Annotated in this window: 80 protein-coding genes, 11 tRNA genes and 1 riboswitch (1 of these 92 running past the window's edge); of the genes, 67 read left to right on the top strand and 24 right to left on the bottom strand. The window is 69.5% G+C overall.

The features are described from left to right. Positions 1-237: 237 nt before the first annotated feature. From ACEZHJ_RS15510 to ACEZHJ_RS15500, 3 genes are read left to right on the top strand one after another with little or no spacing between them, the layout of a single operon-like run. Positions 238-429: a DUF2065 domain-containing protein gene (locus ACEZHJ_RS15510; protein WP_018717219.1), complete on the top strand. Its 192-nt coding sequence runs from the start codon at positions 238-240 to the stop codon at positions 427-429. A 16-nt stretch (positions 430-445) separates the two neighbouring features. Next, positions 446-1,654, top strand: coding sequence for an ATP phosphoribosyltransferase regulatory subunit (locus tag ACEZHJ_RS15505; RefSeq protein WP_163139149.1), 1,209 nt, complete (start codon positions 446-448; stop codon positions 1,652-1,654). A 14-nt stretch (positions 1,655-1,668) separates the two neighbouring features. Continuing rightward, a complete protein-coding gene (locus ACEZHJ_RS15500) occupies positions 1,669-2,961 on the top strand; it encodes an adenylosuccinate synthase (RefSeq protein ID WP_163139148.1) in 1,293 nt (430 codons plus the stop codon). Positions 2,962-3,281: 320 nt separating this feature from the next. Here the strand turns inward: ACEZHJ_RS15500 and ACEZHJ_RS15495 are convergent. Then, positions 3,282-3,369: transfer RNA gene (locus ACEZHJ_RS15495), tRNA-Leu, on the bottom strand. 140 nt (positions 3,370-3,509) lie between these two features. On the opposite strand from ACEZHJ_RS15495, the gene rnr reads away from it, so the two are divergent. From rnr to radA, 10 genes are all read left to right on the top strand, one after another. Next, positions 3,510-5,840, top strand: a complete 2,331-nt coding sequence (gene rnr / locus ACEZHJ_RS15490; RefSeq protein WP_018717222.1) for a ribonuclease R — start codon at positions 3,510-3,512, stop codon at positions 5,838-5,840. Continuing rightward, positions 5,837-6,580 carry a 23S rRNA (guanosine(2251)-2'-O)-methyltransferase RlmB gene (gene rlmB / locus ACEZHJ_RS15485; RefSeq protein WP_163139147.1) on the top strand — a complete coding sequence of 248 codons (744 nt, stop codon included), beginning with the start codon at positions 5,837-5,839 and terminating at the stop codon, positions 6,578-6,580. The genes rnr and rlmB overlap by 4 nt, the downstream gene beginning before the upstream one ends. 135 nt (positions 6,581-6,715) lie before the next feature. Beyond that, complete coding sequence (rpsF, locus tag ACEZHJ_RS15480; protein ID WP_018717224.1) at positions 6,716-7,084, top strand: 30S ribosomal protein S6; 369 nt, start codon at positions 6,716-6,718, stop codon at positions 7,082-7,084. 10 nt (positions 7,085-7,094) lie between these two features. Beyond that, positions 7,095-7,424 carry a primosomal replication protein N gene (gene priB / locus ACEZHJ_RS15475; protein WP_018717225.1) on the top strand — a complete coding sequence of 110 codons (330 nt, stop codon included), beginning with the start codon at positions 7,095-7,097 and terminating at the stop codon, positions 7,422-7,424. Positions 7,425-7,431: 7 nt separating this feature from the next. Continuing rightward, a complete protein-coding gene (gene rpsR, locus ACEZHJ_RS15470) occupies positions 7,432-7,656 on the top strand; it encodes a 30S ribosomal protein S18 (RefSeq protein WP_018717226.1) in 225 nt (74 codons plus the stop codon). 1 nt (position 7,657) lies between these two features. Further along, positions 7,658-8,524 (top strand): hypothetical protein, encoded by an 867-nt coding sequence (locus tag ACEZHJ_RS15465; protein ID WP_018717227.1) that lies wholly within the window; start codon positions 7,658-7,660, stop codon positions 8,522-8,524. A gap of 46 nt (positions 8,525-8,570) precedes the next feature. Beyond that, positions 8,571-9,020: a 50S ribosomal protein L9 gene (rplI, locus tag ACEZHJ_RS15460; protein WP_018717228.1), complete on the top strand. Its 450-nt coding sequence runs from the start codon at positions 8,571-8,573 to the stop codon at positions 9,018-9,020. 145 nt (positions 9,021-9,165) lie between these two features. After that, the gene (gene dnaB, locus ACEZHJ_RS15455; protein WP_018717229.1) at positions 9,166-10,551 is read left to right on the top strand and encodes a replicative DNA helicase; all 1,386 of its coding nucleotides are present in this window, start codon (positions 9,166-9,168) and stop codon (positions 10,549-10,551) included. Continuing rightward, positions 10,548-11,618 (top strand): alanine racemase, encoded by a 1,071-nt coding sequence (gene alr / locus ACEZHJ_RS15450; RefSeq protein ID WP_163139146.1) that lies wholly within the window; start codon positions 10,548-10,550, stop codon positions 11,616-11,618. Before dnaB ends, alr begins: the two co-directional genes overlap by 4 nt. Positions 11,619-11,621: 3 nt before the next feature. Then, positions 11,622-12,998, top strand: coding sequence for a DNA repair protein RadA (radA, locus tag ACEZHJ_RS15445; RefSeq protein ID WP_018717231.1), 1,377 nt, complete (start codon positions 11,622-11,624; stop codon positions 12,996-12,998). A gap of 208 nt (positions 12,999-13,206) precedes the next feature. Here the strand turns inward: radA and ACEZHJ_RS15440 are convergent, their stop codons facing one another. The 9 genes from ACEZHJ_RS15440 to thiC all read right to left on the bottom strand — a co-directional run bounded on the left by ACEZHJ_RS15440 (position 13,207) and on the right by thiC (position 25,014). After that, positions 13,207-14,328 (bottom strand): T6SS immunity protein Tli4 family protein, encoded by a 1,122-nt coding sequence (locus ACEZHJ_RS15440; RefSeq protein ID WP_163139145.1) that lies wholly within the window; start codon positions 14,326-14,328, stop codon positions 13,207-13,209. Between the two features lie 68 nt (positions 14,329-14,396). Then, on the bottom strand, positions 14,397-15,521 hold the full coding sequence (locus ACEZHJ_RS15435; protein ID WP_375036674.1) for a T6SS immunity protein Tli4 family protein: 1,125 nt from the start codon (positions 15,519-15,521) through the stop codon (positions 14,397-14,399). A 22-nt stretch (positions 15,522-15,543) separates the two neighbouring features. Continuing rightward, on the bottom strand, positions 15,544-17,109 hold the full coding sequence (locus tag ACEZHJ_RS15430) for an esterase/lipase family protein (protein WP_375036673.1): 1,566 nt from the start codon (positions 17,107-17,109) through the stop codon (positions 15,544-15,546). Next, positions 17,106-19,835 (bottom strand): type VI secretion system Vgr family protein, encoded by a 2,730-nt coding sequence (locus ACEZHJ_RS15425; protein WP_163138781.1) that lies wholly within the window; start codon positions 19,833-19,835, stop codon positions 17,106-17,108. Before ACEZHJ_RS15425 ends, ACEZHJ_RS15430 begins: the two co-directional genes overlap by 4 nt. Next, complete coding sequence (locus ACEZHJ_RS15420) at positions 19,832-20,971, bottom strand: hypothetical protein (protein WP_163138780.1); 1,140 nt, start codon at positions 20,969-20,971, stop codon at positions 19,832-19,834. Before ACEZHJ_RS15420 ends, ACEZHJ_RS15425 begins: the two co-directional genes overlap by 4 nt. After that, on the bottom strand, positions 20,971-21,234 hold the full coding sequence (locus ACEZHJ_RS15415) for a PAAR domain-containing protein (protein ID WP_018717236.1): 264 nt from the start codon (positions 21,232-21,234) through the stop codon (positions 20,971-20,973). The genes ACEZHJ_RS15420 and ACEZHJ_RS15415 overlap by 1 nt, the downstream gene beginning before the upstream one ends. 524 nt (positions 21,235-21,758) lie before the next feature. Beyond that, complete coding sequence (locus ACEZHJ_RS15410) at positions 21,759-22,136, bottom strand: PilZ domain-containing protein (RefSeq protein WP_163138779.1); 378 nt, start codon at positions 22,134-22,136, stop codon at positions 21,759-21,761. A gap of 76 nt (positions 22,137-22,212) precedes the next feature. Continuing rightward, complete coding sequence (locus ACEZHJ_RS15405) at positions 22,213-23,037, bottom strand: IclR family transcriptional regulator (RefSeq protein WP_018717238.1); 825 nt, start codon at positions 23,035-23,037, stop codon at positions 22,213-22,215. Between the two features lie 96 nt (positions 23,038-23,133). Next, on the bottom strand, positions 23,134-25,014 hold the full coding sequence (thiC, locus tag ACEZHJ_RS15400; RefSeq protein WP_163138778.1) for a phosphomethylpyrimidine synthase ThiC: 1,881 nt from the start codon (positions 25,012-25,014) through the stop codon (positions 23,134-23,136). Between the two features lie 94 nt (positions 25,015-25,108). Then, a riboswitch (TPP riboswitch) is annotated at positions 25,109-25,214 on the bottom strand. 150 nt (positions 25,215-25,364) lie between these two features. Here thiC and ACEZHJ_RS15395 point away from each other — a divergent pair. Continuing rightward, positions 25,365-25,604 (top strand): hypothetical protein, encoded by a 240-nt coding sequence (locus tag ACEZHJ_RS15395; protein ID WP_018717240.1) that lies wholly within the window; start codon positions 25,365-25,367, stop codon positions 25,602-25,604. A gap of 68 nt (positions 25,605-25,672) precedes the next feature. Next, entirely contained in the window at positions 25,673-26,455 is a 783-nt protein-coding gene (gene hyi / locus ACEZHJ_RS15390) for a hydroxypyruvate isomerase (RefSeq protein ID WP_018717241.1), read from the top strand. A gap of 9 nt (positions 26,456-26,464) precedes the next feature. Here hyi and ACEZHJ_RS15385 read toward each other — a convergent pair whose 3' ends face one another. From ACEZHJ_RS15385 to uraH, 4 genes are all read right to left on the bottom strand, one after another. Then, positions 26,465-27,196 carry a GntR family transcriptional regulator gene (locus ACEZHJ_RS15385; RefSeq protein WP_163138777.1) on the bottom strand — a complete coding sequence of 244 codons (732 nt, stop codon included), beginning with the start codon at positions 27,194-27,196 and terminating at the stop codon, positions 26,465-26,467. A gap of 88 nt (positions 27,197-27,284) precedes the next feature. After that, a complete protein-coding gene (locus ACEZHJ_RS15380) occupies positions 27,285-28,646 on the bottom strand; it encodes an 8-oxoguanine deaminase (protein WP_163138776.1) in 1,362 nt (453 codons plus the stop codon). Between the two features lie 7 nt (positions 28,647-28,653). After that, complete coding sequence (locus tag ACEZHJ_RS15375) at positions 28,654-29,850, bottom strand: urate hydroxylase PuuD (RefSeq protein ID WP_163138775.1); 1,197 nt, start codon at positions 29,848-29,850, stop codon at positions 28,654-28,656. A 39-nt stretch (positions 29,851-29,889) separates the two neighbouring features. Further along, a complete protein-coding gene (gene uraH / locus ACEZHJ_RS15370; RefSeq protein WP_018717245.1) occupies positions 29,890-30,243 on the bottom strand; it encodes a hydroxyisourate hydrolase in 354 nt (117 codons plus the stop codon). A 151-nt stretch (positions 30,244-30,394) separates the two neighbouring features. On the opposite strand from uraH, the gene uraD reads away from it, so the two are divergent. After that, a complete protein-coding gene (uraD, locus tag ACEZHJ_RS15365) occupies positions 30,395-30,931 on the top strand; it encodes a 2-oxo-4-hydroxy-4-carboxy-5-ureidoimidazoline decarboxylase (RefSeq protein ID WP_018717246.1) in 537 nt (178 codons plus the stop codon). On the opposite strand, the gene folD is transcribed toward uraD, so the two are convergent. Continuing rightward, positions 30,932-31,786 (bottom strand): bifunctional methylenetetrahydrofolate dehydrogenase/methenyltetrahydrofolate cyclohydrolase FolD, encoded by an 855-nt coding sequence (gene folD / locus ACEZHJ_RS15360; RefSeq protein ID WP_163138774.1) that lies wholly within the window; start codon positions 31,784-31,786, stop codon positions 30,932-30,934. It abuts the gene before it with no gap. A 171-nt stretch (positions 31,787-31,957) separates the two neighbouring features. Here folD and ACEZHJ_RS15355 point away from each other — a divergent pair. The 16 genes from ACEZHJ_RS15355 to ACEZHJ_RS15280 all read left to right on the top strand — a co-directional run bounded on the left by ACEZHJ_RS15355 (position 31,958) and on the right by ACEZHJ_RS15280 (position 45,432). After that, positions 31,958-32,034 (top strand) — tRNA-Pro (locus tag ACEZHJ_RS15355). 63 nt (positions 32,035-32,097) lie between these two features. Next, a tRNA-Arg gene (locus ACEZHJ_RS15350) sits at positions 32,098-32,174 on the top strand. 29 nt (positions 32,175-32,203) lie between these two features. Then, positions 32,204-32,279: transfer RNA gene (locus ACEZHJ_RS15345), tRNA-His, on the top strand. Between the two features lie 8 nt (positions 32,280-32,287). Continuing rightward, a tRNA-Lys gene (locus ACEZHJ_RS15340) sits at positions 32,288-32,363 on the top strand. 239 nt (positions 32,364-32,602) lie between these two features. Then, positions 32,603-33,478, top strand: coding sequence for a hypothetical protein (locus ACEZHJ_RS15335; RefSeq protein ID WP_018717248.1), 876 nt, complete (start codon positions 32,603-32,605; stop codon positions 33,476-33,478). Positions 33,479-33,490: 12 nt separating this feature from the next. Next, entirely contained in the window at positions 33,491-34,414 is a 924-nt protein-coding gene (locus ACEZHJ_RS15330) for a hypothetical protein (protein WP_018717249.1), read from the top strand. A 41-nt stretch (positions 34,415-34,455) separates the two neighbouring features. Beyond that, positions 34,456-36,261 carry a hypothetical protein gene (locus ACEZHJ_RS15325; RefSeq protein WP_026320953.1) on the top strand — a complete coding sequence of 602 codons (1,806 nt, stop codon included), beginning with the start codon at positions 34,456-34,458 and terminating at the stop codon, positions 36,259-36,261. 187 nt (positions 36,262-36,448) lie between these two features. Further along, positions 36,449-36,536 (top strand) — tRNA-Leu (locus tag ACEZHJ_RS15320). A 52-nt stretch (positions 36,537-36,588) separates the two neighbouring features. Further along, the gene (tig, locus tag ACEZHJ_RS15315; protein ID WP_018717250.1) at positions 36,589-37,908 is read left to right on the top strand and encodes a trigger factor; all 1,320 of its coding nucleotides are present in this window, start codon (positions 36,589-36,591) and stop codon (positions 37,906-37,908) included. Further along, complete coding sequence (gene clpP, locus ACEZHJ_RS15310; RefSeq protein ID WP_018717251.1) at positions 37,908-38,561, top strand: ATP-dependent Clp endopeptidase proteolytic subunit ClpP; 654 nt, start codon at positions 37,908-37,910, stop codon at positions 38,559-38,561. Before tig ends, clpP begins: the two co-directional genes overlap by 1 nt. A gap of 181 nt (positions 38,562-38,742) precedes the next feature. Next, a complete protein-coding gene (gene clpX / locus ACEZHJ_RS15305; protein WP_018717252.1) occupies positions 38,743-40,023 on the top strand; it encodes an ATP-dependent Clp protease ATP-binding subunit ClpX in 1,281 nt (426 codons plus the stop codon). Between the two features lie 169 nt (positions 40,024-40,192). Continuing rightward, positions 40,193-42,640, top strand: a complete 2,448-nt coding sequence (gene lon, locus ACEZHJ_RS15300) for an endopeptidase La (RefSeq protein WP_163138773.1) — start codon at positions 40,193-40,195, stop codon at positions 42,638-42,640. Between the two features lie 300 nt (positions 42,641-42,940). Continuing rightward, positions 42,941-43,213 (top strand): HU family DNA-binding protein, encoded by a 273-nt coding sequence (locus ACEZHJ_RS15295; RefSeq protein ID WP_163138772.1) that lies wholly within the window; start codon positions 42,941-42,943, stop codon positions 43,211-43,213. Between the two features lie 13 nt (positions 43,214-43,226). Then, positions 43,227-43,302: transfer RNA gene (locus tag ACEZHJ_RS15290), tRNA-Val, on the top strand. A 5-nt stretch (positions 43,303-43,307) separates the two neighbouring features. After that, positions 43,308-43,384: transfer RNA gene (locus ACEZHJ_RS15285), tRNA-Asp, on the top strand. Between the two features lie 122 nt (positions 43,385-43,506). Beyond that, positions 43,507-45,432 carry a SurA N-terminal domain-containing protein gene (locus ACEZHJ_RS15280; RefSeq protein ID WP_163138771.1) on the top strand — a complete coding sequence of 642 codons (1,926 nt, stop codon included), beginning with the start codon at positions 43,507-43,509 and terminating at the stop codon, positions 45,430-45,432. Positions 45,433-45,496: 64 nt separating this feature from the next. On the opposite strand, the gene ACEZHJ_RS15275 is transcribed toward ACEZHJ_RS15280, so the two are convergent. Further along, positions 45,497-46,288: an enoyl-ACP reductase gene (locus ACEZHJ_RS15275; RefSeq protein WP_018717256.1), complete on the bottom strand. Its 792-nt coding sequence runs from the start codon at positions 46,286-46,288 to the stop codon at positions 45,497-45,499. A gap of 173 nt (positions 46,289-46,461) precedes the next feature. Between ACEZHJ_RS15275 and ACEZHJ_RS15270 the strand changes: the two genes are divergently transcribed. The 6 genes from ACEZHJ_RS15270 (at position 46,462) to der (ending at position 53,891) form a co-directional block, all read left to right on the top strand. Then, complete coding sequence (locus ACEZHJ_RS15270; RefSeq protein ID WP_163138770.1) at positions 46,462-48,267, top strand: extracellular solute-binding protein; 1,806 nt, start codon at positions 46,462-46,464, stop codon at positions 48,265-48,267. 31 nt (positions 48,268-48,298) lie between these two features. Then, complete coding sequence (locus ACEZHJ_RS15265) at positions 48,299-48,607, top strand: hypothetical protein (protein ID WP_018717258.1); 309 nt, start codon at positions 48,299-48,301, stop codon at positions 48,605-48,607. 4 nt (positions 48,608-48,611) lie between these two features. After that, on the top strand, positions 48,612-49,703 hold the full coding sequence (locus ACEZHJ_RS15260; protein WP_018717259.1) for a microcin C ABC transporter permease YejB: 1,092 nt from the start codon (positions 48,612-48,614) through the stop codon (positions 49,701-49,703). A 69-nt stretch (positions 49,704-49,772) separates the two neighbouring features. Next, on the top strand, positions 49,773-50,822 hold the full coding sequence (locus tag ACEZHJ_RS15255) for an ABC transporter permease (RefSeq protein WP_163138769.1): 1,050 nt from the start codon (positions 49,773-49,775) through the stop codon (positions 50,820-50,822). Beyond that, positions 50,815-52,407 carry an ABC transporter ATP-binding protein gene (locus ACEZHJ_RS15250; RefSeq protein WP_163138768.1) on the top strand — a complete coding sequence of 531 codons (1,593 nt, stop codon included), beginning with the start codon at positions 50,815-50,817 and terminating at the stop codon, positions 52,405-52,407. The genes ACEZHJ_RS15255 and ACEZHJ_RS15250 overlap by 8 nt, the downstream gene beginning before the upstream one ends. A 56-nt stretch (positions 52,408-52,463) precedes the next feature. Continuing rightward, positions 52,464-53,891 (top strand): ribosome biogenesis GTPase Der, encoded by a 1,428-nt coding sequence (der, locus tag ACEZHJ_RS15245; RefSeq protein ID WP_163138767.1) that lies wholly within the window; start codon positions 52,464-52,466, stop codon positions 53,889-53,891. Positions 53,892-53,906: 15 nt separating this feature from the next. Here the strand turns inward: der and ACEZHJ_RS15240 are convergent, their stop codons facing one another. Further along, positions 53,907-55,127 carry an HD domain-containing phosphohydrolase gene (locus ACEZHJ_RS15240; protein ID WP_163138766.1) on the bottom strand — a complete coding sequence of 407 codons (1,221 nt, stop codon included), beginning with the start codon at positions 55,125-55,127 and terminating at the stop codon, positions 53,907-53,909. Further along, entirely contained in the window at positions 55,117-56,415 is a 1,299-nt protein-coding gene (locus ACEZHJ_RS15235; RefSeq protein ID WP_163138765.1) for a hypothetical protein, read from the bottom strand. Before ACEZHJ_RS15235 ends, ACEZHJ_RS15240 begins: the two co-directional genes overlap by 11 nt. 145 nt (positions 56,416-56,560) lie before the next feature. Between ACEZHJ_RS15235 and ACEZHJ_RS15230 the strand changes: the two genes are divergently transcribed. Beyond that, complete coding sequence (locus ACEZHJ_RS15230) at positions 56,561-58,177, top strand: sensor histidine kinase (protein WP_163138764.1); 1,617 nt, start codon at positions 56,561-56,563, stop codon at positions 58,175-58,177. A gap of 16 nt (positions 58,178-58,193) precedes the next feature. Here the strand turns inward: ACEZHJ_RS15230 and ACEZHJ_RS15225 are convergent, their stop codons facing one another. Further along, positions 58,194-60,497: an EAL domain-containing protein gene (locus ACEZHJ_RS15225; RefSeq protein WP_163138763.1), complete on the bottom strand. Its 2,304-nt coding sequence runs from the start codon at positions 60,495-60,497 to the stop codon at positions 58,194-58,196. Positions 60,498-60,769: 272 nt separating this feature from the next. Here ACEZHJ_RS15225 and ACEZHJ_RS15220 point away from each other — a divergent pair, with 272 nt between their 5' ends. The 6 genes from ACEZHJ_RS15220 to ACEZHJ_RS15195 all read left to right on the top strand — a co-directional run bounded on the left by ACEZHJ_RS15220 (position 60,770) and on the right by ACEZHJ_RS15195 (position 83,641). Beyond that, on the top strand, positions 60,770-61,717 hold the full coding sequence (locus ACEZHJ_RS15220) for an amidoligase family protein (protein WP_240466069.1): 948 nt from the start codon (positions 60,770-60,772) through the stop codon (positions 61,715-61,717). Continuing rightward, positions 61,690-62,403: a gamma-glutamyl-gamma-aminobutyrate hydrolase family protein gene (locus ACEZHJ_RS15215; RefSeq protein ID WP_051088193.1), complete on the top strand. Its 714-nt coding sequence runs from the start codon at positions 61,690-61,692 to the stop codon at positions 62,401-62,403. Before ACEZHJ_RS15220 ends, ACEZHJ_RS15215 begins: the two co-directional genes overlap by 28 nt. Continuing rightward, a complete protein-coding gene (locus ACEZHJ_RS15210) occupies positions 62,400-62,846 on the top strand; it encodes a YqaA family protein (protein ID WP_018717269.1) in 447 nt (148 codons plus the stop codon). Before ACEZHJ_RS15215 ends, ACEZHJ_RS15210 begins: the two co-directional genes overlap by 4 nt. Positions 62,847-63,007: 161 nt before the next feature. Further along, positions 63,008-81,223: a leukotoxin LktA family filamentous adhesin gene (locus tag ACEZHJ_RS15205; protein WP_375036672.1), complete on the top strand. Its 18,216-nt coding sequence runs from the start codon at positions 63,008-63,010 to the stop codon at positions 81,221-81,223. Next, positions 81,213-82,862: a ShlB/FhaC/HecB family hemolysin secretion/activation protein gene (locus tag ACEZHJ_RS15200; RefSeq protein ID WP_240466070.1), complete on the top strand. Its 1,650-nt coding sequence runs from the start codon at positions 81,213-81,215 to the stop codon at positions 82,860-82,862. The genes ACEZHJ_RS15205 and ACEZHJ_RS15200 overlap by 11 nt, the downstream gene beginning before the upstream one ends. Positions 82,863-82,906: 44 nt before the next feature. Further along, positions 82,907-83,641, top strand: a complete 735-nt coding sequence (locus ACEZHJ_RS15195; RefSeq protein ID WP_163138759.1) for a SapC family protein — start codon at positions 82,907-82,909, stop codon at positions 83,639-83,641. Positions 83,642-83,773: 132 nt separating this feature from the next. Here ACEZHJ_RS15195 and ACEZHJ_RS15190 read toward each other — a convergent pair. From ACEZHJ_RS15190 to ACEZHJ_RS15180, 3 genes are all read right to left on the bottom strand, one after another. After that, positions 83,774-83,850, bottom strand: a tRNA-Arg gene (locus ACEZHJ_RS15190). Between the two features lie 88 nt (positions 83,851-83,938). Continuing rightward, positions 83,939-84,014 (bottom strand) — tRNA-Ala (locus tag ACEZHJ_RS15185). Positions 84,015-84,094: 80 nt separating this feature from the next. After that, complete coding sequence (locus ACEZHJ_RS15180; protein WP_018717273.1) at positions 84,095-85,126, bottom strand: zinc-dependent alcohol dehydrogenase family protein; 1,032 nt, start codon at positions 85,124-85,126, stop codon at positions 84,095-84,097. A 173-nt stretch (positions 85,127-85,299) separates the two neighbouring features. Here ACEZHJ_RS15180 and ACEZHJ_RS15175 point away from each other — a divergent pair, with 173 nt between their 5' ends. From ACEZHJ_RS15175 to ACEZHJ_RS15155, 5 genes are all read left to right on the top strand, one after another. Next, positions 85,300-86,007, top strand: a complete 708-nt coding sequence (locus ACEZHJ_RS15175) for a TIGR04283 family arsenosugar biosynthesis glycosyltransferase (protein WP_163138758.1) — start codon at positions 85,300-85,302, stop codon at positions 86,005-86,007. Then, entirely contained in the window at positions 86,004-86,648 is a 645-nt protein-coding gene (locus ACEZHJ_RS15170) for a TIGR04282 family arsenosugar biosynthesis glycosyltransferase (protein ID WP_163138757.1), read from the top strand. The genes ACEZHJ_RS15175 and ACEZHJ_RS15170 overlap by 4 nt, the downstream gene beginning before the upstream one ends. 125 nt (positions 86,649-86,773) lie before the next feature. Beyond that, positions 86,774-88,042, top strand: coding sequence for a glucose-1-phosphate adenylyltransferase (gene glgC, locus ACEZHJ_RS15165; RefSeq protein WP_018717276.1), 1,269 nt, complete (start codon positions 86,774-86,776; stop codon positions 88,040-88,042). Between the two features lie 166 nt (positions 88,043-88,208). Beyond that, on the top strand, positions 88,209-88,475 hold the full coding sequence (locus ACEZHJ_RS15160) for a hypothetical protein (RefSeq protein WP_375036671.1): 267 nt from the start codon (positions 88,209-88,211) through the stop codon (positions 88,473-88,475). A 130-nt stretch (positions 88,476-88,605) separates the two neighbouring features. Next, positions 88,606-88,746: an entericidin A/B family lipoprotein gene (locus ACEZHJ_RS15155; protein WP_018717278.1), complete on the top strand. Its 141-nt coding sequence runs from the start codon at positions 88,606-88,608 to the stop codon at positions 88,744-88,746. 82 nt (positions 88,747-88,828) lie between these two features. Here the strand turns inward: ACEZHJ_RS15155 and ACEZHJ_RS15150 are convergent. After that, positions 88,829-88,915 (bottom strand) — tRNA-Leu (locus ACEZHJ_RS15150). Positions 88,916-89,037: 122 nt separating this feature from the next. Between ACEZHJ_RS15150 and queA the strand changes: the two genes are divergently transcribed. The 5 genes from queA to secF all read left to right on the top strand — a co-directional run bounded on the left by queA (position 89,038) and on the right by secF (position 94,497). Next, positions 89,038-90,081 (top strand): tRNA preQ1(34) S-adenosylmethionine ribosyltransferase-isomerase QueA, encoded by a 1,044-nt coding sequence (gene queA / locus ACEZHJ_RS15145; RefSeq protein ID WP_018717279.1) that lies wholly within the window; start codon positions 89,038-89,040, stop codon positions 90,079-90,081. A gap of 2 nt (positions 90,082-90,083) precedes the next feature. Then, on the top strand, positions 90,084-91,193 hold the full coding sequence (gene tgt, locus ACEZHJ_RS15140; protein ID WP_211210584.1) for a tRNA guanosine(34) transglycosylase Tgt: 1,110 nt from the start codon (positions 90,084-90,086) through the stop codon (positions 91,191-91,193). Positions 91,194-91,271: 78 nt separating this feature from the next. Beyond that, positions 91,272-91,667, top strand: coding sequence for a preprotein translocase subunit YajC (gene yajC / locus ACEZHJ_RS15135; protein ID WP_018717281.1), 396 nt, complete (start codon positions 91,272-91,274; stop codon positions 91,665-91,667). A 24-nt stretch (positions 91,668-91,691) separates the two neighbouring features. After that, the gene (secD, locus tag ACEZHJ_RS15130; RefSeq protein WP_259201589.1) at positions 91,692-93,551 is read left to right on the top strand and encodes a protein translocase subunit SecD; all 1,860 of its coding nucleotides are present in this window, start codon (positions 91,692-91,694) and stop codon (positions 93,549-93,551) included. Between the two features lie 13 nt (positions 93,552-93,564). Further along, positions 93,565-94,497 carry a protein translocase subunit SecF gene (secF, locus tag ACEZHJ_RS15125; protein ID WP_018717283.1) on the top strand — a complete coding sequence of 311 codons (933 nt, stop codon included), beginning with the start codon at positions 93,565-93,567 and terminating at the stop codon, positions 94,495-94,497. Positions 94,498-94,545: 48 nt separating this feature from the next. On the opposite strand, the gene ACEZHJ_RS15120 is transcribed toward secF, so the two are convergent. Then, a complete protein-coding gene (locus tag ACEZHJ_RS15120; RefSeq protein WP_018717284.1) occupies positions 94,546-95,343 on the bottom strand; it encodes an inositol monophosphatase family protein in 798 nt (265 codons plus the stop codon). 86 nt (positions 95,344-95,429) lie between these two features. Here ACEZHJ_RS15120 and ACEZHJ_RS15115 point away from each other — a divergent pair, with 86 nt between their 5' ends. The 12 genes from ACEZHJ_RS15115 to bamB all read left to right on the top strand — a co-directional run. After that, a complete protein-coding gene (locus ACEZHJ_RS15115; protein ID WP_375036670.1) occupies positions 95,430-96,158 on the top strand; it encodes an RNA methyltransferase in 729 nt (242 codons plus the stop codon). Positions 96,159-96,344: 186 nt separating this feature from the next. Beyond that, positions 96,345-97,178, top strand: coding sequence for a serine O-acetyltransferase (cysE, locus tag ACEZHJ_RS15110; protein ID WP_018717286.1), 834 nt, complete (start codon positions 96,345-96,347; stop codon positions 97,176-97,178). Next, on the top strand, positions 97,178-98,407 hold the full coding sequence (locus ACEZHJ_RS15105; protein WP_018717287.1) for a cysteine desulfurase family protein: 1,230 nt from the start codon (positions 97,178-97,180) through the stop codon (positions 98,405-98,407). Before cysE ends, ACEZHJ_RS15105 begins: the two co-directional genes overlap by 1 nt. Before the next feature lie 32 nt (positions 98,408-98,439). Continuing rightward, positions 98,440-98,850, top strand: coding sequence for an iron-sulfur cluster assembly scaffold protein (locus ACEZHJ_RS15100; RefSeq protein ID WP_375036669.1), 411 nt, complete (start codon positions 98,440-98,442; stop codon positions 98,848-98,850). Beyond that, positions 98,847-99,173, top strand: a complete 327-nt coding sequence (locus ACEZHJ_RS15095) for an iron-sulfur cluster assembly accessory protein (protein WP_018717289.1) — start codon at positions 98,847-98,849, stop codon at positions 99,171-99,173. The genes ACEZHJ_RS15100 and ACEZHJ_RS15095 overlap by 4 nt, the downstream gene beginning before the upstream one ends. Positions 99,174-99,313: 140 nt before the next feature. Next, positions 99,314-99,742, top strand: a complete 429-nt coding sequence (gene ndk, locus ACEZHJ_RS15090) for a nucleoside-diphosphate kinase (RefSeq protein ID WP_163143830.1) — start codon at positions 99,314-99,316, stop codon at positions 99,740-99,742. Next, complete coding sequence (gene rlmN / locus ACEZHJ_RS15085) at positions 99,720-100,856, top strand: 23S rRNA (adenine(2503)-C(2))-methyltransferase RlmN (RefSeq protein ID WP_375036668.1); 1,137 nt, start codon at positions 99,720-99,722, stop codon at positions 100,854-100,856. Before ndk ends, rlmN begins: the two co-directional genes overlap by 23 nt. Next, positions 100,853-101,632, top strand: coding sequence for a type IV pilus biogenesis/stability protein PilW (gene pilW, locus ACEZHJ_RS15080; protein WP_018717292.1), 780 nt, complete (start codon positions 100,853-100,855; stop codon positions 101,630-101,632). Before rlmN ends, pilW begins: the two co-directional genes overlap by 4 nt. Beyond that, positions 101,619-102,797: a RodZ domain-containing protein gene (locus tag ACEZHJ_RS15075; protein WP_084594087.1), complete on the top strand. Its 1,179-nt coding sequence runs from the start codon at positions 101,619-101,621 to the stop codon at positions 102,795-102,797. The genes pilW and ACEZHJ_RS15075 overlap by 14 nt, the downstream gene beginning before the upstream one ends. 30 nt (positions 102,798-102,827) lie before the next feature. Next, positions 102,828-104,135: a HisS family protein gene (gene hisS, locus ACEZHJ_RS15070; RefSeq protein WP_375036667.1), complete on the top strand. Its 1,308-nt coding sequence runs from the start codon at positions 102,828-102,830 to the stop codon at positions 104,133-104,135. A gap of 1 nt (position 104,136) precedes the next feature. Continuing rightward, on the top strand, positions 104,137-104,778 hold the full coding sequence (locus ACEZHJ_RS15065) for a tetratricopeptide repeat protein (protein WP_018717295.1): 642 nt from the start codon (positions 104,137-104,139) through the stop codon (positions 104,776-104,778). Then, on the top strand, positions 104,778-105,196 hold the beginning of the coding sequence (gene bamB / locus ACEZHJ_RS15060; RefSeq protein WP_018717296.1) for an outer membrane protein assembly factor BamB. 733 nt of this gene lie beyond the right edge of the window; only the first 419 of its 1,152 coding nucleotides appear in the window; it begins with the start codon at positions 104,778-104,780; its stop codon lies off the right edge, out of view. Before ACEZHJ_RS15065 ends, bamB begins: the two co-directional genes overlap by 1 nt.

Here is a 105,196-nt window from a genome sequence, read left to right as displayed (position 1 = left end):
AGGCCTCCGGGGTCGGGCGGCGGTGGTGGGGGGGGGGCGCCGCCCCCGCCCCCCCCCCCCCCGCCCCCCGCCTCGGGCTCCAACCGGGGCAGGTCGCCACCCCCCCGCCGGCGGGGGGTAAAGGAGGAGAAGGGTTCCCGGCCTGGGGTGGGGCGCCGGCCGGGGGCGGGGGGGGGGGGGGCGCGGGGGGCGCGCCGCCCCCACCACCGCCGCCCGACCCCGGAGGCCTGACATCCCATGATGCTGGAGGACCTGCTGAGCGCGCTCGCGCTGATATTGGTGATCGAGGGCATCATGCCCTTTCTCAGCCCGCGCACCATGCGGCGGGTGCTCTTCCAGATCGTCCAGCACAACGACCGGACGTTGCGCTGGACCGGCCTGGCGACCATGATCGCCGGCGTCATCCTGCTCTACCTGGTGCGCCACTGACGGCGCGGAGGCACTCATGACCGAGTCTATCCCGACCCGCGGCGAGCGCTGGATGCTCCCGGACGCGGTGGACGAGCTGCTGCCGCCCCGGGCCATGGCCCTGGAGCGGCTGCGCCAGCGCGTGCTCGGCTGCTACGAGCGCTGGGGCTACGAGCTGGTGATGCCCCCGGCGATCGAGTATCTCGACTCCCTGCTCACCGGCGCGGCCCACGACCTGGATCTGCAGACGTTCAAGCTCACCGATCAGCTCTCCGGGCGTATGATGGGTGTGCGCGCCGACATCACGCCGCAGGCCGCGCGTATCGATGCCCACCAGCTCCGCCGGGAGTGCCCGGTGCGGCTGTGTTACTCGGGCACGGTGCTGCAGACGCGCCCCGACGGGCTCACCGGTTCGCGCAACCCGCTGCAGGTGGGCGCCGAGCTCTACGGCCATGCCGGCGTCGAGAGCGACATAGAGGTCATCGCCCTGATGGTCGAGACCCTGCGCACGGCGGGGGTGGCGAGCGTGCACGTGGACCTCGGCCATGTCGGCATCTTCCGCGGTCTGGCCCGCCAGGCCGGGCTCGACGAGGCGGCCGAGACCGCGCTGTGGGATGCCCTCCAGCGCAAGGCCGTGGCGGACCTGGATGCGCTGTTGCGCGAGTACAGCGTCCCGGCGTCGGTCGCGGGCATGCTCGCGGCCCTGCCGGAGCTCACCGGCGGCGTGGAGGTGCTGGATCACGCGAACGAGCGCCTGGCGGAGGCCAGCGGGGCGGTCCATGACGCCCTGCGCCGGCTGTGGTCCATCGCCGGGGCGCTGGAGCGCTGGCTGCCGAGCGTGGCGCTGCATTTCGACCTCGGCGAGCTGCGCGGCTACCGCTACCATACCGGTGTGGTCTTCGCGGCGCTGGTGCCCGGCTTCAGCCAGGAGATCGCCCGCGGTGGACGTTATGACGAAATCGGCGCCGTGTTCGGGCGGCCCCGGCCGGCGACCGGTTTCAGCGCCGATCTGCGCAACGTGCTCGCCCTTGCCGACGAGGCGGGCGCCACTGGCGTCGTGCCGGCGGCGATCGGTGCCCCGTGGACCGACTCCACGGCGCTGTTCGAGCGCATCGACGCCCTGCGTGCCGCCGGGGAACGCGTCGTCTGGCTGCTGCCCGGCCACGAGCACGAGGCGGCGGAGATGGGCTGCGACCGGGTGCTCGTGCACAAGGGCGATGGCTGGGTCGTGGAATCGCTTGATTGAACGGAAGGAATTCAATGGGTAAGAGCGTCGTGGTCGTCGGCTCCCAGTGGGGCGACGAGGGCAAGGGCAAGGTGGTGGATCTCCTCACCGAGGGGGTATCCGCCGTGGCACGTTTCCAGGGCGGTCACAACGCCGGTCACACCCTCGTGATCGACGGCGAGAAGACCGTGCTGCACCTCATCCCGTCCGGGATCCTGCGCCAGGACGTGCTCTGCCTGATCGGCAACGGCGTGGTGGTCTCGCCGGCGGCGCTGCTCGAGGAGGTCGAGACGCTGGAGGCGCGGGGCGTGCCCGCCCGCGAGCGCCTGCGCGTGAGTCCGGCCTGCCCGGTGATCCTGCCTTCGCACCAGGCCCTGGACCAGGCGCGCGAGCGCGCCCGCGGCCAGGCCGCCATCGGGACCACCGGTCGCGGCATTGGCCCGGCCTACGAGGACAAGGTCGCCCGGCGCGGGCTGCGGATCGGGGATCTCTTCCACCGTGAGCGCCTTGCGGCGAAGCTCGGTGAGCTGCTGGACTTCCACAATTTCGTGCTCCAGCACTACTTCGGTGAGCAGCCGCTGGACTTCCAGCGCATCCAGGAGGCCTGCCTGGCCCATGCCGAGGCGCTGCGGCCGATGACCGCGGACGTCGCCGCGCTGCTCCATGACCGGCGCGACGCCGGTGAAAACCTGCTCTTCGAGGGCGCCCAGGGCACGCTGCTGGACATCGACCACGGCACCTACCCCTACGTGACGTCCTCGAACACCACCGCCGGCGCCGCCGCCGCCGGCACGGGGGTCGGGCCGCGGCACATCGACCACGTGCTCGGCATCACCAAGGCCTACACCACCCGCGTGGGCGCGGGGCCGTTCCCGACCGAGCTGTTCGACGAGCTCGGCGAGCATCTCGCCCGCCGGGGCGACGAGTTCGGCGCGACTACCGGACGGCCGCGGCGCTGCGGCTGGTTCGATGCCGTGGCCATGCGCCGCTCGGCGCAGATCAACAGCCTCTCCGGGCTGTGCATCACCAAGCTCGACGTCCTCGACGAGCTCGATACCCTGCGTATCTGTGTGGGTTACCGCAGCGACGACCGCACCAGCGCGGTGCTGCCGGCGGGGGCCGAGGCCGTCGCCGAGTGCGAGCCGGAATACGTGGAGCTGCCGGGCTGGCGGTGCTCGACGGTAGGCGTGCGCCGCTACGAGGACCTGCCGCAGGCGGCGCGGACCTATCTCAGCCGCATCGAGGAGCTGGTGGGTGTGCCCATCGACATGATCTCCACCGGTGCGGACCGGCGCGACACCATCGTGCTCAACAACCCCTTCGATTGAGCAGGCGTGGGCGGGGCGTCATCACCCCGCCCGGCTGACCCCTGACGGATCGCCGGCGCCCGTCCCGGGCCGCCGGTCGTGCTGGCACCGATCACCGACGTTGTCGGTACCCCCCCCTGGCCGCCGCGGATAGCACCGAAGGCATTGCGGTATTCGGCGTTGCCTGCTGTCGCCGGTGTCACTTCGGCGTCAGTCGCACCGGGGAGGCACCGCGGGTGCCGGGGCGGTCGTGTGACGCGTGGGTGGGGAGCGGCGGTGGCGACCTTCCTGTGGCCGCGCATAAAAAAAGGCGAGCCGTCAGGCCCGCCTTTTCCGTTGTCTGGTGCCGAGGAGAGGACTTGAACCTCCACGGGGATTACCCCCACTAGCACCTGAAGCTAGCGCGTCTACCAATTCCGCCACCTCGGCTTTCCTGTCGACTCGATTGCCTCTCGTCGACAAGCGGCGCAGAGATTAACCGGGGTGCGCGGGCCTGTCAATGCCCGGGTGCGATCGCGTATGCTGATTTGATTGACTACAAGCGCCAAGCAACGAGGACTACCTGCCGAATGGCGAAAAAACGCAGCGTCGATCCGGACACGGATCCGCATCTTGCCCGTGAGAAGGAAAAATACGGTAACCCGGTTCCCAGCCGCGAGTTCATCCTGGAACAGCTGGAGGCCGCGGCCCGGCCGCTCTCCCGCCGGGAGCTCGCCGAGCTCTTCGAGCTCGCGGAGGAGGACGACCTCGAAGGCCTGCGCCGCCGCCTGCGCGCGATGGAGCGCGACGGCCAGCTCGTGCGCAACCGCCGCAACGGGTACGTCGTGGTGGACAACGAGGAGCTCGTCCGCGGCCGGGTACGATCCGGCCCGGAGGGCTGGGGCATGTTGCACCCCGACCTGCCCGGCGATGATGTACTCCTCTCGCCGCGGGAGATGCGCAACCTCCTGCATGGCGATCGCGCGGTGGCACGCATCACCGGCGTCGACCGCCAGGGCCGGACCGAGGGCGAGATCGTGGAGGTGCTCGAGCGCGCCAACCGCTCCATCGCCGGGCGCTATTTCGAAGAGAGCGGCGTGGGCTTCCTGGTGCCGGACAACAAGCGTCTCCATCAGGACGTGATCATCCCCGCGGATAACCGCGGCGAGGCCCAGAACGGCGACCTCGTGGTGGTCGAGGTGCTCAGCCAGCCCACCAAGCGCCGCCAGCCCATCGGCCGGGTCACGGAGGTCGTGGGCCGTCATATCCCCGCCGGCAGCGAGATCGATGTCGCCGCGAGGGTTCACGGCATCCCGGTGGAATGGCCGGCCGAGGTTACCCGCGACGCCGAGGCCTTCGGCGACGAGGTGCCGGGGCCGGCGAAGCAGGGACGCACGGACCTGCGACAGCTGCCGCTGGTGACCATCGACGGCCCGGACGCCCGGGACTACGACGACGCGGTCTACTGTGAGCCCACGGACAGCGGCTGGAAGCTGCTTGTCGCGATCGCGGACGTGGCCCATTACGTCGAGCCCGGCTCAGCCTTGGACCGCGAGGCGGCGGAGCGGGGCAACTCCGTGTACTTCCCGCGCAGCGTCGTGCCGATGCTGCCGGAGGTTCTCTCCAACGGCCTGTGCTCGCTCAACCCGAAGGTGGACCGCCTGTGCATGGTCTGCGAGATGCAGATCAGCCGCGAGGGCAAGCTCCGGCGCTCGCGTTTCTACGAGGGCGTGATGCGCTCCAGCGCCCGGCTGACCTACGACGAGGTCAAGGCCATCCACATCGACCGCGACCCGGATGTGCGCCGGCGTTTCCGCGGCGTGCTCAAGCACGTCGACAACCTCTTCTCCGTCTACCGCGCCCTGCGCAAGGATCGCGATCGCCGCGGGGCGATCGACTTCGAGACCACCGAGACGGAGATGAGCTTCGACGACCAGGGCCAGATCGCGGGTATCCACCCGACCGAGCGCCACGACGCGCACAAGCTCATCGAGGAGTGCATGGTGCGCGCCAACGTGGCCGCGGCGCGCTTTCTGCTGCGCCGCCGGATACCCGCGCTGTACCGTGTCCATGAGCGCCCGGCGGAGGAGCGGCTGACTAACCTGCGCCAGTTCCTCAGCCAGACCGGGTTGCGCCTGGAGGGCGGCGATGCGCCTGAGCCCAAGGATTACGCCCGTCTGATGCAGCGCGTGCGCAGCCGGCCGGACCGTCACCTCATCGAGACGGTGCTGCTGCGCTCGATGATGGCCGCCGAGTACCGTCCGGACAACGTCGGCCATTTCGGCCTGGCGCTGGACGCGTACGCGCACTTCACCTCGCCGATCCGGCGCTACCCGGACCTGGTCGTCCACCGTGCGATCAAGCACGCCATCAACGGCGGCAAGCCGGCGGACTTCGGCTACCGTCACGACTACCTGGTGACCCTCGGCGAGCACTGCTCCATGACCGACCGGCGCGCCGAGGAGGCGAGCCGCGATGCGGAGATGACGCTCAAGTGCCGGTACATGTCCCAGCACGTGGGCACCGAGTTCAACGGCGTGATCAGCGGGGTGACGAGCTTCGGGTTGTTCGTGGAGCTCGACGGCGTCTACGTCGACGGGCTGATCCATATCACCAACCTGGAAAGCGACTTCTTCCACTTCGACCCCATCGGTCACCGGCTGACGGGGCAGCGCACGGGCAAGGAGTACCGTCTCACCGACCGTATCCGGGTGCTCGTCGCCCGCGTAGACATCGACGAGCGCAAAATCGACTTCCAGCCCGTCGCCCATCCCCTCGGGCCGGACGGCGAGCCGCTGGAGGAATCCGCCGTGCGCCGGCGCGGTGGTGGCCAGAAGAAGCAGAAGTCCCGCTCCGGCCGTCGCCGCGGTGGCCGCCGCCGCAGTAGTGGCGGCAGTGGCAGCGGGGGCGGCGGTAGTTGAGCGGCAACCTCCAGGTCCTCTTCGGCCAGCACGCGGTACGGGCCGCGCTGCGCTACGATCCCACCCGCGTGGTCGAGGCCTGGGTGGACGCGCGCCGCGGCGACGCCCGCGGCCGCCGGCTGCGCGAACAGCTCGAGGGGGTGGGGTGCCCCGTCCATACCGCCGACCGCCGGACCCTGGACCGCCTCGCCGAGGGCGGCGCCCACCAGGGCGTGGTGATCCACTACCGCGGCGAGCGCCCCCGGGGCGAGGACGACCTGGCGCAGATGCTGGACGGCCTCGACGAGGCGCCCCTGCTGCTGGTGCTCGACCAGGTCCAGGACCCGCACAACCTCGGTGCCTGTCTGCGTACCGCGGACGCCGCCGGCGTGCACGGCGTGATCGCGCCCCGGGACCGGGCCACCGGACTCACACCGGTGGTGCACAAGGTCGCTGCCGGTGCCGCGGCACGGGTGCCGTTCTTCCAGGTCACCAATCTCGCGCGCACGCTCCGTGGGCTGCGTGAGCGCGGTGTCTGGCTGGTGGGGGCGGCGGACGGCGCCGACGCCGCGCTCTACGACGCCGACCTCACCGGGCCGCTGGCGCTGGTGCTCGGCGCCGAAGAGTCCGGAATGCGCCGGCTGACGCGCGAGGCCTGCGATACGCTGGTGCGCATCCCCATGGCCGGTGCGGTGGAGAGCCTCAACGTCTCCGTGGCCACCGGCGTGGTGCTCTTCGAGGCCGTTCGTCAGCGGCGCTGACACGCGGTTTTGCGCCCGCCGCGTGTCGGGGTTATCATCCCGCGTTCGCCTGCTTTCGGGCGTCTCCTTGCCGTTCGCATTCGCGGGCGGCTTTCGTGACCCGGCCCATCGGTCAGTCAACCGCAAGGAGTGACAATGCGACACTACGAAATCGTATTCCTGGTCCACCCGGACCAGAGCGATCAGGTACCCGCCATGATCGAGCGTTACCGCAGCCTTATCGAGGGCAACAACGGTGCGATCCACCGCCTCGAGGACTGGGGGCGCCGTCAGCTCGCCTACCCGATCAACAAGCTGATCAAGGCGCACTACGTGCTCATGAACGTCGAGTGCACCTCCGAGGACCTGGACGAGCTCGTCTCGCTGTTCCGGTTCAACGACGCGGTGATCCGCCACATGACGCTGAGCCGTCAGGAGGCCGTCACCGAGCCGTCCCCGCTGGCCAAGAACCAGGAGGAGCGGCGCGAGGAGGAGCGCGGCGAGCGGGAGTCCGCCGACGCCTGAGCCGCGGCCCATGGCCGACAACCGTGTGTGCATCACCGGCCGCCTGGTCGATGCCGTCCAGCTGCGGTATTCGCCCGCCGGCGTCCCCATCGCGCGACTGCTCATCGAGCACGAATCGCGTCAGGTGGAGGCCGGGGTGGAGCGCCCGATCCGATTCCGGGTCGGCGTGCGCGCCGCCGGCGCGGTCCTGGCCCCGGAGGCCGGGGACTGGCCGCCGGGCACCGCGGTCACGGTGGAGGGATTCCTCGCCCGGGCGCGTCAGCGTGATGGCGACAGCCGTTTAATCATCAGCGCCGAGCGGATCAGCATTGCCGCCGGCGACGCAAACCATCGGGAGTGACGACGACATGGCACGTTTTTTCCGCCGCAGGAAGTACTGCCGCTTTACCGCCGAGGGCGTGAAGGAGATCGACTACAAGGATCTCAACACGCTGCGCAACTACATCACCGAGACCGGCAAGATCGTGCCGAGCCGCATCACCGGCACCAGCGCGCGTTACCAGCGCCAGCTCGCGCGGGCGATCAAGCGCGCCCGTTACCTCGCGCTGCTGCCGTACACCGACCGGCACTGACATGCGCTCACTGGCAGCGCTGGTCATGCGCGGCCGCATAGCGGCCATCGCCGTGACGGCGCTGACCGCCGTGGTGCCGCTGCTGCTGTGGATCAGCTCGGCAGTGGTGGCGCTGGTGACCCTGCGCCGCGGTGCCGGTGAGGGTGTTCTCACCGTTGCTGGTGCCACCGCGGTGCTGGCGGTACTCGCTCAGGCGAGTGTGGGCAGCCCGCTGCCGGCCCTGCAGCTGCCGCTGCAGGTCTGGCTGCCGATGGTGGCAGTGGCCGCCTGCCTCCGGGTGACGGTCTCACTGCCGCGGGCGCTGGAGGCGGCCGCGGCCCTGGCGGGCGTCGCGGTGATCCTCTTCCACCTGGTGGTGGGGGACGCCGGCGCCTACTGGCAGGGGATGCTGGAGCAGGCGGCAGGCCTGTTTGCGGACCCGGCCACCCGCGAGGCGCTGAACGCACAGGCGGGCCGGCTCGCGACGATGATGACGTCGCTGTGGTTCGGTAACCTGCTGCTGGTGGGTATTGCCAGCCTGCTGCTGGCGCGCTGGTGGCAGGCGCTGCTGTACAATCCCGGGGGGTTCGGCGCGGAGTTCCACGCCCTGCGTTTCTCCCGCGGGTTCACCTTCGCCTGCCTGGGCGTGCTCGTCGTCGGCTCTGTCGTCGGGGGCGGCGCGCTCTACGACGTGGCGCTGGTGGTGAGCACGGTGTTCGTCTTCCAGGCCCTGGCGGTTGCCCACGCGCTGGTCGGTGCGAAGGGGCTGAGCCGGGCCTGGCTGGTCGTGGTCTATGTGAGCCTCGCCCCGTTCGCGCGCATCTATGCCATCGCCGGCATGATGGACGTGTTCGTGGACGTGCGGCGCCGGGTCACGGAGTCCGCCTGAGACGGCGGGCGTGGATCGATTACTGGACTGGTTCTGGGGATTAGCAATGGAAGTCATTCTGCTTGAGAAGGTCGACAATCTCGGGGGGCTCGGCGACCGCGTTAAGGTGCGCGCGGGCTACGGGCGTAACTACCTGCTGCCGCAGGGCAAGGCGCGCATGGCCACCGAGGAGAACATCCGCTATTTCGAGGAGCGCCGCGCCGAGCTCGAGCGCCAGGCGGCGGAGCAGCTCGCCGCCGCGCAGCGCCGCGCGGAGCAGCTCGCGGGGCTGACGGTGACCATCACCGCCAAGGCCGGCGACGAGGGCAAGCTCTTCGGCTCCGTGGGCACCGCCGATATCGCCGATGCGGTGACCGCCGCCGGTGTCGAGGTGGAGCGCCAGGAGGTGCGTCTGCCCGAGGGGCCGCTGCGTGTGACCGGCGACTACGAGATCGAGCTGCACCTGCACTCGGACGTGGACGCCACCGTGACGGTCTCGGTCACCGCCGAGGAGTGACCGCACCGGCATGCCCGCCGGCCGGCGGGCATGCATCGCGGCCCCGCCTGGGGCCGTGCGGATGGGCAGCGGTGACCGTGGCGCCCTGCGGTGCCGCGGCCACCGGCAGTGAGCCGGCGCCCGGAGGCGGGCGCGGAGGTTGGAGATGGCCGACGCGCGTGCTGCGCTAACCGAGACGGAGGCGCTGAAGGTCCCGCCTCACTCCATCGAGGCCGAGCAGGCGGTGCTCGGCGGGCTGATGGTGGACAACGGTGCCTGGGACCAGGTCGCCGACCGGGTGTCCGAGGCGGATTTCTATCGCCGCGACCACCGGCTGATTTTCCGGGCCATGGAGACCCTGGCCGAGGGCGGCCAGCCCATGGACGCGGTGACCCTGTCCGAGTGGCTGAAGTCCAACGGCCAGCTCGAGGACGCCGGCGGCCTGCCGTATCTCGGTGCTCTCGCCAAGGATACCCCGAGCTCCGCGAACATCCGCGCCTACGCGGACATCGTCCGCGAGAAGTCCGTGCTGCGCCAGCTCATCGAGGCGGGCACGGAGGTCGCGAGTGCCGGCTACACGCCGGACGGCCGTGGCAGCGAGGAGCTGCTCGACTTCGCCGAGCGCACCATCTTCGAGATCGCCGAGCAGTCGCGCCGCGGTGGCCGCGGGTTCATCGGCGTGCGCGACATCCTGCCCAGCGTCGTCGACCGCATCGACACGCTCTTCCACCAGGACGGCGACGTCACCGGTCTGCCCACCGGCTTCAGCGACTTCGATCGAATGACCTCCGGGATGGAGGGCGGCGACATGGTGATCGTCGCGGCCCGCCCGTCCATGGGCAAGACCACCTTCGCCATGAACATCGCCGAGAACGTCGCCATGCACGACGGCACGCCGGTGGCGGTGTTCAGCATGGAGATGCCCGCGGACGCCCTGGCCATGCGCATGCTCTCCTCGCTCGGCCGGGTGGAGCTGCAGAAGATCCGCTCCGGGCGGCTGGAGGAGGACGACTGGCCGCGGCTGACCAGCACCATGAACCTGCTCTCGCAGGCGAAGCTGTTCATCGACGACACCCCCGGGCTCACGCCCACCGAGATGCGTGCCCGCGCACGCCGGCTCAAGCGTGAGCACGGCCTCGGGCTGATCCTCATCGACTACCTCCAGCTCATGCAGCTGCCGGGCTTCAAGGAGAACCGCGCCCAGGAGGTCTCGGAGATCTCGCGTTCGCTCAAGGCCATGGCGAAGGAGCTGGACGTGCCCGTGATCGCGCTCTCCCAGCTTAACCGTAGCCTGGAGCAGCGCCCGAACAAGCGCCCGGTGATGTCGGACCTGCGCGAATCCGGGGCGATCGAGCAGGACGCCGACGTGATCGTGTTCATCTACCGCGACGAGGTCTACAACGACGACAGCCCCGACAAGGGCACCGCGGAGATCATTATCGGCAAGCAGCGTAACGGCCCGGTGGGCACCATGCGCCTGACGTTCCTCGGGCAGTTCACGCGCTTCGAGAACTACATCGACGACGTTTACGGGAGCGAGGGCTGGACGTGAGCCGCGTGGCCCGGGCGACCATCCACACCGATGCGCTCGTGCACAACCTGGGCGTGGTGCGCGAGCGCGCGCCGGGGGCGCGGGCGATCGCCGTGCTCAAGGCGGATGCCTACGGCCACGGCCTGCGCCGCGCCGCCGCCGCGCTGGCAGGAGCGGACGCCTTCGCGGTGAGCTGCCTCGCCGAGGCGCTGCCCCTGCGCGAGGCCGGGCATGACCACCGCATCGTGCTGCTGGAGGGCTTCTTCGACGCCGACGAGATCGAAGACTTCGCCCACCAGCGGCTGGATGCGGTGATTCACGCCCCGTGGCAGGTCGAGTGCCTGGAGCGGGCCGCGCCGTCCCGGCCGCTGGATGTCTGGATCAAGGTGGACAGCGGCATGCACCGCCTGGGCTTCCGACCGGAGGAAACGGCGGCGGTTTACCGTCGCCTGCGCGACTGCCCCGCGGTGGGGGAGATCCGCTGGCTCACCCATCTCGCCTGTGCCGACGACCGCCGCGACGACACCACGCCGCGCCAGCTCGAGGCCTTTGCGCGGGCCCGCGAGGCGGGGCGGGGAGAGGCGTCCATCGCCAATTCCGCGGCGACCCTGGCCTGGCCGTCCGCCCATGCGGACTGGGTGCGTCCGGGCATCTGCCTGTACGGGGCGTCGCCGTTCATCGATGGCGGCGAGCGCCCGCCGCTGGTCCCGGCGATGACCCTGGAGGCGCGGCTGATCGCCGTGCACCGCCACCATCGCGGTGACCGGGTGGGCTATGGCGGGACCTTCACCTGCCCGGAGGACATGCCCGTGGGCGTGGTCTCCATCGGTTACGGCGACGGCTATCCGCGCCACGCGCCCAACGGTACCCCGGTGCTGGTGGACGGCCGCCGCGCGGCCCTGGCGGGGCGGGTGTCCATGGACATGCTCTGCGTGGACCTGCGCGGGCATCCCGGCGCCGCCGTCGGCGCGCCGGTGACCCTGTGGGGGCGGGGGCTGCCCGCGGAGGAGGTCGCCGGCCACTGCGGCACCATCGCCTACGAGCTGTTCTGCCGGCTGACCCCGCGCGTGACCTTCCGGGAGGAGTGACTGATGGCCAGGACGGCGAAGCCCCGGCGTCTGTACGTGTGCAGCGACTGCGGCGGTTCCTCGCCCAAGTGGGCGGGCCAGTGTCCCGAGTGCGGGGCCTGGAACACCCTGGAGGAGCAGATCGTCGAGGCCACGCCGGCCGCCGGCGGGCGGCCCCGGGGCCAGTACGCCGGCGACCGGGGGGTGCGCAGCCTTGCGGACGTGCCCTCCGACGAGGAGACCCGCTTCAGCGCCGGCATCGGCGAGCTGGACCGTGTCCTCGGCGGCGGACTGGTCCGCGGCGGGGTGGTGCTCCTCGGCGGTGATCCGGGCATCGGCAAGTCCACCCTGCTGCTGGAGATGGTGGCCCGGCTGCCCGCCGCGCACAGCGCGCTGTACGTCACCGGTGAGGAATCGCTGCGCCAAGTGGGCCTGCGCGCCAGCCGGCTGAACGTCGCCGCGGAGGGCCTGCGGCTGCTCGCCGAGACCTCGGTGGAGGCGGTGCTCGACGCCGCCGCCGCGGAACGTCCCGCCGTGATGGTCATCGACTCGATCCAGACCCTGCATACCGAGGGGCTGAGCTCGGCGCCGGGCTCGGTGGCCCAGGTGCGCGAGTGCACCGCCCAGCTCGTGCGCTACGCCAAGCAGACCGGCACGGCGCTGTTCCTGGTCGGCCACGTCACCAAGGACGGCCAGCTCGCCGGCCCGCGGGTTATGGAGCACATGGTCGACACGGTGCTGTATTTCGAGAGCGACGCCGGCAGCCGCTACCGCCTGCTGCGCGCGGTGAAGAACCGCTTCGGCGCCGCCAACGAGCTCGGAGTCTTCGCCATGCTCGACACCGGGCTGCACGAGGTGAAGAACCCCTCCGCGATCTTCCTCTCGCGCCACGAGCAGCCGGTGCCGGGCAGCGTGATCATGGTCACCCGCGAGGGCACGCGACCGCTGCTGGTGGAGGTCCAGGCGCTGGTCTCCGAGAGCCCGCTGGCGAATCCGCGCCGCGTGGCCCTCGGGCTGGACGGCAACCGCCTGGCCATGCTGCTGGCGGTGCTGCACCGCCACGGCGGCATCAGTACCGCGGGGGAGGACGTCTTCTTCAACGTGGTGGGCGGGGTGCGCGTCACCGAGACCGCCAGCGACCTGCCCAGCCTCGTGGCCGTGCTCTCCAGCCTGCGCGACCGCGCCGTGGGCCAGGAATGGGTGATGTTCGGCGAGGTCGGCCTGGCCGGCGAGATCCGGCCGGTACCGAACGGCCCGGAGCGCCTCGGCGAGGCCGCCAAACACGGCTTCCGGCGCGCGCTGGTGCCGGCCAAGAACCTGCCCCCCAAGGGCCAGCGTCCCGAGGGCCTGGAGATCATCCCCGTCAGCCGTCTCGACGAGGCGCTGGAAGCGGTTTTCTAGCTGAACCCCCCGATTCATAAGGCCCCGGGGCGTGGCCGCAGGCTGCCCAGGGTGGAATGCCACAGCCGGTTGGCTGAGTCCCCGGGCACGTCGCCGCCTTCCATGCGAATCAGAATGAATGGGTGGCCGGGGTCCGATACCTGTCCCTGTGCGACGAAGTTGTAGTCCCGCCCTGATGAAAACCGTGTGTTCGTTCATCCGGCACGAATCAGAAGGCGTTGGGGCGGGGCTGGAACGTGCGGGTGACGGCATCCCAGAGGCCCGCAGCCTCGGCGTCTGTCAGTGAAGCCTGGTCGATTCTCGGGTGCGTCCCGTCAGTGACGAACTCCCCCGTGCGAAGGGTGATGTCGACGTAAGGGGTTTCGGGGGAGCCGATCCTGCTGTTGGCCTCGATATTGAAATAATGCCCTCGCACGTCCTCGTCGGTGGTGCCGGTTGTCAGGACCTCCTCGGCCTGCTTGATGCCCTGGAGATCGACCTTGCCGTCACGGAGCATGGAGTGGTTCGGGTCTCTGGACAGGAGCGCTATTACCCCCGGTTTTCGCTCCAGCAGCGTGGTCTCTGCCGCGATCGTGGTGTTGGTATAGATGTTGAGATAGATGTCTTCATGGACGTTATCGACGAAGGTCATCCCGATGGATTCCTCCCGATAGGGCAGGGCGGCGCCGGGGATCGTCTCATCCGCCCCGCCGGCGAGGAATCCGTGCCCGAAGCACAGGCCGGGGCGTTCGGGTATCTCGTCGCTCTCGCGCGGGTGCAGGCGCTGCAGCAGGTGCTGCACCTGCTTGAGGCGCTCGGATTTGTTGGACGACATATAGGCGCGGTCCGCCTTGTAGCGCTCGTCGGTCAGGTCCGTTGCCTTGAGCTCGACGGAGAACATCGTGAACCCCTCGAATTTGTATCCCTCCAGGACCCTCAGTGCATCGGTAGCTCCGGGGCTTTCATTTCTGTCGAAAATAATGAATCCCGCGCTGCTCTCAATTACCCTTTTGAGGTAAGGGGAATAAACTTCACTGTCCGGTTTTTTCGCTTCCAGGGTGTTTTTCCGTTTCCCGATGAACCGGTCATACATCTGCCGGCTCATCGGCCGGGCGCTGATTTTCGCGTCGTTCACCGTCAGGCTGCTCGAGCTCAATGCCATGCGCTCGGGCATCTGCAGCTGAAAGCGCCCCACGCACACGGGGCGCATGGTCTGGGTGTAGCCCTCGAGCGTCTGTCGTTCCTGCTCGTTCATCGTCGGTATGCCTCGTTCGTATGCCCCGTAGCCCAATACCAGCAGCGCTATGGCCACGCCGATACCGGCTAAGACCCACAGCCGCGCTGTCTTCATGGCTTCACCCCGTGGTCGTGGGCGACTGCTATTGTGGTGGGCGTGGTTGGCATATCCCTCGGAACGGCTCAGAAGGCGTTGGGGCGGGGGTGGAACGTGCGGGTGACGGCATCCCAGAGGCCCGCGGCCTCGGCGTCTGTCAGTGAAGCCTGGTCGATTCGCGGGTGCGTCCCGTCAGTGACGAACTCCCCCGTGCGAAGGGTGATATCGACGTAAGGGGTTTCGGGGGAGCCGATCCTGCTGTTGGCCTCGATGTTGAAATAATGTCCGCGAACGTCCTCGTCGGTGGTGCCGGTTGTCAGGACCTCCTCGGCCTGCTTTATGCCCTCGAGATCGACCTTACCGTCGCGGAGCATCGAGTGGTTCGGGTCTCTGGACAGGAGCGCTATTACCCCCGGTTTGCGCTCCAGCAGCGTGGTCTCTGCCGCGATCGTGGTGTTGGTATAGATGTTGAGATAGATGTCTTCATGGACGTTATCGACGAAGGTCATCCCGATGGATTCCTCCCGATACGGTAGGGCGGCGCCGGGGATCGTCTCGTCCGCGCCGCCGGCGAGGAATCCGTGGCCGAAGCACAGGCCGGGGCGTTCGGGTATCTCGTCGCTCTCGCGCGGGTGCAGGCGCTGCAGCAGGTGCTGCACCTGCTTGAGGCGCTCGGACTTGTTGGTTGTCAGGTACGCGCGGTCCGCCTTGTAGCGCTCGTCGGTCAGGTCCGTTGCCTTGAGCTCGACGGAGAACATCGTGAACCCCTCGAATTTGTATCCCTCCAGGGTTCTCGATGAGTCATAGGCGCTACGGCTTTCGTTTCTGTCGAAGATGACGAGTCCGGAGTCAGTCTTGATCACGTTCTTGAGATAAGGGGCATCGTCCTTGTTGACGGTCTCCTGATTCTCGAACGTGTTTCTCCGTTTCTCGATGAACCGGTCATACATCTGCCGGCTCATCGGCCGGGCGCTGATTTGCGCCTCGTTCACCGTCAGGCTGCTCGAGCTCAAAGGCATGCGCTCGGGCATCTGTAGCTGAAAGCGCCCCACGCACACGGGGCGCATGGTCTGGGTGTAGCCCTCGAGCGTGCGTCGTTCCTGCTCGTTCATCGTCGGTACGCCTCGTTCGTATGCCCCGTAGCCCAATACCAGCAGCGCTATGGCCACGCCGATACCGGCCCGGATCCAGAGTTGTCGGGTCCTCTTCATGGTGTCGTCCTGTGGCGATGAGCTACTGCCACTGTTGCGCCATCTCCAGGATGGCGCCGAGCACGAACCAGCGGGCCTCGGCGTTGTCGTAGGCGGACTGGTGCTCGGTGGCAACGGCCAGGGTGCGCCGGGCATGCTCGGCACCGGCGCGGCTCGAGCGGCTCGGCACCGTCCCGTCGCCGGGGTCTTCGGGCTCGCCGATCTCGTAGCGGTAAACACGCTCGTGACCGTGACGGTCGGTTTCCATGGCCAGGCGATACTGGTTGTAGTGGGGGCGCGACTGTGCCGCCTTCCAGAGATGGCGGCTATATTCCGATTCCCTTCCCCGCCATATCACGGCGCCATAACTCATGTGATCCGGGCTGTCGGAGTAGAAGAGATAGGTATTGGGATTGAATCGGTTGGCCATGTTTTTGTGAAAACTCTTCACTTTGTCTTTCATTGTCTTTACGTATTTATCCCATTCCCTCTGGATTTTCTTCTCCCTGTCAGGGGCATGACTCCCTGTCAGCTCCGGATTGGCCAGCGCCGGCTCCAGCATGCCCCACCACTGTTCGCGTTCCAGGTAGATCGCCGTGTAGGGGTCGTCCCCTTCGGGCAGCGACCGGATCGCCCGGCCGTTGCGGCGGATCTGCAGCCAGTGCCGGCCATAGGCCGGGGTGGGGACCAGCTGCAGCGGGCCCGGGGCGCTACCGAGCACGGCCGTGGTCTCGCGCGCCGTCGCGCCCATGATGTGACTGGTGAAGAAACCGCCCTCGGTGCCGCACTTCATGCGCCGGTAGAAGACCGGCGCCCCGTTGGTGGGCATCACCCCGTGCACCACGCCCAGCATGCTGGCGTTGCCGCCGTCGACTTCCGAGTAGTAACGGGCGACCAGTCCGCCCATGGAGTGGGTGAGCAGGATGACCCTGTCGCAGCACATCCCGGCCCGGCGGTAGCCGTCGATAATGGCGTCCACCCGCTGTGCCAGCGCATCGGCCGAGTCGGCGTTGGATTGCAGCCAGTTGTAGCCGCAGGCGTGCACCGGGAAGTGGTAACGCGTGAGTGTCTTCAGCCACCCGTTGACCGTCGCGTCGAAGTCTTCCGGCAGGGAGTTGTCGTCTTGGACCAGCCCCACCAGCTGGGTGATGGGGATCGAGTCGGCCGCCGATATGTCATCGGGCAGGTTCAACCAGTTCTCCAGCCAGACGAGGAACTCCCCGTAGACCATGCTGCCGAGCTCGCCCCAGCCGCGCGCCTTCATCAGCGCTTCGTTCGGGATCGTCTCGCCCTCGGCGGTTTTCCAGCTGCGACTCAGCCCGTGAGGGATAGCCCCCTCGGGGTCGACCTCGGTTTCGTCCGGGTTCAGGATCTCCTTGCGTGCTTCGGGGCTTTTCCAAAGCCACCCCAACAGGCTCCAAACACTATCTACGCGCCACTTTTCCTTATTCGACGTATTCTTCAGATTGCTCCCCATCACCCCCGGCACGAAGACGACGGGGAGCACCCAGTCGCGGCAGCGCACGCGCGTGACGTGCTTTTCTTCGCTGGGGTGGTGGCAGCTGTGTGCCGTGTCGAAGATGTCGTAGATGTCGTACTCGTCGCTCATCCCTGTCCCCGTCGGAGCCGTATGCTCATGCCGTCGATGAATTCGCTTTTCCGGATGCCGGTGTACCCCTCGGCGTCGGTAATGCCCGTGGTGATGATTTCCTTCCCCTGGCGCAGTTCGAAGTACCGATGGGCGATCGGTGTGCCATCCGTGTCGACGGCCTGATACGTCTCGCTGAAGCTCGATTCGGGGAACTGGTTGAAGCGGTGGGTCATGCTCACGGGGCCGCCGAACTGCTTCTTCGCGCCCTTGACGTTGACGGCCTTGGGGGCGTGGATCTCGATGTTGCCGTCGGCGAGGCGGATGTAGGCGTCACCGCTGGTGAGCAGGATCTCCTTCTTGCCGGCGAGGATGACCGCATCGTCCGTGGACGACAGCCGCATCGCCCGGCGTGACTGCAGCTCCATCTCGTCGTCCTGGGCCTGGATGTCGACACGCCCGCCGGCGGCGATGAGCTTCATGCCGGCGCGATGCACGAACAGCGAGAGCCTGTCGGCGATGCTGGCGAGAAGGCTGCGGCCGGCGGCAATGTTGACGTCCTCGCCGGTGGAGACGGTGAGGTGTTCGCCGCTGTGCAGGTGGGTGCTCTCGGGCGTGGCCGTGGCGATGCCGTCGGGGGCCGCCATGAGGATGAGCGCGTCCTCGAGGCCGGGGACCTCGCCCTGTCCGCCGTTGCGGATCGCGTGGTCGGTGTCGCCGCCGCCGTCCGCGAACCGGCGTGCGCCGGTGCCGTCGATGGTGGTGGCGTTGCCGTAGGTGTGCTCGCTGTTGCGGTTGAAGCGCTCGAGCGGCTCGACCCCGCCCAAGGCCTCGGCGCGGTGGCGCTTGGCGGTCTGTGAGAGCGTGCGGCTGAGCTCGTGGCCCTCACGGAGCTGGCGCCACGCCTCGCCGGCGTCGAGCTGGCTGCCGGTGCCGCCGGGGCGGCCCCAGCTGGAGAGGTAGAGCCCATTGCGGGCGCGGATCGCGCCGTAGGCGTCGGTGCGCAGCTCGAAGCCGGTTCCCCGCCGGGCGCCGCGGGTGTTGCCCTGCTGGTCGATGAGATAGCCGAGGTTGAGTTCGGTGGTGGACTCGCTGCTGGCGAGCTGGGTGCGGAGCTGGCCAGTGGCGTCGTCCATCACCAGCTGGTTATGGCCGCGCCCGCCGATCTCCTTGCTCCTGAGCCCGCTCATCAGTCCGGTGGAGTGCCACTGGGGGTAGTGGCCGCCGTAGAGCTGGCCGAGAACGACGGGGCGGTCCACGTGGTTGTCCATGAAGCCCACCAGCACCTCTTCGCCCGCCCGCGGGACGTTGACCGTGCCCCAGTCCGGGCCGCTGCTGTTGTGCATGACGCGCAGCCAGCACGAGCTCAGCCGCTCGTCGCTGGCGAGGCGGTCCCAGTTGAAGCGGACGTGGATGCGGTTGAGGCGGTCGGTGTAGACCTCGTGTCCGGGCGGGGTGACGACCACCGCGGTCTGTATGCCGACCTCCGGGCGGCGGTGCTGCTCGGGGCTGCGATAGGGCAGGTCGCGGCGCTGGCATTCAAGGCGGTTGAGGAAGAAGCCGTAGGTGCGCGAGCGCTCGCGCTCATCGGCGGCCTCCGCCGGGGCATCCATGACACGGTCGCGGAAGGCGCGGATCAGCGGGCCGAGGCTGCCGGGGCGGTCGCGGCGCTCGAAGGCGATCGGCAGGTTGCTCTCGGCGAATAGCTCGACATCGATGACGATGAACTGCCGTGCGTTCTCGCCCCGGCGCTCGACGAGGGGATGGTCGCGGAGCTCGAACCACTCGCCGGCCTTGAGGCGGCGTACGCCGCTGACGGCGTGGATGCGCCGGGCTGCGGACTCCTGCGCCTCCATGCGCCCGCGCAGCAGCCGTGCGCCGTCGCCTGTCGTGTTCCAGGCGTACTGGCCGCGCCAGGCGTAGCGTTCGAGTCCGTCCAGGGTGGTGGCGTCCGGCGTCGTGGGTACGCCGGCCTCGAGCGGGCGGGTATGCGCGCGGTAATCGCGGCTGACGTAGTGCGTGCGCTGGCTGTGCAGTGTGTGATTCGGGCGCCATTGCAGGACGCTGTCTTCGTGCTGGGTGGCCGCCTGGGTGTGGAAACGGATGGCCGTCGGTTCGCTCGCCGGCAGGGTGTCGACGTCATCGGTGAACACGATCGTGTGCCGGTCGGGCTCGTGCAGCGTGTACCAGTACAGCCCTTCCTGTTCGAGCCAGCGCTGAACGAAGTTGCTGTCCGGCTCGTTGATCTGGACGACGTAGCTCAGCGCCGGGTAGTCGCGGCGCAGATCGAATCGGTAGCGCCCGGCGGCCTCGGGATAGTGGCTGAACACGTCGGTAAGGACGTCGATGATGCTGCGATCCATCCAGATGCGGCAGTCCTCGCGATAGGCCAGCAGCGCGAACCAGGGGACGAAGACCAGCTGCCAGTCGTGCAGACCGCCGTCGGCGCCGAGGTAGGTCAGTGATTCCACCAGGCCGTGGCGACAGGTTTCGCTGCCGTCCTCCAGGCGGATGGCGAGCGTGACGGGCTTGCCGATCAGCGCCTGGGGGTCGATGTCGGCATCGAGGCTGATCGTGTCGACGCGCCAGGCGGGGATGCGGCCGAGTCGCTCGTGGCCATGAAAGCGGTGGGCGAGCAGGCGGTCCTTGCCCAGGGGGGTGGTCAGGCGCAGCAGACGCTCCCGCTGGGTCATCTCGGCCCAGTCGCGGAGCGGGTCGAGCAGGCGCTTGCCGGTGTCGTCGCTCATGAGGGGGCTCCCGTCGTCCGTGTGCTGGGAGGTAAAGACCTGCCGCCGCGCTCCGGCGGCGGGTTGGTGGCGGTTTCCGCACAGGCCAGGGGCATGGCCACAGTGGTGTCGTCGCCGCGGCAGTCCAGGACCAGAGTGTTCCCCGCCCGCTGCTCCGCCAGCCTCAGGGCGACGGCGAGCTGATAGGGGGTGGTATCGGTGTCCATCGATCCGCACAGGCCCTGTAGGGACCACACGTCGGTATCCCAGTGCAGATGGGGGAAATCGCGCTGCAGCAGTGCCGTGAGCTGATCGAGCCGGTTGCCGCCGGTGACGCCGGCCCAGACCAGTGCGCCGATGGCCTGTCGGGCGTCGTCCTGCGGGATGGCCGTGGCGACGGCGCGTTCAAGCAGGGCGGGGTCGTCCCGCCGTGTCAGGTGTCTTGGGGGGTGTTCGTGGCGCCCGGGCAGGGAGAGCCGGCAGTGCGCGGTATGCGGTGTGTTCGCGCCGGGAGCGTGCTCCTTCGTCGGCCGCCTCAGCCACAGTGACGCGAGGGCCTCGCCGTTCGGGTGGCCCGTCCGGATGGGGCGGAGTCCGAGCGGTGTGACGGCGATGAACTGATAGCACTCGATCGTTCCCTCGGAGGCGGCGAGGGTCTCACGCAACCACTGATCGAAGGTCAGGGCGGTGACGTGCATCCCGTGCCTGGGCTGCAGTCGGGCCGGCCAGAGCGCGAGCACGGTATCCAGCCATGCCTGCGGATCGGTGCCGGCGGGGTGCTGCAGCACGATCTGGCCTTCCCCCCATGCCTGACGGTCCCCCCGCGCGAGGAGTCCGGGCAGGGCGTATTCGAGGAGCTGCCGGGCCCTTGCGCCGGGGGCGAGCTCGGCCGGACGGCCGGTCCCGATTCGGTACACGCCCATGAACTCGTCGGCGGCGTTGCGCACGCGCTCGTCGAACGTGTAGTCACAGCCGGCCGGGGCCGGCATCCCGGGCACCAGTTCATCGGTATCGCCAAAACCGCCCAGCAGCCAGGCGTGTGCCACGGCCATGGACTGGGTGTCGAAGTGCCGCGGTGCCGGCGGCGCCTTGTCCTGCCGGGCCGCCGTTCTCTTCTGCAGGCGGTCGTAGATGGAGGGGCGCCGGTACCCGGACATCAGAGCGTCCCCGTGTCTGCGACGGAGGCGATGAGCGTCGCGCCGCAGGCGCACTTGTCGCCCTCTCTGGCGAGGGGGCGGCCGTCGACGAGGGCCGTGGGGTCGCCGGTCACGATCACCGACGGGGTGTGGCCGTCCCTGGGGCAGCTCACGCGGTCGCCGACCCGCGCGACCCGACGTTCCCGAACGAAAGTGCTGTCCGCGCCCTCCAGCACGATGCCGCCGTGGGAGGTGCGGTCTCCCATCAGGATGACCGGCCTCATCGGTGCCGTTCCCCGCGACGTGCGCGTGCTGTCGGCGTGTCCGCGGCCGGGGGCGATGACGGCCGGCCGGAGGGAGCGGTCGCACGACCGGCGATGGCGGAGGCAGTGGACGGGGAGGTCCCCGGTGAGGACGTGCCGGCCTGTACGCGTAGGGGGGACGCGCGGTACGGCGATGCAAAGGCGATGCCTGTCATGAGCACCTTCCGTGGTCTCCAGGTCAATGACAGAGGGTTTTTGCCCGCCTCCCTGGCGGGCATGCGGCCGGTGGGTATCTCCGACCGGCGTTCGCCGCTATCTAGGCCTAAAAGAGAAGGGATGTCAACGGCGGGCGGCGGTCACTGAGACGTCGGTCGCGGTCGAGCGTGGGAAGCGTGGTGGCTGACTTCAGCGGGTGGTGACACGGCGGAATCGGGGCCTTGCGGCGGTGCGTGATATCCCCCGGGTACGCCGTTCGTGCAGCGCTCCCATCGTGGTCTCGGGGGCCGTGTCGTGCGGCGTGCTGTGAGGGCCGGATGACGGCAGGCTCAGTCCGTGCGGTCGCCGAGCCCGGCGAGGGCCTCCAGCTCGCGCTCCAGCAGCTCGGGGTCGCCGAGGTTGAGCTCCACCAGGCGGCGGAGGTGGCCGGCGCTCTCTACCGGCAGGTCGTCGCAGCGCAGGCCGACGAAGCCCGCCTCACGGTGCATGGGCGTGACGTGCATGCGGATGACCACCTCGTCGCCGAGGGGGATCGTGAGGGTGGCGGGGGTATCCGCGATGGCCGCCTCGGCCTCGGGTCGGACCAGGGCGCCGTGCAGGCTGATGTCGATCACCCGCACGGGGATGCCGGCGCCGTCCGCCTCGAGCCGGGCCGGCTGATCCATGTCGATGCGGCTGAAGCGCCGGCGCTCGTCGCTGTCGCTCATGCTCCCCTCTCCGTGTTCCGGCTGCCTGCCGCCAGCGTAGTCCTTCCCGGACGTCGCGCACAGTCCCGGCGGCGGTTCACGGGCCGTCCGGGGCATGGCCGCCCAGGCGGGCGGTGATCTCACGGGCGGTGCGCGAGACCGCCGCGCCGAGCTCGTGCATGAGGCTGTCGGTGATCCGCGCCCTCGGGCCGGAGACCGAGATTGCCGCGAGTGCCGCGCCGGTCTCGTCGTGCAGGGTCGCGGCGACGCAGCGCAGGCCGATGGCGTGTTCCTCGTAGTCGCAGGCGTAGCCGCGCTCGCGGATCTCGGCGAGGTTGGCGTGCAGCCGCGCCGGGGTGTCCAGGGTGTTCTCGGTGACCCGCGAGAGCCCCCGGCGCTGGAGGATACGCTCCACCTCCGCCTCGGTCATGCCGGCGAGCAGCGCCTTGCCCACGCCGGAGGCATGCAGCGGTGCGCGGCTGCCGAGCCTGACGATCATGCGCATCATCTCCTGGGACTCGACCTGGGCGAGGAACACGGCGTAGCCCTCGTCCTGCACGGCGAGGTTGGCGGTCTCGCCGGTCTCCTCCATGAGCCGGTGGAGGTACGGGCGGGCGACGGCGACGTAGTCGCGGGCGCTGATGAAGCCGTTGCCGACGATGAAGGCGCGCACGCCCACGTGCCACAGCCCGAGCTCCTCGTCCTGCTGGACGAACTGCATCTGCTCCAGGGTGTGGAGCAGGCGGTGGGTGGTGGAGGGCGCCAGCCCGGCCATCTGCGAGACCTCGGAGAGCGTCAGCCCGTGGCCGGCGCCGGAGAGGGCTTCGAGGATGCTCAGGCCGCGGGTCAGGGACTGGCTCTGTGCGGCGCTTCGCCCGCTGGTGCGTGGCCGGCCGGTGGATCGTGTTTGTCGTTCCGCCAACGTCGTTCCCCGTGGAAGGATTTTCCACAATTGTATGCCATCGGGATGGCGGTGTGGGAGGCGGCGGCCGCCCCGGCGGGGGCGGCCGCACAGCGGTCAGCGGCGATGGTAGATCGCGCCGCCCTGTTCGCGGAAGGTCTGCGCCTTCTCGGCGAGCCCCGTCTCCAGGGCGCTGTCGGCGTCCAGGCCGCGCTCGCGGGCGAACGCCTGGACCTCCTGGGAGATGGCCATGGAGCAGAACTTCGGCCCGCACATGGAGCAGAAGTGGGCGACCTTGTGCGCCTGCTTGGGCAGGGTGGCGTCATGGAACTCCCGGGCGCGCTCCGGATCCAGCCCGAGGTTGAACTGGTCGTCCCAGCGGAACTCGAACCGTGCCTTGGACAGGGCGTTGTCGCGGATCTGTGCCGCCGGATGGCCCTTGGCGAGGTCCGCGGCATGGGCGGCGATGCGGTAGGTGACGATGCCCTCGCGGACGTCGTGCTTGTCCGGCAGCCCCAGGTGCTCCTTGGGGGTGACGTAGCAGAGCATCGCGGTGCCTTCCCAGGCGATGTTGGCCGCCCCGAGCGCGGAGGTGATGTGGTCGTAGCCGGGGGCAATGTCCGTGGCCAGCGGCCCCAGGGTGTAGAACGGCGCCTCGTGGCAGTGGCGCAGCTGCTCGCCCATGTTCTCGCGGATGCGGTGCAGCGGCACGTGACCCGGACCCTCGATCATCACCTGGGCATCGTGGCGCCAGGCGACGTCGGTGAGCTCGCCCAGGGTGCGCAGCTCCGCCATCTGGGCGTCGTCGTTGGCGTCGGCGATGGAGCCGGGGCGCAGGCCGTCGCCCAGTGAGAAGGCCACGTCGTAGGCCTTCATGATCTCGCAGATCTCCTCGAAGCGTTCGTAGAGGAAGGACTCCCGGTGGTGGGCCAGGCACCACTTGGCCATGATCGAGCCGCCGCGGGAGACGATGCCCGTGAGCCGGTCCACGGTCAGGGGGACGAAGGGCAGGCGCACGCCGGCGTGGATGGTGAAGTAGTCCACGCCCTGCTCGGCCTGCTCGATGAGGGTGTCCCGGAAGATCTCCCAGGTCAGGGCCTCGGCCTCGCCGTCGACCTTCTCCAGGGCCTGGTAGATGGGTACCGTGCCGACAGGCACCGGCGAGTTGCGGATCACCCACTCCCGCGTCTCGTGGATGTCCCGGCCGGTGGACAGGTCCATGATCGTGTCCGCCCCCCAGCGGGTGGCCCAGACCATCTTCTCCACCTCCTCGCCGATGGAGGAGGTCACCGCCGAGTTGCCCATGTTGGCGTTGACCTTCACCCTGAAGTTGCGGCCGATGATCATGGGCTCGCTCTCCGGGTGGTTGATGTTCGCCGGGATGATGGCCCGGCCCCGGGCCACCTCGTCGCGCACGAACTCCGGCGTGATGGTCTCCGGCAGGCTCGCGCCCCGGGGCTCGCCCGGGTGGCGGCGGCCCAGGGCGGGATCGTCGCGACTGGCCTCCAGGCGCTGGTTCTCGCGCACGGCGACGAATTCCATCTCCGGGGTGACGATGCCCCGCCGTGCGTAGTGCATCTGGGTGACGTTGGCGCCGCTGCGCGCCCGCCGCGGGGTACGTTCCGCGGGGAAGCGCCAGGTCGTCGTGCCGGCGTCGGCACGCCGCTCGCGGCCGTAGCGCGAGCTCAGATCGTCGAGGCGCTCGCTGTCGCCGCGCTCGGCGATCCAGTCCGCGCGTAGCGGTGCCAGACCCGCGCACAGGTCGATGGCGGCGGCCGGGTCGGTGTACGGGCCGGAGGTGTCGTAGACCGCCAGCGGCGGGTTGGGTTCGGGCCCGTTGCGGGTGGGCGTGTCCGCCTGCACGATCTCGCGCATGGGCACGCGCACGTCCGCACGGCGACCGCTGACGTGGATGCGCCGGGACCCCGGGAACGGCCGGGTCACGGCCTCGCCGAGGGCGGCCGCGGTGCCGCGGATATCGGTATCGGTGTCGTTCATGATGTGTCGCCTCTGCTCGCAGATAGTGAAAAGGCGACGAAAAGGGGGGAGGGAAGGTTGCACGTCCGCGATGACGGCGGACGCCGGCCGGTGGCCGGTGATGTGCAAAGCTCCCTGCGCCGGTACGAACCGGATCAGGTTCCAAGGGACTCTCTCAGCCCGGCATGCGTCGTCGCACCCGGGCACCCCCGCTTCTTCGTCCAGTAACGTCCCCGGCGCGGCCGGGGACTGTCACCGAGACTAGAACCGGCGTGTCTGCCGGTCAAATGCGGGTTTGATCTGGATCAATGCCCCTGTCGCCCCGTTGCGATGTGATCGTCCGGTCATGTTTTGAACGAGCGGAGGCAGTCATGGCCGTAGTCACGAACCAGTCCTGGGATCACCTCGAGTGCCCGGCATGTGCGGCGTGGCAGGTGGTGCCCCGTGGCGCGGCGGTGTCGCTGGAATGCCGCTGCGGCCGGCCGGATCCGGCGGCGCATCTGCGCCGGCCCGCGACCGGCTACGAGGTAATGCTTGCGAGTCAGCGCCGGTCGCTGTTGACCGTCCACGAGCCCGTGCCCGCGGGCGAGGGCCTGCGCGAGGCGGCCTGACCCGTTACCCGGTCCGGCGGGACCCTGCGCTACACTGGCGGTCCATTGCGGACCGCCGGTGAGTTCCCATGCCCCGTTTCGCCGCCAATCTGTCGATGCTGTTCACGGAGCGCCCATTCCCGGCGCGTTTCGAGGCTGCCGCCGCCGCGGGGTTCCGTGGTGTCGAGTGCCATTTCCCCTACGACTATCCGGCGCCGGTGCTCGCCGGCGCCCTGGCGGACAGCGGTCTGAGCCAGGTGCTGTTCAATCTGCCCGCCGGGGACTGGGCCGCCGGCGAGCGCGGGATCGCCTGCCATCCGGACCGCCGGGATGAGTTCCGGGCCGGCGTGGATACCGCGATCCACTACGCTCGCGCGCTGGCGTGCCCGCGGGTGAACTGCCTCGCCGGGCGGCTCCCCGGGGACGTCTCTGCGGAGTGCGCGCGGGAGTGCCTGGTCGACAACCTGCGCTATGCCGCGCCGAGGCTTGCCGACGCCGGCGTGCAGCTGCTCGTCGAGCCGATCAACACCCGCGACGTGCCGGGCTTCTTCCTCTGCCGCTCCGACCAGGCCCTCGGAGTGATGGACGATGCCGGCGTCGCCAATCTCGCGTTGCAGTACGACGTCTACCACATGCAGGTGATGGAGGGGGACCTGGTGCGGCATATCGAGTCCGCGTTCTCCCGCATCGGCCACGTCCAGGTCGCGGACAACCCGGGCCGCCACGAGCCGGGCACCGGGGAGATACATTACCCCTTCGTGTTCGAGCGACTGGACGCGCTCGGCTACGACGGCTGGGTCAGCGCCGAGTACGTGCCCCGCAGCGGTACCGCGGCCGGACTCGGCTGGCTGATGCCCTACCTCCGGGGGTAGGGCGGCGGGTCAGCGCCGGAGGATCTCGGCGAGGTCCACCGGGCGCTCCTCGTCGCTGAGCGCGAGCCGGGATTCCAGGGTGGAGAGGTGCTGGCGCACCAGCGTGGCCGCCTCGTCGCCGCGGCCCTCGGCCAGGCAGCGCACCAGCTCCTGGTGGTCGTCACCGAGGTAGCAGGCGCTCATCCCGGGGGCCTTGTACAGCGCGATCACGATCGAGGTGCGGATCACCAGCTCCCGGAGCATGCGGCCGAGCACCTCGTTAGGCGCGTTGTCCGCCAGGCACAGGTGGAAGGCCATGGAGTGGTGGACCCGGTCCTCCTGGCGGTCGCCGGTGTGGGCGGCGTGCTCGTCGCGGATGATCCGCTCGAGCCGCTCACGGGCATTGCCGCTGAGGCGGCCGGCGAGCTGGCGGGCCACCTCGCCCTCGACCAGCCGCCGGGCGTCGAAGATCTGCCGGGTCTCCTCGACGCTCGGGTGGGCGACCAGCGCCATCTGGTTGGGGCGGCGTACGATGATCTGGTCGGCCGTCAGGCGCGAGAGGGCCTTGCGGACCACCGAGCGGCTGACGCCGAAGAGCTCGCCGAGGGTGATCTCGGGCAGTCGTGTACCCGGTGGCAGCCGCTGGGTCAGCACCGCCTCGTAGATGGCGTCGTAGATGGCGTCGTCGGATGCGCGACGCCCGCGTCCGGGCGTTTCGAGGCCCGCCTGCTCCAGCGGTCGTGGCTCGCGTTGCTGCGCCATGGTCTCCTGCCGCGTCGGGATGTTTAGGGGTTACGGATACCGCTCGAATGTATCGGTTACCCCCGGGCCTCGCAAACGGTGGCGGCGCTCACGCGTGCGCCGCGATCCGCCGGGCGATGTCGTTGTGCCGGCGAACCAGTGCCGGGAGATCCACGTCCGTGAGCGCACCGTCGCGGCCCCGGAGCCGACCGTTGATCAGGCTGAGTGCGACCTGCGGCGGGCGGCAGAACACGAGCGCGGCGAGCGGGTCGTGGACCGCGCCGCCGGCGAGCGGCAGGGTGTCGAGTCGGTAGCCGACGATATCCGCGGCCATGCCGGGGGCAAGGCGGCCGATGTCATTGCGGCCGAGCACTGCGGCGCCGCCGCGGGTGGCGAGGCTCAGTGCCTCCACGGCGCCCATGGCGTCGGGACCGTCCACGAGGCGGTGCAGCAGCATCGTCTGCCGTGCCTCGCCGAGCATGTCCGAGCCGTCGTTCGATGCGGAGCCGTCCACCCCCAGACCGACACGGGCCCCGGCCCGGCGGAGGGCGCGCACCGGGGCGGCGCCCGAGCCCAGGCGCATGTTGGAGCTCGGGCAGTGCGCCACGCCGCAGCGGTGTGCGCCGAGGCGCCGGACCTCGTCGTCTTCCGGGTGCACCATGTGGGCGAACCAGACGTCCTCGCCGCACCAGCCCAGGTCCTCGGCGTATTCCACCGGGGTGCGGCCGAAGCGCTCGAGGCAGTAGGCCGTCTCGTCGCGGGTCTCGGCGAGGTGGGTGTGGCAGTGCACGCCGTAGTGCCGGGCCATCTCCAGGCTCTCGCGCATCAGCGTCTGCGATACGGAGAAGGGCGAGCACGGTGCCAGGGCGATGCGGGTCATCGCATAGTCCGCGTCGTCGTGATGGGTCTCGATCACCCGCTGGCTGTCGGCGAGGATCGCGGCCTCGGACTCGACCACCGAGTCCGGCGGCAGGCCGCCGTCCGATTCGCCCACCGACATGGACCCGCGCCCGGCATGGAAGCGCAGGCCCATCTCTCGCGCGGCGTGGACCTGGTCGTCCAGGCGGGCGCCGTTGGGCCAGAGATAGGTGTGGTCGGCGGCGGTGGTGCAGCCGGAGAGCATGAGCTCGGCCGCCGCGATCCGCGTGCTCACGTCCATCGCCTCCGGATCCAGGCGTGCCCACACCGGGTAGTGGCTCACGAGCCAGTTGAACAGCCCCGCGTCCTGCCCCGCCGGCAGGTTCCGGGTCAGGGTCTGGTAGAAGTGGTGATGGGTGTTCACCAGCCCGGGGATGAGGATGTGCCCGCGGGCGTCGATCACCCGGTCGGCATCGGTGCCGATGCGCGCCGCGGGTCCCACCGCGGCGATGCGGTTGTCCTCGATACGGATGCTGGCGTCGTGGAGCACGCCGCCGTCGTCGCCTTCCATGGTCGCGACGGCCGCGGCGTTGTCGAGGATCAGGCTCGTCATGCCGCTGTCACTCCTTGTTTCGCTCGATCCACGCGCCGAGGGCGGCACGCTCCTCGTCGGTGATGCCGGTGATGTTGCCGAGCGGCATGTAGTGGCTGTCGACGGCGACGCGCTTGATATCCGCGCGGTGTTTGCGGATCTGTGCGGCGGTCTCCAGCACGATGCCGGCGGGCGGGCTGGCGTATCCCGAGAATGAGGGCTCCGGGGCGTGGCAGGTGGTGCAGCGTTCGTCGATGATCGTGTGCACCTGCTCGAAGCTGACCTCGCTCACTGTCCCGCCGGTCCCGTCGCCCGTCAGCATCGAGCGGACCGGCGGGCTCAGAACGGCGACTACCGCGGCGAAGGCCAGCGCGCTCGCGGGCAGTATGAACTGCTTCGCCGCACCGGGCCGGTGACGGATGTTGAAGTAGTGGCGCACGGCCACGCTGATGATCGATACCGCCGCCAGGATCGCCCAGTTCCATGCCGCCGCGTAGGTGCCGGGGAAGTGGTTGCTGATCATGATGAACAGTACCGGCAGGGTGAGGTAGTTGTTATGGCGGCTGCGCAGCAGGCCGTTCTTGCCATAGCGCGGATCCGGCGAGCGGCCTTCCTCCATGGCCCGCACAAGCTCCTTCTGTGAGGGGATGATGACGAAGAACACGTTCGCCACCATGCAGGTGCCGATGGCGGCGCCCACGTGGATGTAGGCGGCGCGGCCGCTGAACACGGTGCTCAGCCCCCACGCCAGGAGCACGATGAGTACGGTGATCAGCGCCGCGAGCAGCCGCGGGCGCTCGCCCAGCCACCGGCAGAGGCCGTCGTAGACAAGCCAGGCGGCCACCAGCGTGGCGATGCCAATGGCCACCGCCTGCCAGGGCTGGAGGGCGGCGACCGCCGGATTGACCATCATCGTCTGTGCGTTGAGGTAGTAGACGATGATCAGCAGGGTGAAACCGCTGATCCAGGTGAAGTAGGCCTCCCACTTGAACCAGTGCAGGGTCTCGGGCAGCTGCGGCGGTGCCACCGCGTACTTCTCGACGAAGTAGAAGCCGCCGCCGTGCACGGCCCAGAGATTGCCGGCGATCCCCGCGGGCTTGCCCGTGCGTTCGAGGTTGTTCTCCAGCCAGTTGAAGTAGAACGACGCCCCGATCCAGGCGATGCCCACGATCAGGTGGATCCAGCGAACCAGCAGGTTCGCCCACTCCATCAGATGCGCTTCCATATCCGAGGGTCCCCGTGAGTCTCGTGCGGCCGGCGGTCTTTAACTGCCCCGGTAGGTGGTGTAGCTGTAGGGTGAGATGAGCAGCGGCACGTGATAGTGCTCGTCGGCATGGGCGATGCCGAAACGCACCACCACTTCGTCGAGGAAGCGGGGCGCGTCGCCGGGCAGGCCCAGCCGGTCGAAGTACTCGCCGACCTGGAAGACGAGCTGGTACTGCCCGGCCCGGAAGGCGTCGCCTTCGAGCAGGGGGCCATCCACGCGGCCGTCGTCGTTGCTCACGGCGTCGGTCAGCGGGGTCAGCACGTTGTCCTCGACCCGTGCCAGCGCGATGCGGATCCCGGAGCCGGGGCGGCCGTGGGCGGTATCCAGTATATGGGTGGTGAGTCGGCCCATGGCACTCTCCTCCTCGTTATTCGCTCGTCAGCGGGTGGGTGACGGTGGTCCCGGTGGCCGTCCGTTGGGAGGTATAAAACACGTTGTCGACAAACGCAAACAAAAGTGTATACATTTTTGGCCGGCTGGTGATGCCAGCCGGAAATGAGTTATGGGGGAAGTCATGGCGGAAGGCGTACTGGAACCGAGACCGAGTCAGCTCAACGAAGACGATTTCGTCGCCCATTACGGCGACGTCTACGAGCACTCGCCGTGGATTGCCCGGCAGGCGTACCGGCGCGGCCTGAGCGTCACCGAGGACACCCCGGATTCGCTCGCGGCGACGATGGCGGCGGTGCTCAATGCTGCCTCCGCGGAGGACCAGCTCGAGGTAATCCGCGCCCACCCGGACCTCGCGGGCAAGGCGGCGGTGCAGGGCGGGCTGACCGACGACTCCGCCCGGGAGCAGGCCGGGGCGGGCCTGGATCAGTGCACGCAGGAGGAGTACGAACGCTTCCAGCGGCTCAACCGGGAGTACTGGGAGCGGTTCAACATGCCCTTCGTGATGGCGGTCAAGGGCCATGACCGCGGGACGATCCTGGAGTCCTTCGGGCGCCGCCTGGAGAACGGCCCGGACGAGGAGCGGCGCACCGCCGTGGCGGAGATCAACCGCATCGCGCGGCTGCGCCTGCTCGACCGGGTGACGTGATCAGCGGGCGCGGGCGTCGGCGGCCTCGAGCGTGTTCTCCAGCAGGGTGGCGCGGGTCATCGGGCCCACGCCGCCCGGGACCGGCGTGATCCAGGCCGCACGCTCGGCGGCCGCGGCGTAGTCGACGTCGCCCACCATGCGGCCTTCCTCGTCGCGGTTGATGCCGACGTCGATCACCACCGCGCCGGGCTTGATCCAGTCGCCGGCGACGAAGCCCGGGCGGCCGACGGCGGCGACCACCACGTCCGCGGCACGGACCTTCTCCGCGAGGTTGCGGGTGCGGCTGTGGCAGATGGTCACGGTGCAGCGCGCGTTCAGCAGCTCCAGCGCCATGGGCCGGCCCACGATGTTGGACTGCCCGATGACGATCGCGTCCAGGCCGGTGAGGTCGACGCCGGTGTGCTCGAGCAGGGTCATCACGCCGTGGGGCGTGCACGAGCGCAGGCCCGGCAGGCGCAGGGTCAGGCGCCCGACGTTCACCGGGTGGAAGCCGTCCACGTCCTTGGCGGGGTCGATGGTCTCGATCACCTTCTGGGCGTCCATGTGCCCGGGCAGCGGGAGCTGGACGAGGATCCCGTCGACCTCGTCGTCGGCGTTGAGCCGCTCGACCAGGGCGAGCAGGTCCGCCTCCGGGAGGTCGGCCGGGAGGTCGTGGTCGATGGAGCGGATGCCCACCTCGGCGCAGTCGCGGCGCTTCATGCGCACGTAGACCTGCGAGGCGGGGTCGTCGCCGACCCGGATCACCGCCAGTCCCGGGGGGCGCCGCCCCTGGTCGCCGCGCTCCGCCACGTCCCCCGCGATGCGCTTTCGCAGCGCTGCGGCGATCCCCTTGCCGTCGATGATGCGCGCGTTCATGTGCTATAACCTCCGGGTGGACAGTGACCGGCGAGTAAGGCGCCGAATTCTCGCACTTGGGCGCCGGCCGCTCAACTCGAACGCTTGACGGCGGCGGGGGCTCTGCGTAGTATTCCGCCGTCTGCAGCGACGGCTGTAAGGCCTGCCCGGCGTGACCCGGCACGAGAAGCACGGGGTGTAGCGCAGTCTGGTAGCGCGCCTGCTTTGGGGGCAGGATGTCGGGGGTTCAAATCCCTCCACCCCGACCAGTACCGTCGCCGCACTGGCCAGGCGACCCGGCGGGTGTGCCGACGCTTGGGGCTGTGGGTCAAGCGCCCGTAGCTCAACCGGACAGAGCATCGGCCTTCTAAGCCGAGGGTTGCGGGTTCGAATCCCGCCGGGCGCGCCAGATTCGAGGGATTGGCCGATTCGACAATGGTGGGCGTAGCTCAGTTGGTAGAGCACCGGATTGTGGCTCCGGAGGTCGTGGGTTCAAGCCCCATCGCTCACCCCAAACAATACGGGCCGTTAGCTCAATTGGTAGAGCAGCTGACTCTTAATCAGTTGGTTCAAGGTTCGAGTCCTTGACGGCCCACCATACCGCTGAAAGGGGCAGGCCCACGGGCCTGCCCCTTTTCTTTGCGCCTTTGCATTCCCTTTGTGGCTGCCGGGTCCGGCAGCCGGATCCCGTGGCGATGACGGAATAATCCCTGCCGGTGGCCGGTGGCCGGTGGCCGGTGGTAAGTGCGACGTAAGTGCCGGGGCGCTAGGGTGTCACCCGGGGACCGTGGCGCGGGGCGCCGCGGCCGGGTGTCCAGGCCACCGGAGCTCGTCGCCATGAGACAGCGTATTGTCCCGCTCGCCATCCTCGCCGCCGCCGTGGCGCTGCCTGCCCTGGCCGCCGCCGTGCCCCGGCCGGTGCCGGGGCGCTGGGTGAGTGTCGCGCGTCTGGAGGCGATCGGCATTACCCAGCGTCACGAGGGGGTGCTCAGTGCGCGGTGGTGTCAGTCCGGTTTCGTGTTCGCGCCGCAGGGCAAGCCACCGGCGACCTTCACGCTGGATCCGGATGCCGGGGTGTACACGGCGACCACCAAGGCCGACAGCTGCGTCACCCACTGGCGGCTGAGCCCCGGGCAGCGCCGGCTGGAGGGCACCTATACCGGGCAGTGTCAGGGCATGAGCATGGAGGCGCGGGTCACCATGCGCCTGCTCGAGGCATCGGGCTCCGTCGAGTCAGCGCCGCCGAAGCGGGGTGGCGGCGCTGACGGGCGGGCCGGTGGCGCCGGCGGGGATATCTCCGGTGGCCGGGCCCTGGGCGTGGTCGCCTCGGCGCTGACCGCGGTGGGGGCCGCCACCGATCCGGGGGCGTTCGGCGACTATCTCTGGAGCGACGTGAAGCAGGGCTCGCGGCATGTGTCCATGTGGCTGACGGCGGACCGGCAGCCCCGCCGGGCCGCCCGGTCGATGCCCGATCCCTGTGATGTCGCGCCCGGCAGCCTGGAGGGTGCGCGCTATCTCCTCGACTTCGAGATCTACCGCCTGGGCGGCGACGGTACTCACATGGCGGTCGCGCGCGTCGTCGACGTCGAAACCGGCAGGATCCTCCAGCAGCGCATGGGCGAGGGCGGCCGCGGTCGCGACGGTGCGGTCGCCGCGGTCGGCGGTGCCTACGATGCACTGGATCTCGGCATCACCGTGCCGGCGAAGCGGTGAGGAGGCGGGGCGGTGAGCGTGGCAGGCGATCCGGACCGCGAGACGCTCGTGCGGGCGCTTGAGGACGAACGCCGACGCGAGCTCCGGCGGTTGGTGTCCCGCCTGGTGGTGCTCGCGGTGATGGTCGTCGCGGTATTCGGTGTCTTCTTCGCCGGTGCGGATACCGTCGAGGACCGGCTCGTGATCCTGGCAATGGCGCTGATCGTGGGGGGCGTCCCCGCCTGGATGATCGGTCGCGGCGGTCCCAACCGCTGGCGACGGCACGTCGCCGAAATGCTCTATCCCGCGCTCGCGCAGGAGGCGGGGTTCACCGACTACGCCTACCGCGGTCCCGGCCTCGCCTTTGACGGCTTCCGTGAGATGGACCTGGTCCCCGCGTATCACAGTGGTACCCGGACCCATCTGCTGGCGGGGACCTTCAGCGGCGTGCGGCTGCAGGCGGCGGAGGTCGAGCTGCGTCGCGGCCGCGAGGGGCGTGGACGGGTGTTCACCGGCCTGGCGGTCCGGGCGCGGCTGTCCGGCGATCCGGGGGTGAGCGTCCGGGTCGGACCCGACGGCGGGCGAATCGTGGGCGCGGTCCGCGAGGCGGTTCGTGCGCCGGCATCCGGGCTGGCTCTTGTCTCTCATGCCGGGCTGCGCGGTGCCGGACTGGAGGTTCGGGCGGACAACGCCGTGCTGGCCTCGCGGCTGCTCGACGCCGGCCTGGCCGAGGCGTTGAAGGCCCTCCGGCCTTTCGGTGCCGTGCGCGCCGCAGTGGTCGATGATGTATGTCTGGTCACGATCGAGACGGAGGCGGCCTTCTTTCCCGAGCCGGCGGTCCGGCGGCCGGTTCCCGGAGATCATTCCCGCGCCGTCGCCGCCAGGCTGTCGGCGCTCGCCGAGCTCGGCCGCCGGCTGGGTGAGGCACTCGCGAGCGGCCCCGCACGGCAGGGCTGATGCCGGGCGCCGCCAAACGCTGCTGCATGAGGAGAGCCGCGATGAACACCAGCAAACGCCTGTTCGCCGCCGCCACCGCTGTGCTCGCCGGTCTTCTGGCGGGTATGTCCGTCGTCCACGCCGGCAACTGCCGGACCCCCGCCAAGGCCGCTGCCGACCTGTGGGACCGTTACGACCAGGTCGCCAAGGCGGTTGGCTGTGCCGTCGGTACTGCCGGCGCCGCGGTCGCAACCGGCGGTGTCTCCCTGCCGGCCTCCGCGGCGATCTACGCCGGCTGCCTTGGCAAGAGCGAGGCAGCCGACCGGGCAACCAAGGGCATGATTGCGGCCTGGAACCGCATGAACCGCAACGGCTGGGGCACCATAGGCCCGCGCAAAATGGTTCTCGGGGCGTCCTACGAGGGCACCATCCGTGGCCCGGGCAGCCGCATGTACATCACGCCGGCGCCGGTGGGCGCCTTCATGCTCGACCTCTCCCTGGGCAAGCGCGATGAGCGCCGCAACAAGGGTCGAACGGAGGTCACGGTCTGCCGCTTCGCCCCGCCCGGCGATGACGGGCTCGTCGACGGCGAGAAGCTCTGGAGCTTCACCATCGACCGTGGCCGCGGCAACCAGGGCCGGACCTGGCACCGTCGTCTCACCGGCGTACGCGGGTACATCGTCACTGTCGCACTGCAGGGCAAGAGCGCGGTGAAGGCGATGAAGTACCGTGTCTCCGCCAAGGAGAGCGCGCCGGACCATACGGTGGTGATCGACGGCGGTGCCGCCGCCGGGCGCACCGGCTACCGTCTGGTCGCCGGCCGCTTCGTCCAGCCGGTGGACGGCCGCGTCGCGGGCCGGCGCGTCAGCATCGATTCGAACGACACGGCCCGTGGCCGTCGGGCGGAGGGGAGCGTCTCCAGCGGCGCGGACGGCTTCCGCGTATACGGCGACGTGCGCTCGGTGAGCCTCGATAATCCGGCGGCCGCGCGGGTCTACGTGGATGGCCGGACGCGCGCCGTGGACACGGCGGGTCGTGACCGCGGTGGCAACACGCGTGACAAAGCCGGCGGCAACCGGAATGCTTCGGCCGGCGGGCAGGGCGGTAACGGCACTGTCGGCAAGCTCGCCGGGAATCCCGGCCTTGACAGCGGCGTCGAGCTACCCAACGGGGTCGTCAACAAAGGCAGTGGTGCCGGGAATGGCGGTGGCGCCGATCCGGACGCCTTCGCCGGGCGCTGGTCCACCGACTTCGGTGAGCTACGGCTGCACCGCGCCGGGCCCTTCGTGGTCGGCGACTACGCCGACAAGGGCGTAATGGTCGGTCGCGTCTCCGGGGGGTGCGCCGCGGGCGTGTTCACCAACGGCGGGCGTAACGGGATCTTCCGCTTTACCCGTGCCGGCGATGGCCGTTTCCGCGGTCAGTGGGCCTGGCACGGCAAGGACCTGCAGGGCAACTGGACCGGCAGACGCACCGGCGATGCCCCTGCGCGCCTGCGCAACTTCACCCGCGACGGCGGGACCACGCATACCCAGTCCCTCGGCCGTGACGTCTTTGACGGACGTTACACCAGCGATTACGGGCCGGTGGGCCTGTATGCGCGGGACCTGTTCGTGGTCGGTGACTACGGCGACAAGGGGATCCTCGCCGGTATGTGGGACGGCAGTGGCTTCGTCGGTCGCTTCACCAACGGTGCACGCACCGGCTGGTTCGATTTTCGCTTCCTCTCGAAGAACGGCGACTTCCGTTCCGGGCGCTGGGGCTGGGTCGGTGACGACGGCGGCGGCGACTGGTCGCTGCGTCGCCGGCGTGATGGTGTCGACCCGGCGGCCCTGACCCTCGCCGAGTCGGTCGGCTGCCCGCGCTGACTGCCGTGTCCGCCACCGCCCGGGCTGGGGCGCTCGCGTGTGTCCCCGCGATGGTTTAGGATACGCGCGCTTGCGGTGCGTGCACTGTGTCCACCGCGTGGCTGCAGGCCACGCACCGTCTCTCGCCCGGCGCGTGGGCGGGCCGTTTAGCGCGGTTCGCCGCGGATTGTATAATCCGCCGGACACTGCGAAAGTGGCGGAATTGGTAGACGCGCTGGGTTTAGGTCCCAGTGGGGTAATCCCCCGTGCGAGTTCGAGTCTCGCCTTTCGCACCAGACATTGAATCGTGAGGCGCGGACACGGCGTTCGCGCAAGAGGTGGTAGTCGATGCAAGTATCCGTGGAGACGACGGAGGGCCTGGGCCGGCGCATTCGCGTGCAGGTGCCCTCCGAGCGCGTGGACAGCGAGGTCGAGAGCCGGCTGAAGGACCTGCGCGGGCGTGTGCGCATGAACGGTTTCCGCCCGGGCAAGGTGCCGCTCAAGGTGGTGCAGCAGCGCTATGGCGAGCAGGTCCGTGGCGAGGTCCTCAACGAGGTGGTGCAGAGCACCTACAGCGAGGCGCTGGAGCAGGAAGGCCTGCGTCCGGCCGCCGCGCCGGAGATCGAGCCGGTACAGACCGATGCCGGCAAGGACCTCGAGTACCAGGCTTCCTTCGAGGTGCTGCCCAGCGTCGAGGTCCAGGGGATCGAGGAGGTCGCTGTCGAGCGCCCCGCCGCGGATATCGGCGATGCGGACATCGACGCGCTGATCGAGCGTCTGCGTCACCAGCAGGCGGATTACAGCGAGGTGGATCGTCCCGCCGACGAAGGTGACCGTGTCACCATCGACTTCCACGGCACCGTGGACGGCGAGGAGTTCGAGGGCAACAGCGGCGAGGACGTGCCGGTGCAGCTCGGCTCCGGTCAGATGCCCTCGGAGTTCGAGGCCGAGCTCGTGGACGTGAAGGCCGGTGACGAGACGCGCATCGAGTACACCTTCCCCGAGCAGTTCCCGGACGAGACCATCGCCGGCAAGACCGCGACCTTCGAGGTCCGCGTCAAGACGGTGGAGGCCCCGGACCTGCCGGAGGTCGACGACGAGTTCGCCAAGGCCCTGGGCATGGAGAACGGTCTCGAGGAGCTGCGCGAGCGCGTGCGCGAGAACCTCGAGCGCGAGCGTGACCAGGCGGTGCGCGCCCGGGTCAAGGAGCAGGTGATGGATGGGCTGCTCGAGCGCAACCCCATCGACCTGCCCCAGGTGCTCATCGATCGCGAGATCGAGCAGCTGCGCGAGCAGACCAAGCAGCGCATGCAGCAGTACGGTGCCGAGGGCGAGGAGCCGGACCTGCCGGCCTCCCAGTTCGAGGACGAGGCCCGTCGCCGCGTCGCGCTCGGCCTGCTGGTCAACGAGGTGGTGCGCGCCAACGAGATCGAGCTGGACCGCAACCGACTCCAGCAGGCGCTGCAGGACATCGCCAGCAGCTACGGCCAGCCGGACCAGGTGATCCAGGCCTACATGCAGAACCAGCAGCTCATGGAGAGCCTGCAGGTGCAGGTGATGGAGGATCAGGTGGTTGACTGGATCGCCGAGCGCGCCCAGATCACGGACAAGCCCATGAGCCTTGACGTGCTGCTGGGCCGTGCCACTGACGAGACCGCCGGAGAGTGATGATGATGAGCGAGCGCGAGGGCCAGATCCGCAGCGAGATCGAGAACACCGGGCTCGTGCCCATGGTGGTCGAGCAGACCGCCCGGGGCGAGCGCGCCTACGATATCTACTCGCGGTTGCTCAAGGAGCGGGTGATCTTCCTGGTCGGCCCGGTCGAGGACTACCAGGCCAACCTGCTTATCGCGCAGCTGCTGTTCCTGGAGTCCGAGAACCCGGACAAGGATATCCACCTCTACATCAACAGTCCCGGCGGCGTGGTCACCGCCGGTCTGGCAATCTACGACACTATGCAGTTCGTCAAGCCGGATGTGAGCACCGTGTGCATCGGCCAGGCCGCGAGCATGGGCTCGCTGCTGCTGGCCGCGGGTGCCGCGGGCAAGCGTTATGCGCTGCCGAACTCGCGGGTGATGATCCATCAGCCCCTCGGTGGCTTCCAGGGCCAGGCCACGGACGTGGACATCCACGCCCGTGAGATCCTCTCCACCCGGGAGCGTCTCAACCGCATCCTTGCCTATCACACCGGCCAGGACATGGAGACGATCCAGCGTGACACCGAGCGCGACAACTTCATGGATCCGGAAACGGCCCAGGAGTATGGCCTGATCGACGCCGCGCTCAAGGACCGCTCCAGCATCGCCGGCGCCACCGAGTGACCCGCGGCCCGCCCCGGCGACAATCGCCGGGGCGGGCATTGAACCTGCCTTCCCCGCCCCCCATCTCCAGCCCTGGAAGGCGCCGGAAAGGCCGCCGTGCGGCCGTCGGCGTGTACTTGCGTGCCTGCCAAAATGCAGGCAAGGTTTCAGCAAATGCTTCTCCCATGTTCGAGGGTGACCAATGACTGACAGAGAGAACGGCAGGGGCGACGACAACGGCAAGCTGCTGTACTGCTCCTTCTGCGGCAAGAGCCAGCACGAGGTGCGCAAGCTGATTGCAGGCCCATCCGTTTTCGTCTGCGACGAGTGCGTCGAGCTGTGCAACGACATCATTCGTGAAGAGATGGAGGAGAAGGCGGCGGGGGCCGGCAGCCGGCTGCCGAAGCCGCAGGAGATCAAGGAGGTCCTGGACGAGTACGTGATCGGCCAGGAGCCGGCCAAGAAGGTGCTGGCGGTTGCCGTCTACAACCACTACAAGCGCATGGAGGCGGGCCAGTCCAAGAGCGACGTGGAGCTCTCCAAGAGCAACATCCTGCTCATCGGCCCCACCGGCTCGGGCAAGACCCTGCTCGCGGAGACCCTGGCGCGGCTGCTGGACGTGCCCTTCACCATCGCCGACGCGACCACGCTCACGGAGGCGGGCTACGTCGGCGAGGACGTGGAGAACATCATCCAGAAGCTGCTGCAGAAGTGCGACTACGACGTCGAGAAGGCGCAGCAGGGCATCGTCTACATCGACGAGATCGACAAGATCTCGCGCAAGGCGGATAACCCGTCCATCACCCGGGACGTCTCCGGCGAGGGTGTGCAGCAGGCGCTGCTCAAGCTCATCGAGGGGACGACCGCGTCCGTGCCCCCGCAGGGCGGGCGCAAGCACCCGCAGCAGGAGTTCCTGCAGGTCAACACCGCCAATATCCTGTTCATCTGCGGTGGTGCCTTCGCGGGGCTGGAAAAGGTCATCCAGCAGCGCTCGGAGAAGGGCGGCATCGGCTTTTCCGCCGACATCAAGGCCAACAGCGAGCGCAAGAGCACGGGTGACACCCTCCGCGACGTGGAGCCGGAGGACCTGGTCAACTACGGGCTCATCCCGGAGTTCGTCGGCCGCATGCCCGTGGTCGCAACCCTCGCCGAGCTCGACGAGCAGGCGCTGGTGCGGATTCTGCGTGAGCCCAAGAACGCGCTGGTCAAGCAGTTCGGCAAGCTCTTCGACATGGAGGGCGTGGAGCTGGAGTTCCGCGACGAGGCCCTCGTCGAGGTGGCGCGCAAGGCCATCGCGCGCAAGACCGGTGCCCGCGGGCTGCGCACCCTCATCGAGCACGTGCTGCTCGACACCATGTACGATCTCCCGAGTATGGAGAACGTCAGCAAGGTGGTGATTGACGACGCGGTGATCCGGGGCGAGACCCGGCCGTACGTCATCTACGAGGGCTCCGAGCAGCAACCCGCCGCCGCCTCCGACTGAGCGCCCCGCTCCGGGGGAGCCGAACCGGGCCCGGGCACCCGCAGGGTGTTCCGGGCCTTCGAGCGTATGTTGAAAGCGTAGTCGCCCGGCTCCATATCCCCCACATCCGAATCGTCGCGATCGCCGCGCTTGCGGCGGTCGCGGGCACAGGCACGAGGGCCAGAATCCTATGTCCACCGAATCGAGCGCCGAGCGCAACACCCCGGTCACCGGGCGCATGCCGGTCCTGCCGCTGCGCGACGTGGTGGTGTACCCGCATATGGTCATCCCGCTGTTTGTCGGGCGGGACAAGTCCATTCGCGCCCTGGAGGCGGCGATGGAAGGCGAACGCCGTATCTTCCTGGTCGCCCAGAAGAGTGCGGAGGTCGACGAGCCGGGGCCGGACGACCTCTACGGCATCGGCACCATCGCCAACATCCTGCAGATGCTCAAGCTCCCCGACGGCACCGTGAAGGTGCTGGTCGAGGGCAGCCAGCGGGCGCGCTTCTCCGCACTTGTGGAGGACGCCGACTACTTTGCCGCCAACGCCGAGGAGATCCCGGAGATCACCGGCGAGGGCGACCGCGAGCTCGACGTGATGATGCGCTCGCTGATGTCGCTGTTCGAGCAGTACGTCAAGCTCAACAAGAAGGTGCCGCCGGAGATCCTCTCCTCGCTGCAGGGCATCGACGAACCCGGCCGCCTGGCAGATACCGTCGCCGCACACATGTCGCTGTCCATCGAGGAGAAGCAGCGCACCCTCGAGATCGAGGACGTGCGCGCGCGCCTCGAGCACCTAATGGCGCTGATCGAGGGCGAGCTCGATATCCTTCAGGTGGAGAAGCGCATCCGCGGGCGCGTCAAGCAGCAGATGGAGAAGTCCCAGCGCGAGTACTACCTGAATGAGCAGATGAAGGCCATTCAGAAGGAGCTGGGCGAGCTCGAGGACGTCCCCAACGAGGTCGAGGACCTCGAGAACAAGATCGCCGACTCCGGCATGCCCCAGGAGGCCCGCGAGAAGGCGGACCAGGAGCTGAACAAGCTCAAGCTCATGTCGCCGATGTCCGCGGAAGCGACGGTGGTGCGCAACTACCTCGAGTGGATGGTGAGCGTGCCGTGGAAGAAGCGCACCCGCGTGCGCCACGACCTGGATCGCGCGCAGCACATCCTCGACACCGACCACTACGGCCTGGAGAAGGTGAAGGAGCGCATCCTCGAGTATCTCGCCGTGCAGAAGCGCGTGCGCAAGCTCAAGGGTCCGATCCTCTGCCTGGTGGGGCCGCCCGGCGTCGGCAAGACCTCGCTGGGCCAGTCCATTGCCCGTTCGGTCAACCGCAAGTTCGTTCGCATGTCCCTCGGCGGTGTGCGCGACGAGGCGGAGATCCGCGGCCACCGCCGGACCTACATCGGCGCGCTGCCGGGCAAGATCATGCAGAAGCTCTCCAAGGTGGGTAACCGCAATCCGCTCTTCCTCCTCGACGAGGTGGACAAGATGGCGATGGATTTCCGCGGTGACCCGGCCTCGGCGCTCCTCGAGGTCCTCGACCCCGAGCAGAACACCACCTTCAACGACCACTATCTCGAGGTGGACTTCGACCTCTCGGACGTGATGTTCGTGTGTACCGCGAACACCATGAATATCCCCGCGCCGCTGCTGGACCGGATGGAGGTCATCCGGCTGCCGGGCTACACCGAGGAGGAGAAGATCAACATCGCCGAGCGCTATCTCGTCCCCAAGCAGATCAAGGCCAACGGCCTGCGCAAGGGGGAGCTGGACATCAGCGCCAATGCGGTGCGCGACATCGTGCGCTACTACACCCGCGAGGCGGGCGTGCGTAACCTCGAGCGCGAGGTCGCCAAGATCGCGCGCAAGGTCGTCCGCGAGGTGGTCACCGGGGCCAAGAAGAAAGGCAAGACCGAGACCGTGCGGGTCACCACCCAGAATATCGATCGCTACCTCGGCGTGCGGCGCTACCGTTACGGTGTGGCCGAGGAGGGTGACCAGATCGGGCGTGTGACCGGCCTGGCATGGACCGAGGTGGGCGGCGAGCTGCTCACCATCGAGTCGGCGGTGGTCCCCGGCAAGGGCAGGCTGACCAACACCGGTCAGCTCGGCGAGGTCATGCGCGAGTCCATCGAGGCGGCACGCACGGTGGTCCGCAGCCGGGCCGAGGCCCTGGGCGTGGATCCGGAGTTCCACCAGAACCGTGACATCCATGTCCACGTGCCGGAGGGGGCGATCCCGAAGGACGGCCCCAGCGCGGGCATCGGCATGTGCACGGCGCTGGTCTCCGCGCTCACGGGCATCCCTGTGAGGGCGGACGTGGCGATGACCGGCGAGATCACCCTGCGCGGTGAGGTGCTGCCCATCGGCGGGCTCAAGGAGAAGCTTCTGGCGGCGCTGCGCGGGGGCATCAAGACGGTGCTGATCCCGGAGGAGAACCGCAAGGATCTCGCCGAGATCAACAAGGATATCAAGGGCAAACTCGATATCCGCCCGGTGCGCTGGATCGACGAGGTCCTGGACGTGGCCCTGATCCGCCGGCCGGAGCCCGCGGGCAAGGCGGAGCCGGAGGCCGGCGAGGCCGAGACCCCGCGCAAGGGCCGTCGCAAGCGCGAGGGTGCCCGCACCCACTGAGCCGCGCGTGGCCCCGGCGTTGACACGTTTCGGGGGCATTGCTATAAATCGTCCCGCCGGTGAACGGCGGGACGGTTATCCTCCCGTTGACCCCGTGCGGGGCATCCCCTTTGCGGATCGAACGCGGTGGATAGGAACAGGACGTCCCAGGGGTCCGCGCCCCCGGAGTTGTGTGTCTCCGTAGGTGACGCTAGGATGCGGGAAGGCTTACGCCGCGGTGCTTTGCCGACGCGGCCGGCACCAGCCAGAGTCGCGGGCAATGGGTTGGTCCATAAAAGAACACCAAGGGGAATCGTTCTGATGAATAAATCCGAGTTGATCGAAGCGGTCGCGCAGTCTGCGGACATTTCCAAGGCGGCGGCCACCCGTGCCGTCGATGCTTTCGTCGATTCCGTCGCCGACGCGCTTCGCGAGGGGGATCAGGTCACGCTGGTGGGCTTCGGCACCTTTACGGTGCGTGAGCGTGCCGCGCGCACCGGGCGCAACCCGCGCACGGGCGAGACCATCAACATTCCCGCGTCCAAGGTTCCCGGCTTCAAGGCTGGTAAAGCGCTCAAGGATGCGGTAAACTAGCGAATCTCAGTTGGGGTGGTTAGCTCAGCTGGGAGAGCGTCGCCCTTACAAGGCGAATGTCGGGGGTTCGATCCCCTCACCACCCACCAAAAACGGAGCGGTAGTTCAGCTGGTTAGAATGCCGGCCTGTCACGCCGGAGGTCGCGGGTTCGAGTCCCGTCCGCTCCGCCACCGAATTATCCCAGCACTCCAGAAAGGCGCCCGCGCGGCGCCTTTTTGCTGTCCGGAACCCCGGAAAACACGGGTTGTCTCCCGGGGGACGTGTACAACCCCAGTCGGCATGGTTGGTGACGATGCTTCAGGCTATTCGTGACAATACCAGGGGCTGGATCGCCTACGTCATCGTAGCGGTCCTGATCGTCCCCTTCGCGCTTTTCGGCGTCTATAACTACTTCACCGGCGGGAGCAATCCGCCTGTCGCCGAGGTCGCGGGCCACGAGATCACCTCGCAGCAGCTCGACCGCGCGGTCCAGCAGCAGCGCCGGCGCCTGCAGCAGATGCTCGGCGACCAGTACGATCCGTCCATGTTCGGTGACGGTGTCCTGCGGCGCCGTGCCCTGGATAACCTCATCGACTCCACCGTGCTCGACAGTTATGCGCGGGAGCACGGCCTGCGGCTCACCGATGCGGCCCTGCGCCGCCAGATCCGCTCACAGCAGGCGTTCCAGGCCAACGGCGAGTTCTCCCAGCAGCGTTATCAGGCGGTGCTTCGCCAGAACGGCATGACACCGGAGCAGTACGAGGCCCGGCTGCGCCAGCAGGGGGCCACCGGCCAGCTGCGCCAGGGTGTCACCGGCTCGGTGATCGTTACCGATGAGCAGCTCGCGCGGTTCGTTGCCCTGCAGCGCCAGCAGCGCAACGTGGCCTGGTTGCGGGTTGACGCCGCCGCCTTCCGCGATCAGGTGAGCGTTGACGGGGATACGCTGCGCGAGTACTACGACGCCCATACCGACGCCTGGCAGCGGCCGCAGCAGGTCAGGCTCGCCTACGTGTCGCTCTCCCGGGACGAGCTCGCCGCCAGCATCGATGTCAGTGACCAGGCGGTGCGCAAGCGCTACGAGTCCGAGCGCGACAGCCGCTTCGTCCAGGGTGGCGAGCGGCAGGTGCAGCATATTCTCGTCCAGGTGCCGGACGATGCCTCCAGGGACGACGTCGAGGCCGCCCGCAAGCGCGTGGCGGACCTGCGTGAGCGGATCGTGGGCGGCGACATCGATTTTGCCGCGGCGGCCCGGGAGTACTCGGACGACACGGGCTCCGCCGACGACGGCGGCTCCCTCGGCTGGGTCGCCCGGGGCGATCTCTCCGAGCCGATGGCGAAGGCGGCGTTCTCCCTGGACGAGGGTGCGGTCAGCGAGCCGGTGCGTACCGATTTCGGCTGGCACCTGATCCGTGTCTCCGATGTGCGCGAGCGCGAGGTGAAGCCGTTCGAGGCCGTGCGCGACACCCTGCGCAAGGAGATCGCCTCGGAGAAGGCGGAGCAGCGCTACGCCGAGGTACGCAACGAGTTCGCCAACGTCGCCTACGAGAATCCGCAGAGCCTGGAGCCTGCCGCTGAAGCGGCGGGTGTGGCCGTGCAGACCACGGACTGGGTCTCGCGCCAGGGGGGCGACGACGGCATCACCTCGAACCAGTCCGTGATGGAGGCGGCCTTCTCCAAGAACGTCCTGGACGACGGGATGAACAGCGAGCTCATCAAGCTCGGCGACAATCGCTCGGTGGTCGTGCGTATCGCCGATCAGCGTCCCGCGACCACGCTGCCGTTCGATGAGGTCCGCGATCAGGTGCGTGAGCGTTTCGTCTCGGAGCACACCGCGACCCTCGCCCGCGAGCGCGGCGAGGCGCTGGAGAACAAGCTCGCCGACGGCACCACGGCGGAGGACCTCGCTGCCGGTGGTGGCGGTGTCGACTACAAGGCGTTCGGCTGGGTCGGCCGTGACGGTGGCGGCGGGCTACCGCGTGCGGTTACCGACCGGCTCTTCCGTATGGCCCATCCCGGGGACGGCGGGACGACTCGTGCCGGGGTCAGCCTGGCGGACGGCGACTACGCGGTGGTCCTGCTGAGCGGTGTGCGTGACGGCAGCCTGGATGACGTGCCCGATGCGCAGCGCGAGCAGCTGCGTCAGCGTCTGGGGCAGCTCGATGCGGCCAGTGTCGGTTCGGCCCTGGTCGAGGCGTTGCGCGCCGAGACGGACGTCACCATCTACGAGGACCGCCTCTAGGCCGGGGACTCACTGCCGGCCGTCCAGCGCGGCGCCGGGGTTCCGGCACCGCGCTGGGTATGCCTTACTCGAACTCGGCGCCGGACAGTGCCACGGCGTGGAAACCCGCATCCACGTGGACCACCTCGCCGGTAATGCCGGAGGCGAGGTCGGAGCACAGGAACGCCCCCGCCTTGCCCACGTCCTCCGGGGTGACGTTGCGCCGCAGCGGTGCCGCCTGGGCGTTGTAGTCCAGCATCTTGCGGAAGTTGCCGATCCCCGAGGCCGCCAGGGTGCGGATGGGGCCGGCGGAGATGGCGTTCACCCGCGTACCCTCCGGGCCGAGGTCGTAGGCCATATAGCGCACCGACGCCTCCAGCGCCGCCTTGGCCGGCCCCATGACGTTGTAGTTCGGCAGGGCGCGTTCACCGCCGAGGTAGGTCAGGGTCAGCAGGCTGCCCTGGCGGCCCTTCATCATGGGCCGTGCCCGCCTGGCCAGCGCCACGAAGCTGTAGGCGGAGATGTCCTGGGCGGTGCGGAAGCCCTCGCGGGTGGTGTTGTCCACGAACGAGCCCTCGAGCTCCTCGCGGGGCGCGTAGCCCACCGCGTGGACCACGATGTCCAGGCCGTCCCACTGGCGCTCGAGCTCGGCGAACACCGCCTCGATATCCTCGTCACGGCTGACGTCCAGCGGCAGCACGATACTGCTGCCACACGCCTGCGCACACTGCTCGACCCGCGGCTTGAGCTTGTCGTTCTGGTAGGTCAGCGCGATTTCCGCACCCTGCTCGGCCATGGCCTCGGCAACCCCCCAGGCGATGGAGCGGTTGCTCGCCACGCCGACGATCAGTGCCTTCTTGCCATCGAGAAAACCCATCGGCTCGTCCCTAGTCTCTGTCTGAAGTGATAGCCCACCCCGGCCGCGCCGGCGGCCGGGGTCCCGCAGGGGAATGGTACACGAGCGTGGCGGCCGCGGGGTGGGGCGAGTGTTGGCGCCTCGTGATGGAGTGCTACTATGCCCGGCAATGTGTCCGTGAGGAGTCCTCGCCGATGAAGGTCCTGGCGAAGCTGTGTGCCGGCGTACTCGTGCTCGCTGCCGCACCGGCCGCGATGGCCGCGCATGCCGTGGCCATGTACGGCAGCCCCAAGTATCCGTCCGGATTCGAGCATTTCGATTACGTCAACCCGGATGCCCCCAAGGGCGGCACGCTGCGGCTGGCGAACACCGTCGCCGCGACCTTCGACAGCCTCAACCCCTTCATCCTCAAGGGTAATCCGGCGGCGGACCTCACCCGGACCTACGACACCCTGACCGTGCGCTCGCTGGACGAGCCGTTTACCGAGTACGGGCTGGTGGCGAAGGACATCGAGATCGCCCCGGATCGCACCTGGGTGCGTTACCGCCTGCGCAAGGCGGCGCGCTTTCACGACGGCGAACCCATCACCGCCGAGGACGTGGCCTTCAGCTTCCGCATCCTCAAGGAGAAGGGGCATCCCCAGTACCGCTCCTACTACAAGGATGTCACCGGCGTGGACGTGGAGGATGCGCACACGGTGACCTTCCATTTCGCCAGCGGAGACAACCGCGAGCTGCCGCTCATCCTCGGTCAGCTCCCGATCCTGCCCAAGCACTACTGGGCGGAGCGTGATTTCGACAAGACCACGCTGGATCCGCCGCTAGGCAGCGGCCCGTACCGCATCGCCGAGGTCGATCCCGGCAAGCGTATCGTCTATGAGCGCGTGGACGACTACTGGGCGAAGGACCTGCCCGTGAACCGCGGGCGCTACAACTTCGAGCGCATCAGCTACGACTACTACCGCGACGCCACCGTCGCGGTGGAAGCGCTCAAGGGCGGGGCCTACGACATGCGCATCGAGAACGTGGCCAAGAACTGGGCCACCGCCTACAACATCCCCGCGCTGGAGGAAGGGCGGCTGGTCAAGCAGTCCATCGACCATAACCTGCCCTTCGGCGTGCAGGGGTGGTTCTTCAACACGCGCCGGCCTGTATTCCAGGACCCCCGGGTGCGTGAGGCCATCGGCTACGCCTTCGATTTCCAGTGGACCAACCGCAATCTGTTCTACGGCGCCTACAAGCGCCTGGACAGCTATTTCGCGAACTCCGAGCTGGCCGCACGGGGCAAGCCCTCAGGGGCGGAGCTGAAGCTCCTGGAGCCATGGCGCGACCAGCTTCCCGAGCGTGTGTTCAGCAAGGCCTACACGCCGCCGAGTACCGCCGGCGAGGGCGGCCTGCGGGATAACCTGCGCCGCGCGGTGGCGCTGCTGAATGATGCCGGCTACGCCATCCGCGACGGGCGCATGGTCAACGAGGATACCGGCAAGCCGCTGTCCTTCGAAATCCTGCTCGACAGCGCCTCGATGGAGCGGGTCACGCTGCCCTTCGTGAAGAACCTCGAGCGGCTGGGGATCGACGCCAGCGTGCGGACGGTGGATCCGACCCAGTACCAGAACCGGGTCCAGCGCTTCGAGTACGACATGATCGCCGAGCGCATCGCCCAGTCGCTCTCTCCGGGTAACGAGCAGCGTGCCTACTGGGGCTGCGAGGCGGCGAAGACGCCGGGCAGTCAGAACTATGCCGGCATTTGCAGCCCCGCGATCGACGCGCTCGTCGACAAGGTCATCCATGCGCCCGACCGCGAGGCGCTGGTCACGCGTACGCGGGCGCTGGACCGGGCGCTCCTGTGGGGGTTCTATGTGGTGCCCCACTGGTACTCCGGCAGTTTCCGGCTGGTCTACTGGGACAAGTTCGGCCAGCCCGCCAGGAACCCGCCCTACGGACTGGCGCTGGACAGCTGGTGGGTGAATCCGGAGAAGGCGGCGGCACTGTCGCAGTGACGGCCGGGCAGGGAACCAAGGAGGTGCGAGCATGTCGGACGCACTGATGCACGGCGCGGAACGCATCACCGAGCGGGTCCGGGAGCGGGCCAACGCGGCCAACGTGGCCCTGCTCTCGGTGTTCTGGAACGGCGATGAGGGCCTGCGCGGCGACGCCGACCTGCAGACCCTGTTCATCGAGGGTGTGGAGAAGACCGCACGCGTGGCGCTGACCAGCGACCAGGTCAGCGGCGCCAGCGAGGGCGGCGTGACCCCCGACGTGGACGCGCTGCTCGAGGAGGCGCTGAACAGTATTCACGTGCCGGCGGCGCCGTCGCCGCCGGAGGGGGGAGCCGGCTGAGGGGATGCCCGCCTATATCGCGCGACGCCTGCTGCTGATGATCCCGACCCTGCTCGGGATCCTGCTGCTGAACTTCGTGATCGTTCAGTTCGCCCCGGGTGGCCCGGTGCAGCAGATCGCCGCGCAGGTGCGCGGCACCACCGATCTGAGCACCAGCCAGTTCGCCGGCAGCAGCGGCGATACCCGTGGCGGGGACGGCAGCGACACCGGCTCGGGTTACCGGGGTGCGCAGGGGCTGCCGCCGGAGCTGATCGAGGAGCTGCGCCATCAGTTCGGCTTCGACCGTCCGGCCTACGAGCGCTTCCTCAAGATGGTGGGCGACTACCTGCGGCTGGATTTCGGCGAGAGCTTCTACCGTGACCGCAGCGTGCTCGATCTGATCATCGACAAGCTGCCGGTCTCCATCTCGCTGGGGTTGTGGACGACGCTGATCGTGTATCTCGTCTCCATCCCCCTGGGGATCCGCAAGGCGGTGCGCGACGGCAGCCGCTTCGACGTGTGGACCTCCGGCGTGGTGATCGTCGGCTACGCGGTGCCGGGGTTCCTGTTCGCCATCCTGCTGATCGTGCTATTCGCCGGCGGGACCTACCTCGACTGGTTCCCGCTGCGCGGACTGACCTCGGAGAACTGGGCCGCACTGTCGTGGCCCGCGCGCATCGCGGACTACTTCTGGCACATCACCCTGCCGGTGATCTCCATGGTCATCGGCGGCTTCGCGAGCCTGACCATGCTCACCAAGAACTCCTTCATGGAGGAGGTGCACAAGCAGTACGTGGTCACCGCGCGGGCCAAAGGGGTGAGCGAGCGCCGGGTGCTCTACGGGCACGTCTTCCGCAACGCCATGCTGGTGGTCATCGCGGGGATGCCCGCGGCGTTCGTGAGCATCCTGTTCACCGGCGCGATGCTGATCGAGGTGATCTTCTCGCTGGACGGGCTCGGCCTGCTCGGATTCCAGTCGGTGGTCAACCGCGATTACCCCGTGGTGTTCGGGACACTGTTCATCTTCACGCTGCTCGGGCTGATCCTGAACCTGATCGGCGATCTCACCTACGTGCTGGTGGACCCGCGCATCGACTTCGAGACCCGGGAGGGCTGAACGCATGCAGCGGCGAAAGGCATGCCCGGGGGCAGACAGCGGCCGTGCTGCACGGCCATCGGGGGGGGCATGCGCGGATCGCGCCTGAGCCCGATCAACCGCCGGCGCTGGCAGCAGTTCCGGCGCAACCGCCGCGGCTGGTACTCGCTGTGGCTGTTCATGGCGCTGTTCGTGCTGACCCTGTTCGCCGAGGTCATCGCCAACGATCAGCCCCTGTTCGTGTGGTACGACGGCGCCGCGTATTTCCCCGTGGTGGCGGACTATCCCGAGACCACCTTCGGCGGCTTCCTGCCCACCACGGCGGACTACCGCGATCCCGCCGTGCAGGAGCTGATCGAAGCGAGGGGCTGGATACTGTGGCCGCCGATCCCCTACAGCTACGACACCATCAACTACGATCTGCCGGTCCCCGCGCCGGCGCCGCCGAGCGCGGACAACTGGCTCGGCACCGACGACCAGGGCCGGGATGTCGCCGCACGGCTGATCTACGGCTTTCGCATCTCCGTGCTCTTCGGCCTGCTGCTGACACTGACCAGCTCGGTCATCGGTGTCGCCGCCGGCGCCGTGCAGGGGTATTTCGGCGGCTGGACGGACCTCCTCGGCCAGCGGGCGATCGAGATCTGGTCCGGGCTGCCGGCGCTGTACGTCATCATCATCCTCTCCAGCTTCGTGCAGCCCGGCTTCTGGTGGCTGCTGCTGATCCTGCTGCTGTTCAGCTGGACCCAGCTGGTCGGGGTGGTGCGCGCGGAGTTCCTGCGCGTGCGCAACTTCGACTACGTCAAGGCCGCCCGGGCACTGGGCGTCTCCGACGGGGTGATCATCGCCCGGCACGTGCTGCCCAACGCCATGGTCGCCACCATCACCTTCGTGCCCTTCGTGATGACCGGTGCGATCACGGCGCTCACGTCGCTGGACTTCCTCGGATTCGGGATGCCGCCGGGGGCGCCGTCGCTGGGTGAGCTGCTGGCCCAGGGCAAGGCCAATCTCCAGGCCCCGTGGCTCGGTATCACCGCGTTCGTCGCCCTGGCGGTGATGCTCTCGCTGCTGGTGTTCATCGGCGAGGCCGCCCGGGACGCCTTCGATCCGCGCAAGACCCTGCAGGGGGGCATGGATGGCTGACGTCCCCCTGCTCGCCATCGAGGGACTCCAGGTTGCCTTCGGCCGGCAGGTCGTGGTTCACGGCGTCGACCTCACGGTTCGCGGCGGCGAGACCCTCGCGCTGGTGGGGGAGAGCGGCTCGGGCAAGTCGGTGACCGCCATGTCCGTGCTCGGGCTGCTGCCGTATCCCCATGCCAGCCACCCGGCGGGGCGCATACGCTACCGCGGCGGGGACGTCCTGGGGGCCGACGACGCGCGCCTGCGGCAGATGCGCGGCGGCGAGGTCGGCATGATCTTCCAGGAACCGATGACCTCGCTGAACCCGCTGCACACCGTGGAGAAGCAGATCGGCGAGAACCTTGCGATCCACCGCGGACTGCGCGGTGCGGCCATGCGCAGGCGGGTGCTGGAGCTGCTGGAGCTCGTTCGTCTGCCGGATCCCGAACGCCGCCTGGGGGCCTATCCCCACCAGCTCTCCGGCGGCCAGCGCCAGCGTGTGATGATCGCCATGGCGCTTGCCAACGACCCGGCACTGCTCATCGCCGACGAACCCACCACGGCCCTGGACGTGACCATTCAGGCCGAGATCCTCGACCTGCTCGCCGACCTCAAGGCGCGGCTGGGCATGGCGATGCTGTTCATCAGTCACGACCTCAACGTCGTGCGCCGCGTGGCCGACCGGGTGGCCGTGATGAAGGACGGGCGGGTGGTGGAGCAGGGGCTGGCCGATTCCGTGTTCACGGCGCCGCGGCACGACTACACCCGTGCCCTGCTGGCCGCGGAGCCCTCCGGCCGGCCCGAGCCGGTGGCCGCCGACGCCCCGACCGTGCTCGCCGCCGAGGACGTGCGCGTGTGGTTCCCGATCCGCGGTGGGCTGCTGCGGCGGGCGCGGGACCACGTCCGTGCGGTGGACGGGGTGTCGCTCAGCGTGCACCGGGGGGAGACCCTGGGGATCGTCGGTGAGAGCGGCTCGGGCAAGACCACCCTGGCGTTCGCGCTGCTGCGCCTGCAGCCCGCCACCGGGCGGGTGATCCTGCTCGGCGACGACATCTCGCGCCGCCGTCCCCGTGCCCTGCGGCCGCTGCGCCGACGCATGCAGGTGGTCTTCCAGGACCCGTACGGCAGTCTCAATCCGCGTCTGTCGGTGGCGCAGATCGTTGCCGAGGGGTTGAGCGTGCACCGCCTCGCCCGGGACGACGCGGAGCGCGAGCGCCTGGTCGCGGAGGCGCTGGAGGAGGTGGGGCTCGCCCCCGAGCTGGCCGGGCGCTTCCCCCACGAGCTCTCCGGCGGCCAGCGCCAGCGGGTCGCGCTGGCGCGCGCGGTAATCCTCAAGCCGGACCTGATGGTGCTCGACGAGCCCACCTCCGCGCTGGACCGCACCGTGCAGTCGCAGCTGGTCGCGCTGCTGCGGGACCTCCAGGCCCGGCACGGACTGGCGTTCCTGTTCATCAGCCACGACCTGGCGGTGGTGCGGGCCATGAGTCACCGTATCCTGGTGATGAAGGACGGCACCGTGGTAGAGGCGGCGGAGACCGAGGCGCTGTTCCAGCGTCCCGGCGAGACCTACACCCGGCGGCTCATCGAGGCGGCACTGGGACCCGCGTGAGCCGCCGCGTTCTGATATCCTTGCGGCGTTTGGCCCGCTGACGGAAACCTACCCCCATGGACCCGGTCATCGCCCTGGTGGGGCGCCCCAACGTGGGCAAGTCCACCCTGTTCAACTACCTCACCCGGAGCCGCGACGCCCTGGTCGCCGACTACCCGGGGCTCACCCGCGACCGCCAGTACGGCCTGGGCCGCGTCGGCGGGCGTGCCTATATCGTTGTCGACACCGGCGGCATCGGCGAGGACGAGGCCGGCATCAACGAGGGTATGCAGGGGCAGGCCCGCCAGGCGGTGGCCGAGGCGGATGCAGTACTGCTGCTCGTCGACGGCCGCACCGGGCTGACGGGCGCGGACGAGACCCTGGCCGCGACCCTGCGCCGGGCGGGCAAGAGCGTCTGGCTGGTGGTGAACAAGACCGACGGGGTCGATCCCCGCCTGGCCGTCACGGATTTCCACACCCTCGGTGTCGGTGAGCCCCGCGCCATTGCCGCCGCCCACGGCCGCGGCGTGCCCGCGCTGATGGACGAGGTGCTCGCCGCGCTGCCCGCCGAGGGCGCCGGCGACCATCCGCCGGTGGACGAGTCCCCGGACGCCATCCGGGTGGCCGTGGTCGGGCGCCCGAACGTGGGCAAGTCCACGCTCATCAACCGCATCCTCGGCGAGGACCGGGTGCTGGTCTACGACATGCCCGGCACCACGCGGGACAGCATCTTCATCCCCTTCGAGCGCGATGGACAGGCCTACACGCTCATCGACACCGCCGGGGTGCGCCGCCGTGCCCGGGTCCACGAGGCGGTGGAGAAGTTCAGTATCGTCAAGACGCTGCAGGCCATCGAGGCCGCTCACGTGGTGGTGATGGTGGTCGACGCCCAGGGGCTGGCCTCCGAGCAGGACGCCCACCTGATCGGCCACGTGCTCGAGGCGGGGCGGGCCCTCGTGCTTACGGTGAACAAGTGGGATGGCCTCGATGAGGGCCACCGCAACGAGGTCCGGCGCTCGCTGGACGTCAAGCTCGGCTTTCTCGACTTCGCGCGGGTGCACTTCATCTCCGCGCTTCACGGTACCGGCGTGGGGCTGCTCTACGACGCCATCGGCCAGGCTTACGCCGCGGCCATGGCCGAGCTGGAGACGCCCCGGCTCAACCAGATCCTCGCCGACGCCACCGCTGCCCACGCGCCGCCGCTGGTGCGCGGGCGCCGGGTAAAGCTGCGCTACGCCCACCAGGGCGGGCGCAACCCGCCAGTGATCGTCATCCACGGCAACCAGACCGCACGACTGCCGGAGGCCTACCGGCGCTACCTCTCCAACACCTTCCGCCGGGAGCTGGACCTGTGGGGCACGCCGCTGCGCCTGGAGTTCCGCACCGGCGACAACCCCTACGCCGACCGGGCCAACACGCTGTCCGCGCGCCAGCGCGCCCGCCGCCGGCGGCTGATGCAGCACGTCAAGCGCCAGAAGTCCAAGCGCGGCGGCAAGGGGCGGTGACCGGGCGGCGCGGCGCTAGCGTTTTCGCCCGCCGATGATCTTCGCCCGTAGCGTGTCGCCGTGGGCTGCGCCCAGGGACTGCACGCGCTCCAGCAGACCCTCGCTCAGGCGGTGACCGGCCGGGATGAGCAGCAGTCCCTCCGGCGTGGTCAGGTCCTTCGCCAGCACCATGCCCGGGCGGAGCTCCGAGATCGGGACCCCCTCCTGGCCGGCATCGTCGCCCTCCGACTGGAGGTCGTGCCAGCGCAGGAAGGCGTTCACGGCGCGGGGGTCGAAGCGCCCGCCGCGCTCGCGCTGCAGCAACGCCCGGGCGTCCGCCTCGCTGAGCCGGCGTGGGCGGATGTGGCCGTGCATGGCCTCGTCGAAGACGTCGATGACGGCGAGCATGCGTGCCGCCACGGGGATCGCGTTGCCCTTGAGCCCGTCCGGGAAACCCTTGCCGTCGTAGCGCTCGTGGTGGTGGCGCACGATGCTCGCCGCCTCCCCGAGCGGCGCGCTGTGGGCGAGCGCGTCGGCGATGACGACCGGATGCCTCCTGAACGACTCGATGGCCGACTCCGGCAGACGCGACTCCGGCGTGCGCTGAATGGACTCCGGCAGGGTCGCTTCGCCGACGTCGTGCAGCCGTGCCGCCAGTGTCGCCTCGATCACACGGGACTCGCTGAGCTTGAGATGACGGCAGAACCCTTCCATGAGCGTTGCCACGCGGTCCCCATGGCCCTGCTTGGCGGCGGTTTCCAGGGTGTACAGGCCCTCGGCGAGGGTGCGCGCGGCTTCGGGGATGGTCTCCGCCGGCGGCTGCTCGGTGGCGATATCCCGGTCGAGGCGTTTGCCCTCGGCGTTGCTGATGGCGGCGACGAGGGTCGCGTGAAGCTCGTCCGCGGACCAGGGCTTCTCCACCAGGGCGTGGATGCCCGCCTCGTTGATCGCGCGCAGGCTGGTCGCATAGTTGCCGTACGCGGTGAGCAGGATGCGCGGTACCGAGGGCGCGCGGGCGGCGAAATCGATAAGCAGGTCCACGCCGTTCTCGTCGGCAAGGCGGTAGTCGCAGATGATCGCGGCCAAGGATTCCTCGTCGAGCACCGCCTTCGCCTCCGCACCGGAGTTTGCGCCGCGCATGGCGTAGCCGCGGCCGATGAGCTCCCGGCGCAGGGCGGTGAGCACGTGGGGCTCGTCGTCGACGCACAGCACGGTGTGACCGGATCCGGTCTCCGGCGCGGCCGTGTCATCGCTCATCGTCGTGCTCCTCCTCCGTGGTGTCGCCCTCTGAGCGCAGGGCGTTGGCCTCCGCCTCGTCGCGCTCGCGTTCCAGCTCGCTGATGCGCTGCTGCATGGTGATCGCCTGGGCCGCGAAGCGGTCGACTGTCTCCTCCAGCGAGGAGATCGCCTGGCGCTGGTTCTCGTAGGCCTCGGCCTGGCTCATGAGCTTGCGGATCTGGCGGCGGTTGCGGTAATTCTCGTTCTGGAACAGCGTCAGCGATTGCTCGGATTCCTGGATCTGGCGTTCGAGCTTGGCGATGCGGGCGAGGTACTCGCGTTTCTGCTGTTCCTTCTCCTGCTCGGAGCTCTCGAGCTGGGTCCGCAGCTCGCGGATGACGGTGCGCTGCTGGTCGAGTGAGTTGACGATGCGCCGGTACTCGGTGTCCATGCGCTCGGTGCTCTGCTCGATCAGCTGATCCCGCCGGCGGAGACTGTGCGGGCGGGTCGGGCGCTGCACGCCGGCGGCGGGCCGTGCCTCGAACGGGGCGATGTCGCCCCGGTCCATGTACTCGTCCAGGGGCTGGCGGCTGTGCTCGTAGTGAGCCAGGTGCTCGTCTAGACGTCGCCCCAGGGCGCCCTCGTCACCGAACTCGGCCCGCAGGGCATGGCGCATCTCGGCGTTCGCGCGGCGCTCGACGACGTTGGCGCTGTGCATCTCGTTGAAGCGCTCGCGGTATCCTTCCAGGGCGCCGATGCGTTCCTGCAGCCGCTGGACCTCCACGGCCTGGTTGTGCGCCGCCCAGGGGTCATTGCCGCCACTGTCCGGCAGCGACGCGGTCTCCGTATGCGAGCGTTCCCGGGATGACTCCGCGCGGCTGGCGCGCATGGCCGTGGTAATCGCCTTCTCCACCCGGTCCCAGAGGCGGATATCGCGCTCCACGGATTCCTGATGCGTGCGCCAGTAGGCCTCCGGTGGCGCCTCCAGACTGGTGAGCTGGGATTGCAGGAGCGCGTAGCGCATCTGCAGGCAGACCAGCTCCGGGTCACCGGTATCGTCGATGTGGGCCAGCCGGTGCAGCTCCGCGGGCGCGCCCTGCCAGCCCTTGCGGAAGCGGTGTACCAGCCGTTTGACGGCCTCGTGGAGAAACGCGGAGAAGGCCTCGACGTCTTCCGCAGGCGCAACGCCCTCCGCTTGCAGGCCGCGGATCCGGCGGCGCTGGCGGCGGTAGAGCACGGCGAGGACGACGACGGCCACCAGCAGGATGTAGATGACCTCTGCCAGCACGACGACGATGCTGATCCAGATGTTATCCCCGAGATTCATGGGCCTGCCCCGTTTTTGCTGCGCTTTTCCCGGGCGTGAGCCGGCCGGCGGCGGGTGGCGGTCGTCGTGTGAAAAGGCTTTGCCAATACCGGTTCGGCAGCCCATTATCTGCACAATGTGAGAACGCCGCCAACCGGGGCGCGATATGATGCCAAGCTCCTTTCTCCCCGGCCTGCGCGGGCTGACCGGGCGCCTGTTCCGTGTCCTTTCGGGCCCGCGGCGACGCTCGTCCCGGCTCAGCGACGAGATGGCGCGCTCGTGCCTCGTCGATCAGATCGCCACGGTAGCCGCTGCGACCTCGGCCACGGAGGCCGCGGAGGCGGTCGTCGCCCGGCTCGCCGCGGCCTTCGGGCCGGGCGGTGGCGCCTGGCTCACGCTGCCGGAGGGGCGTTTTGCCGCCGGTTACACCGAGGATGATGGAGAGGGTATTCGTGCGCCGGTGCCCGGCGTCGGTGACGACTGCGAGCTGTGCCTCGTGCCCGGCCCGGCTTACCGGGGCGGGCCGGGGGAGCATCTGGCGGCGCTGGTGACCGCTACCGCCGATCTGGTCGGTCTGTTCCGCCGTGGCGAGGCCCACCGTCGGGCCCGTGCGGCGGATGAGGCGTACCTGCGGGTTATCGCCTCCACCGCGGAAGAGGGCATATGCCGGGTCGCCCTCGACGGCCGGGTGCTGGATGCCAACGAGGCGTTCGCCCGGATGTACGACTGCCGGCTCGAGGAGTTGATCGGGCACTGCATCATGGAGTATCTGCCGCCGCAGATCGCCGAGCGCATACGTACCGGCCTGGCGGCGCGTGCCGAAGGCCGTAGTGAGCGTTACGAGCTCCACCTCCATCCCGATACCCCGCAGGAGCGCTGGCTGATGGTCTCGGCCTCTCCGGTCCGTGGACCCGACGGCCGGGTCGAGAGCGCCTTCGCCATGGTCACCGACATCACCGCGCTCAAGCTCGCGACCCGCGAGGCAGAGCAGGCGCGGGAGCGCGCCGAGGCCCTGCAGGCCGAGATGCTGCGTACGGCCAAGCTTGCGGCGGTGGGGCAGATGGCCGCCGGGGTCGCCCACGAGATCAACAATCCGATCGGTTTCGTGCGTTCCAACCTGGGCACGCTGCGTGAGTATGTCGGCGTGCTCGAACAGGCCGCGGCGGGTGACGACGATGTCTCGCAGGAGAAGCTCGCCTTCGTGCGCGAAGACATCCCGGAACTGCTCTCCGAGAGCGAGGCGGGCATACAGCGGGTCGCCGACACCGTGCGCACGCTGCGCGGTTTCGCCCGTGACGACAGCGGGGAGTGGACGGGTGTCGACCTCAACGAGGTGGCGGTGAATGCGCTGCGCATTGCCGGGCCGCGCCTCAAGGGGCGGGCGCGAACGCTGCGCGAGTTCTCCGCCGTGCCGACGGTGCGGGGATCGCCGGTGGAGCTCTCCCAGGTGCTCGTGAACCTGCTTATCAACGCGGCCAACGCCCTGGATGGCCACGGCACCATCCGTGTGGTGACGCGGTGTGAGGGTGACGAGGCGGTGCTCGAGGTCGCCGACGACGGCCGCGGGATGAGCGAGGAAGAGCGCGTGCGGGTGTTCGAGCCCTTCTACAGCCGTTCCGGCCAGGAGGGCACCGGTCTCGGGCTGTCCATCGTGCAGAACATCGTCGAGCGTCACGGCGGGCGGATCGAGCTTGCAAGCGAGCTGGGTGCGGGCAGCCGTTTCAGTGTCCGTCTGCCGGCAGCGGCGGACGTGGAGCCGGCCGTGGAGGCGCCGGGCGGGTGAGCGCGGACGGTACGTATCAGCCCTCGTCATCATCGCCCTCGTGCGGGCTGGTGGAATCGCCGTCGAGATACCGTGCGTGGATGCGGGGCGCCGGCGCCGGGCGGTGGAAGTAGTACCCCTGCAGGTAGCGACACCCCAGCTCGCGCAGGTACAACGCCTGTTCGTGCGTCTCCACCCCCTCGGCGACGACTATCAGGTCGAGCTCGCCGGCGAGGGCGATGATGCCGCGGACTATGGCCTCGCTGGCCTCGTTGTCGTGCATTCGCGCGATGAACGTGCGGTCTATCTTCAGGCCGTCGATCTCCAGCTCCGCCAGGTAGCTGAGTGACGAGTAACCGGTGCCGAAGTCGTCGATGAGCACCCGCACGCCGGCGGCACGCAGCCGGTGAATGCACGGCACCACGGTGCCCTGGTTGCTTACCAGGGTGTCCTCGGTGATCTCCGCGACCACGTTTTGCGGGTCGATATTGAAGCTCTCCAGGCGTTCCAGGAGGCGGTCCGCCATGTCCGGGGCACCGAACTGTTCGCCTGAGAAGTTGATACTGATGGACAGTTCCGTCCCGCGGCTCCTGAACCAGCGCCGCCAGTCGAGGCAGACGTTCTCCACGACGACGTTGGAGAGCTCGCGCATCAGCCCGGCCTCTTCGGCGACGGGCAGGAAGTCTCCGGGGGGGACGACCCGATCCGGGTGGCGCCAGCGCACCAGTGCCTCGAAGCCGACCACGGCGAAGTCCCGGCTGCGCACCACCGGCTGGTAGTAGTTGGTCAGCTCCGCGGTCTCCATGGCCAGTCGCAGCTGGGCGGCGATCTCGATGAACTGCCGCGCCCGGTCGCCGAGCTCGTCGGTGTAGAAGCAGTAGCCCTGGGTGTCGAGCCGTTTCGCCTCGCTGGCCGCGGCCTCGGCGCTGCGTAGCAGCTCGCTGTCGGTGAGCCCGCAGCTCGGGTAGGTGCCGATGCCCACGCCGGAACCGAGAGTGATCGTGGTCCCCTGCAGGGTCAGCGGCCGGGCGACGGCGTCATTGATGGCCTGGGCGGTCAGCGCCGCATCCATCGGGTGGGAGATCTGGTCCAGGCACACGAGGAAGCTGTCGCCGGTGTGCCGGGCGACTTCGCCCTCGTCGTCCACCACGGTCTGGAGGCGTTCGCCTATGGCCTTGAGGACGGCATCGCCGAAGGCGTGACCGTAGGACTCGTTGATCGGGCGGAAATGGCGCAGGTTCACCGCCAGAACCGCGCAGATGTCCTTCTCCGGATCGAGGGCCCCGAGGCGGCGTTGCAGGGTGGCGGTAAAGCCTTCCCGGTTAGGCAGGCCGGTGACCGAGTCGAACGTGGTGAGCACGTTGATACGGTGTTTGTAGGCCTCGATCTCGGCGCAGTCGTAGAAGCAGCAGATGTAGCTGCAGTCGGGGCCATCCTCTCCCACCCGGGTGATGGTGCCCGCCAGCCGCAGGGGCGAGCCGTCGCTCGTCCGGGAGCTGACACTGCCGTGCCAGACGCCGTACTGCGCCAGGCGGTCGTCCATGGCCTGGCGTTCCCGGGGGTGGCCGTCAAGGAGCTCCCGGAAGGGGACGAGCCGGCCGGTCACCGCCTCCGCGGAGCGGCCGGATATCTCCTCGAAGGCGTTGTTGACCGCCATTACCCGCCAGTCCGAGTCGAGTATGGCGACGGCGTTGGTGATGCTGTTGAGGGCGAGCTGGGCCTTCTCGCGTTCCTGTTCCGCGATGATGGTCTCGGTGATGTCGCGGATGACCATGACGTTACGGGGGGCACCGGCGCTGTTACGGTACAGCGCGCTGGTCAGTGCCAGGGTGATCTTTGCGCCGTCCGCCCGGCGTGCGGGGACACGGGCGCGCACGCTACGGTGCCGCCGGCGCCGTTCCAGCAGGTCGGTGATCGCGGGATCGGTCTCGTCGACGACGAGCCCGGGTCCGTTCGAGACCAGTGTCTCCTCCGGGTAGCCGAGGATGCGGCAGGCGGCCGGGTTGGCGCTCAGGATGCGCCCGTCCCGGGCGGTCGTGACGATGCCGTCGGCGCTGTGCTCGATCAGCAGGGCGTATTCTCCCGCGAGGTCGCGTCGGGCGAACTCCGTGCGCAGGGCGTGGTAGACCGGGACCCCGGTGGCAAAGGCGAGATACACCAGGGCCAGGGGGATGAAGAACAGGGTGGTGGGCAGCCCCCAGGGCGCGCCGATCCCGTCGAGCCCGAGGGCCAGCCATCCCACCACGCACACCGCGGCATACGCGAGCGCAAGCACCGACGCCGTAATCACTGGATGAGGCCCGGGGGCGCCGCGTTTCAGGGCAGGCTTTTCGCGCCGCATCGTGCCTCCCTCCGATCATGCAGGGGTGTAGGGAATGTTGATTCTGGCCCGCGTTTCAAGCCGTTGTCGCCGGTTGGTCAATATTCATTCATATTGTGACGTTTGTCACGTAAATTCAGCATCCGGAATGGATGCCGCCTAGCCTGGCTGTGCTGGCCGGTGCCTGTTGCGCGTGCGAGACTGAAAAGATGACCGGTCTATGCCAAATGCCAGGGGAGAGACCCGCCGTGCCATCCCAAAGCCCGCCCTTTTCCGACCATCCCCGATGCACGGTGACCGGTGAGCCGCGTCACGTGGGGGTCGAGATCGAGCTCGCGGGCCTCGGGGTCGAGGCACTGTCTTCGCTGGTCGCCGCCAGTGTCGATGGCCGCGTGGAACGTCTCAGCCGCTACGAGCACCGCATCATCGGCGATGCCCGGGGTGACTGGGGCGTGGAGCTGGATTTCGCGTTCCTCAAGCGACGGGGACGGCGTTCGGGGAATGACGGTGTCCCTGAAGATGCCCTGGAGGCGATGATCCGGCTGGGCGCGGAGCAGCTCGTGCCGGTGGAGGTGGTCTCGCCGCCGCTGCCCATCGACGAGCTCGGCGGGGTGGACCGCCTCATCGAGTCGCTGCGCCGGGCCGGGGCGCGGGGTACGGGGGACGGGCTGACCTATGCCTTCGGGCTGCAGCTCAACCCCGAGCTGCCGGCACTGGATGCGACCACCGTGACCCGCTATCTGCAGGCGTTCCTGTGTCTGCACGACTGGCTCAAGGAGCGCGCCCGGGTGGATCTTACCCGGCGGCTGACGGCCTACATCGATCCGTTCCCGCGGGATTACGTGAGGCGGGTGATCGATCCCGGCTACACCCCGGGCCTGGCGACGCTGGCGGACGATTACCTTGCCGCGAACCCCTCCCGTAACCGGGCCCTGGACCTGTTGCCGCTGCTCGCCCATATCGACAGGGAGCGCGTGCGTGCGGCGGTCGACGACCCCCGCATCAAGCCGCGTCCGGCGCTGCACTATCGCCTGCCCAACAGTGAGGTCGGCCGGCCCGGATGGGGGATCATGGCCGCCTGGGCGGACTGGCTGGCGGTGGAGCGCCTCGCCGCCGATCCGTCACGGCTTGCCGGGGTGTGCACCGCCTACGCCGAGCACCTGGATCAACCCCTGTCCGGGCTCGTGCACCCGTGGAGCGAGCAGGCCGGTACGTGGCTGGACGTCCCCGACGCCCCCTGATCGCGGTCACCGGTCCACGGCGTGGCGGTATCGGTCCGCGCCGGTGCATCGACGTCGCCCTGCGCCTTGCCGGCGGGAGACCGGTGCACTGGCATGCCGGGAGCGTCACTGACGGCGTCGCGGTCCACGCCGTGGTGATCTCCGGCGGCCACGATGTGGACCCGGTACTCTACGCGCAGACCCCCCGGGTCCGGCCCCGCCACGATCCGGAGCGCGACGCCTTCGAGTCGGACGTCATCGCCCGCGCCCTTGCCTGCGGCATCCCGCTGCTCGGCATCTGCCGAGGGGCGCAGTTGCTCAACATCGTGCGCGGCGGCAGCCTGCACCAGAGCCTGCGTAGTCGCCGTCGGCACACCGGCAACCGACGGACCTTGCTGCCGTGCAAGAGCGTGCGTGTGGTCGCGGGCAGCACGGTCGAAGCGGTCCTCGGAACCGGGCGGTTGCGGGTGAACAGCCTCCATGATCAGGGTATCGACCGGATCGGCGAGGGGCTGCGGGTGGTGGCGACGGACCGGGACGCCATCGTCCAGGCCGTCGAACGGCCCGGTGCCCGTTTCGTCATCGGCGTGCAGTGGCATCCGGAGTTCCTGGTTTACCTGCCCTCGCAGCGGCGGCTTTTCCGTTCACTGGTGGACGCGGCCGCGGCGAGCGAGGCCGTGCCTTTCGAGACAGCGTCCCGGCCGTGAGCGGCTATCTCGGGCTTTTCGCGCTCGCCTTCCTGGCGGCCACGATTCTGCCGGCATACTCGGAGGTGCTCTTCGGGGGCATGGTTGCGGCCGGTTATGACCCGTTCGCCCTGTGGTTGTGGGCGAGCGCGGGCAATACCCTGGGGTCAGTGGTCAACTGGTTGCTGGGGCGCTATCTGCTGCACTTCCGCGACCGCCGCTGGTTTCCGTTCCCGGCCGGCGCGCTGGGGCCCGCGCAGCGCTGGTTTCAGCGCTACGGGGTGTGGTCCCTGCTGCTGGCCTGGGCCCCGGTGGGTGGGGATGCACTGACCTTCATTGCGGGCATGATGCGTGTGCGCTTCCCGCTCTTCCTGCTGCTAACGGGTATCGGCAAGGCCACCCGCTATGCGGTCCTGCTCGCCTTGATCGTCGGCGCAGGGACGGCATTCCCCGTCCCGGGCTGAGGCTGGTTCCGGACGGCGCTAACGCCGACTAACGCTCGACTAACGCACCCTCGGATACGCTGCGCTGCAGACAAGGCGTACTCCGCAGTCGGTCGTCACCGCTTTGCCGCAGGCAGCGATCGGGCCGGCCCCCAGACAGAACACGAACGGTGCCGACAGCCATGCGTTATCGAGCGAATCCGACCGTAGCCGCCTCCCGGATCGCGGCCGCCCGGGTGGGCGGCGGCTGTGCCCTGTCCCTCGCAGCGGTCGTCTCGGCGTTGGCGAGTGCGCCAGCAGCGGCCGGCAAGGACATCGTCATCACCGGGGAGACCGCCACCCGGGTGGTGCGTGACGGCGACACCACCACGGTGTCCACGGACACCGTGCGTGGGGAAAACGGCTTCAACGATTTCAAGCATTTCCGCGTGCGCCGCGGCAATACCACCAATATGAAGCTGCCGGCGGGAACCCGGCGGCTGATCAACCTCGTGCACGACAGCCGCGCGGTCGTGAACGGCGAGCTCAACGCCATCCGCAACGGCGCGGTGGGCGGCGAGCTGCTGTTCGCCGACCCCCACGGCTTCGTGGTCGGCGCGAGCGGCACGGTGAACGCCGGCAGCCTCGCGGTGGCGGCGCCCACGGCGGATTTCATGGACCGCGTGGTCGAGGACATCGACGGCGACGGCAGTGCCGTCGACGCGCTCGTGCGCGGCGCGTTCCCGGTCTCCGGCGACGGCGTCATCCGCATCGACGGCGAGGTCAATGCGGACAAGGGCGTGCGCATCGTGGGCACGCGCTACGAGCAGACCGGCACCGTGAACGCCGGGGCTGCGCCCACCGACGGCGACCGCGCCGAGGCCACGTTCCGCGCAGCGGTAAACGTCGAGGGCTTCGCCGAGGCGGACGCCTTGCGCGTGGAGGGCGGCTCGCTGGTGGCCGTGACCACCGGTGACGCGACGATCGACGGCGAGGTCATCGCGCAGGCGCGCGACGGCAACGGCGGCGGCGTGCTGGTCACCGCCGGCGGGGACCTGGACATCGGCGGCAACGCGCGCATCGACGCCGACGCCGACGGTGCGGACGGTGACGGCGGCACGGTCGGCCTGTGGGCGGACCGCAATGCGGTCATGTCGGACGGGGCGCACGTGAGTGCGGACGGTGCCGGGGCCGGCAACGGCGGGTTTATCGAGTTCAGCGCGGGCGAATCGGTCAACATCGGTGCCGTGGAGATTACTGCCCGCGCGCCGGATACCGGCACGGCCGGTACCTTCGTGGTCGATCCCGCGGACCTGACCATCAGTGGACGCGAGGACTACGACGGCACTAACGCCGAGTTCACCGCCACCAACAGCATCACCGTTGCCCAGGGGGCCGTGATCAATACCCGGGACACGGCCGGGGGTGTGTCGGACGGTACGGACCGGGATGACGCCGGCCTGTCCGCGTCCCAGGGTGATTCCGGCAGCATCTCACTGGATGCGCCCACCATCACGCTGACCGGCGACGGCACTAACGGCGCGCAGCTGCTCACCTTCGCCACCGGGAGTTACAGCGCCGGCGATGTGACGCTCACCGCCGGTGGCGACCCGGAGATCAACCTCAGCATCGACACCACGCCGACGGCGACCATCGACGTCCAGGCCGGGGCGCTGGTCGACGCCGGGGCCCGGGGCAGCGGCAGCGCGGGTGACGTGGCGCTGGTGGCGACCGCCGTGGACCGGAAGGTGTCGGGCTTCAGCCAGGTATCCGCGAACGTGGACGTGGCGGGTGAGCTCATCGGCCGTGACATCTCGGCGACCGCGGAGGCACGGTCGCTGATCAAGCTCGTCAATCTCCAGAACGCCAGCGACGTGGTCACCGAGGACATCGGCAGCGGCCGCATCGAGGCGAGCTTCGACGATGTTACCGATCTCAGCCAGCTCGGCTACGAGCTGCCCGCGTCGTTTTCCGTGGCGAAAGTGGACGCGACGGTGGACGTCACTGCCGGTGCCAGCCTCGACGCGGCGCGGAATGTCACCGTGGACGCCAACGCCACCCGGCACGTGGACACCGCGGCGGACAATGCCGTGGGCAACATGGCGCTGCCCATCGGTATTGCCGCCATGTACGGCCAGATCAGCGGCACGACCCGGGCCGAGGTCGCCTCCGGGGCGACGGTTACCGCCGGTAACGACCTCGCGGTACAGGCCCGCAGCGACAACACACTGAAGGCGGCGGCGAGCGCCAGCGGCGAGGCGACCAAGTCGGGCAGCAGCGCCGCCGGTTCCGGCTCCACCTCGTACAAGACGGCCTCCACCGTGGGCGGCGCGCTCAGTATTGGCTATGCCGATACCAGCACCGAGGCCGTGGTTCGCGGCGACCTGAGCGTGGGCCGGGATGTTGCAGTGACGGCCCGGGATCGCAACGCCTACTCGGTGAGCGCGTCGTTCATGCTGCAGTCCGCACCGGACGCGCCAACCGCCGGACTTACCGCGGCGTTCGGCGAGTTCAACGCCGATGCCGACGCCCGCCTGGGGAGCGATGTCAACGGCGTCAGGGACGTCCGGGTGACCGCGGATTCGCTCACCGACGGCAACGCCGTGTCCTCGACCGCCGGGATCGACAGCGCCAAGAAGCGGACCAACCGCGTCAGCTCAAGCGGTGGCAGCTCCCGGGCGGCCGGCGGTGTCGGCGGCGGCATCTCCGGCGGGCTCAACCAGCAGGCCGGCGGCGCCTCCGGCGGCAAGATCCAGCTCGGTGCCGCCATGGCCATCGGCCTCACCGACGTGGGCTCCGATGCGCGTATCGAGGATGGCACCACCGTGAATGCCGACGGCAGCGTCGCGGTCCAGGCCCGGACCAAGCAGCAGGCGATCCGTACCATTGCCAGCAACACCCTGGCGGTGAAGGGCGCCAGCGCCAGCGGTTCGTTGACCACGATCAGCACCGGCCTCACGGTCGCCCGTCACACCCAGCACGCGCGGGCGCTCATCGGCAACGACGCCACCGTCACCGCGGACACCGTGGGGGTGCGCTCGGAGTCGCGAACGCCGATCACCGTGGACTATCCGGATGCCTGGACCGGCCCGGAATACTGGGACTCCGCGGCGGACGTGGTCAGCAGCCTCAAGGAGACGGCCTCGGCGGCGACCGGCGTGCTCGATCTGGGTAACAGCCTGTTCTCCTCGTTCACGCAGACCGAGGCCAAGAGTGCCGGCTCCCTCGGGCTCGCCGGTACGATCAACTATTTCGGCGTCGACCACACCTCGGAGGCGTGGATCGGTGACGGTGCCAGCGTCACCGCCCGCGGCGACGGGGACGGCACCCCGGATACCTGGTCCGCGCCGCTCGTGGCCGGTTCGGACGGCACCGACTGGCAGTACGACCAGGCCATCGACGTGAGCGCCCTGTCGCATACCGGGGTGATCACCGGGGCCGGTGTGCTCAACAAGCTCACCGGCGGCTCCTCGTCCAGTGGCGGCAGCTCCTCGAGCTCGGTCGGTGTCGGCGGTGCGTTCTCCTGGATCGACCTGGATGCGACCACCAGCGCCGGCATCGCCGACGAAGCGGTCATCGACGCGGGCGGCAACGGCCTGGGCGTGAACGCCCACGCGGACGACCTCGTCGTCCAGGTCCTGCCGGCGGCGGGCAAGGGCGCGAGCATCGGTGTCTCCGGCGTGTTCGGTCTCACCCAGGTGGACAACGATACCGATGCCGTCATCGCCGACAGCGCCACGGTCGATGCCGGGCGCATCGGCGTCAATGCGGACCAGTCCCTGCAGGCCTACGGTCTCGCCGGCGCGGTGACCCTCTCCAGCAATGCCGGCGTGGGCGCGAGCGTGTTCGTCCACGACGTCGAGACGGATACCAGCGCGGCGATCGGGGATATCGGCAGTAGTGGCGACAACCTTCTGCCGCCCCCGCTGGACACCGGTGGCCTGTCGCTGCCCGACGGTGGCGGCGTGCTGACCACGGGCGATCTCGTGGTCACGGCGGACACGTCCGGTCGCGTGGTCGGGCTCGGGGTGGCCGCGGCGGTCGCCCGGCAGAAGAACTCGCAAAAGCAGGGCATGACCGGCACCCAGCGCAGTGACGCCAATAACACCAGCAGCTCGGCGCAGAGCAGCACCCAGGGGCGGGTGAGCGATCCGCAGAACGACGGCAGCAACAGCAACGGCGCCGGGAGCACGCTCAGCAACACCGGTTCCCGCCTGGAGCAGCGCTCCGGCGGCAACAACAGCCAGCAGTCCCTGTCCGGCAGCAACGGCAGCCAGCAGCGCAGCAACAGCAAATTCAGCCTGGCCTTGGCCGGCTCGGGGGTCTTCAACCGTTCCCGCATCGATACCGCGGCCGAGATCGCCAACGTCACCGTGCACGCGCCGGACAATAGCAGCGACACGGACATCACCCTGCGCGCGGTCAACAACACCGATCTCATCGGTGCGGCGGGGTCCGGCGCGCTGAGCGTGGGCGGCAACAGCTCGAAGTTCTCCTCGGCGATCGCCGGCGCGGCCGCGATCAACTGGCTCGAGAACGACACCAGCGCGCGGATGATCGACACCACGGCGGATCGCGCCGGCACCGTGAACGTGCAGGCGGCCAATGCCGGCGACCAGGTGGCGGTGGGCCTGGGTCTCGCGGTGAGTAGCGGCAGCTCGGGCAGCGCCGCCGTGTCCATCGCCGGTTCGGCATCCCTCAGCCTGGTGGACGGGAGCACCACTGCCGCCATCGATGGCAGCGACGTCACCGCCGTGGACGCGGACGGAGACGGCACCGCGCCGGACGTCACGACGGTGGCCTTCGACCGTTCGCGCATCCTGAACGGCGGCGGCGCGTTCTTCGCCGCCGCCGGCCAGCAGAGCGGCGGGTTCGGCGCTGCCGCCACCGCGGCGTGGATCGGCAACGACACCACCGCCCGTATCGGCGGGAGCGCGCTCTCCGGGTTCAACGACGTCGACGTGCTCGGGCTCTCGTCCAGCCAGATCCTGCTCGGCGCGTTCACCGCCGGCGCTGGCGGCCGGGTGGCGATCGGTGGCTCGTTCTACGGCGCCTATGTCGACAACACCCTTACCGCGGAGATCGACGAGCGCGACGGCAGCCGTGCCAGCATCAATGCCGACGGCGACGTGACCGTCCACGCGGAGGGCGTCGACGGGTTCTCGCCGCTGGCCGGGTATCTCACCGCACCGGGGGACAGCAGCGCGTGGCTCACCGGCGCCTCCGGGCTCACCGGCGACAGCCGGCTGCAGCAGGAGGTCGAGACCGACAACGACGACGGCACCGCCACGGTGTTCGACGGCGATCTCTCCGGGGAGATGATCCTCGGTGCCGCGGTCAGCGCCCAGGGCAGCACCAACGGACCGGCCGGCGGGCTCGCGTTCGGCTTCACCTACGTGGACAGCGCCTACACCGCCGTGATCGGCGACGCGGACGTCACCGCCGGCGGTGACGTCGACGTCCGCGCCGCCAACAACGCGGCGATACTCGGCATGGCCGTCGGCGCCGCCGCCGGCAACCAGGCGAGCTTCGCCGGCTCGGCGATCGCCAACGTCATCCGCGCGGACGTCACCGCGCGGGTGGGGGCCGAGCGCGACGGCCTCGCCGCCGACCAGCACCGCGCGGTGGTCAACGCCGCCCGGGTGGACGTGGACGCGGCCGCCGACGGCGAGCTGTATTCCTTCATCGGCAGCCTCTCCGCCTCCGGCAAGGTCGCCATTGGTGCCTCCCTCGGCTACAACAGCATCGGCGGTGACGTGGCGGCGCGGGTACGCGCTGCCGATATCACGACGTCCGCCTCGGCCACGGATCAGGCGCCGTGGGCGGTCTCCGTGGACGCCCGCCGACGCTCGGCGGTGCGGACCCTGGCAGTCTCCGGCGGCGCCGCGGGCAACACCTCCGTGGGTGGCTCCCTGGTGGCCAGCGACCTGGTGGGCACCACCGGCGCCACGGTCGATCAGGGCAGCGATATCGACACCGCGAGCCTGCGCGTGAACGCCACCGACGGCGGTGACCCGCTCTCCGGCATCTGGTCCTTCGCCGGACAGGTCGGCGGGGCCGGTACCGCGGCGATCGGCGGTGCGTTCTCCGTGAACACCATCGACCGGGATCAGACCGTCGCCGTCGACGACAGCGACGTCACCGCGGACGGCGACGTCCAGGTGGCCAGCGAGGCGGACGCGAACGTGCGTACCGGTGCGGTCGCCGGTGGCGCGTCCGGCAACGTCGCGGTGTCCGGGTCGCTGACCATCAACACCCTGCTGGGCGAGGAGGAGGCCCGTGTCAGTGGCAGCACGGTCAACGCCGGCGGCCTCGAGGTCGCGGCGCGCGGCGGGCGCAGCATCTGGAGCCTGGCCGGCTCGTTCTCGGCGAGCGGTAATGCCGCAGTAGGCTTTGCGGGGTCGATCAACACCATCAAGGGCAGTCGCACCGCGACGCTCACGGGTAGCACGGCGGACGTCGGCACCGGCGACGTCGACGTCGCCGCCGGCGGCTACGAGAACGGCACGACGCGCCTGGTCTCCGCGGCCGTCGCCGGCGGTGCCGCCGGCTCGGCGGCCATCGGCGGCTCGCTGGCGGTCAATACGGTGCTGCGCACCGAGACCGCGCAGGCGGACGATGCCGACGTCACCGCCGGCAGCCTGTCGGTGACCGCGAACGACGGGGCCACGGAGATCGACGCCCTGGCGGGAGCGGCGAACGCCTCCGGCAGCGCGGCCGTGGGCGCCGGGGTGACGGTCAACACCATCAAGGGCAGCCGCAGCGCCCTGCTCACCGGGAGCGTGCTCGACGTCAGCGACAGCGTGGACGTGCTCGCGCGCCAGGACGGGACCATCCGTTCCGCCGGCGTCGCCGGCTCGCTCGCGGGATCGGTGGGTGTCTCCGGCTCCAATACCACCAACATTCTTGACGGCACCGTCGAGGCGGGCGTCGAGAATACGGCCTCCAGCGACGACGGCCAGGACACCACCGTGCGCGCCACCGACGCCGCGACCATCGAGTCGCTGGCGGGGCAGGTGAGTGGCGGCGGATCGGCGGGCGTGGGTGTGGCCGCCGGGATCAACCGGATCGGCACGGCCGTCAGCGCGTATATCCGTGGCGAATCCGGCGACGGTGCCTACCGCGGCAACGACATCCGCGTGGACGCGCTTGCCCGGCCGGAGATCAAGACCGTGGCGGTGAGCGGCTCCGCCGCCGGCCAGGCCGGTGTCGCCGGCTCGGTGGCGACCAACATCGTCACTGCGACGACCAGGGCGCGGATCGAGCAGGGCGCGCACGTCGTGGCGGCCGACGACCTCGCGGTCACCGCCCGCGACCGCAGCGTCGTGCGCGTGCTCGGCGGCGCCGCCGGCTTCGGCGGCCGCACCGGGGTCGCCGGTACGGCGACCTTCAACCTCATGGAGGGCGAGACCTCGGCGGCCATCACCGGCGGCGCCACGCGGGTGTCCGCCCTGGGCGGGGACGCCGGCGACGACATCACCGTCTCCGACGGCACCATCGCCGGGGATGCGCCGGATCCGGGGGCCTGGTCCGACCCGGAGGACTTCAGTCCGGTGAACGACCTCGCCGAGAACGAGGAGGACGTCAACGGCCTGGCGGTGCGCGCGAGCAGCATCCAGCAGGTGGGCGTGCTCGGTACCGCGGTCTCGGCCACGGTCCCGCGGCTGACCGGCTCCGGCTCCGGCGCGGCGGTGGGCAACGTCAACGTGGTGGCCGGCGCGACCCGCGCGGAGATCGAGAACGCCACGATCAACGCGGCCGCCGACGGCACGCCGGCCTCCGGCGCGGACGTCACCGTGGGCGCGAGCAGCCACGTGTTCGACGTGGACTACGTCCTCGCCGCCTCGGGTGGCGGCTGGGCCGGGGTCGCGGGGGCGATGGACGCCAACGTGATCAAGCGCACCACCCACGCGGGGCTCCACGGTGCGACGGTCAACGCCGGCGACGCCGTATCGGTGGATGCCCGCTCGACCCAGGCGGTCGCCGGCTTCGCGGCCGGGGCGACCGCCGCCGGCGGGGCCGTGTCCGGCTCCGTCGCCCTCGCGGTCGCGCAGGGGAACACCGAGTCGCTGGTCGACGGCGGCAGCGACGTGGACGCCGGCGGCGACGTCTCCGTACGCTCCGAGTCGGACGTCAGCGTCGCCACCACCGGCGGCGCCGCCTCGGTGGGCGCCGTGGGGGCTGGCGCCGCCTTCGGCGTGGGGGTTACCGAGGCGACGACCGTGGCCCGCATCACCGGTGCGGGCACGCGGGTGCTCACCCCCGGGCAGGTGACGGTGGACGCGGATGCGACCACGACTCTCACCACGGCGGCCGCGGCGGCCTCACTGGCCGCCGGCGGCGCGGTCGCGGGCGCCGGCTCCCTCGGCTACGTACGCAATACCACGGAGGCCACCGTCGAGGACGCCACGGTCGGGACAGACGGCGACGCGGTGGGCGGCCTTGATGTGAACGCCGGCGACGACGTGACCCTGAACACGGTGGCGGGCGCGCTGGGTGTCGAGGTCAGCGGGGGTGCCGGTGCCGGGGCGGGCGCCGGCGTGATCCTGGTGCAGAGTGGCACGCGCGCCGAGATCAACGGTGCCGATGTCCTCGCCAGCGGCGACGTCAACGTGGATGCGCGCCGCGACGCCGACCTGTTCCTCACCTCCGTGGCCGGCGGCGCCGGCGTGAACGTGGGGCTGGCGGGTTCGGCGGGCGTCATCATCCTCGGCGACGGCACCGTGACCAGTGACAGCGAGGACTACGGCAGCCCGGACGAGGAGCTGGACAAGGGCGGCAGCGGCACGCTCTCGGAGATCGACGGCCTGACCAGCGGCGGGAAGACCGGCAATTCCTCCGGCAAGTACGACAACCCGCTCCAGGCCAATTCCGACCCGGACGCCGAGCTCGAGACCACGACCTCGGATACCCTCGCGTACGACGACGGCACCGGCGGTACCCGCGATGCCGGGACCACGCTGGAGGACAGCACCGCCTATGACACCGGCGGCCGGTACCGCAACCGCAGCGCCGACGAGACGGCCGCGCGGATCATCGCCAGCGACGTGGACGCCGGCGGCGACGTCTCCGTGACCGCGACCAATGCGACCGCCACGGAGAACATCACGGGTGCGCTGGGTGTCGGCGGCACCGTGGGCGTCGGCGTGGGCATCGGTTTCACCCGGGTCTACAGCGAGGTCACCGCCGAGATCGATGACAGCACGGTCTCCGGTGACGGGATCACCGTGAAGGCGGACGCCGACGACCTCGGCGACGATTACGCCGCGCTGCTGCATTCCTACGTGGGCTCGGTCGGCGGCTTCGGCGGTGTCGCGGTGAACATCGCCGACGCGCGGCTCGACGACACCGTGACCGCCCGGGTGCGCAACAGCACGGTCACCGGCAACGGCGGTGACCTCGACGTGATCGCAAGCGACGGCTCCAGCGTCTCCACCAGTGCCTACGGCGCGGCGCTCTCCGGCGGGATCGGCGTCGCCGCCGTCTATTCCGGCGCGAAACGCGACGGCACCGTGGACGCCTTCCTGGACGCCGACAGCCCGGTGACCGGGTTCCGCGACGTCGGCCTCAGCGCGGCGACCGACGCCGTTACCGGCGCCCGAGGATGGGCCGGTGCCGGCGGTTTCCTCGCCGGTGCCTCCGGCACCGGCGTGGTGGCGGCGGACAAGGTCGCCGCGGACGCGCGGATCAGGACGGGCACCGCCGTGAACGTCTCCGGCGGCGTCTCCGTCGACGCCTCCGCGCGCTCCCGCGTGACGGCGGATGCCCTCGGCATCGCGCTCGGCGGCTACCTCTCGGCGGCGGCATCCATTGCCGAGGCGACGGCGGGCGCCGGTGCGGTTGCCGTGGTCGAGGACAACGCCGACGTCCGGGCGGACTCCCTGGATGTCTCGGCGAGCCGCGGCACGGCGGACGCCGACGATGCCGACATCGCGGACAACGGCCTGGACGGCAGCTTTTCCTCCGACCCCGCCTGTCCGGGGGCGGGCGCCGTCGATGCCTGCGCCTTCGCCCGCGGCGCCTCCGCGGGCGGCCTGGTCGGCGTGAACGCCACCAAGTCCACGGCGACGAGCACCGGCGAGGTCCGCGCCGAGGTGGGGGATGTGACCCTGCCGGGCGCCGACGTCTCGGTGACGGCGGGCGCCACCACCGGCCAGTACAGCGAGGCCACCGGCTACTCCGTCGGTATCGTGGCCGCGGGCGCCAATCTCTCCTACGCCACGAACAGCGTCACCACCAAGGCCATCCTCGACGGGCCCGCCGGCCAGCACGGCGGTATCGGTACGCTCGAGGTCCGGGCGGTCAGCGAGAACGACGCCACCGGCCGCGCCACCGCCGGCAGCGGCGGCGTGGTCTCGGGGGCCGCCTCCAAGGTGGAAACCGACGACGAGGCCGTGACCCGGGCCAGCGTGGCGGCGGGCATCACCGACGATCCCCTGGTCAGCGACGCGCTGCGCGTGCGTGCCTACCACACCTCGCGCTACGACGGCCGGGTGGACAGCGTGCAGGCCTCCGTGGTCGGGGCGAGCGGTGCCCGCGCGGATCACGACATCACTACCGACGTCGATGCGACGATCGCCGGCGGCGCCCACCTGGCCGCCGGTTCCGCCCAGGTGACCGCGCAGACCGACGTCCGCAGGCCCAAGGATACCGACTACGACATCACCTCGGGCTCCGGCGGCGTGATCGACGCCCCGGCGGTAGAGGCGGACAGCCATATCGCGCCGCACACCGATGTCACCGTCGGCGACAACGCCGTCCTGGACGTCTACGGCGACTGGCGCGAGCCCGGTCACCGCCTGGTGCTGGAGTCCGTCAACGACGTGCAGGCCGATCAGCGGGTGAAGCTGGATTCCGGCGGGGCGATCTCCGTCGCGAAGGCGGAGTCCCTGGTGGACATGGACGGTGCGGTGGCCGGCGTCTCCGTCGGCAACGCGACCCTGGAGACGGTCGGCGACCTCGTGCTCGCGGCCTATACCACCGCCGATCTGGATGCCCGCGCGAACGTCAAGACGTACGGCGGTGCTGGCGCGGCACAGGGCAAGAGCCGCACGAAGGCGGCGGTCACCAACCGGGTGGATGTCGCGGGCGGCGCGCGCACGAAGTCCTGGGGCGACACCGCCATCTATGCCGGACGCGATGCCGACGGCACTCAGGGGCTGTTCGATCTCACCGCCCGCACCGAGCTGTGGAACAAGACCGCGTTCCCGGTGGAGACGGACCCGGTGGCGGACGCCATCGCCGATCAGTCCAACCTGATCACGCTCGCCAGCAACGCGAAGGTGCGCAGCGTGCGCGACGTCGAGCTCTACGCCGATGACGGCCGCCGCCTGCTCACCGGCTCCGGCACCGGTACGGACCTCTACCGCAAGGCCGCGGAGGACATCGCCAACGCTATCGGCGACCTGGTCGGGGCCGACGACATCTCCCTGGAGATCACCTACCAGAATACCGAGGACGCCAGCACCGACCGCGTGCAGGTCGATGGCGACGTGCTCACCGGCGTGCACTCGCATCAGACGCTGACCATCGGACGTGACTTCACCGCAACCGAGCAGAGCGACGGCATTACGTTTACCCGCGAGACGCGGGACCTAGTGAGCGAGCTTCAGGACCGCATTGACGAGCTCTACGAGTTGCTGGACAGCTACTCCGGGGTCGAGGCCGCCAAGAACTCCTACGAGGCCGAGATACGCCTGCTCGAACGTCAGGTCGCGAAACTGAGCGGCCAGAGTGAGGAGTCACCCGGTCGGAGCGGCTATGAGGTCGAGTTCATCGAGGTGGATCCGATCCTGGCCCGCCCTGGCTCCATCCATGTCATCGGTGACAGCCTCGAGGGGGGCGGCGAATTGCATGCCCCGGGTGATGCACGTATCGACATCAACAACGACAGCCCGGCGTTCCTCGACATCACCGGTCTTGAGATCCCCGGCGACGCCGGGGGCGAACTGACGTTCAACTATACCTCGGTATCCGGCAATGCCGATCTGAACAACCTCAACGCGGGCAATGGCGCGGCGTTCTCGACCATCGAGACGGCCCAGAACTCGCCGGACCCCCTGATCAGCGTTGATTCCACGTTCGAGCCGGGTCTCGACAATCCGCCACAGAACGTCACTGTGAGTAACGCCGGCACGGTGGATCCGTCGATCTACGTATCCGGCGACATTCGCAACCTTCGCGGCAAGGTCGAGATCGAGAGCAAGACCGGCAACGTCCGTGTTACCGGCAACATCCGGGCGAACACCGTGGACATCGCCGCCGGGAATTCGCTGACGCTCTCTTACGTGGATACCTTCAGGCATGTTGGCGGCGATCCCCGTTCGGGCGGCTATGGCGGGGTGCTTGTCGCGGGCAATAACCTCATTGCCTCAGCCCGGTATCTCAACCTCAACGCAACCGTCCAAAGCGGGATCCCCGAGTGGGACCTTAATCTCGACAGCAACGATCGGGCTGCGATCGACAGCTTCCGGACGAGCTACTGGTTGGCGCGGTACGCGGGTGCCAGTCCGGATCCCACCTTCACGGTGCGCGAGCGCGATAATGCGGCCGGCACGCCGTCGGTGGTCTACGACGTCCGCACCAACCGCCTGGAGCTGGGGAACGTCGAGGTCAAGGGCGGCTACATGGAGCTGTCCGGCAAGATCATGAATACCGGCAAGGGGACGTTCTGGGACACGAGTCTGACGACCTTGGGGGTGAAACACTTCAGCGATATCAATAGCGCCATTACTAATGACTCCACTGTAACGTTGGCGACGCGGTCTATTGGCTCTGACGAGGTTCGTGTTGTCTTTGATGGTGGTAGCGAGGAGTACCGCCTTGAGGGCGCGGCTGTGAGGGAGATGCCCGATTTCAACGGCAAGAAGAGCTATCTCAGCAGTGCTGGCCGGATAAACATTGAGACTGGCGGCTACAGTTTCTCTGCCAGCAATGCCAGTGACGACGCCGATATCCAGACCATCGGCAAGCTCAAGGTGCTCGACGGTTACGGCCGCATCGATATCACGAACGACACCGGCTATGACCTCCATGCCAACGCCCTGAATGCCGGTAACGATATCGAGGGCACCCTGCGGATCAACGACACGGACTCCGCCAGCGGGAACGGCAGTGCGACCACCACCCTCTACAAGCGCCTCGGTAACGACGTCCGGGTTTACAAGGAGCAGAGCGACGGCTCGATGGCCCTGGATCACACGAACCAGGACAGCCGTTCGGCGCAGTACACGCCGGACGCTCACCTCAAGTACGCCTGGCTCACCGGCACGGACTCGCGTGAGAGGCGCACGACGCGGCGCTACAGCGACACGGCGATCGGGTTCATTCCCAGTGGCGAGGCGGACTGGGAGAAAATCGATACCAAGACCCTCAGCTCCGCGCCGTTGCCCGACGGCGAGTTCATTACGACGGAACGGGTGGGGCAGGGCCAGGTCGATATCACCCGGGACGACTGGGTCAAAGACTATGAGCGCAGCTGGTCCGAATGCGTGACGAGTTCCCCCGGCGTATGCTGGGAAACCCGCTATCACTACAAGCTCGTGGAAACCCGCGGTCTGCGAACGATCTACCGGCATTCCGTCGCTGCCGATAACCCGGTCGATATCGAGTTTACCGGCCAGGACAGCCCGGTAATCAATGTCGACAATGGTGGTTCACGGCTGACACTCGGTGGTGGGGTTGTCGCGCCCAACGGCAGTGTCGCAGTGGACACCGGCTCCGTGACCGGTGTGAGCGACGGCGCCCGTATCGCCGCCAATCGTATCGACATCGACGCGGTCAGCGGCATCGACAACTTTACGGTCAATGCCGGCGATGCCCTCCGCGCGGTGACGGATCACGGCGACGTGAACGTCAATGCCACGGGGCGTACGCCGCTGGAGCGGGTGGCCTCCGGCAACGGCAACGTCAACCTCAATGCCGGCGGCGACGTGGTCGTCGCCGGCACCGCCGGTTCCGGCGCGGTGGTCAGTGGTCGCAGGATCTCGCTGGGCTCCGGGGCGGGCAGCGTGGGCACGTCGGCGGTCCCGGTGCGGCTCGACTCCAGCGTCGGCGGGGAAGGCACGGTAACGGTCACCGCCTCCGGCGACGCCCACGTCACCGAGACCGCCGGTGACCTGCGTGTCGACCGGATCGTCGGCCGCGGCGGGGATGTGAGTGCCCGGGTGGTCGACGGCGACATCGTCGACGCCAACACGACCCAGCGCCGGGACGAGCGGGCCCGCAGCGAGCTGCTCGACGTGTGGGAGGGCATGGACCTGCGCGCCGAGGACGGTGCGGCGGACGCCGTCGCCATCCAGGAGGACGCCTACGCGGCCCGCCAGGAGCGGGTCTACCGGCTCTACTGGGAGGCGCGCAACGTCCACCAGGACGGCAACGGCGACTATGTCGCCGACAGCTTCGATCCGGATACCTTCGACTATCAGCTCCCGGGCAGCGAGCGCCAGCGCCTGCTCGACGATGGCGTCGCCCAGTCGGCCATCGACGACCTGGAGCAGCAGCGCGAGTCCGCGATACTCGCCATGCACAATGAGGTGCTCAACGATCCCGCTGCCGCCGATTACGATCCCGACTTCAGCTATACGCTCACCAGCGCGGACCGCGACTCGCTCTCGCAGGGCTCGGTCTGGACCACCGAGCAGCTTGAAAGCCGGATCGGTGCCGGGCTCGCCAAGGGCACGACGGATACCACCACCCGTATCGAGGAAGAGAACTTCGTCGCCGGCGGCCGGCTGGACCTCGTCGCCGATCGCATCGGCGCCGAGACCGCCGACGAGATCGTCATCGACCTCAGCGGCGGCTCGGTGAGCCTCACCGATGAGCAGCGTATCGCCCTGGCCGCGGCGGAGCCGGACGACCTCGACATCACCGACGACACCATCCGCATCCGCCAGCGTGAGGACGTGGACGTGGACGCCGGCGCCGCCGTCACCGCGGTTTCCGGTTCCGATGTGTTCCTCGGCGGCCAGCAGGATATCAACGTCGAGGACGTCAGCGGCGGTGCCGTGCGGATCAAGACCGCCGGCGACGTGCTTACGGCGGCCCCCGGGCAGGTGGTGGTGGACGGCAACCGCGTCATCCTGGAGTCCGGCAGCGGCACCCTGGGCACGGCGGCCGACCCGGTGCAGGTCAATGTCGCCGACCGCCTCACCGCCCGCGGTTCCAACGGCGTCTACATCCGCCAGGACGGCACCCTCACGCTCCAGCGCATCGTCTCCGACGCGGGCGTGGGCCTGTGGGTCGACGGCGGCGATTTCCTCGCCGGCGCCGACCAGGGGATCGATATCCAGGCCGGCGGCCCGGTGTCGCTGAACGTCAGTGGCGACGTGGGCGATGCCGGCGAGGCCCTGGACATCACCGGCGGTGATATCGCCCTCGATGTCGGTGGTGACGCCTGGCTGGCGGCACTGCCTTACGCCGGCGCCGTGGCGGACATGACCCTCGCCGCCTCCAGCGTGACCGGCACGCTCGACGTCGCCGATGTCCGCAGCCTGACGGTGGACGGTGCCGTGGATACCGGCGCCTTTGCCGCGGCCGTCGGTGACCTCGGCATGACCGTGAACAGCGGTGCCGGTGTCACCGCGGCCGGTGCGATCGACATCACCGGCGATCACCTCGCGATGCAGGGCGACGCCGGCCTGACCGGTGACCGCCTCTCCGTGGACGTGGCCGGCGATATCGTTGCCGACCGTGTCCGCGCCCGCGGCGGCGCGGCGGACACGGACCTGCTGCTGGACGCCGGCGGCTCGCTGACGATGACCGACGACGGCTCGCTGATCAGCAACGACGCAGGGCTCGCCCGTCTGCGTGCCGGCGGCCATATCGGTACGTCTGCCCGGCCGCTGGAGGTCGACGTGGACACGCTGCACGCCGACGCCCTCGGTGGTGATCTGCGGCTGCACAGTGACCACGCCATCGGGTTCGTCGACCGCAGCACGGCCTCCGGCAGCGGCACCGCGACCGCACGGATCGTGGCCCCGGCCGTCACCGGCGCGGACCTCATCGCCGACCGGCTGCTGGTGGAGGCGGGGACCTTCTCCGGGCCGCGGCTGGAGACCCGGGACGCGCCCATGGATCTCGCCGTGGACGGGCTCGCCGACATCGGCACGCTCATCGCCGGGACCACGGCGGTCATCGATGCCGGGGCGCTGGCCATCGACTCGGCCGCCGTGACGGACACCCTCACCGCCACCACGACGGTGCGCAGCGGCGCCGACGGGCACCAGGACCTCGGCACCCTGGACGCCGGCGCCCGGATGAGCCTGACCGCCGCCGGCGACGTGGATTACGACAGTCTCACCGGCGACGCCACGCTGGCCATGGACGTGGCCGGTACCGCCACCGGCCGGACCGCCACGTTCGAGGACACGCTCACGTTCACCGGCACCGGGGACTATGACGTCGGTGCCGTGACGAGCAACACCGGGGACGTGATCGCCGACGATGTCGGCGGCGCCTTCGACGTCGCCACGCTGCGGACGCCGGCGGGGCTGATCGATGTCACCGCCGGCTCCTCCGCCATCGCCGACGGCGAGGCCGGCGGCGTCCACGCCGGGGACGGCTGGTCCGTCAGCGTGGTCACCGACGGGGCCCAGGATCACGGTCGTCTCGCCGCCGAGGGCGACATGGCCTTCGAGGCCGGCATCGACCACAGCGGCTACGAGAACGACGCCGCCGGCGGTGCGGACTTCCGGGCGCTGGACCTCCTCTCCCGCGGGGGCAGCATCCACGTGGACGCCGGGTTCGCGGCAGTGGAGGCCGCGGACGCGTTCGCGCCGGATCAGGCGATCCGGATCCACACCACCGGTGCCCAGCGCCATGGCCGCATCGAGGGCTCCGGAACCGCCCGGCGGCTCCGTGCCGACGGCCGGGTGGAGCTGTACGCGGGTGACGACATCACCATCCGCGAGGTCATCGCTGGCATCGACGGTGAGAACTGGTCCGAAACGGAAGGCGGTGATGCCGATATTGAATCGGCCCACGGTGACATCGTGGGGAATCACATCAAGGCCAGCCGCGACATCATCCTGATGGCCATCAACGGCCGCCTGGAGCTCAACCGCCTCGACTACGGCCGCGGCTACACCCTGGAGGCGGGGCGCGACATCATCGCCGGCATCGGTGGCAACTTCGACTCGGCGGACGGCGAGATCAAGGCCGGGCGACACATCGAGATCACCACCCTGGGCCGGGCCGGCGAGAACGGGGATATCCTCCTCGGCGGACTGGAGGCGACCGACGGCCACATCTGGCTGGATGCCGCCGGCGACATTCTCGTTAGGGTGAACGGGGCCGGGGCCCGCGCCACCAGCGGCCTGATGACCGCGGGTGCCGGGGTGGACCTGGCCGCCGATGGGGATATTCGCGTCGATACCGGCATCGACGCGGGCGACGGCATCGACGCGGTCTCCGGTGGCGACATCACCGTCGGTGGCTTCCTGCGCAGCGGCGGCGCCCAGGACCTGAAGGCGGCGGGCGAGATCACCTTCAACACCGCGGATGCCGGCGGCGACGTGGACCTGGACGCGGTGCTCGGACCGGTCCGGTTTGTCACCGTGGACAGCGGCGGTGCCGTCACCGGCACCAGCGGCGGCGATCTCACCGGCGAGCGCGTCTCGGCCGACGATGAGGTGCGGCTCGCCGCCGGTGTGCGCGACGGTGCCGTGACCCGGCCGGCGGACCTGCGCCTGACCCGCCTCGACGGCCGCACCGGGGAGCTGACCGCCTCCGACGAGCTGCGGGTCGACGATGCCCGTGTGGCTGACCGGCTGTGGCTGATGGCCCGGGATGTCGACGTCGGTGCCACCCAGACCGGTACCGGCGTCCTGGACGGCCGGATCACCGGCGCCCTCGGCGGCGTCGCCGATGTGGCACGGCTGACCCTCGATGCCGCGGCCGGCCGGGGCGCGGTGTTCGACCGTGTTTACGGCCGTCAGGTACGCATCGACACGACCACCGACCGGGTCCACATGATGGATGCCTGGATCCCGCAGTGGCTTCGGCTGAACACCGCCGAGGCGGCGGTGCTGGCGGACAACGTCGATCCCACGTCCGATCCGGCCATCGACATCCAGCTCCACGAGCTCGACTACCGTTTCGAGTTCGAGATCGACGGGACCGACGCCTTCACCGACGCCTACGTCACCCGCTTCGCCAACGGCTATGCCGTCGAGGTGCCGAACTACAACGCCGACCACAACCGTGGCGGCACGCGCACCGGCGGCACCGGGGCGGCACGGCGCACCGCGCAGAAGAGCATCGTTCGCGAGGCCTCCCGGGTGCTTTCGGTGCAGCCGCCGGTCACCCCGGGGCTGCCCGTGGAGCCGGTGAGCGTGGGTACGGGCGGCGCGGTATCGACCTCCGGCGGTCGCGCCGGGATGTTGCAGAACGATGGAGACCGCAATAGTGATGCGATTTGAAGCGCGGGTCTGCGGACTCGCTGCCGGCCTGAGCCAGGTCGCGGCGGCGGTCCTGCTCGCGGTGCCGGCCGTCGCCGGCGCCCAGCAGGCGGCGGATGCCCCGGAGCCCGGTGCGATCCAGGAGCAGCTCGATCGTGAGCGCCGCGACCTCGAGGCCGCCCAACAGCCCGGGGATGAGGGTCCGGTGCTGGATGTGCCCGAGATGCGTTCCGGAAAACTGCCGGAGACCGGCGAGCGGTTCACGCTCAAGGGCGTGCGCTTCACGGAGTCGACGGTGATCCCGGAGGAGCGCCTGCGCGCCATCGCCAGCGATTACGTCGGCCGCGAGGTCGGGTTCGACGACCTCAACGAGATGGTGGCCCGGATCAACCGCATCTACGATGAGCGCGGCCAGCTCACCGCGCGGGCCATGATCCCGCCCCAGCGGCTGGACGACGGCATCCTGCGCGTGACCATCGTCGAGGGCAGGCTCGGCAGTCTGCGTATCGAGGGCAACACCTATACGCACGAGGACTACATACGCTCGGTCATCCCGGTGGCCCCGGGGGAGTTTGTCGACGTCCCGGCGCTGCGCCAGCGGCTGCAGACGCTCAACCGTCTCTCCGGGCTGCGCTATTCCGCCGGCCTCGAGGCGGGGGAGGGCTTCGGCGAGAGCAACGTCCGCGTCGACGTTCGTGAGCCCCAGCGCTGGCGGGCACAGGTGTTCGCCAATACCAACGGCTCGGACTCTACCGGTCAGTACCAGGCCGGGACCTTTCTCGTCGTCAACGGCCCGCGCGGCGTGAGCGACCGGCTGGTGGTCTACGGCATCGGTGCCGAGGGCCTGGCAAGCGGGTATCTCGGCTACGAAATGCCGGTGACCGACTCCGGTGGCCGGCTCAATGTCTCGGCGACCTACACCCGGACCAAGATCGTCGGCGGTGGCTTCGAGCAGCTCGATATCACCGGCGATTCCAAGCAGGTCAGCGCCAGCTACATCGGCCCCTGGATGAACTGGGGGCAGACCGTGCTCGACTGGAATGCCCGGGCGTCGTGGCTCGACTCCGGTAGCGAGATCTCCGGCGGCACCCTCTCGGACACCAAGCTTTACCGTCTGGGCACTGGCGTGGTCCTCCGCGGCGTGGGCGCCAGCGGTGCGCGCTGGCGCGTCAGCCAGGAGCTGGTGGTCAACCGCTCGGACGTCTTTGGCGAGGAGACGCAGACCTACGCCACTTTCCCCGGCGAGGCCACCTACGCCCATCCCTTCACGCCGCGTATCAGTGGTCTGGTCAAGGGCAGCTGGCAGTATGCGATCAAGGATCAGTTCGCCTCGCCGTCCTACTACCAGGCCGGCGGGCAGTCCAGCGTGCGCGGCTACGACCGCGGCGTGCTCTCCGCGGCCCGGGGCGGCGCCGTGTCGGCGGAGGCCCACTGGCGGGTCCACCCCACCACGGACCTGTTCTACTTCGTCGACTACGGTTTCGTCGAGGGCCGCAGCCAGGACTTCGAGCAGCTGCGCAGCACCGGTGCGGGCGTCAGCGCGGGCACCGGCACCAACTGGAACGCCTCGCTCACGGTGGGCGTGCCGCTGCGCGACGTGACCCAGGACCAGGACAGCTACCGCATCCACGCGCAGCTCAGCTACAGCTTCGGTTCTTGAGTGACCGCCCGTCACCCCGATCAGCACAGCACAGGAGACCCCCAATGGCATCGCTGCTCTTCTATAGCGACATCGTCCCCCTCAACAGCGAGCGGCACGCGGACCTGCGCCTGCGCGACGCCGCCGGCGACTGCAGCTTCGCCCGCGATACCCACTTCGTGCCGGTTGCCGGGGTGGAGTTCTACCAGGTGGCCGCGGACTATCCGATCCTGTTCGCGGGGAGCGATGAGGACCCCTCACCGGTAGCCCTGCTCGGCCTGGAGAGTGGTCGCAACCTGTTCGTGGACAGCGAGGGGCACTGGCAGAGTGGCACCTACGTGCCCGCGTTCGTGCGGCGCTACCCGTTCGTCCTGGCCCGGGGCGAGGACGGTGAGGATGCCGACATGACCGTGTGCATCGACCAGGCCTACGGGGGTTTCAACCGCGAGGAGGGCACCGCGCTGTTCGAGGACGACGGCAGCCAGAGCGAGTTCCTGCAGCGCACTGTCGGCTTCCTGCAGCAGTACCTCGCCGACAGCGAGCGCACCCGGACCTTCGCGCGGCGGCTCAACGAGCTGGGGCTGCTCGTACGCCGGGACCTCCAGATCACCGACGCCGACGGCAACAGCCGCGCGATCCGGGATTTCCGCGTCGTCGACGAGGCGGCCCTGGACCAGCTGGACGACGCCACTGTGGCGGAACTCCACCGCGACGGCTCGCTGGGCTGGATCCACGCCCACATGGTCTCCCACGGCCAGCTCGAGCGCATGCCGGTGCGTCTGCGCACCGAGGCGGCGTGATTCCCCCCGCGGGTCATAGCACCGGCGGGTCCGTACCCGGTCCCGGCCGGCGGCATGCCCGCCGGGGCGCGCCCGTGCCGGGTATGGCCGCGTCCGTATCTCGGTGGATAAAAAGGGGAGGGGTCGGTGTGCTGGCGCCCCGGGCAGGATTCGAACCTGCGACCTACCGCTTAGGAGGCGGTTGCTCTATCCGACTGAGCTACCGGGGCGTGAGCGGGCAGTATACCGGTGCGCCTCCCGGCGCCCAAATCCCGCCCATAAAAAAGGCCGGTCACTGACCGGCCTTTTTCCGTTATCTGGTGGAGCCGAGGGGAGTCGAACCCCTGACCTCTAGAGTGCGATTCTAGCGCTCTCCCAACTGAGCTACGGCCCCTGTAAGAACGCGAGGGAGTATATCATCGTGCTCTGTCTATGCAATACCGCCGCCCCGCGCGAGGCGGCGGTACGGCGGGTTCACTCGCCGGTCAGCAGCACCTTGATCGCCTTCTCGTCGCTGGCGCGGGAGAACACGTCGTAGGCCCGCTCCACCTCGTCGAGCCGGAAGCGATGGGTCACCAGCCCGGCCGCATCGACACCGCCGGCCTCGAGGATGCGCATGAGCACGGGGATGGTGTTGGTGTTCACCAGGCCGGTACGGACCGTGATGTTCTTGATCCACAGGTCCTCGAGGTGGAAGGTCACGCCCTTGCCGTGGACCCCGATGTTGGCGATGTGACCGCCGGGGCGGACGATGCGCTGGCAGATATCGAACGTGTCCGGGATCCCCACGGCCTCCATGGCCACGTCCACGCCTTCACCGCCGGTCATGTCCATGACCGTGTCCACCGCGTCGCCGGTGACCGTGTCGGTGGCGCCGAGCTGCCGCGCCATCGCCAGCCGGTTCTCGTCCGGGTCGATCATGATGATGCGCGCGGGGGAGTAGAAGCGCGCGGTGAGCAGGGCGGCGAGGCCGATGGGCCCGGAGCCCACGATCGCGACGGTATCGCCGAGCCCGACTTCGCCGTTGAGCGCGCCGATCTCGTGGCCCGTGGGCAGGATGTCGCTGAGCATCACCGCGGCCGCCGGGTCCAGTCCTTCGGGCAGGCGGTAGAGGCTGTTGTCCGCGTGGGGGATGCGCACGCGCTCGGCCTGGGTGCCGTCGATGCGGTGGCCGAGGATCCAGCCGCCGTCGCGGCAGTGGGCGTAGACGCCGCGCTTGCAGTAATCGCAGCGCCCGCAGGCGGTGATACATGAGATCAGCACCGGGTCCCCGGGTTTTACGCCGGCGACGCCGTCACCCACGGACTCGACCACGCCGACACCCTCGTGGCCGAGGATACGGCCCGGTTCGCAGGTGGGGACGTCGCCCTTGAGGATGTGCAGATCGGTGCCGCAGATGGTCGTGTGGGTGATTCGCACGACCGCATCCGTGGGTTTCTCGACGGACGGATCCGGACGGTCCTGCCATGTGCGCTTGCCGGGTCCTTCGTAGACCAGTGCCTTCATCGCGTTGCCTCCCTGCCTTTACAGGCCGTTACGTGGTATCCCCAGTCTAGCTCCGCCGCCGGCCAGGATCACCATCGTCGGTGAGGCACGCCGGACAGCCGCCGGCCGCCGTGCGGTGAGCGGAGGCCGGTGTTCGTGTCAGAATCCCCCTGTCGGCGGGCCATCCCGCGCCCATGGAGCAAGACGTGACGCCGCGGCTGTCGATCATTATCCCCGTCCTCGACGAGGCGGCCGTCCTGCCCGGGCTGCTGGCGTCCCTGGTGCCGTTTCGCGAGGCCGGGGACGAGGTCATCGTCGCGGACGGCGGCAGCCGTGACGGTACGCCCGCATCCGCGGCGCGGCGGGTGGACCGGGTCGTGGGCACGCCGCCCGGGCGTGCCCGGCAGATGAACGCGGGCGCCGCCCGGGCCTGCGGCGGGATGCTGTGGTTCCTGCACGCGGACTCGCGGCTCACCCCCGGATGCCGGGACGCGCTTCTCGACGCCGTCGACGGTGGTGCCGCGTGGGGGCGGTTCGACGTGCGTCTGAGCGGTGACCGCTGGCTCTACCGGGTCATCGCCGCGGCCATGAACACCCGTTCACGCTGGACCGGTATTGCCACCGGAGACCAGGGACTGTTCGTTGACGCCGGCGTGTTCCGGCGCGTGGGCGGATTCCCGGAGCAGCCGCTGATGGAGGATATCGCGCTGTCGGCCCGGCTGCGCCGTGTCGCGCCCCCCTGGTGCGCGCCCGGGCCGCTGGTGACCTCCAGCCGGCGTTGGGAGCGTAACGGCGCGTGGCGCACGATCGCACTGATGTGGCGCCTGCGCCTGGCCTACCGGCTCGGCGCCGATCCGCAGCGTCTCCACCGGCGCTACTACCGTAGTGGCGATGCCCCGTGAGCCGTCATCTGCTGATCTTCGCGAAGCCCCCGCTGCGCGGGCGGGTGAAGACCCGGCTGGCGCGGCGTATCGGCGACCGTGCCGCGCTGGCCGCATACCGGGGCCTGCTCCGCGATACGGTTGTCCGCCTCGCCGGCGCCGGCGGCGCCCGGCTTACCGTGGTTGGGGCCGGGGCGCCGCACCCGGCGCTGCGGCGCCTGGCTGAGCGTCACGGCGGTGATTTCCGGACCCAGGGGCCGGGCGACCTCGGGGCGCGGATGGAGCGCGCGCTGCGGCGCGTGCTGGCTGGCGGCGGTCTGCCGGTGATCGTCGGTGCGGACTGCGCTGGCGTGACCCGTGCCCATGTGACCGGGGCCTTCGCGGCGCTGGAGGCGGGGGCAGGTGTGGTGCTCGCCCCGGCCGAGGACGGCGGCTATGCGCTGGTGGGGGCCTCCCGGCCCGTGCCCGAGGCGTTCGTGCGCATGCCCTGGGGCGATCCCCGGTTGATGCCCCGTACGCGCCGCCGTCTTGCTGCTGCCGGCGTCCCCCTTACCGAGCTGGCACCGGCCTGGGACGTGGATGACTGGCGGGATCTGCACCGCTGGCGGCGCGAGCGCGGCCGGCGGCCGCTTGGAGGTCGCCCGCGCCACGGGTATCCTTGAGGCCCGTCGGGTTCAGCGGCATAACGCTCGCCGCTCAGGGCCCGGATCGATGCCGGCGGACCGCATAACGGCCCGCTTTCCCGGGCAGGTGGCCTGTCGGAGTCAGGCCGCTACTAGGAGTGGCGATGTTTCTGGAGCGCAACCCCCGCTTCGTCAGCCGTCTTACGCGCGACACCCTCGCGATCATACTGGCGGGCGGCCGCGGCGGCCGGCTCGCGAACCTCACCGACTGGCGGACCAAGCCGGCGGTGCCGTTCGGCGGCAAGTTCCGTCTCATCGACTTCCCGCTGTCGAACTGTATCAACTCGGGCATCCGCCGCATCGAGGTGATCACCCAGTACAAGGCGCACTCGCTGATCCAGCACGTCCAGCGCGGCTGGGGGTTCCTGCGCGGTGAGTTCGGGGAGTTCATCGAGGTCGTCCCGGCCCAGCAGCGCCTGGATAAGCCCCTGTGGTTCGCGGGGACCGCCGATGCCATCCATCAGAACATCGACATCATCCAGGCCCACAACCCGGGCTACGTCCTCGTGCTCGCCGGCGATCACGTCTACAAGATGGACTACGGGCCGATGATCGCCCAGCACGCCGCGAGCGGGGCGGACATGACCGTGGGCTGCGTGCGCATGCCGCGTGAGCGCGCGCGCTCGTTCGGGGTGATGACTGCGGATACCGACGGGCACGTGTTGCGTTTCGCCGAGAAGCCCGTGGACCCGGAGCCTACGCCGGACGATCCCGACCGGGCGCTGGTGTCCATGGGCATCTACATCTTCAATCGGGAGTATCTCTTCGAGCGCCTGCGCGCGGACGCCGAGGACATCAACTCTTCCCGGGACTTCGGCCGCGATATAATCCCCGCCGCGATCGAGCAGGACCGGGTGATGGCCTATCCATTCGCCGACCCTGAGTCCGGTGCCCAGCCCTACTGGCGGGACGTGGGCACCGTGGACGCCTTCTTCGAGGCGAACCTGGAGCTCATCGGCCGGACCCCGGAACTCGACCTCTACGACGAGGACTGGCCGATCTGGACCTACCAGGCGCAGCTGCCGCCGGCGAAGTTCATCCACGACGGCGAGGGTCACGGCGGCATCGCCGTGGACGCGATGGTCTCCGGCGGTGACCTCATCGAGGGCGAGGTGCGCCATTCGCTGCTGTTCAGCCAGGTCCGCGTGCGTCCGCGGGCCCGGGTGGAGGACGCCGTCATTCTGCCCGACGTCGAGGTGGGAGCGGGTTCGCGGATCCGCCGCTGCGTGATCGACGAGGGCTGCCGTATCCCGCCCGGGACGGTGATCGGCGAGGACGAGCAGGCGGATTGCGAGCGCTTCTACGTCTCCTCCGGCGGGGTGGTCCTGGTCACCGCGGAGATGCTTGGCCAGGAGGTCGCCCATGTCCGGTGATGGAAACGATTTCCATCGTTTTTCGGCCGACGAACGGTCACTGGCGACAATCCTGTATCCATTGAATTAATCCCTTTACAGCCCTAGAATTAGCTATGTCGCGGTGCAGCATGGCGACAGCAGAATCAGTGGTGTTTTCAACAATGTTCTGAATCGGAGGTTCACCATGCAGAATGAGGGGCGTGATCTCATCTTCTTCCCGTCCAGGGCGCAGGACCTGATGGCCATGACCGCCGCGGAGCGGGATCACTGGCTGATGCAGGAGATGCGCCGGGCCCGCGCCCGCACGATCCAGCATGGTGTCACCGCGATTCGCAACTGGCTCGGGCGTCGCTTCGGCTTCGGTGGCAGCGCGCCGGCGGGCAACGTGGTCTCGGTCAACGAGCGTGCCCGCGGCGGCGAGAGCCGCGAGGGCCGGCGGCACGTCGCCTGAATGACACGCCGGCGGCGCCACTGTGCAGCGGCGGCCTCCGGGCCGCCGCTGTCGTTTGCGCGAATGGTTTTTGGCCGTATGATTTCGGTTGTCGACGAATCCACCCCACTGAGTGAGGAGACGACGGAAAATGGCTAGTACGCTGCGTGCCATCATTGCCCTGACGCTGATCGCCGGGGTCCTCGTGATCGCGGGCTGCAACACCATGGAAGGCTTCGGCAAGGACGTGAAGAACACCGGAGAGGCGATCGAGAAGAAGGCGAGCGATTAGGCACAGGGCGGAGCGCCCGGCGGGCGTGTTCGTCCCGACGAGAGAAGCCGGCCCGCAGGCCGGCTTCTTCGTATCCGCAAGCTGGTACCGGGAGGGGGACTTGAACCCCCACGCCCTTTCGGGCATCGAATTTTGAGTCCGACGCGTCTACCGATTCCGCCATCCCGGCAGGGCGGCTTCAGTATACGTCAGCCGCGGACACCCCGTGAAGGCGCCGGCGGGGCGCGGGGATTCGCCGCCGTGCGGCGGCCCTGATACTATCGCCGGCTGTTCGATAACGGCACGGCCCCAATGGATCGCAGCGACTTCCACTTCGAACTGCCCGACGAGCTGATCGCCTCCCGCCCGTTGGCGGAGCGGACCGCGAGCCGGCTGCTTTGCCTGGACGGCGAGACCGGTGCGGTTGCCGACCGCCGGTTCACCGATATCGCGGGGCTGCTTGCACCCGGGGATCTGCTCGTACTCAACGACACCCGTGTCATCCCCGCGCGCCTGCATGGCTGCAAGGAGAGCGGCGGGCGTGTGGAGGTGCTGGTCGAGCGCCTGACCGGCGAGCACGAGGCGCTGGCGCACCTGCGCGCGAACAAGACGCCGAAGCCGGGGGGACGGCTGGTGCTGGAGGGCGGGATCGAGGCGGAGGTCGTCGCGCGCGAGGACGCGCTCTTCCGGCTGCATTTCGCCGGCGACACGCCGCTGCTCGAACTGCTGGAACGCCACGGCCACATGCCCCTGCCGCCGTACATCCGCCGGCCGGACGAGGGCCTGGACCGCGAGCGCTACCAGACCGTGTTTGCCGAGCGCCCCGGTGCGGTCGCCGCGCCCACGGCGAGCCTGCATTTCGACGAGTCGCTGCTGGCCGGGCTCGCCGGTGCCGGCGTGGAGGCCGCGCGCGTTACCCTGCACGTGGGGGCGGGGACGTTCCAGCCGGTCCGCGAGGCGGACATTACGCGTCATCACATGCACAGCGAGTGGCTGAACGTGCCGGCGGACACAGCCGCAGCGGTGGCGCGTACCCGCGAGCGTGGCGGCCGGGTGGTGGCGGTGGGCACGACGGTGGTGCGCGCGCTGGAGACCTGCGCCCGCGCCGGCACGCCGGCGGCATTCAGCGGCGAGACCGATATCTTCATTTACCCCGGCTATCGCTTCCGCGCGGTGGACGCGATGATCACCAACTTCCACCTGCCGGAATCGACCCTGATCATGCTGGTCAGCGCCTTTGCCGGCCGCGAGCACGTGCTCGCGGCCTACCGCCACGCCGTCGAGGCGCGCTACCGGTTCTTCAGCTACGGAGACGCGATGTTCATCCAGCCGCCCAGCCCGGAGGCCCGGGCATGAGCGTGGACTTCGAGATCGCGGCGCGCAGCGGCCGCGCCCGCCGGGGCACGCTGACCTTTTCCCGGGGGGGCTCGGTGCCGACACCGGCGTTCATGCCGGTGGGGACGTACGGCACGGTCAAGGCGATGACGCCGGAGGAGCTCGAGGAGCTCGGCGCCGGCATCATCCTCGGCAACACCTTCCACCTCTGGCTCCGGCCGGGCACGCGGATCATTCGTGCCCACGGCGATCTCCACGACTTCATGGGCTGGGACGGGCCGATCCTCACCGACTCCGGCGGCTTCCAGGTGTTCAGCCTGGGCCGGACGCGCCGGATCACCGAGGCCGGCGTGCACTTCCGCTCGCCGGTGGACGGGGCGAAGGTGTTCATGGGGCCGGAAGAGTCGATGACCGTGCAGCACGACCTCGGCTCGGACATCGTGATGATCTTCGACGAATGCACGCCGTATCCGGCGAGCGAGGCCGAGGCGCGCACCTCGATGGAGCGCTCGCTGCGCTGGGCGGCCCGCTCGCGGGCCCGTCACGACGAGCTCGGCAATACCAACGCCCTGTTCGGCATCGTTCAGGGCGGGGTCCACGAGGGTCTGCGCACGGCCTCGCTCCAGGGGCTCACGGAGATCGGCTTCGACGGCTATGCCATCGGCGGCCTCGCCGTGGGTGAGCCCGCCGAGGAGCGCCACCGCGTGCTCGAGCACCTGGAGCCCCAGCTGCCCGCCGGCCATCCGCGCTATCTCATGGGCGTGGGCAAGCCGGAAGACATCGTCGAGGCGGTGCGCCGCGGCGTGGATATGTTCGACTGCGTCATCCCCACGCGTAACGCGCGCAACGGCTTTCTCTACACCGAGACCGGGGTGCTTCGCATCCGCAATGCGCGCCACGCGGAAGATATCCGACCCATCGATGAAACCTGTGGCTGTTATACGTGTCGACACTACTCACGGGCCTACCTGCGGCACCTGGACCGTTGCAGGGAAATCCTGGGGGCACGGCTGAACACCCTGCACAACCTGTACTATTTCCAGCGGCTGATGACGGGAATCCGTTCGGCGATCGAGGCGGACCGCTTCGAGGACTGGGCGGCGTCGTTCTACGCCAAGCGCCGGGGGCTGTGACATAATGCGCGACTTTGCGGGTCACCCGGGAGGCGGTGGCCGCGGAGTTGATACGTCAATGATATCGAGGAGACTCGTATGGACTTCCTGATTTCCGATGCCCTGGCCCAGGGGCAGGGCGGGGCCGCACCGGGCGGTACGCTCACCAGTCTGATCTTTCCCGTTGCCCTGATCGTCATCTTCTACTTCCTGCTGATCCGTCCCCAGCAGAAGCGCGCCAAGGAGCACAAGAAGCTCGTCGAGGGCCTCGCCAAGGGCGACGAGATCGTCTCCAGCGGCGGGCTCGCCGGCAAGGTGACCGATGTCGGCGAGAACTTCGCCAGCGTCGAGATCGCCCCGAATGTCGAGATCCGGCTGCAGAAGAGTGCCGTGGCGCAGGTGCTGCCCAAGGGCACGCTCAAGCAGAAGCTGGAGAAGGCCGACAGCGGCCAGGACAAGTCGGGGAAGAAAGCCGGCAAGTCGGACGAGCAGTAATCCCGCCGCGACCAGGGAGTCGGCATGACCAACCGCTATCCGCTCTGGAAGTACCTCATCCTTGCGGTCGTGCTCGTGGTGGGGGTGATCTACGCGCTGCCGAACCTCTTCGGCTCGGACCCGGCGCTGCAGATATCCACTGAGTCCGGTGACCCTCCGGCGGAGACCGTGCAGCAGCGCGTCGTCGACCGCATCGAGGGCATGGGACTGGCAGTCAAGGGCACCGAGGTGCGCGAGGGCCGCTTCCTGGTCCGCCTCAACAACACCGAGGCCCAGCTCGCCGCCAAGGACGAGCTGGACGTCTCTCTGGGGCCGAAGTACACGGTCGCGCTCAACCTCGCGCAGTCCACACCGGACTGGCTGCGGGCGCTGGGGGCGCGGCCGATGTTCCTCGGCCTCGACCTGCGCGGCGGTGTTCATTTCCTCATGGAGGTGGACACCGATGCGGCGATCCAGCAGCACATGGATCGCTATACCAACGAGTTCCGCAAGGCGCTGCGCGAGGCGCGCGTGCGCTATACGGACATCAGCGAGGACGGCACCAGCCTGCGCCTGGGCTTCGACGCCGCCCAGGAGCGCGAGCAGGCCTTCCAGGTCCTCAGCGACGACTACCGTGAGCTCGAGTTCACCTCGGACGAGTCCGACGGGCAGTTCTGGATGCGCGCGAAGCTGCCGGAGAAGCAGGTCCAGGAGATCGTCGACTTCGCCGTCGAGCAGAACATCACCACCCTGCGCAACCGGGTCAACGAGCTCGGCGTGGCCGAGCCGGTGATCCAGCGCCAGGGTCGCAGCCGCATCGTGGTCCAGCTCCCGGGTGTCCAGGACACCGCCCGCGCCAAGGACATCCTCGGCGCCACGGCGACGCTCGAGTTCCGGCCCGTGGACATGGACAACTTCCCCTACCAGGGCGGTGCGGACGGCCCGGTGCCGCCGGGCTCGGAGGTGTACCCGCGCCAGGACGGCGGCTACGTGATGCTCGAGGACAACGCCATCCTCACCGGCGAGTACATCACCGACGCGCAGTCCGGGCTTGATCAGCGCACCGGCCAGCCGGAGGTGACCATCCGCCTCAACGCCGCCGGCGGCGACCTCATGACCCGGTTCTCGGCCCAGCACGTCAACGATTACATGGCGGTGCTGTTCATCGAGACCCAGACGGTGACCCAGCGCGTCAACGGCGAGGTGCAGCGTCGCCAGCAGACCGACCGCAAGGTCATCAGCGTCGCCCAGATCCAGGAGCAGCTCGGCAGCCGCTTCCGGATCACCGGGCTGGAGAACCCGCGCGAGGCGCGCAACCTGGCGCTGCTGCTGCGGGCCGGCTCCCTCGCCGCGCCGCTGCAGATCGTCGAGGAACGGACCATCGGGCCGAGCCTCGGCCAGGAGAACATCAATCAGGGCCTCGCCGCCGTGGTGGTCGGCTTCCTGCTCGTGGTCGCGTTCATGGCGCTGTACTACCGGGTCTTCGGTCTGGTCGCCGACGTGGCGCTGCTGCTGAACCTCGTGCTCATCGTCGCCGCGTTGTCGCTCCTGCAGGCCACGCTCACGCTGCCCGGCATCGCCGGCATCGTGCTGACCGTGGGTATGGCCGTGGACGCCAACGTGCTGATATTCGAGCGTGTACGCGAGGAGATACGGGCCGGGGCCTCGGCGCGGACCGCCATCGACTCCGGCTACGGCAAGGCGTTCTCGACCATCGCCGACGCGAACATCACGACGCTGATCGCAGCGATCGTGCTCTTCGCCTTCGGTACCGGCCCGGTCAAGGGCTTCGCGGTCACCCTGTCCATCGGCATCGTGACATCGATGTTCACGGCGATCATGGGCACCCGCGGGCTGGTGAATCTCATCTACGGCGCCCGCCGCAAGGCGCGGCTCTCGATCTAGGGCGAGGTCCAGCATGAACCTGTTCAAACGTGACACGCAGATCGACTTTCTCGGCAAGCGGCGCATCGCGTTCGTCGTCTCGCTCGTCCTGCTCCTGATCGCCGTGGGCTCGCTCGCCGTGCGCGGGCTGAACTTCGGGCTCGACTTCACCGGCGGCACGCTGGTGGAGATCGGTTACCAGAAGCCGGTGTCCCTGGACGAGGTGCGAAGCGAGATCGGGGACGCCGGGTTCACCAGCGCCGTGGTCCAGCATTTCGGCACCGCCAAGGACGTGCTCATCCGGGTACCCCCGGAAGGGGCCACGGGGCAGCGCGTCGGTGACCGCATCCTCGCCGCCGCCCGCGGCGGCGACCGCCAGCCGGAGCTGCGGCGGGTGGAGTTCGTCGGGCCCCAGGTGGGCGATCAGCTCAAGGAGCAGGGCGGACTGGCGATGCTCTACGCGCTCGCCGGCATTCTCGCCTACGTCGCTTTCCGCTTCGAATATCGCTTCGCCCTGGGGGCGGTGGCGGCGCTGGTGCACGACGTGACCATCACCCTGGGCTTTTTCTCGGTGACGGGCGTGGAGTTCGACCTCACGGTGCTCGCCGCGTTGCTCGCGGTGATCGGCTACTCGCTCAACGACACCATCGTGGTGTTCGACCGTATCCGCGAGAACTTCGTACGCGTACGCAAGGGCACCCCGGTGGACGTGGCGAACATGTCGCTGAACCAGACCCTCTCGCGCACGCTGATGACCTCCGCGACGACACTGCTGGTCGTCATCGCCCTGGCGGTGCTGGGCGGTGAGCTCATTCGGCCGTTCTCGGAGGCGCTGCTCGTGGGTATCGGCGTCGGGACCTACTCCTCGATCTTCGTGGCGAGCGCCCTGGCGCTGCGCCTCGGGGTGAGCAAGGAGGACCTGATCCCGCCGGAGAAGGAGGGCGCGGACCAGGAGAACCATCCCTGATCCGCGGTTCGCGGGGCGGCCCGGCCCGGGTGGCCCCGCGGCAGTGTGCTAGCGGCGCAGCGCCTCGGTGAGATGGGGGCGGATGGTGCCGAGCAGGCTGCCGTGCAGCTTCAGGCTACCCGCGACCACGTTGCCGCTGTCGAGATACCCGGTCTCTCCGGTGAAGTCCGTCACCAGGCCGCCGGCCTCCTGCACCATCAGCGCCCCCGCGGCGATGTCCCAGCGGCTGAGCCCCAGCTCCCAATAGCCGTCCAGCCGGCCGCAGGCCACGTAGGCGAGGTCCAGTGCGGCCGAGCCGGCCCGCCGGATGTCACCGGCATGCTCCATCGCATCCGCGAACATCCCCAGGTAGGCGGGTTTGTGCTCGGGGTGACGGAAGGGAAAGCCGGTGCCGAGCAGTGCGCCGTCGATGCTGCCCCGCTCGCGCATGCGGATGCGCCGGCCCTCGAGGGTCGCGCCGCCGCCGCGGTTGGCGGTGAACAGCTCCTGGCGCACCGGGTCGTAGATCACCCCCGCCTCCAGCTGTCCGCGGTGGAGCACGGCGATGGAGACCGCGAAATGCGGGAAGCCGTGCAGGAAGTTGGTGGTGCCATCGAGGGGGTCGATGAGCCAGACATAGTCGGCATTCGCCTCGCCGCCGCCTTCCTCGCCGATGATGGCGTGGTCCGGGTAGGCGCGGCGCAGCGTGGACACGATCTCGCGCTCGGCCATGATGTCCACGTCGCTGACGAAGTCGTTCGCCCCCTTGCTCTCCACGCGCACGCGGTCGAGCCGGTCGAGGTTGCGGACAATGACGTTACCGGCGCTGCGCGCGGCGCGCACAGCGATATTCACCATCGGATGCATTGGGGATCGCCTATTCCGGCCAGCAATGGACAGCCGTAAAGCATAACAGCAATAATGCGCGCCTGTCCTGTCCGGAGCCAGCGGGGATGCTCGATCACGTTCAGGTGCTGCTTGTCGGCACCACCCATCCCGGTAACGTCGGCGCCGCGGCGCGGGCGCTCAAGACCATGGGCCTCTCGCGCCTGGCACTGGTCGCGGCCTGCGCGGTCGACGACCACGCCCGCGCCAACGCCGGCGCCGCCACGGACGTGCTGGACGCCGCGACCGTTACGGCGGATGTGGATACCGCGCTCGCCGGTGCCGGCCGGGTCTTCGGCGTCAGCGCGCGACCGCGCCGTCACGGCGTGCCCGCGCTCAGCCCCCGGGACGCGGCGGCGGAGATCGCCGGTGCGCCGGATACACCGGTGGCGGTGATGTTCGGGCGCGAGCACTCCGGGCTGACCAACGAGGAGATCGGGCGGTGCCACCGTCTGGTCCATATCCCCGCCAATCCGGACTATGCCTCGCTCAATCTGGCCGCGGCGGTTCAGGTCGTGTGCTACGAGCTGCGCCTCGCCGCGGTGGGGGCGGCGCTGCCGACGGCGGGGGTGGACGACGCACCCGCCTCGGCGAATCACCTCGCCGGGCTCTACGACCACCTGGCGCGGGTCATGGCGGCCAGCGGCTACGCGGCGGCGGCGGACCAGAAACACCTCATGCAGCGCCTGCGCCGGCTGTTCAACCGGGCGGTGCCGGAGCACACGGAGGTGAATATCCTTCGCGGGATCCTCGCCGCGGTGGAGCGCAGGCTTCCGCCGCCGGATGGCCGGGAATGAATCCGTACCGTTATACTGCATGCATGATTGCCATGCTGCCCGGTCCCGGCCGTTTCTCGTGTAGCCGGCCCGGATAGCGCCCCGGCGGTGCTATCCGGGCCGGCGCGGGGCCCGCACGTGCCGGTGCTCCGCGTCCCGTGGGCCGCTCAACCATCCACCGGCATCGATACGGGGCCTCCCTTCATCATGTTCGACCGCATCAAGCAAGATATCGCCTGCGTCTTCGACCGTGACCCGGCGGCGCGCAACGTCTTCGAGGTGCTCACCTGCTATCCCGGCGTGCACGCGCTGATCTTCCACCGCTGCAACCACTGGCTGTGGCAGCGCGGCGTGCGCTGGCTGGCACGGTTCCTCTCGCTGTTCGCCCGCTGGGTCACCGGCATCGAGATTCACCCCGGTGCCCGTATCGGCGAGCGGTTCTTCATCGATCACGGCCTGGGTATCGTCATCGGCGAAACCGCGGAGATCGGCGACGACTGCACGCTCTACCAGGGCGTGACCCTCGGCGGGACCTCCTGGGAGAAGGGCAAACGCCACCCGACGCTGGGCGATAACGTCATCGTCGGTGCCGGGGCGAAGATCCTCGGGCCGATCACCCTGGGCGACGGCTCCCGCGTGGGTTCCAACGCCGTGGTGGTCAAGGACGTGCCGGAGGGCGCGACGATGATCGGCGTCCCCGCGCGGGTGGCCCGGCGGCCGGAGCCCGTTACCGAGGAGGACCGCCGGCGCGAGGCGACCGCGCGGCGCATCGGTTTCGATGCCTATGGCGCCACCCGCGACATGCCCGACCCGGTGGCCAACGCCATCAACGCCATCCTGGACCATGTCCACACCACGGACGAGCGCCTCGAGGAGATGTGCCGCGCCATGCGCAAGCTCGGCGCCGAGGTCAGCGACGAGCGTCTGCCCGAGCTTGGTGACTGCGGCATGCAGACCGGGGCCGGCGAGGAGACCGAGGAGGCCTCCGGCGAGGCGTCCGGTGCGGACGACTCGGAGAGCCCCCGCACCGGCACGCACTGATGACGGATCCCGGCCCGGTCTATCTCGACTACGCGGCGACCACCCCGCTGGACCCGGCGGTTCTGGCCGCGATGCGACCGTGGCTGGAGGGGCTGGCCGGGAACCCGGCGAGTGCCCACGCGGTGGGCCGGCATGCCGCCGCCGCGGTGGCGCAGGCCCGTGCCCGGGTCGCCGGGGCCCTGGGGGCGTCGGCCGACGAGATCGTGTGGACCTCCGGGGCGACCGAGGCCGACAACCTCGCGATCAAGGGGGCGGCGCGTCACCAGCACGCGCGCGGACGCGGTGATCATCTCGTCACCCTGGCCACCGAGCACCGCGCGGTGCTGGCGAGCTGTGAGGCCCTGGAGCGCGAGGGGTTCACGGTGACGCGGGTGCCGCCGGAGTCGGACGGCGGCGTGAGCGCCGGGGCGCTCGCCGCCGCGCTGACCGCGCGCACGGTCCTGGTGTCGGTGTCCGCGGTGAACAACGAGACCGGCGTGATCCCCGACCTGGCGGCCATCGCCGAACGGGTGAAGGGGCACGGCGCGCTGCTGCATGTCGATGCGGCCCAGGCCCTCGGCCGGGTGTCGCTGGACGTCTCCGGGCTGCCTGCCGACCTGGTCTCGCTTTCGGCCCACAAGTGCTATGGCCCCCAGGGCGTGGGGGCGCTGTATGTCCGTCGTCGCCCGCGGGTCCGGCTCATGCCGCTGCTCCATGGCGGCGGCCAGGAGGGTGGTCTGCGGCCGGGCACGGTGCCCGTGGCGCAGGTGGTCGGTATGGGGGCGGCAGTGGCGCGGTGCGTGCGCAACGCGGCCCGGGACGGCCGTCACCTGGAGGCGCTGCGGGGTCGCCTGCTTGCCGGCCTGGCCGAGATCGGCGGTGTGATCCTCAACGGGCGTCGGGATGGTTCGCCGCATATCGTCAATGTCTCGTTTCCCGGGGTGCATGGCGCCGCGCTTGCCGGCCTGCTGGACGGCCTGGCGGTCTCCGCGGGCTCGGCCTGTGCGGCGGCCGTGCCGGCGCCGTCCCACGTGCTGCGCGCCATGGGCCGGCCGGATGCCCTGGCCCACGCCTCGCTGCGCCTCAGCCTGGGCGGGCCGACCACTGCCGGGGAGGTCGATCGGGCGGTGGCGGTGATCGGTGCTGCGGTGGGGCATCTGCGCGGCTTCTCACCGGTGTGGCAACGCCTCGCCGCCGGCGAGACGATCCAGTCGGTCTACGGGACCCGCACTCCGTTGGTGTCGATATGACGGGCTGCGGGGCGATACCGCTGGATCCCGCCGTGGCGTCGACATACGGCGGGGCCGTGGCCGCACGTTTCGCCGCCCCCGCCCATGCCGGCCGTCCCGATGGGACCGGCTGGCTCGCGGGGGAGGCCGGCCGGGTGCCGGCCGGCGCGATGGTGAGGATCTGGCTGTGCGGCGACACGGCCGGCGGCGTCACCGCCGCGCGTTTCGAGGCGTTCGGCGATCCGGCGGTGGTCGCCGCCGCGGACTGGCTATGCGAGGCGGTCGCCGGCCGGCCGCTGACGGAACTCGGGGACCTGACGGCGCGTCGAATCAGTGAGGCACTGGCCATTCCCGCGGCCCATATGGATGGTACGCTGGTGGTCGAAGACGCGCTCGCCGCCGCGGCCGAGCGGCTGGTGGCCATCGGCGGGCGGTCCGGCGACGACGGAGGTTGTGGCAAATGAGTATTCAGGTAACCGATCGCGCGGCGGCGCACATCCGCCGCTCCGTAGCGGGACGCGATGACGCCGTGGGCCTGCGGCTCGGGGTTCGCACGTCCGGCTGCTCCGGGTTCATGTACACCGTGGACTACGCCGATGCCGTCGGCGAGGACGATACCGTCTTCGACGTCGGTGACGTCCGGGTCGTGGTGGACCGCAAGAGCCTGCCGTTCATCGAGGGCATGGAGGTCGACTTCGTGCGCGAGGGCCTTAACGAGCGGTTTGCGTTCCGCAATCCCAACGCCACCGCCGAGTGCGGCTGCGGGGAGAGCTTCTCCGTGGCGTGAGCCGGTCGCCGGGGGGCTCAATTGCCCGGTCCGGCGCCCCGGGTTAGACTGTCCGCCTTTAGCCGGCGCCCCCGTCCGGGGGTGCCGGCGAGCCTCGTTAACATCCTGGAATCCACTGCGACCGAACACGGAGTAGCCGCATGGCCGTTGAACGCACCCTCTCCATCGTCAAGCCCGACGCCGTGGCGAAGAACGCGATCGGCGAGATCTACAGCCGCTTCGAGAAGGCGGGTCTGAAGATCGTCGGCGCGAAGATGCTGCACCTCAGCCGCGAGCAGGCCGAGGGCTTCTACGCGGTGCACCGCGAGCGGCCGTTCTTCGACGCGCTGGTCTCGTTCATGACCTCGGGGCCGGTGATGGTGCAGGTGCTCGAGGGCGACGACGCGATCCGCAAGAATCGCGAGATCATGGGCGCGACCAACCCGGCCGAGGCGGCCGCGGGTACCATCCGTCACGATCTCGCCGAGACCATCGACGCAAACGCCGTCCACGGTTCCGATGCGGCGGAGACGGCGAAGACCGAGATCGAGTTCTTTTTTGGCGACGATGAGCTCTGCGCCCGTAGTTGATGCCAACCCCGGCGATGCACCGGGTCGGGTGAACCTGCTCGACCTGGACCGCCAGGGGCTGCAGCGGTTCTTCGCCGATCTCGGCGAGAAGCCGTTCCGCGCCGTGCAGGTGCTCAAGTGGCTGCACCAGCGCCGTGTGCTCGACTTCGAGTCGATGACCGATCTCAGCAAGTCGCTGCGCGCGCAGCTGCACCGGCACGCCGAGGTCCGTCTGCCGAGCCCGGTATTCGATCAGGAGTCCCGGGACGGCACGCGCAAGTGGGTCCTCTCGCTGGAGGGCGGCAACGCCATCGAGACGGTGTTCATCCCCGAGAACGACCGCGGCACGCTGTGCGTGTCCTCCCAGGTCGGCTGCGCGCTGGACTGCACCTTCTGCTCCACCGCCCAGCAGGGGTTCAACCGCAACCTCTCCACGGCGGAGATCATCGGCCAGGTGTGGTTCGCCCAGTCCGCGCTCGACGCCGAGGGGCGCGGCCGCCGGGTGACCAATGTGGTGCTCATGGGCATGGGCGAGCCGCTGGCGAACTACCGGAACGTGGTGCCGGCGACCCGGCTGATGGTCGATCAGCACGCCTACGGGCTTTCCCGGCGGCGCGTGACGCTGTCCACCTCCGGGCTTGTGCCGAACCTGCGCCGGCTCGCGGGCGAGAGCGACATCAGCCTGGCGGTGTCCCTGCATGCGCCCAACGACGCCCTGCGTGACGAGATCGTGCCGGTGAACCGTCGTTATCCCCTGGCAGAGCTGCTCGACGCCTGCCGGCAGTACGTGGCGAATACGCCCCACCGCCGCATCACCTGGGAGTACGTGATGCTCGACGGCGTGAACGACAGCGACGGCCACGCCCGGGAGCTGGCGCGGTTGCTCGAGGGCATCCCCTCGAAGATCAACCTCATCCCCTTCAATCCGTTCCCCGGCGCGGCGTACGAATGCTCGCCGGCGGAGCGGATCCAGCGCTTCGCCTCGCTGCTGCAGCGCGCCGGCTACATCACCACGGTGCGCCGGACCCGGGGGGAGGATATCGACGGGGCCTGCGGCCAGCTCGTGGGCGAGGTCTCGGACCGCCTCCGCCGGCATCCCCGCTGGGGCCGTTCCGCCCCGGAGGGTGCGGCATGAGGGGTGTCTGGCTGGCGGTGGTGCTGGCACTCGGGCTGAGCGCCTGTGCGAACGTGCCCCAGCAGGAGCCCGCGCCGGATTCGCAGCCCAAGACCGACAGCCAGCAGGCGGCCAGCGCCAATACCCAGCTCGGCGTGCGCTACCTGCAGCAGGGCGAGCCCCGGCAGGCGTTGCGCAAGCTGCGCAAGGCGCTGCGCCAGGATCCGGACAACGCGGACGCGCACACGGTGACCGGGATCGTCTACGAGCGCCTGGACCGGCCCGAGCAGGCCGAGAAGCACTACCGGCGCGCCGTGGAGCTCGACGGTAACAACGGCACGGCGCTCAATAACTACGGACGCTTCCTGTGTGACCGCGGCGATGTCGACCGCGGCCTGACGATGTTCGACCGCGCGGCGGACAATCCGCTCTATGACCGCGTCGCGGTGGCCCTGACCAACGCCGGCAACTGCGCGCTCAACGCTGGCCGAAAGGACGTCGGGGAGGACTACCTCCTGCGCGCCCTGGAAGCGAACAAGACCTTCCCGCCGGCCCTGCTGCGCATGGCACGCCTGCGCTACGAGCAGGGCCATTACCTCAACGCGCGCGCCTTCTACCAGCGCTACCTCGATGCCGCGCCGCAGACCGCCCAGTCCGCGTGGCTCGGCCTGCGCATCGAGCACGAGCTCGGCAACCAGGATGCGGTGGCGAGCTACCGGCTGCTGCTGAACAATCGTTTCCCCGAATCGCCGGAGACGCGCCAGATGCTGGAGTGGGAGAGCGATGGCAAGCTTTGATTCACCCGTGGCGGAGGCCCCCGAGGAGACCGGTGGGCATGGACCCGGCCGGCGCCTGCGTCTGGCCCGCGAGCGCCGGGAGCTCGCTGTCGGCGCGGTGGCCGACGCGCTGCACCTGCACCGCCACGTGGTGGTGGCGATCGAGGAGGATCGCTACGACGATCTGCCGCCGGTGACCTTCACCCGCGGCTATATCCGCTCCTACGCGCGGTTTCTGGAGCTGCCGGAAACCGAGATCCTCGAGGCCTTCGACCGCCTGGGCGTCCGCGACGCCTCGCCGACGTTCACGCCCCCGGGCTCCGAGAGTGGGCCGCGGCGGGGGGCAGGCCTGCCCGCCGGCACGCCCTGGCTGCTGGTCGTGCTCGTGGTGGCGGTGCTCGCCGTGGCCGGGTGGTTCTGGTTCAACGACGACGGTTTCGGTGCCCTGATCGGCCGGGACCAGCCCGAGGTCGGGGCGTCGGCGCCCGCGGCGAGCGGTACGGTCGAGCAGCAGGGCGCCAACGCGACGGAAGGCTCCGGCGGGGCCGCCTCCGGTGTTGAGGGGGACGCTGTGACGGGCACAGGGAGCAGTGCGGCCTCTGCCCCGCCGGAGGACGCCGGCGTGGCGGCATCCGGTGAGCAGACCGGCATTACCGGCGCCGGCGATACCGGGACCGGAGGCGCCGGGTCGACGGGTACCGCGCCGGAGGTCGGTGACTCGGCGGCTGCGGGTGCGCCTGAAAGCGGTACGGAATCGCCGGCGGCCGCGGATACCGGCACGTCGTCCGGCACGGCGCGTGGTGCGTCCGCCGCGGACGCGGCGTCCGGGGTTGCCATGACCGGCGCAGACGCCGCTGTCGGGAACGGGGCTGCCGGCACCACGGCGGCGGCCGCTGGCGAAGAGGATGGGGGAGACGGGGCCGGCCCCGCGCCGGCGGGAAGCGACCGTCTGACCTTCGAGTTTACCGGCGAGTCCTGGATGGAGGTCACCGACGCCGCCGGCGACCGTCTGCTGTTCGGGCTGGTCGGCGGCGGCGAGACCCGCACGGTGACCGGTGAGCCGCCGTTCGAGATCGTTGTCGGCGACGTCAGCGTGGTCTCGCTGAGCCACGACGGCCAGGCTGTCCCCCTCGCGGACCGCGCCAACGGACGCGTCGCCCGTTTCACCCTGGGCGAGTCGCGCTGACCGCCGAACCCAATCATCACGGAGAACGACTTGAGCAGTAGCCTGCAGAGCCTGCGTGGCTTCGCGGACATTCTCCCCGGCGCGAGCGCGCTCTGGCGCGATGTCGAGCAGCGCCTTCGCCGGACGGTGTCCGCCTACGGTTACCAGGAGATCCGGCTGCCGGTGCTGGAGCGCACTGAGCTGTTCGCCCGCTCCATCGGCGAGATCACCGACATCGTCGAGAAGGAGATGTACACCTTCGAGGACCGCAACGGTGAGAGCCTGACCCTGCGCCCCGAGGGCACCGCCGGCTGCGTGCGAGCGGCCCTGCAGCACGGGCTGCTGCACGGCGCGCAGCCGCGGCTCTGGTACATGGGGCCGATGTTCCGCTACGAGCGCCCGCAGAAGGGGCGCTTCCGGCAGTTCCACCAGATCGGGGCGGAGGTCTTCGGCCTCGACGGCCCGGACGTGGATGCGGAGATGATCCTGATGACCGGGCGCATGCTCCGGGCCATCGGCCTTACCGACGTGCGCCTGGAGATCAACAGCCTCGGTACGCCGGAGGCGCGCCGGGCGTACCGCGAGCGCCTCCAGGCGCACCTGCGCAAGCACGAGGACGTCCTCGACGACGACGCGCGCCGGCGCCTGGAGAGCAACCCGCTGCGCGTGCTGGACAGCAAGAACCCGGCGATGCGCGAGGTCATCGCCTCGGCGCCGAGCCTGCTGGACGCGCTGGACGAGGAGTCCGAGGCGCACTTCGGGCGCCTGCGCGAGCTGCTCGACGCCGCCGGCCAGCCGTACACCGTCAACGAGCGCCTGGTTCGCGGTCTGGACTACTACAGCCGCACCGTCTTCGAGTGGGTGAGCGACCGTCTCGGTGCCCAGGGCACCGTGCTCGCCGGTGGGCGTTACGACGGACTGGTCGCCCAGCTCGGCGGCCGGGCGACCCCGGCCATCGGCTTCGCTGCCGGTATCGAGCGCCTGGTGGCGCTGGTGGTGGATGCGGAGGCCGATGCGGCCGAAGGGGCGGCGCCCGCGGTGGACGCCTACATGGTGATCATGGGCGAGGCGCCCCGCGGTGAGGCGATGCGTCTTGCCGAGCGTCTGCGCGACCGGCTGCCGGCGCTGCGGCTGCAGCTCAACAGCGGCGGCGGCTCGTTCAAGAGCCAGTTCAAGCGAGCCGATCGCAGCGGTGCCCGGTACGCGCTGATCGTGGCCGAGGAGGAGCTGGCGGAGGGCCGGGTCGGGCTCAAGGACCTGCGCGGCGAAGGCGATCAGGTGCGGCTCGACGAGGATGCGCTGGTCGGGCAGCTCGCTGCCGTGGCGACCCGGCGTGACGACATCAACGGAGGGGGCTGACGTGGCATACACCACCGAAGAGGAACAGCTTGAGGCGCTCCGGCGCTGGTGGCACGAGAACGGCCGGGCCGTGATTGCGGGCGTGATCATCGCGGTTGCCGCGGTGGTCGGCTGGCAGCAGTGGGAGTCCTGGCAGGAGCGCAGCGCCATGGAGGCGTCGGCGCGCTACGACGCGCTCAACGAGGCGGTGGCCGAGGATCGCCCGGACGCCGTCGAGCAGGCGGTGGAGGCGCTGCGTGCAGACTCCGGCGACAGTCCCTACGCCGTTCTCGGCAGCCTGGCGGCGGCCAAGTACTTCGCCGGCCGGGGCGACCTCGAGGCGGCCCGGGCGCGGCTGGACTGGGCGCGCAACAACGCTTCCAGCGATGCCCTGCGGCAGGTCGCGCGGCTGCGTCTCGCGGAGGTTCAGCACGCCCTCGGTGACGGCAAGGGCGCCCTGGCGACCCTCGAGCCGGTGCCGGGTGGACCGTTCGCGGCCCGTTACCAGGAGCTGCGCGGCGATATCCTCGTGGCGCTGGACCGTCACGACGACGCGATCGAGGCCTATCGTGCAGCCATGGACAGCGAGCCCGGCAGCCAGCGCAGCCAGTACGTGCGGGTGAAGCTCAATGACCTCGGTGCCGAGGTCGGGGAGGCCTCATGATGTCGCGGATAGCCCGGCTTTCCCTGGCCCTCGTGCTCGGCTCGGCCCTCGTCGGTTGCGCCACGCCCGACGCCTTCGAGGCGACGGATCCGCCCGGCGGCGTGTCCGTCGCGGGCGGTCTGGAACCGGAGATGGTGTGGTCCCGCGATGTGGGCGAGGCCGGCGGTCTGCATGACCGGCTGGAGCCTGCCTACTCGGACGAGCGGATCTATGCGGCGGGCGCCGACGGCACGGTCTACGCGTTCGATGCCGAGAACGGACGGACCGAGTGGACCCAGGACCTGGGCGCCCCCCTGTCCGGCGGACCGGCGGCCGGGCACGGCCTGGTGGTGATCGGCACGCGCAAGGGCGAGGTCATCGGCCTGTCCGCCGACGACGGCGAGGTGCTCTGGCGCTCCGGGGTCACCAGCGAGGTCCT

The sequence above is a fragment of the Arhodomonas sp. KWT2 genome (assembly GCF_041949875.1).
Taxonomy (GTDB): domain Bacteria; phylum Pseudomonadota; class Gammaproteobacteria; order Nitrococcales; family Nitrococcaceae; genus Arhodomonas; species Arhodomonas aquaeolei.
The sequence above is the reverse complement of the archived record's forward strand: the minus strand, read 5'-3'. Positions and strand labels throughout refer to the sequence as shown.

Excerpts from the sequence above, each read along its gene's own strand:
- ACEZHJ_RS15115 (WP_375036670.1), top strand. The coding sequence starts at position 95,430 with ATGCTCGATCACGTTCAGGTGCTGCTTGTCGGCACCACCCATCCCGGT.
- ACEZHJ_RS15265 (WP_018717258.1), top strand. The coding sequence starts at position 48,299 with ATGTCGGACGCACTGATGCACGGCGCGGAACGCATCACCGAGCGGGTC.
- ACEZHJ_RS15205 (WP_375036672.1), top strand. The coding sequence starts at position 63,008 with ATGCGTTATCGAGCGAATCCGACCGTAGCCGCCTCCCGGATCGCGGCC.
- rnr (WP_018717222.1), top strand. The coding sequence starts at position 3,510 with ATGGCGAAAAAACGCAGCGTCGATCCGGACACGGATCCGCATCTTGCC.
- folD (WP_163138774.1), bottom strand. The coding sequence starts at position 31,786 with ATGAACGCGCGCATCATCGACGGCAAGGGGATCGCCGCAGCGCTGCGA.
- clpX (WP_018717252.1), top strand. The coding sequence starts at position 38,743 with ATGACTGACAGAGAGAACGGCAGGGGCGACGACAACGGCAAGCTGCTG.
- ACEZHJ_RS15410 (WP_163138779.1), bottom strand. The coding sequence starts at position 22,136 with ATGAGCGACAGCGACGAGCGCCGGCGCTTCAGCCGCATCGACATGGAT.
- ACEZHJ_RS15510 (WP_018717219.1), top strand. The coding sequence starts at position 238 with ATGATGCTGGAGGACCTGCTGAGCGCGCTCGCGCTGATATTGGTGATC.
- ACEZHJ_RS15375 (WP_163138775.1), bottom strand. The coding sequence starts at position 29,850 with ATGGAAGCGCATCTGATGGAGTGGGCGAACCTGCTGGTTCGCTGGATC.
- ACEZHJ_RS15415 (WP_018717236.1), bottom strand. The coding sequence starts at position 21,234 with ATGAGGCCGGTCATCCTGATGGGAGACCGCACCTCCCACGGCGGCATC.
- thiC (WP_163138778.1), bottom strand. The coding sequence starts at position 25,014 with ATGAACGACACCGATACCGATATCCGCGGCACCGCGGCCGCCCTCGGC.
- rplI (WP_018717228.1), top strand. The coding sequence starts at position 8,571 with ATGGAAGTCATTCTGCTTGAGAAGGTCGACAATCTCGGGGGGCTCGGC.
- hyi (WP_018717241.1), top strand. The coding sequence starts at position 25,673 with ATGCCCCGTTTCGCCGCCAATCTGTCGATGCTGTTCACGGAGCGCCCA.
- ACEZHJ_RS15505 (WP_163139149.1), top strand. The coding sequence starts at position 446 with ATGACCGAGTCTATCCCGACCCGCGGCGAGCGCTGGATGCTCCCGGAC.
- ACEZHJ_RS15175 (WP_163138758.1), top strand. The coding sequence starts at position 85,300 with ATGGAGCAAGACGTGACGCCGCGGCTGTCGATCATTATCCCCGTCCTC.
- rpsR (WP_018717226.1), top strand. The coding sequence starts at position 7,432 with ATGGCACGTTTTTTCCGCCGCAGGAAGTACTGCCGCTTTACCGCCGAG.
- ACEZHJ_RS15260 (WP_018717259.1), top strand. The coding sequence starts at position 48,612 with ATGCCCGCCTATATCGCGCGACGCCTGCTGCTGATGATCCCGACCCTG.
- ACEZHJ_RS15380 (WP_163138776.1), bottom strand. The coding sequence starts at position 28,646 with ATGACGAGCCTGATCCTCGACAACGCCGCGGCCGTCGCGACCATGGAA.
- ACEZHJ_RS15280 (WP_163138771.1), top strand. The coding sequence starts at position 43,507 with ATGCTTCAGGCTATTCGTGACAATACCAGGGGCTGGATCGCCTACGTC.
- pilW (WP_018717292.1), top strand. The coding sequence starts at position 100,853 with ATGAGGGGTGTCTGGCTGGCGGTGGTGCTGGCACTCGGGCTGAGCGCC.
- lon (WP_163138773.1), top strand. The coding sequence starts at position 40,193 with ATGTCCACCGAATCGAGCGCCGAGCGCAACACCCCGGTCACCGGGCGC.
- ACEZHJ_RS15225 (WP_163138763.1), bottom strand. The coding sequence starts at position 60,497 with ATGCGGCGCGAAAAGCCTGCCCTGAAACGCGGCGCCCCCGGGCCTCAT.
- uraH (WP_018717245.1), bottom strand. The coding sequence starts at position 30,243 with ATGGGCCGACTCACCACCCATATACTGGATACCGCCCACGGCCGCCCC.
- tig (WP_018717250.1), top strand. The coding sequence starts at position 36,589 with ATGCAAGTATCCGTGGAGACGACGGAGGGCCTGGGCCGGCGCATTCGC.
- ACEZHJ_RS15420 (WP_163138780.1), bottom strand. The coding sequence starts at position 20,971 with ATGTCCGGGTACCGGCGCCCCTCCATCTACGACCGCCTGCAGAAGAGA.
- ACEZHJ_RS15105 (WP_018717287.1), top strand. The coding sequence starts at position 97,178 with ATGACGGATCCCGGCCCGGTCTATCTCGACTACGCGGCGACCACCCCG.
- ACEZHJ_RS15235 (WP_163138765.1), bottom strand. The coding sequence starts at position 56,415 with ATGAATCTCGGGGATAACATCTGGATCAGCATCGTCGTCGTGCTGGCA.
- ACEZHJ_RS15075 (WP_084594087.1), top strand. The coding sequence starts at position 101,619 with ATGGCAAGCTTTGATTCACCCGTGGCGGAGGCCCCCGAGGAGACCGGT.
- rpsF (WP_018717224.1), top strand. The coding sequence starts at position 6,716 with ATGCGACACTACGAAATCGTATTCCTGGTCCACCCGGACCAGAGCGAT.
- dnaB (WP_018717229.1), top strand. The coding sequence starts at position 9,166 with ATGGCCGACGCGCGTGCTGCGCTAACCGAGACGGAGGCGCTGAAGGTC.
- ACEZHJ_RS15275 (WP_018717256.1), bottom strand. The coding sequence starts at position 46,288 with ATGGGTTTTCTCGATGGCAAGAAGGCACTGATCGTCGGCGTGGCGAGC.
- ACEZHJ_RS15465 (WP_018717227.1), top strand. The coding sequence starts at position 7,658 with ATGCGCTCACTGGCAGCGCTGGTCATGCGCGGCCGCATAGCGGCCATC.
- ACEZHJ_RS15250 (WP_163138768.1), top strand. The coding sequence starts at position 50,815 with ATGGCTGACGTCCCCCTGCTCGCCATCGAGGGACTCCAGGTTGCCTTC.
- ndk (WP_163143830.1), top strand. The coding sequence starts at position 99,314 with ATGGCCGTTGAACGCACCCTCTCCATCGTCAAGCCCGACGCCGTGGCG.
- ACEZHJ_RS15440 (WP_163139145.1), bottom strand. The coding sequence starts at position 14,328 with ATGAAGACAGCGCGGCTGTGGGTCTTAGCCGGTATCGGCGTGGCCATA.
- rlmN (WP_375036668.1), top strand. The coding sequence starts at position 99,720 with ATGAGCTCTGCGCCCGTAGTTGATGCCAACCCCGGCGATGCACCGGGT.
- cysE (WP_018717286.1), top strand. The coding sequence starts at position 96,345 with ATGTTCGACCGCATCAAGCAAGATATCGCCTGCGTCTTCGACCGTGAC.
- clpP (WP_018717251.1), top strand. The coding sequence starts at position 37,908 with ATGATGATGAGCGAGCGCGAGGGCCAGATCCGCAGCGAGATCGAGAAC.
- ACEZHJ_RS15435 (WP_375036674.1), bottom strand. The coding sequence starts at position 15,521 with ATGAAGAGGACCCGACAACTCTGGATCCGGGCCGGTATCGGCGTGGCC.
- ACEZHJ_RS15325 (WP_026320953.1), top strand. The coding sequence starts at position 34,456 with ATGAACACCAGCAAACGCCTGTTCGCCGCCGCCACCGCTGTGCTCGCC.
- queA (WP_018717279.1), top strand. The coding sequence starts at position 89,038 with ATGGATCGCAGCGACTTCCACTTCGAACTGCCCGACGAGCTGATCGCC.
- ACEZHJ_RS15295 (WP_163138772.1), top strand. The coding sequence starts at position 42,941 with ATGAATAAATCCGAGTTGATCGAAGCGGTCGCGCAGTCTGCGGACATT.
- ACEZHJ_RS15385 (WP_163138777.1), bottom strand. The coding sequence starts at position 27,196 with ATGGCGCAGCAACGCGAGCCACGACCGCTGGAGCAGGCGGGCCTCGAA.
- ACEZHJ_RS15180 (WP_018717273.1), bottom strand. The coding sequence starts at position 85,126 with ATGAAGGCACTGGTCTACGAAGGACCCGGCAAGCGCACATGGCAGGAC.
- secF (WP_018717283.1), top strand. The coding sequence starts at position 93,565 with ATGAACCTGTTCAAACGTGACACGCAGATCGACTTTCTCGGCAAGCGG.
- der (WP_163138767.1), top strand. The coding sequence starts at position 52,464 with ATGGACCCGGTCATCGCCCTGGTGGGGCGCCCCAACGTGGGCAAGTCC.
- uraD (WP_018717246.1), top strand. The coding sequence starts at position 30,395 with ATGGGGGAAGTCATGGCGGAAGGCGTACTGGAACCGAGACCGAGTCAG.
- ACEZHJ_RS15335 (WP_018717248.1), top strand. The coding sequence starts at position 32,603 with ATGAGACAGCGTATTGTCCCGCTCGCCATCCTCGCCGCCGCCGTGGCG.
- secD (WP_259201589.1), top strand. The coding sequence starts at position 91,692 with ATGACCAACCGCTATCCGCTCTGGAAGTACCTCATCCTTGCGGTCGTG.
- ACEZHJ_RS15160 (WP_375036671.1), top strand. The coding sequence starts at position 88,209 with ATGCAGAATGAGGGGCGTGATCTCATCTTCTTCCCGTCCAGGGCGCAG.
- glgC (WP_018717276.1), top strand. The coding sequence starts at position 86,774 with ATGTTTCTGGAGCGCAACCCCCGCTTCGTCAGCCGTCTTACGCGCGAC.
- ACEZHJ_RS15430 (WP_375036673.1), bottom strand. The coding sequence starts at position 17,109 with ATGAGCGACGAGTACGACATCTACGACATCTTCGACACGGCACACAGC.
- ACEZHJ_RS15395 (WP_018717240.1), top strand. The coding sequence starts at position 25,365 with ATGGCCGTAGTCACGAACCAGTCCTGGGATCACCTCGAGTGCCCGGCA.
- priB (WP_018717225.1), top strand. The coding sequence starts at position 7,095 with ATGGCCGACAACCGTGTGTGCATCACCGGCCGCCTGGTCGATGCCGTC.
- ACEZHJ_RS15155 (WP_018717278.1), top strand. The coding sequence starts at position 88,606 with ATGGCTAGTACGCTGCGTGCCATCATTGCCCTGACGCTGATCGCCGGG.
- ACEZHJ_RS15095 (WP_018717289.1), top strand. The coding sequence starts at position 98,847 with ATGAGTATTCAGGTAACCGATCGCGCGGCGGCGCACATCCGCCGCTCC.
- ACEZHJ_RS15120 (WP_018717284.1), bottom strand. The coding sequence starts at position 95,343 with ATGCATCCGATGGTGAATATCGCTGTGCGCGCCGCGCGCAGCGCCGGT.
- ACEZHJ_RS15270 (WP_163138770.1), top strand. The coding sequence starts at position 46,462 with ATGAAGGTCCTGGCGAAGCTGTGTGCCGGCGTACTCGTGCTCGCTGCC.
- ACEZHJ_RS15240 (WP_163138766.1), bottom strand. The coding sequence starts at position 55,127 with ATGAGCGATGACACGGCCGCGCCGGAGACCGGATCCGGTCACACCGTG.
- ACEZHJ_RS15425 (WP_163138781.1), bottom strand. The coding sequence starts at position 19,835 with ATGAGCGACGACACCGGCAAGCGCCTGCTCGACCCGCTCCGCGACTGG.
- radA (WP_018717231.1), top strand. The coding sequence starts at position 11,622 with ATGGCCAGGACGGCGAAGCCCCGGCGTCTGTACGTGTGCAGCGACTGC.
- ACEZHJ_RS15255 (WP_163138769.1), top strand. The coding sequence starts at position 49,773 with ATGCGCGGATCGCGCCTGAGCCCGATCAACCGCCGGCGCTGGCAGCAG.
- ACEZHJ_RS15500 (WP_163139148.1), top strand. The coding sequence starts at position 1,669 with ATGGGTAAGAGCGTCGTGGTCGTCGGCTCCCAGTGGGGCGACGAGGGC.
- yajC (WP_018717281.1), top strand. The coding sequence starts at position 91,272 with ATGGACTTCCTGATTTCCGATGCCCTGGCCCAGGGGCAGGGCGGGGCC.
- ACEZHJ_RS15195 (WP_163138759.1), top strand. The coding sequence starts at position 82,907 with ATGGCATCGCTGCTCTTCTATAGCGACATCGTCCCCCTCAACAGCGAG.
- ACEZHJ_RS15230 (WP_163138764.1), top strand. The coding sequence starts at position 56,561 with ATGATGCCAAGCTCCTTTCTCCCCGGCCTGCGCGGGCTGACCGGGCGC.
- ACEZHJ_RS15200 (WP_240466070.1), top strand. The coding sequence starts at position 81,213 with ATGCGATTTGAAGCGCGGGTCTGCGGACTCGCTGCCGGCCTGAGCCAG.